This is a genomic window from Pseudomonas abietaniphila (assembly GCF_039697315.1).
GTDB lineage: Bacteria > Pseudomonadota > Gammaproteobacteria > Pseudomonadales > Pseudomonadaceae > Aquipseudomonas > Aquipseudomonas abietaniphila_B.
Window position 1 is genome coordinate 1,095,165 of record NZ_CP155619.1, and the last position, 113,435, is coordinate 1,208,599.

General features: G+C 60.1%; 106 protein-coding genes, 1 tRNA gene and 1 pseudogene (2 of these 108 cut by a window edge). 47 read left to right on the forward strand and 61 right to left on the reverse strand.

The genetic code is table 11. The features are described 5' to 3' along the window. The 10 genes from ABDX87_RS04805 to ABDX87_RS04850 all read right to left on the reverse strand — a co-directional run. Window positions 1-1,133, reverse strand: partial view of a circularly permuted type 2 ATP-grasp protein gene (locus tag ABDX87_RS04805; protein ID WP_346831853.1) — the 5' portion only. The gene continues 277 nt to the left of window position 1, outside the view; only the first 1,133 of its 1,410 coding nucleotides appear in the window; it begins with the start codon at window positions 1,131-1,133; the stop codon falls past the left edge of the window. A gap of 520 nt (window positions 1,134-1,653) precedes the next feature. Then, window positions 1,654-1,992 carry a ribonuclease E inhibitor RraB gene (locus ABDX87_RS04810; RefSeq protein ID WP_074755132.1) on the reverse strand — a complete coding sequence of 113 codons (339 nt, stop codon included), beginning with the start codon at window positions 1,990-1,992 and terminating at the stop codon, window positions 1,654-1,656. A gap of 252 nt (window positions 1,993-2,244) precedes the next feature. After that, window positions 2,245-2,481: a hypothetical protein gene (locus ABDX87_RS04815; RefSeq protein ID WP_062385747.1), complete on the reverse strand. Its 237-nt coding sequence runs from the start codon at window positions 2,479-2,481 to the stop codon at window positions 2,245-2,247. A 241-nt stretch (window positions 2,482-2,722) separates the two neighbouring features. Then, window positions 2,723-4,792 (reverse strand): LTA synthase family protein, encoded by a 2,070-nt coding sequence (locus ABDX87_RS04820; protein ID WP_346831854.1) that lies wholly within the window; start codon window positions 4,790-4,792, stop codon window positions 2,723-2,725. Between the two features lie 272 nt (window positions 4,793-5,064). Further along, window positions 5,065-6,273: a type II toxin-antitoxin system HipA family toxin gene (locus ABDX87_RS04825; RefSeq protein ID WP_346831855.1), complete on the reverse strand. Its 1,209-nt coding sequence runs from the start codon at window positions 6,271-6,273 to the stop codon at window positions 5,065-5,067. Beyond that, entirely contained in the window at window positions 6,270-6,521 is a 252-nt protein-coding gene (locus tag ABDX87_RS04830) for a helix-turn-helix domain-containing protein (protein WP_346831856.1), read from the reverse strand. Before ABDX87_RS04830 ends, ABDX87_RS04825 begins: the two co-directional genes overlap by 4 nt. A 126-nt stretch (window positions 6,522-6,647) precedes the next feature. Next, on the reverse strand, window positions 6,648-7,508 hold the full coding sequence (speE, locus tag ABDX87_RS04835) for a polyamine aminopropyltransferase (RefSeq protein ID WP_346831857.1): 861 nt from the start codon (window positions 7,506-7,508) through the stop codon (window positions 6,648-6,650). 187 nt (window positions 7,509-7,695) lie between these two features. Continuing rightward, a complete protein-coding gene (locus ABDX87_RS04840) occupies window positions 7,696-7,887 on the reverse strand; it encodes a PLDc N-terminal domain-containing protein (protein ID WP_074755146.1) in 192 nt (63 codons plus the stop codon). 99 nt (window positions 7,888-7,986) lie between these two features. Beyond that, window positions 7,987-8,511 carry a hypothetical protein gene (locus tag ABDX87_RS04845; RefSeq protein ID WP_346831858.1) on the reverse strand — a complete coding sequence of 175 codons (525 nt, stop codon included), beginning with the start codon at window positions 8,509-8,511 and terminating at the stop codon, window positions 7,987-7,989. An 85-nt stretch (window positions 8,512-8,596) separates the two neighbouring features. Beyond that, window positions 8,597-9,133, reverse strand: a complete 537-nt coding sequence (locus ABDX87_RS04850; protein WP_346831859.1) for an ankyrin repeat domain-containing protein — start codon at window positions 9,131-9,133, stop codon at window positions 8,597-8,599. Window positions 9,134-9,596: 463 nt separating this feature from the next. Between ABDX87_RS04850 and ABDX87_RS04855 the strand changes: the two genes are divergently transcribed. After that, a complete protein-coding gene (locus tag ABDX87_RS04855; RefSeq protein WP_062385760.1) occupies window positions 9,597-9,875 on the forward strand; it encodes a DUF3509 domain-containing protein in 279 nt (92 codons plus the stop codon). Window positions 9,876-10,023: 148 nt separating this feature from the next. Here ABDX87_RS04855 and ABDX87_RS04860 read toward each other — a convergent pair whose 3' ends face one another. The 6 genes from ABDX87_RS04860 to aroC all read right to left on the reverse strand — a co-directional run bounded on the left by ABDX87_RS04860 (window position 10,024) and on the right by aroC (window position 15,300). Further along, window positions 10,024-10,740, reverse strand: a complete 717-nt coding sequence (locus ABDX87_RS04860; RefSeq protein ID WP_346831860.1) for a helix-turn-helix transcriptional regulator — start codon at window positions 10,738-10,740, stop codon at window positions 10,024-10,026. A 324-nt stretch (window positions 10,741-11,064) separates the two neighbouring features. Next, window positions 11,065-11,748: an acireductone synthase gene (mtnC, locus tag ABDX87_RS04865; RefSeq protein ID WP_346831861.1), complete on the reverse strand. Its 684-nt coding sequence runs from the start codon at window positions 11,746-11,748 to the stop codon at window positions 11,065-11,067. A 7-nt stretch (window positions 11,749-11,755) separates the two neighbouring features. Beyond that, the gene (locus ABDX87_RS04870) at window positions 11,756-12,301 is read right to left on the reverse strand and encodes a 1,2-dihydroxy-3-keto-5-methylthiopentene dioxygenase (protein WP_346831862.1); all 546 of its coding nucleotides are present in this window, start codon (window positions 12,299-12,301) and stop codon (window positions 11,756-11,758) included. A 110-nt stretch (window positions 12,302-12,411) separates the two neighbouring features. Continuing rightward, the gene (locus tag ABDX87_RS04875) at window positions 12,412-13,026 is read right to left on the reverse strand and encodes a methylthioribulose 1-phosphate dehydratase (protein WP_346831863.1); all 615 of its coding nucleotides are present in this window, start codon (window positions 13,024-13,026) and stop codon (window positions 12,412-12,414) included. Beyond that, the gene (locus tag ABDX87_RS04880; protein WP_346831864.1) at window positions 13,023-14,171 is read right to left on the reverse strand and encodes an MFS transporter; all 1,149 of its coding nucleotides are present in this window, start codon (window positions 14,169-14,171) and stop codon (window positions 13,023-13,025) included. Before ABDX87_RS04880 ends, ABDX87_RS04875 begins: the two co-directional genes overlap by 4 nt. Window positions 14,172-14,208: 37 nt before the next feature. Then, window positions 14,209-15,300, reverse strand: coding sequence for a chorismate synthase (aroC, locus tag ABDX87_RS04885; RefSeq protein WP_346831865.1), 1,092 nt, complete (start codon window positions 15,298-15,300; stop codon window positions 14,209-14,211). Window positions 15,301-15,430: 130 nt separating this feature from the next. Here aroC and ABDX87_RS04890 point away from each other — a divergent pair, with 130 nt between their 5' ends. Then, window positions 15,431-16,426 (forward strand): alpha/beta hydrolase, encoded by a 996-nt coding sequence (locus tag ABDX87_RS04890; protein WP_346831866.1) that lies wholly within the window; start codon window positions 15,431-15,433, stop codon window positions 16,424-16,426. Window positions 16,427-16,639: 213 nt separating this feature from the next. Then, a complete protein-coding gene (locus ABDX87_RS04895) occupies window positions 16,640-17,440 on the forward strand; it encodes a hypothetical protein (RefSeq protein WP_346831867.1) in 801 nt (266 codons plus the stop codon). Between the two features lie 121 nt (window positions 17,441-17,561). Here the strand turns inward: ABDX87_RS04895 and prmB are convergent, their stop codons facing one another. Further along, complete coding sequence (gene prmB / locus ABDX87_RS04900) at window positions 17,562-18,470, reverse strand: 50S ribosomal protein L3 N(5)-glutamine methyltransferase (protein WP_346831868.1); 909 nt, start codon at window positions 18,468-18,470, stop codon at window positions 17,562-17,564. 253 nt (window positions 18,471-18,723) lie between these two features. Here prmB and ABDX87_RS04905 point away from each other — a divergent pair, with 253 nt between their 5' ends. The 3 genes from ABDX87_RS04905 (at window position 18,724) to ABDX87_RS04915 (ending at window position 20,555) form a co-directional block, all read left to right on the forward strand. Continuing rightward, a complete protein-coding gene (locus ABDX87_RS04905; RefSeq protein WP_346831869.1) occupies window positions 18,724-19,347 on the forward strand; it encodes a cysteine hydrolase family protein in 624 nt (207 codons plus the stop codon). Between the two features lie 232 nt (window positions 19,348-19,579). Beyond that, a complete protein-coding gene (locus tag ABDX87_RS04910; RefSeq protein ID WP_346831870.1) occupies window positions 19,580-19,900 on the forward strand; it encodes a hypothetical protein in 321 nt (106 codons plus the stop codon). Between the two features lie 94 nt (window positions 19,901-19,994). After that, a complete protein-coding gene (locus ABDX87_RS04915) occupies window positions 19,995-20,555 on the forward strand; it encodes a Smr/MutS family protein (protein ID WP_074755173.1) in 561 nt (186 codons plus the stop codon). Between the two features lie 128 nt (window positions 20,556-20,683). Here the strand turns inward: ABDX87_RS04915 and ABDX87_RS04920 are convergent, their stop codons facing one another. After that, window positions 20,684-20,866, reverse strand: a complete 183-nt coding sequence (locus tag ABDX87_RS04920) for a hypothetical protein (RefSeq protein ID WP_346831871.1) — start codon at window positions 20,864-20,866, stop codon at window positions 20,684-20,686. A 645-nt stretch (window positions 20,867-21,511) separates the two neighbouring features. Here ABDX87_RS04920 and folE point away from each other — a divergent pair. Both folE and ABDX87_RS04930 read left to right on the forward strand, forming a co-directional pair. Beyond that, window positions 21,512-22,057: a GTP cyclohydrolase I FolE gene (folE, locus tag ABDX87_RS04925; RefSeq protein WP_074755179.1), complete on the forward strand. Its 546-nt coding sequence runs from the start codon at window positions 21,512-21,514 to the stop codon at window positions 22,055-22,057. Between the two features lie 54 nt (window positions 22,058-22,111). Further along, complete coding sequence (locus ABDX87_RS04930; RefSeq protein ID WP_346831872.1) at window positions 22,112-22,483, forward strand: glutathione S-transferase N-terminal domain-containing protein; 372 nt, start codon at window positions 22,112-22,114, stop codon at window positions 22,481-22,483. A gap of 174 nt (window positions 22,484-22,657) precedes the next feature. Here the strand turns inward: ABDX87_RS04930 and ABDX87_RS04935 are convergent, their stop codons facing one another. The 3 genes from ABDX87_RS04935 to ABDX87_RS04945 form a co-directional block, all read right to left on the reverse strand. Next, on the reverse strand, window positions 22,658-23,044 hold the full coding sequence (locus ABDX87_RS04935; RefSeq protein WP_346831873.1) for a lysozyme inhibitor LprI family protein: 387 nt from the start codon (window positions 23,042-23,044) through the stop codon (window positions 22,658-22,660). 162 nt (window positions 23,045-23,206) lie between these two features. Then, a complete protein-coding gene (locus ABDX87_RS04940; protein WP_346831874.1) occupies window positions 23,207-23,809 on the reverse strand; it encodes a glutathione S-transferase family protein in 603 nt (200 codons plus the stop codon). A 48-nt stretch (window positions 23,810-23,857) separates the two neighbouring features. Then, entirely contained in the window at window positions 23,858-25,024 is a 1,167-nt protein-coding gene (locus ABDX87_RS04945) for a PLP-dependent aminotransferase family protein (RefSeq protein ID WP_346831875.1), read from the reverse strand. Window positions 25,025-25,105: 81 nt separating this feature from the next. Here ABDX87_RS04945 and ABDX87_RS04950 point away from each other — a divergent pair, with 81 nt between their 5' ends. Together ABDX87_RS04950 and ABDX87_RS04955 are read left to right on the forward strand one after the other, a co-directional pair. Further along, window positions 25,106-25,549 carry a MarR family transcriptional regulator gene (locus ABDX87_RS04950; protein WP_346831876.1) on the forward strand — a complete coding sequence of 148 codons (444 nt, stop codon included), beginning with the start codon at window positions 25,106-25,108 and terminating at the stop codon, window positions 25,547-25,549. Window positions 25,550-25,844: 295 nt separating this feature from the next. Continuing rightward, complete coding sequence (locus ABDX87_RS04955; protein WP_346831877.1) at window positions 25,845-27,035, forward strand: benzoate/H(+) symporter BenE family transporter; 1,191 nt, start codon at window positions 25,845-25,847, stop codon at window positions 27,033-27,035. 145 nt (window positions 27,036-27,180) lie between these two features. Here the strand turns inward: ABDX87_RS04955 and ABDX87_RS29120 are convergent, their stop codons facing one another. From ABDX87_RS29120 to ABDX87_RS04975, 5 genes and pseudogenes are all read right to left on the reverse strand, one after another. After that, complete coding sequence (locus tag ABDX87_RS29120; RefSeq protein ID WP_431061310.1) at window positions 27,181-28,062, reverse strand: methyl-accepting chemotaxis protein; 882 nt, start codon at window positions 28,060-28,062, stop codon at window positions 27,181-27,183. 27 nt (window positions 28,063-28,089) lie between these two features. Then, window positions 28,090-29,151: pseudogene (locus tag ABDX87_RS29125) on the reverse strand (methyl-accepting chemotaxis protein); the annotation flags it as partial. Between the two features lie 311 nt (window positions 29,152-29,462). Beyond that, a complete protein-coding gene (locus tag ABDX87_RS04965) occupies window positions 29,463-30,392 on the reverse strand; it encodes a S66 peptidase family protein (protein ID WP_346831879.1) in 930 nt (309 codons plus the stop codon). 72 nt (window positions 30,393-30,464) lie between these two features. Further along, complete coding sequence (locus ABDX87_RS04970; RefSeq protein ID WP_346831880.1) at window positions 30,465-31,937, reverse strand: mechanosensitive ion channel family protein; 1,473 nt, start codon at window positions 31,935-31,937, stop codon at window positions 30,465-30,467. 76 nt (window positions 31,938-32,013) lie between these two features. Continuing rightward, window positions 32,014-32,787 (reverse strand): SDR family NAD(P)-dependent oxidoreductase, encoded by a 774-nt coding sequence (locus ABDX87_RS04975; protein ID WP_346831881.1) that lies wholly within the window; start codon window positions 32,785-32,787, stop codon window positions 32,014-32,016. A gap of 179 nt (window positions 32,788-32,966) precedes the next feature. On the opposite strand from ABDX87_RS04975, the gene ABDX87_RS04980 reads away from it, so the two are divergent. Further along, entirely contained in the window at window positions 32,967-33,542 is a 576-nt protein-coding gene (locus tag ABDX87_RS04980) for a TetR/AcrR family transcriptional regulator (RefSeq protein WP_346831882.1), read from the forward strand. A 517-nt stretch (window positions 33,543-34,059) separates the two neighbouring features. Here the strand turns inward: ABDX87_RS04980 and ABDX87_RS04985 are convergent. After that, window positions 34,060-34,821, reverse strand: coding sequence for an SDR family oxidoreductase (locus tag ABDX87_RS04985; protein ID WP_346831883.1), 762 nt, complete (start codon window positions 34,819-34,821; stop codon window positions 34,060-34,062). 237 nt (window positions 34,822-35,058) lie between these two features. Between ABDX87_RS04985 and ABDX87_RS04990 the strand changes: the two genes are divergently transcribed. From ABDX87_RS04990 to ABDX87_RS05005, 4 genes are all read left to right on the forward strand, one after another. Then, window positions 35,059-36,063 (forward strand): NADP-dependent oxidoreductase, encoded by a 1,005-nt coding sequence (locus tag ABDX87_RS04990; RefSeq protein ID WP_346833704.1) that lies wholly within the window; start codon window positions 35,059-35,061, stop codon window positions 36,061-36,063. Between the two features lie 151 nt (window positions 36,064-36,214). Next, window positions 36,215-38,413: a TonB-dependent receptor gene (locus ABDX87_RS04995; protein ID WP_346831884.1), complete on the forward strand. Its 2,199-nt coding sequence runs from the start codon at window positions 36,215-36,217 to the stop codon at window positions 38,411-38,413. A gap of 248 nt (window positions 38,414-38,661) precedes the next feature. Then, entirely contained in the window at window positions 38,662-40,005 is a 1,344-nt protein-coding gene (pssA, locus tag ABDX87_RS05000) for a CDP-diacylglycerol--serine O-phosphatidyltransferase (RefSeq protein ID WP_346831885.1), read from the forward strand. A gap of 5 nt (window positions 40,006-40,010) precedes the next feature. Further along, window positions 40,011-40,685 (forward strand): TetR family transcriptional regulator, encoded by a 675-nt coding sequence (locus ABDX87_RS05005; protein WP_346831886.1) that lies wholly within the window; start codon window positions 40,011-40,013, stop codon window positions 40,683-40,685. 658 nt (window positions 40,686-41,343) lie between these two features. Here the strand turns inward: ABDX87_RS05005 and ABDX87_RS05010 are convergent. The 4 genes from ABDX87_RS05010 to ABDX87_RS05025 all read right to left on the reverse strand — a co-directional run bounded on the left by ABDX87_RS05010 (window position 41,344) and on the right by ABDX87_RS05025 (window position 47,709). Then, the gene (locus ABDX87_RS05010; protein ID WP_346831887.1) at window positions 41,344-44,946 is read right to left on the reverse strand and encodes a molybdopterin cofactor-binding domain-containing protein; all 3,603 of its coding nucleotides are present in this window, start codon (window positions 44,944-44,946) and stop codon (window positions 41,344-41,346) included. 14 nt (window positions 44,947-44,960) lie between these two features. Further along, window positions 44,961-45,449: a (2Fe-2S)-binding protein gene (locus ABDX87_RS05015; protein ID WP_346831888.1), complete on the reverse strand. Its 489-nt coding sequence runs from the start codon at window positions 45,447-45,449 to the stop codon at window positions 44,961-44,963. Between the two features lie 538 nt (window positions 45,450-45,987). After that, window positions 45,988-46,446, reverse strand: a complete 459-nt coding sequence (locus ABDX87_RS05020) for a MarR family winged helix-turn-helix transcriptional regulator (protein WP_346831889.1) — start codon at window positions 46,444-46,446, stop codon at window positions 45,988-45,990. Window positions 46,447-46,659: 213 nt separating this feature from the next. After that, on the reverse strand, window positions 46,660-47,709 hold the full coding sequence (locus ABDX87_RS05025; protein ID WP_346831890.1) for a 2,5-dihydroxypyridine 5,6-dioxygenase: 1,050 nt from the start codon (window positions 47,707-47,709) through the stop codon (window positions 46,660-46,662). A gap of 355 nt (window positions 47,710-48,064) precedes the next feature. On the opposite strand from ABDX87_RS05025, the gene ABDX87_RS05030 reads away from it, so the two are divergent. From ABDX87_RS05030 to ABDX87_RS05050, 5 genes are all read left to right on the forward strand, one after another. Further along, window positions 48,065-49,231 (forward strand): FAD-dependent monooxygenase, encoded by a 1,167-nt coding sequence (locus tag ABDX87_RS05030; RefSeq protein ID WP_346831891.1) that lies wholly within the window; start codon window positions 48,065-48,067, stop codon window positions 49,229-49,231. Continuing rightward, window positions 49,228-50,046 carry an alpha/beta fold hydrolase gene (locus ABDX87_RS05035; RefSeq protein ID WP_346831892.1) on the forward strand — a complete coding sequence of 273 codons (819 nt, stop codon included), beginning with the start codon at window positions 49,228-49,230 and terminating at the stop codon, window positions 50,044-50,046. Before ABDX87_RS05030 ends, ABDX87_RS05035 begins: the two co-directional genes overlap by 4 nt. Before the next feature lie 168 nt (window positions 50,047-50,214). Further along, the gene (locus tag ABDX87_RS05040) at window positions 50,215-50,847 is read left to right on the forward strand and encodes an N-carbamoylsarcosine amidohydrolase (protein ID WP_346831893.1); all 633 of its coding nucleotides are present in this window, start codon (window positions 50,215-50,217) and stop codon (window positions 50,845-50,847) included. Between the two features lie 440 nt (window positions 50,848-51,287). Continuing rightward, entirely contained in the window at window positions 51,288-52,601 is a 1,314-nt protein-coding gene (locus ABDX87_RS05045; RefSeq protein ID WP_346831894.1) for an MFS transporter, read from the forward strand. 204 nt (window positions 52,602-52,805) lie between these two features. Next, window positions 52,806-53,882: a nucleoside hydrolase gene (locus tag ABDX87_RS05050; RefSeq protein WP_346831895.1), complete on the forward strand. Its 1,077-nt coding sequence runs from the start codon at window positions 52,806-52,808 to the stop codon at window positions 53,880-53,882. 153 nt (window positions 53,883-54,035) lie between these two features. Here the strand turns inward: ABDX87_RS05050 and ABDX87_RS05055 are convergent, their stop codons facing one another. Then, entirely contained in the window at window positions 54,036-55,007 is a 972-nt protein-coding gene (locus tag ABDX87_RS05055; protein ID WP_346831896.1) for an aldo/keto reductase, read from the reverse strand. A 171-nt stretch (window positions 55,008-55,178) separates the two neighbouring features. Between ABDX87_RS05055 and ABDX87_RS05060 the strand changes: the two genes are divergently transcribed. The 3 genes from ABDX87_RS05060 (at window position 55,179) to ABDX87_RS05070 (ending at window position 57,200) form a co-directional block, all read left to right on the forward strand. Beyond that, a complete protein-coding gene (locus ABDX87_RS05060) occupies window positions 55,179-55,514 on the forward strand; it encodes a hypothetical protein (RefSeq protein WP_346831897.1) in 336 nt (111 codons plus the stop codon). Between the two features lie 190 nt (window positions 55,515-55,704). Beyond that, window positions 55,705-56,277: a TetR/AcrR family transcriptional regulator gene (locus tag ABDX87_RS05065; protein WP_346831898.1), complete on the forward strand. Its 573-nt coding sequence runs from the start codon at window positions 55,705-55,707 to the stop codon at window positions 56,275-56,277. 59 nt (window positions 56,278-56,336) lie between these two features. Further along, window positions 56,337-57,200, forward strand: a complete 864-nt coding sequence (locus ABDX87_RS05070; protein WP_346831899.1) for an SDR family NAD(P)-dependent oxidoreductase — start codon at window positions 56,337-56,339, stop codon at window positions 57,198-57,200. Window positions 57,201-57,354: 154 nt separating this feature from the next. On the opposite strand, the gene ABDX87_RS05075 is transcribed toward ABDX87_RS05070, so the two are convergent. Next, entirely contained in the window at window positions 57,355-57,696 is a 342-nt protein-coding gene (locus ABDX87_RS05075) for a carboxymuconolactone decarboxylase family protein (RefSeq protein ID WP_074755236.1), read from the reverse strand. A gap of 113 nt (window positions 57,697-57,809) precedes the next feature. On the opposite strand from ABDX87_RS05075, the gene ABDX87_RS05080 reads away from it, so the two are divergent. Then, window positions 57,810-58,727 carry an AraC family transcriptional regulator gene (locus tag ABDX87_RS05080; RefSeq protein WP_346831900.1) on the forward strand — a complete coding sequence of 306 codons (918 nt, stop codon included), beginning with the start codon at window positions 57,810-57,812 and terminating at the stop codon, window positions 58,725-58,727. A gap of 704 nt (window positions 58,728-59,431) precedes the next feature. On the opposite strand, the gene ligD is transcribed toward ABDX87_RS05080, so the two are convergent. Together ligD and ABDX87_RS05090 are read right to left on the reverse strand one after the other, a co-directional pair. Then, a complete protein-coding gene (gene ligD / locus ABDX87_RS05085; RefSeq protein ID WP_346831901.1) occupies window positions 59,432-62,101 on the reverse strand; it encodes a DNA ligase D in 2,670 nt (889 codons plus the stop codon). Window positions 62,102-62,147: 46 nt separating this feature from the next. Then, complete coding sequence (locus ABDX87_RS05090) at window positions 62,148-63,068, reverse strand: Ku protein (RefSeq protein WP_346831902.1); 921 nt, start codon at window positions 63,066-63,068, stop codon at window positions 62,148-62,150. Window positions 63,069-63,313: 245 nt separating this feature from the next. Between ABDX87_RS05090 and ABDX87_RS05095 the strand changes: the two genes are divergently transcribed. Next, window positions 63,314-64,513 carry an MFS transporter gene (locus tag ABDX87_RS05095; protein ID WP_346831903.1) on the forward strand — a complete coding sequence of 400 codons (1,200 nt, stop codon included), beginning with the start codon at window positions 63,314-63,316 and terminating at the stop codon, window positions 64,511-64,513. Window positions 64,514-64,681: 168 nt separating this feature from the next. Further along, window positions 64,682-65,404 carry an SDR family oxidoreductase gene (locus ABDX87_RS05100; protein ID WP_346831904.1) on the forward strand — a complete coding sequence of 241 codons (723 nt, stop codon included), beginning with the start codon at window positions 64,682-64,684 and terminating at the stop codon, window positions 65,402-65,404. Window positions 65,405-65,534: 130 nt separating this feature from the next. Here ABDX87_RS05100 and metC read toward each other — a convergent pair whose 3' ends face one another. The 10 genes from metC to ABDX87_RS05150 all read right to left on the reverse strand — a co-directional run bounded on the left by metC (window position 65,535) and on the right by ABDX87_RS05150 (window position 76,645). Continuing rightward, window positions 65,535-68,276, reverse strand: a complete 2,742-nt coding sequence (metC, locus tag ABDX87_RS05105) for a cystathionine beta-lyase (protein WP_346831905.1) — start codon at window positions 68,274-68,276, stop codon at window positions 65,535-65,537. Window positions 68,277-68,417: 141 nt separating this feature from the next. Then, window positions 68,418-69,071 (reverse strand): glutathione S-transferase family protein, encoded by a 654-nt coding sequence (locus ABDX87_RS05110; RefSeq protein WP_346831906.1) that lies wholly within the window; start codon window positions 69,069-69,071, stop codon window positions 68,418-68,420. After that, the gene (locus ABDX87_RS05115; RefSeq protein ID WP_346831907.1) at window positions 69,068-69,664 is read right to left on the reverse strand and encodes a cysteine dioxygenase family protein; all 597 of its coding nucleotides are present in this window, start codon (window positions 69,662-69,664) and stop codon (window positions 69,068-69,070) included. The genes ABDX87_RS05110 and ABDX87_RS05115 overlap by 4 nt, the downstream gene beginning before the upstream one ends. A 231-nt stretch (window positions 69,665-69,895) precedes the next feature. Then, the gene (locus ABDX87_RS05120; protein WP_346831908.1) at window positions 69,896-70,735 is read right to left on the reverse strand and encodes an amino acid ABC transporter ATP-binding protein; all 840 of its coding nucleotides are present in this window, start codon (window positions 70,733-70,735) and stop codon (window positions 69,896-69,898) included. Beyond that, window positions 70,722-71,510: an amino acid ABC transporter permease gene (locus tag ABDX87_RS05125; RefSeq protein WP_346831909.1), complete on the reverse strand. Its 789-nt coding sequence runs from the start codon at window positions 71,508-71,510 to the stop codon at window positions 70,722-70,724. The genes ABDX87_RS05120 and ABDX87_RS05125 overlap by 14 nt, the downstream gene beginning before the upstream one ends. Then, complete coding sequence (locus tag ABDX87_RS05130) at window positions 71,500-72,234, reverse strand: amino acid ABC transporter permease (RefSeq protein ID WP_346831910.1); 735 nt, start codon at window positions 72,232-72,234, stop codon at window positions 71,500-71,502. The genes ABDX87_RS05125 and ABDX87_RS05130 overlap by 11 nt, the downstream gene beginning before the upstream one ends. After that, window positions 72,231-73,448 (reverse strand): aminotransferase class I/II-fold pyridoxal phosphate-dependent enzyme, encoded by a 1,218-nt coding sequence (locus ABDX87_RS05135; RefSeq protein ID WP_346831911.1) that lies wholly within the window; start codon window positions 73,446-73,448, stop codon window positions 72,231-72,233. The genes ABDX87_RS05130 and ABDX87_RS05135 overlap by 4 nt, the downstream gene beginning before the upstream one ends. Beyond that, window positions 73,445-74,884, reverse strand: a complete 1,440-nt coding sequence (locus tag ABDX87_RS05140) for an FAD-binding oxidoreductase (RefSeq protein ID WP_346831912.1) — start codon at window positions 74,882-74,884, stop codon at window positions 73,445-73,447. Before ABDX87_RS05140 ends, ABDX87_RS05135 begins: the two co-directional genes overlap by 4 nt. Before the next feature lie 16 nt (window positions 74,885-74,900). Further along, window positions 74,901-75,749, reverse strand: a complete 849-nt coding sequence (locus ABDX87_RS05145; protein ID WP_346831913.1) for a transporter substrate-binding domain-containing protein — start codon at window positions 75,747-75,749, stop codon at window positions 74,901-74,903. Between the two features lie 53 nt (window positions 75,750-75,802). Further along, entirely contained in the window at window positions 75,803-76,645 is an 843-nt protein-coding gene (locus tag ABDX87_RS05150; RefSeq protein WP_346831914.1) for a transporter substrate-binding domain-containing protein, read from the reverse strand. Between the two features lie 425 nt (window positions 76,646-77,070). On the opposite strand from ABDX87_RS05150, the gene ABDX87_RS05155 reads away from it, so the two are divergent. Continuing rightward, window positions 77,071-77,925 (forward strand): LysR substrate-binding domain-containing protein, encoded by an 855-nt coding sequence (locus tag ABDX87_RS05155; protein ID WP_074755252.1) that lies wholly within the window; start codon window positions 77,071-77,073, stop codon window positions 77,923-77,925. Between the two features lie 98 nt (window positions 77,926-78,023). Here ABDX87_RS05155 and ABDX87_RS05160 read toward each other — a convergent pair whose 3' ends face one another. The 3 genes from ABDX87_RS05160 to ABDX87_RS05170 form a co-directional block, all read right to left on the reverse strand. Beyond that, a complete protein-coding gene (locus ABDX87_RS05160) occupies window positions 78,024-78,746 on the reverse strand; it encodes an alpha/beta hydrolase (RefSeq protein WP_346831915.1) in 723 nt (240 codons plus the stop codon). Between the two features lie 140 nt (window positions 78,747-78,886). Continuing rightward, the gene (locus tag ABDX87_RS05165) at window positions 78,887-80,212 is read right to left on the reverse strand and encodes an LLM class flavin-dependent oxidoreductase (protein WP_346831916.1); all 1,326 of its coding nucleotides are present in this window, start codon (window positions 80,210-80,212) and stop codon (window positions 78,887-78,889) included. A gap of 15 nt (window positions 80,213-80,227) precedes the next feature. After that, complete coding sequence (locus ABDX87_RS05170) at window positions 80,228-81,169, reverse strand: aliphatic sulfonate ABC transporter substrate-binding protein (RefSeq protein ID WP_346831917.1); 942 nt, start codon at window positions 81,167-81,169, stop codon at window positions 80,228-80,230. A 230-nt stretch (window positions 81,170-81,399) separates the two neighbouring features. On the opposite strand from ABDX87_RS05170, the gene ABDX87_RS05175 reads away from it, so the two are divergent. Further along, complete coding sequence (locus ABDX87_RS05175) at window positions 81,400-81,843, forward strand: hemerythrin domain-containing protein (RefSeq protein WP_346831918.1); 444 nt, start codon at window positions 81,400-81,402, stop codon at window positions 81,841-81,843. A gap of 157 nt (window positions 81,844-82,000) precedes the next feature. Continuing rightward, entirely contained in the window at window positions 82,001-83,515 is a 1,515-nt protein-coding gene (locus ABDX87_RS05180) for a glycosyltransferase family 39 protein (RefSeq protein ID WP_346831919.1), read from the forward strand. A gap of 17 nt (window positions 83,516-83,532) precedes the next feature. On the opposite strand, the gene ABDX87_RS05185 is transcribed toward ABDX87_RS05180, so the two are convergent. The 3 genes from ABDX87_RS05185 to ABDX87_RS05195 all read right to left on the reverse strand — a co-directional run bounded on the left by ABDX87_RS05185 (window position 83,533) and on the right by ABDX87_RS05195 (window position 86,335). Further along, the gene (locus ABDX87_RS05185) at window positions 83,533-84,531 is read right to left on the reverse strand and encodes a bile acid:sodium symporter family protein (RefSeq protein ID WP_346831920.1); all 999 of its coding nucleotides are present in this window, start codon (window positions 84,529-84,531) and stop codon (window positions 83,533-83,535) included. Window positions 84,532-84,731: 200 nt separating this feature from the next. Continuing rightward, window positions 84,732-84,962, reverse strand: a complete 231-nt coding sequence (locus tag ABDX87_RS05190; RefSeq protein ID WP_346831921.1) for a hypothetical protein — start codon at window positions 84,960-84,962, stop codon at window positions 84,732-84,734. 197 nt (window positions 84,963-85,159) lie between these two features. Continuing rightward, entirely contained in the window at window positions 85,160-86,335 is a 1,176-nt protein-coding gene (locus ABDX87_RS05195; RefSeq protein ID WP_346831922.1) for a GGDEF domain-containing protein, read from the reverse strand. 241 nt (window positions 86,336-86,576) lie between these two features. Between ABDX87_RS05195 and ABDX87_RS05200 the strand changes: the two genes are divergently transcribed. Beyond that, entirely contained in the window at window positions 86,577-86,858 is a 282-nt protein-coding gene (locus ABDX87_RS05200) for a hypothetical protein (RefSeq protein ID WP_346831923.1), read from the forward strand. Between the two features lie 116 nt (window positions 86,859-86,974). Here the strand turns inward: ABDX87_RS05200 and ABDX87_RS05205 are convergent. Then, window positions 86,975-87,062: transfer RNA gene (locus ABDX87_RS05205), tRNA-Ser, on the reverse strand. Between the two features lie 135 nt (window positions 87,063-87,197). Between ABDX87_RS05205 and ABDX87_RS05210 the strand changes: the two genes are divergently transcribed. The 7 genes from ABDX87_RS05210 to ABDX87_RS05240 all read left to right on the forward strand — a co-directional run bounded on the left by ABDX87_RS05210 (window position 87,198) and on the right by ABDX87_RS05240 (window position 91,471). Next, on the forward strand, window positions 87,198-87,872 hold the full coding sequence (locus tag ABDX87_RS05210) for a Bax inhibitor-1/YccA family protein (protein ID WP_346831924.1): 675 nt from the start codon (window positions 87,198-87,200) through the stop codon (window positions 87,870-87,872). Window positions 87,873-87,987: 115 nt separating this feature from the next. Beyond that, window positions 87,988-88,380 (forward strand): sulfurtransferase complex subunit TusD, encoded by a 393-nt coding sequence (gene tusD / locus ABDX87_RS05215; RefSeq protein ID WP_346831925.1) that lies wholly within the window; start codon window positions 87,988-87,990, stop codon window positions 88,378-88,380. 1 nt (window position 88,381) lies between these two features. Continuing rightward, entirely contained in the window at window positions 88,382-88,744 is a 363-nt protein-coding gene (tusC, locus tag ABDX87_RS05220; RefSeq protein ID WP_346831926.1) for a sulfurtransferase complex subunit TusC, read from the forward strand. After that, window positions 88,744-89,043, forward strand: coding sequence for a sulfurtransferase complex subunit TusB (tusB, locus tag ABDX87_RS05225; RefSeq protein WP_346831927.1), 300 nt, complete (start codon window positions 88,744-88,746; stop codon window positions 89,041-89,043). The genes tusC and tusB overlap by 1 nt, the downstream gene beginning before the upstream one ends. Beyond that, on the forward strand, window positions 89,040-89,375 hold the full coding sequence (locus ABDX87_RS05230; protein ID WP_346831928.1) for a TusE/DsrC/DsvC family sulfur relay protein: 336 nt from the start codon (window positions 89,040-89,042) through the stop codon (window positions 89,373-89,375). The genes tusB and ABDX87_RS05230 overlap by 4 nt, the downstream gene beginning before the upstream one ends. Next, complete coding sequence (locus ABDX87_RS05235) at window positions 89,372-90,373, forward strand: glycosyl transferase family protein (RefSeq protein WP_346831929.1); 1,002 nt, start codon at window positions 89,372-89,374, stop codon at window positions 90,371-90,373. Before ABDX87_RS05230 ends, ABDX87_RS05235 begins: the two co-directional genes overlap by 4 nt. A gap of 96 nt (window positions 90,374-90,469) precedes the next feature. Next, window positions 90,470-91,471 (forward strand): glutathione S-transferase family protein, encoded by a 1,002-nt coding sequence (locus ABDX87_RS05240; protein WP_346831930.1) that lies wholly within the window; start codon window positions 90,470-90,472, stop codon window positions 91,469-91,471. Window positions 91,472-91,542: 71 nt separating this feature from the next. Here the strand turns inward: ABDX87_RS05240 and cysG are convergent, their stop codons facing one another. The 6 genes from cysG to ftsK all read right to left on the reverse strand — a co-directional run bounded on the left by cysG (window position 91,543) and on the right by ftsK (window position 99,067). Then, window positions 91,543-92,937, reverse strand: coding sequence for a siroheme synthase CysG (gene cysG / locus ABDX87_RS05245; RefSeq protein WP_346831931.1), 1,395 nt, complete (start codon window positions 92,935-92,937; stop codon window positions 91,543-91,545). After that, the gene (serS, locus tag ABDX87_RS05250) at window positions 92,938-94,218 is read right to left on the reverse strand and encodes a serine--tRNA ligase (RefSeq protein WP_346831932.1); all 1,281 of its coding nucleotides are present in this window, start codon (window positions 94,216-94,218) and stop codon (window positions 92,938-92,940) included. It abuts the gene before it with no gap. 29 nt (window positions 94,219-94,247) lie between these two features. After that, window positions 94,248-94,622 (reverse strand): fluoride efflux transporter CrcB, encoded by a 375-nt coding sequence (crcB, locus tag ABDX87_RS05255; RefSeq protein WP_346831933.1) that lies wholly within the window; start codon window positions 94,620-94,622, stop codon window positions 94,248-94,250. After that, window positions 94,622-95,944, reverse strand: coding sequence for a replication-associated recombination protein A (locus ABDX87_RS05260; protein WP_346831934.1), 1,323 nt, complete (start codon window positions 95,942-95,944; stop codon window positions 94,622-94,624). The genes crcB and ABDX87_RS05260 overlap by 1 nt, the downstream gene beginning before the upstream one ends. A gap of 18 nt (window positions 95,945-95,962) precedes the next feature. Then, entirely contained in the window at window positions 95,963-96,586 is a 624-nt protein-coding gene (gene lolA / locus ABDX87_RS05265; RefSeq protein WP_346831935.1) for an outer membrane lipoprotein chaperone LolA, read from the reverse strand. A 75-nt stretch (window positions 96,587-96,661) separates the two neighbouring features. After that, window positions 96,662-99,067, reverse strand: a complete 2,406-nt coding sequence (ftsK, locus tag ABDX87_RS05270) for a DNA translocase FtsK (RefSeq protein ID WP_346831936.1) — start codon at window positions 99,065-99,067, stop codon at window positions 96,662-96,664. Between the two features lie 453 nt (window positions 99,068-99,520). Between ftsK and aat the strand changes: the two genes are divergently transcribed. The 3 genes from aat (at window position 99,521) to infA (ending at window position 101,285) form a co-directional block, all read left to right on the forward strand. Next, window positions 99,521-100,210, forward strand: coding sequence for a leucyl/phenylalanyl-tRNA--protein transferase (aat, locus tag ABDX87_RS05275; RefSeq protein ID WP_346831937.1), 690 nt, complete (start codon window positions 99,521-99,523; stop codon window positions 100,208-100,210). Between the two features lie 47 nt (window positions 100,211-100,257). Continuing rightward, the gene (locus tag ABDX87_RS05280) at window positions 100,258-100,965 is read left to right on the forward strand and encodes an arginyltransferase (RefSeq protein WP_346831938.1); all 708 of its coding nucleotides are present in this window, start codon (window positions 100,258-100,260) and stop codon (window positions 100,963-100,965) included. Window positions 100,966-101,066: 101 nt separating this feature from the next. Next, window positions 101,067-101,285: a translation initiation factor IF-1 gene (infA, locus tag ABDX87_RS05285; RefSeq protein WP_002553999.1), complete on the forward strand. Its 219-nt coding sequence runs from the start codon at window positions 101,067-101,069 to the stop codon at window positions 101,283-101,285. 223 nt (window positions 101,286-101,508) lie between these two features. Here infA and clpA read toward each other — a convergent pair whose 3' ends face one another. After that, window positions 101,509-103,779 carry an ATP-dependent Clp protease ATP-binding subunit ClpA gene (gene clpA, locus ABDX87_RS05290; protein ID WP_346831939.1) on the reverse strand — a complete coding sequence of 757 codons (2,271 nt, stop codon included), beginning with the start codon at window positions 103,777-103,779 and terminating at the stop codon, window positions 101,509-101,511. A gap of 29 nt (window positions 103,780-103,808) precedes the next feature. Further along, entirely contained in the window at window positions 103,809-104,171 is a 363-nt protein-coding gene (clpS, locus tag ABDX87_RS05295) for an ATP-dependent Clp protease adapter ClpS (protein ID WP_074755300.1), read from the reverse strand. Between the two features lie 222 nt (window positions 104,172-104,393). Here clpS and cspD point away from each other — a divergent pair, with 222 nt between their 5' ends. Beyond that, complete coding sequence (cspD, locus tag ABDX87_RS05300; protein WP_346831940.1) at window positions 104,394-104,660, forward strand: cold shock domain-containing protein CspD; 267 nt, start codon at window positions 104,394-104,396, stop codon at window positions 104,658-104,660. Window positions 104,661-104,762: 102 nt separating this feature from the next. Here the strand turns inward: cspD and icd are convergent, their stop codons facing one another. After that, window positions 104,763-106,019, reverse strand: coding sequence for an NADP-dependent isocitrate dehydrogenase (gene icd / locus ABDX87_RS05305; RefSeq protein ID WP_346831941.1), 1,257 nt, complete (start codon window positions 106,017-106,019; stop codon window positions 104,763-104,765). Window positions 106,020-106,556: 537 nt separating this feature from the next. On the opposite strand from icd, the gene ABDX87_RS05310 reads away from it, so the two are divergent. The 6 genes from ABDX87_RS05310 to ABDX87_RS05335 all read left to right on the forward strand — a co-directional run. Next, a complete protein-coding gene (locus ABDX87_RS05310) occupies window positions 106,557-108,782 on the forward strand; it encodes an NADP-dependent isocitrate dehydrogenase (RefSeq protein WP_346831942.1) in 2,226 nt (741 codons plus the stop codon). A gap of 203 nt (window positions 108,783-108,985) precedes the next feature. Next, complete coding sequence (locus tag ABDX87_RS05315; protein ID WP_346831943.1) at window positions 108,986-109,426, forward strand: NUDIX hydrolase; 441 nt, start codon at window positions 108,986-108,988, stop codon at window positions 109,424-109,426. Between the two features lie 70 nt (window positions 109,427-109,496). Further along, window positions 109,497-110,627 carry a tRNA 2-thiouridine(34) synthase MnmA gene (gene mnmA, locus ABDX87_RS05320; protein ID WP_346831944.1) on the forward strand — a complete coding sequence of 377 codons (1,131 nt, stop codon included), beginning with the start codon at window positions 109,497-109,499 and terminating at the stop codon, window positions 110,625-110,627. Next, window positions 110,627-111,247, forward strand: coding sequence for a high frequency lysogenization protein HflD (gene hflD / locus ABDX87_RS05325; RefSeq protein WP_081567383.1), 621 nt, complete (start codon window positions 110,627-110,629; stop codon window positions 111,245-111,247). The genes mnmA and hflD overlap by 1 nt, the downstream gene beginning before the upstream one ends. Window positions 111,248-111,379: 132 nt before the next feature. Beyond that, complete coding sequence (gene purB, locus ABDX87_RS05330; protein WP_346831945.1) at window positions 111,380-112,750, forward strand: adenylosuccinate lyase; 1,371 nt, start codon at window positions 111,380-111,382, stop codon at window positions 112,748-112,750. 84 nt (window positions 112,751-112,834) lie between these two features. Next, window positions 112,835-113,435 carry the 5' portion of a cupin domain-containing protein gene (locus ABDX87_RS05335; RefSeq protein WP_346831946.1) on the forward strand. 566 nt of this gene lie beyond the right edge of the window, so only the first 601 of its 1,167 coding nucleotides appear in the window; its start codon is at window positions 112,835-112,837; its stop codon lies off the right edge, out of view.

A 113,435-nucleotide genomic window follows, 5' to 3' on the forward strand; every position in this document is an offset into this window, starting at 1 on the left:
GCCGGGCCGACGAGCATGCCGTAGCCGCCCGAGCCTTGAGTCTCCTTGACCACCAGATCACCCAGGTTGGCCAGCACGTGGGACAGTTCTTCCGGTTTGCGGCATTGCCAGGTCGGCACGTTCTTCAGGATCGGCTCTTCGTCGAGGTAGAAGCGGATCATGTCGGTCACGAACGGGTAGATCGACTTGTCGTCGGCGACGCCCGTACCAATGGCGTTGGCAAGGACCACATTGCCCGAGCGGTAGGCCGACAGCAGACCGGGCACACCCAGCATCGAGTCTGGATTGAACGCCAACGGATCGAGGAACGCGTCGTCCAGACGACGGTAGATCACGTCCACCGCTTTAGGGCCGTCGGTGGTGCGCATGAACACACGATCGTCTCGCACGAACAGGTCAGCGCCTTCCACCAGCTCGACGCCCATTTCCCGCGCCAGAAACGCATGCTCGAAAAATGCGCTGTTGAAGCGCCCGGGCGTCAGTACGACCACGCTCGGATTATCCAGGGGGCTCGAGCTTTTCAGCGTGTCGAGCAGCAGGTTCGGGTAGTGATCGATCGGAGCGATGCGTTGCGCGGAGAACAACTCGGGGAACAGTCGCATCATCATCTTGCGGTCTTCGAGCATGTAACTCACGCCGCTCGGTGTGCGCAGGTTGTCTTCGAGCACGTAATACGTCCCGTCGCCATCGCGGACCAGGTCGACCCCGGAGATGTGGGAATACAGGTCGCGGTGCAGGTTCAGGCCTTGCATCGCCAGCTGATATTGCTCGTTGGCCAGCACTTGCTCGGCGGGAATGATCCCGGCCCTGATGATGCGCTGATCGTGGTACAGGTCGGCGAGGAACATGTTCAGCGCCTTGACGCGCTGGATGCAGCCGCGTTCAACCACGCGCCATTCGCTGGCGGGGATGCTGCGAGGAATCGTATCGAAGGGGATCAGACGCTCGGTCCCCTGCTCGTCACCGTACAACGTGAAGGTAATCCCGGCGCGATGAAACAAAAGATCGGCCTCACGCCGACGCTGAGCCAGCAGCTCAGGTGGCGCTTCGCCCAGCCAGCGGGCGAATTCCCGATAATGCGGTCGGACAGTGCCGTCCACATCGTACATCTCATCATAAAAGGTGCGGATCATGCCGTACTCCTTGTCACCATGGACACAAGGGCCTTCGCAAGGCCCGTGCCAGCGGCATAAACGCTTTAAAATCAATTGGTTGAATAAAACCACGACAACCCTCGCACCATTCCTGTGCAAGAAGCGCCCTAACCAATTCTCCTACGCTTCATAGAGAAGCGTCCCGCCACTGAAAAATCTATTACCAGCATAGCCAGAGATGATTTCCCGACGGGACTTTGTTTCCTGATAATCGCGCCATCAACGCAGAGACGCCGCTCCCGACTGCCCGGGCGAGGTCTGCGTGAACCGGATTTTTCAACGAAATTCCCTTTACGCCGCTCACACCCGAGCGGCTTTTTTTTTGCCCTGTTTTTGGTAACCCCAACCCTCGGAATTCCGGGATCGATACAAACGTGTGGGAGCGAGCCCTTTCGCGACAGGCCGCATCACCCGACAGAGAGACATCGTTTGATCGACCGCATCGCGAATGAATTCGCTCCCACAGGTATTGCATCGTCAGAGGCAACTGCTCTGACCTTCAATGAAGCCGCTTGATCTCCTGTTTCACGCCCCAGCCTTCGACCTCACCGTCGAGCCCGATAATCGCTGTCTGAAAGTCCTGCTCGAAATCGCCGATACCGTCATAAGTGGCGTACATCAGTTTGCTCAACTGCAAGTGCCACGCGCCGTCCTCTCGGGCGTTGATTTGAGTATTGAGGGATTCACCGCGAAACTTTTCTGCTGCCTGACGCGCCCGCTCCTCGTCCGGGAAAATGGCGTAGAACTCGATGGGGTGGATACGCGCGAAGTCGAAACCGCCTTCTTTCATGCGGCGCAGTACGTGACTGCTGATGTCTTCTTGGTAGGTCGTGCTCATGAAACGTCCTCCTATGCAACGATAGATAGAGTTTCAACGATCCCGAAAACCCTCCCGCTCAGGGAGGGAAAACGACGGTTCATCCGTCGCCCGGGACTCAAGCATGTCGCTGACAAGGCCGATGCTGCTATTACAAATCAGGCATCTGTACGCGAGCTGGCTCGGGTAGATGCATCACCGGCCTCAGGTGCAGACTACGCCCATTGATAGCGTGTTGCCAATTGGCAGATGGGGGTGTTCGCCAAGGTTTTTTCATGAAGCCTCGACGATGGAAATGATCTGTACCGCGTTCTGTTCCTTGAGTGTCTTGACCGTGGGTTCTTGTGTCCTGCCGTCAAGGTCGTTGAGATCCAGATCCTCGGTGACCGGGAACAGGTGCGGACGCAGACGCTGAGCAGCTTCCTCCTCACTGGGACGGTGCTCGCATTCAAGATCGAGGGTCTGCTGCACGCCATCTTTATCCTGAAACGAAATAGTCCAGACTTTCATCAATGTCTCCTCACTCAGGCCGCACATGGGCCTACGCAGATCGGACTGTTATTTTCTGTTTTTCGTTCAAGGAATTTGAGGGTGTTCAACCTGGAGATTGCGGGAACCGGTGTGGGAGCAATCGGAGGTTACGACGGTCGCGAAAACGGTGCGTCAGGCGTCTGGAGATGGCGACTGGAGCTCCCAACCAAAAACAAAAACGCCCCGAACCAGTCGGGGCGTTTTCATAAAACCTGAGTCACTACGGCTTGGCGTCTTTCACACCCGCCGTGTTATCCAGCAGGCTCTTGGTCGCGGTCTGCAGGAAGCTGTCCAGCTTCTTGCGCAACTCGGCCACGTCCGGCGCATCCGGCATCACTTCGGCGTGAGGCTTGGTGCCCAGCTCATAGCTGTAGACCTTCGGCTCCATCTCTTTTGGCTCGATCAGAATGCGGTTGCCCGTGACCAGGGCTACGGTCTGCTCGCTGCCCGATGGCTTGATCACACCAAAGCCCAGATCGCCCGCCGGCAGGTTCAACAGGTCACGACCCCAGCACTGATGCACGGTGTCGCCGCCCAGACGGCCCATGATGGTCGGCACGATGTCGATCTGCGTACCGACAATGCTGCTGCGCTTGCCGAACTTGTCCTGCAAGCCTGGCGCGATCATCAGCATCGGGACGTTGAAGCGACCCAGGTCCATCTCGGTGATCTGCTCGTTGTTACCGAAGCCATGGTCGCCCACGACCACGAACAGCGTGTCCTTGTAGTAAGGCTCTTTCTTGGCCTTCTCGAAGAACTGACCCAGCGCCCAGTCGGAGTAACGCATCGCTGTCAGGTGTTCATCCAGGGTGCCATGACCGGTCACGCGCTCCACCGGCAGATTCGCAGGCAAGGCATACGGCGTGTGGTTGGACAGGGTTTGCAGCAAGGCATAGAACGGACGGCCCTTGGCTTCGCGGGCTTTCAGCTCCTGCGCGCCACGGTCGAACATGTCCTGGTCGGACACGCCCCACGTAGGATCGGAGAACACCGGGTTAACGAAATCGTTGCGGCCGATGAAGTTGGTCATGCCCTGGTTGCTGAAGAAACCGGACTGGTTGTCCCAGGCGAAGTCGCCGTTGTACACGTACACGTCATCGTACTTGCGCGCACTGAGCAACTGCGGCAGGCCCGACAACTTGTGGCTGCCTTCCGGCGTCTGCATCAGGTATTCGAAGCCCGGCAGGTTCGGGAAGCAGGCCATGGTGGCGAACATGCCCTGGTGGGTGTGCGTGCCGTTGGAGAAGAAGTGATCGAACAGCAGACCTTCTTCGGACAGCTTGTCGAAGTACGGCGTGATGTTGGACTCATCGCCCAGCGCACCGACCGAGTGACCAGCGAAGCTTTCCATCAGGATGACCACGACGTTCTTGATCGGCAGCGTGTTGCTGGCGGGCGGCGTGAACTCGCGACGCACTGCGGCGCTGTCGGGATCGACCAGCTTGTCGTTGGCGGTCATGAGCATGTCACGCACGGTCTGCTGAGCCTGCGGCTGCGGCAGCGTGGCCTTCCAGATGTTGTCGCGATCCTCGGACATCCGGCTTTTGGCGGCAGCGATCAAGGTCAGCGTACCGTTGAGGCCAAGGGTGTTGGCGAAGTTCGATTCGGTGGTGTAGGCATCGCCCCAACGCAGTGGCGGGCCTTGGCGCAACGTGCCGCGAGCAGCGATCACGGCGACCGCCAGACACAGGACAAAGACCACGACGCGGGTGTACCACGGCGCCACAACGCGATTGCTCGAGCTGCCGATGTTGAAGCCGCCGCGCGGACGCGTCAGTCGATCAATGCCTTTGAACACCAGACTCAACAGCCAGGTCAGCAATGCCCAGGCCAGCAGATACCGGACCACCGGATAGCCGTACCAGATCATGCTCAAGACGGTTTTCGGATCTTCCTTCACGTACTGGAACACCAGACCGTTGAGGCGCTGGTGGAACTCACGGTAGAAGTCCATTTCCATCAGGCCGAAGAACGTCGTCAGGCTGGCGACCAGGGTCAGCCAGAAACGAAACAGTCCGCGTGCCGCCATCAATCGCGCGCTGAACAGGGCCAGTATCAGCGGAATGAGGATGTAGACCACCAGACGCAGGTCGAAACGCAGGCCATTGCCGAACGCTTCAATGAACGTCGAGGCCGGCGTGGCGCCGATGCCTTCCCGGTTGTAGACCAGCAGCGCGACGCGCAACAGGGTGTACAGAACCATCAACGCCAGGCCGCTCAACAGCGTGTAAGCCAGATGCGATTTGACGGTAGGTTGCGGCGCGCGCGCCAGGGCGTCCGTTTTGGCCATGTGTCGTAGGATCCGTTGGATTCAGGTTTAAGTTCGAAAAGCCTGTGCGACCGGTGACATCGAAACGCCGGTGTGAGTCGCGGGGGGCAAATATTACGTGATCGCCCGACGTTTACCACCAATGCGCCACATTCTTCATGGGCGATCGGGTGAAAACCAAGGGTCATGCTCAAGCAACGCTGTGAAACGGCGCGGATTTTCCCGACAAAGCGGTGAAAATTCCGTTGTTTTGGCGAGATTCAAATATTTACTTACAAAACGGGTCCGTGGCGCTAGCTGAAGGACCGTGCATAGAGCTCCAGCGCGTACTCAATCGCTTGAAACACCTTGGGAGCGTCCGCCGCCAGGGCCGCATTATGTTCGAGAGACGCCTGCACCGCCGAAATCAGCCGTTTGATCCTGGGTTGAGGTTTCTGGATGTTGCATGCTGACGCCAGATCGAGAATACCCAACCGCGAACCAAACAGACTTTTCGAACCCGCCAATCTCAGTGCCAGGCTGTCCTCTTCTATGTACGCGGTGGTATTTACAATGTCGTAAGCCGGCGCAAGTTGCGCATCAGCCCCCAACGGATCGCGATATAGAACCCCGAAATTCTTCAGGTGTGCATCACCGTTGCCGACCATGCAACTCAGCGCGACGATGTCGAAGAACTGCTCGCGCGACGACGCCACATGTTGTGGCGCACAGAACAGACCGATGGCTCGGGAAATGTTTTCGTAGCTGGAATCGTACTTTTGCTCGGTACCCAGCCCCATCAGCACTGCCATGTCCTCGAAACCGATAGGTCGCTGATCCGGCTCCCGATCAAAACGACGCATGACGAATAACTGGCGGTTGTCGGACAAATAAAACGCCGGCACAGGCATGCCCGCTCTGCGCGCAGCATCCATGCACACGTATTCGTTGATCGCGAGTCCGGGAAAGTCTGCCCTGCCGGACTTCACGATGAGCTCAGGCATCAACAAGGTCGCTTTGGGATCCGCGGGGCCATCGCCTTCCGGCACAAGCACCTTGGGCTGAACGCCAGAAATCCCGGTGCGCAGGATGTAGCTGTCAACCAGTTCGGCGAACAGGTCATGAGCACCGTCCCAACTGAGAATCTGCTTCAGACTCTTACCCGGTGCAACACGGCTGCCGCCCAGTAGCTGCTCGATGGCCGGAGCCTGAACAGCCAAGCGTCCTATGGGCGACCCGCTCCCCGTCAGTGCGATCAGCAACATGGGATTGATGGGGGTGGTTTTGGCCAGACGATTACGCAGTTGCTCCAGCACGTAGCCCTCAGGCAGGTTCATCTGAAACACAGGATGCAAGCTTCGCGACGTATAGGCTGCGTCGCGCACGGCCATGGTCAGGCTGACCTGCGACGTCGAAACTGCGTCGAGCCCGTAACGAAACAGGTAGTCGCCGGATTCAGTCAGTGACAACTCGCCACTCTGCCCTTGCGGCGTGAGGATACGTACCCGATCAAGTGGATTCATCGGAAAACCTCACGCAACTCTTCGAACGACGGCCGTCGGGCGGGCACGACTTTGATTTCGCTATCCAGAGCGGCCAGTGCCTTGGCGTAGAAATTCATGGAAACCGTCGGACTGCCCTTCTCGATTTCGGCCAGCTTCTGTCGGGTCATGCCGGATTGCGCCGCCAGCTCAATCAGCGTCAGCCCCCGATTCTTGCGCATCTGCGCAATTTGGGTACCCAAGCGTTCGATCAACAAGGTCGCGTCCACGTGTCATGCCTGCATAACATCCCGAGATGAATGGAATGTATACGTAACACACAGAAGGCACAACCAATTGCCACGTATACGTAACATCCAACCCTCAATGTTACGTATACGTTACAAATCGACGACTCAGTCGTTGCTCGGCTTGTTCAGGGCTTGCAGCACGTACTGCGGCAGCGCGAAGGCGCCGATGTGGATCTCAGGATTGTAATAACGCGTGACAATGCCGCTGCCTGCAAAACGCTGACGCAATGTGTCCACCGACAATTTGCGGTATTGGGTGTTGGTGGAGCCCCATGCAAAGGTCATTGCGCCGCCGATGTAGGTCGGCACTGCGGCTTGATAGAAGTGCCAGTCCGCAAACAGGCCGTTCATGCGGCCTGCGGTGGTCTGCACTTCGCTCATCTGCATGAAAGGCGTGCCGTTCTGAGTGACCAGAATACCGCCCTCGTTCAGGCAACGATGGCAAGCCTGATAGAAGTTTTCCGAGAACAGCACTTCGCCCGGACCAATCGGGTCGGTGGAGTCGGAGATGATGACGTCGAATTTTTCCTGGGTATTGGCAACGAAACGCATGCCGTCGTCGATCACCAGGTTCAGACGTGGATCCTCGAACGCGCCCTTGGAATGGTTCGGCAGGAACTCCTTGCACATTTCGACCACGGTGCCGTCGATCTCGACCATGGTGATGTGCTCGACGGTGGCATGTTTGGCCACTTCACGCAGCATGCCGCCGTCGCCACCGCCAATGATCAGCACACGCTTGGCAAGGCCGTGCGCGAGAATCGGCACATGGGTAAGCATCTCGTGGTAAATGAACTCGTCGGCTTCGGTGGTCTGGATCACGCCGTCCAGCGCCATCACGCGGCCCATGCGCGGGTTCTGGAAGATCACCAGGTGCTGATGCTCAGTGCGCACTTCGTGAAGCATTTTTTCCATGCGGAAGCGTTGGCCGTAGCCTTCATACAACGTTTCTTGATAGTCGCTCATGGATGGAGTCCCCGATAAATACTGATGGCAGGACGGCGGGCCGCCCACAAGAAAGGCGCGCATTCTACGTCGCCGGGCATGACAGGTCGAATCTTGCGGCCGCACCATGAAAAACGCCTGATTGCAGGCATGCAATCAGGCGTTGGTGTTCTAAGCCCTATTCGACAGTCTAGATGCGGACGGCAGTCTAGATGCGGACGTTGCCTCGGGGGCCCGCGATGGCCCAGATGATCAGACCGAGAACCGGTAGCAGCACGATCAGCAATACCCAGAGGATCTTCATCCCGGTTTCCGCACCGCTCTTCAACACGTTGATAATGGCCCAGATATCGAGGGCCAGAATGATCAGTCCAATCAGACCATTAAAGGTGGAACCCATGGTGTCGCTCCTTATTGAAGGCTTGCCCAGTTAGGAGTGGTGGCGCTCATCAAGGGTTCCGTTGGTCGGCAGGATATTTCGCTGGCAGCGAGGCCGCTTTCAACCCTGCGCCTTAAGGGCCTCCAGCGCAGGCTCGATCAGGATGCCCAGTTCGACGCCCAGCGCCATCACCCGCGCCTGATCGCAGCCATACACCAGGACGGTCTGTAGCTCATCATCCAGCGGCTCGCTAAGATTCATCAGCACATACCCGCCCATTTCCTTGTTCATACTGCCCAGTTGAATCTGGATTCTGTTCAACGCCGTCAGCGGTTCGGTTTTCGCCAGTTGCTTTGGCTTGATGTTGAAGGCCACATTCGGGCCGAAGGACGCCGTGATCTCCGCGAACAGGTCCATGTAAGTATCGGCTTGGAACATCACGGTTTCCGGCAAGCTGCCCACGACGATCCACTCGCCCAGCGGGATGGGAAAAGTGTCGTCGTAGTTGATGTCGGGATTGGCGGCCAGAAACGCGTCCGGGTCGGCGTAAGCCTGGGCGGCTTCGTCGGCAATCTTCACGATTTCCTCGTCGCTCATGCAGCCGGAGCTGATCTTGCTGATGAATTCGATGAGTGCGGCTTTCATGGCGATGTGATCCGGAGGCAAAAAAACAGGCGCGAAGGATAGCCGGAAATCCCTCGCGCCTCTATCGCTTCGCCACGCTCGGGCGTTAAACGCCCAGTCGCGTCAGTTGCTCCGCTGTGTCGGTAGCGCCCATGGTCTGAGCGGCCATCAGCGGCGTGACGCCCTTGGCGTCCTGAATATGCGGGTTCGCGCCTTTGCTGATCAGGTACTCGACAATGGCGGTGCGGTTGAACATCGCGGCCATCATCAACGCGGTACGACCATCGGCCGACGCCCCTTCGACCTCTGCGCCGCCCTCTACCAGAATGCGCACAACGTCCAGATCACCTTTGAACGCCGCGCCGGCGATCGGGCTCTGACCGTTGTCGTTACGAATTTCAGGGTCGGCGCCATGCTTGAGCAGCACGCGGACGGCGTCCTGGTGGCCGTGATAGCTGGCCAGCATCAGCAAGGTGTCGCCCTTGTGATTGCGCAGGTTGGGTGTCAGCCCGTTCTCAAGCAAGCGGTCCAGCATCGTGGCATCACCGGCGCGCGCACGGTCGAACACCTGCTCGGCGAACTCCAGCGCTTCTTCGTCCGACATGCGGGTGGCGGAACCCGGGGTATTCGGGGCATCAGACATTCCATTACTCCTGTAGCGCCACGGCGTGGCACGCATGATCAATCGTTCGGTTGCAGCGTTCTCTGTCAGAAAATCTCAGAGACACACGGATGTGGTCAAGTTCCCGCTGATGCCGCCCACCATGCCAGTTTCGTCGCGCACACGGCCACGAAACCTTTTCGATCATGCTCATAGAGAATGCCGTCTATCGACATCGAGAAAAATCGCTGACACAACACGAAATGATTCCCAGATAACGCTGTCTGAGATTTTGACAGCGCTTCATTCTCTCCCCTTCTCAGTTCCCCTTCTCCGGCAAAATGCAGGATGCCCGATGGCCATTCATGCAAAATGCACGAAAACCAAAAATAAATAAAAATATAAGTCTTTGATTTATAACGATTTTATCGAAGCGCACATACTGGCACAGTCACTGCACTAGTCCTACCAAGCTTGTTATCACTGAGCAATGGAGCCGCTAGACATGACTTTCATCCAAGAAAAATTCGCATCCGTATTTTCCGATTTCGAAGTCAACACCCAGCCGCGTCCGGATGGTGGTGTACTGCTTTCCCTGCGCAACAGTGAAGGCAAACAGATTCGTCGTTCGGTGTCCTACGCCCAACTGCACACTCCCGTGCAGCTGGAATGGGTGATCAGCGCCATCCGCCGTGACCTTGCGGCCCAGGCCAGCGAACTCCCGGCTATCTCGATGTTGCAGAGTCAACACCGCTTCGACCTGCCGACGTATCACACCCGCTAAGGGCGTTCTGCGACCGCGGGTAACCCAATAGGCCGACCCGCCGTCGATTGATCCGCTGCATCCTTTGAAGCATCCCTTTTAGTACCGCGATCGCCTTGGCAATCGCGGTTTTTTTGTGCGGGCACTCATGGAACGACGGTTGTCGTGCCTACTGAATGATTCCGCGACACAGCGCCTCGCCTACCGCCTGAGCCCGATTGGTGACACCCAGCTTGGCGTAGATGCTCTTGAAGTGATGCTTGACCGTCGCCTCCGAGACTTCCTTGATCAGCCCGATCTCCCAGGCGGTCTTGCCCTCCCGCGCCCATTTCAGAATTTCCAGCTCCTTGGGTGTCAGGGCGCGGGTCTGCAGTTGCTGACCTTTGCCCGCCACATGCAGCATGGGCACGAGACTGGTCAGCAGATACCGGTCATTGTGTGTCAACGGGCGCGTCATTGCGTTGAGCGAGCAGATAGTGACCACACCTTGATTGGCGCGATTCTGGCTGCTGTAGCCGTATGAAAACGCTGGCAACAGCTGGCAGTCTTCTACTGCGGCCATGTAGGCAGATGACGGCGGGTAAGTCTGGAATGCCTCCTCCCAATCCAGAAAGCCCATGGTGCGACGAAAGCAACGGATGACCGGGTCCTCGATCATCAGTCGTCCCTGGCAGTACAGATCCTTCCAATAGCCGTCGACATTGGACGTGATACAGCTGAGCAGGGAACCGTTGCGGTATTGATAGAGCATCGCTCGCTCACAGCGACACTCCTCCCGCAGCCAGTCGAGCGCATTGGCAATCGCGGCGTCACCGTCCTGCTCGGTAATGCTGCTGACCATCTGCTGTATCAACGGACTCAGCGTCCCTGTTTGCACGTTTTTCATCTTCCCCTCCGTTTAAAAAACGTCATGTGTCGTCCCTGAAGGCTCTTTAGAGTTTTAAGTTGATTGCAGCCGCTAAGGACACCTCGCACACCGCTGGAAGCCGCGAACAGGAGGCGCCAAAACGGCTGTCAGGTTCCGACAGGTGAAGGGTTACACAGTCCGGGAGGGTTAAACATAAAGGCGAAAACAAACAGGCATGCCTGACTCGGAAACAGGCCGCTTCCCACAAAACAACCAAAACGTGCTTACATTTTTGACGATTTACCAACAAAACGGCCGATATCAGAGACATCGGCCGTGGGTTCAATCCGACACAGCGAGGGTTCAGAACGTCGCGGGATCAATCTCGGCGAAACTGACGACATTCGTGTGGCCGGCCAGTTCTGTGCCGGTGCGCACCAGTCCGCAAGTCGCCATGGACGCCTGCCGGGCTGCGTCCAGCTCTTCGACGATGTCGGAGAGGAACAGGATGTCCTGCGCCGGATGCCCAATGGCTGCGGCGATCGTGCGGTAGGACTGGACCTCACGCTTGGGACCGGACGTCGTATCGAAGTAACCGCTGAACAGACCGGACAGATCGCCTGCCTCGGACCGTCCGAAGATCAACTTCTGCGCCTGAATCGATCCCGACGAATACACATACAGCGCGTAGCCTTCGCGATGCCAGCGCTGCAGCGCCTCGACCGCATCCGGATACACGTGACCCTTGAGCTGCCCCGCCAGATAGCCCTGTTGCCAGACCATGCCTTGCAACGCCTTGAGGGGCGTGGCTTTGCGATCCTCGGCGATCCAGCCCAGCAGGATCTTGATCACGCGCTCGACATCGGCCTGAGGCTCGGCGCTGTCGTTGCGCACCGCCTGAAGTTGCGCGGCCACCTCGGCCTCGGTCGCGTGCTGACGCACGTAGTCCGGCAGGTGCGCGGCGGCATAAGGAAACAGCACGTCGAAGACGAAACTCACCGCACTGGTGGTGCCTTCGATGTCGGTCAGAATTGCTTTGATTGCCATGGGTTTCTCAGTCTTCCAGGCGGGGGAACTGGCTGGCGATGGACTCACCGGTGAAGTTTGCCACCCAGCCTTCCGGGTTGTTGAACAGGCGAATCGCAACGAAGTGCGGGTTTTCGCCCATGTCGAACCAGTGCCGTGTGCCGGCCGGAACGGAAATCAGATCGTTTTTCTCGCACAGTACGGCGTAGACGAAGTCACCGATGTGCAGGGTGAACAAACCACGTCCGGCGACGAAGAAGCGTACTTCGTCCTCGGCATGTTGATGTTCGTCGAGAAACTTGGCGCGCAGTTCGGCTTTCTGTGGATGGTCGCTGTTGAGGCTGATCACGTCGACGGTGACATAGCCCCGCTCGGTCATCAGCCGGTCGATCTGCACGCGATAGGCGTTGATCACTTCCTCCTGACTGGCGCCCGGCTTGATCGGGGTTGCCGCCTGCCAGCGATCAAATGCAACGCCATGCTCGGCCAGGGTCGACGCGATGTCCTCAAGGTGAGTCAGGACCTTGTTCGGCAATTCCGGAGATGACACGTGATAGACGGACAGACTGCTCATTGCGGTGTTCCTCGGTTCGGTCAACGCGCGCCGGCGCTGGGGGCCGGTCGGGCGCGGGTTCATTCAGGCAATCGACAAAACGGTACGGGTACGGCTTAGTGAATCAACGGTTAGCGATTCATGATCGCCATGGTCTTGAGTTCGCACTCGAACAGGAACTCAAACGCCTCGATCTGACGCAAAGCATCGCTCATCTTCGCGCCCCAGGTGTACAACCCGTGGCCGCGAATCAGATAACCGGCGCAATCGGGATGCTGGTCGAGCCATGGCTGGACCTTCTCGGCCAGCCGTGCGATGTCCTGATCGTTGTCGAAGATCGGCACGACCACGCGCGACTCATGGGTGACCACACCGCTGAACGCTTTTTGCAGTTCGTAATCCTCGAACACCAGACGGTCGCCCTCGGTCAGCCGTGACAGCACCGTCGCATTCACCGAATGGGTGTGCAACACCGCGCCCACTTCAGGTTTGCAGCGGTAGAGCTGGATGTGCAGCAAGGTTTCGGCTGAGGGTTTCTTGCCCGGCTCCAGGCTGTTACCGGACAGGTCGGTCGCCAGGACATCGTCGACACCGAGCTGCCCTTTGTGTTTACCAGAGACGGTCAGCAACGCCTCGCTGGCCGACAACCTTGCCGAGTAGTTGCTGCTGGTGGCGGGCGACCAGCCACGGCCATACAGAAAGCGCCCGGCTTCGATGATTTCTTGAGCCAATGATTCGCGACTCATGCGCGCTCCTCTTTCATGCAGGTGAACGCCAGAATCGCGGCAATCAATGCCGCCAGGCTGGCAATGGCGAAGGTCCAGCCAGCGCCTAGCGCATTCCAGCTGTAACCCGAATACAACGCACCCATGGCGCCACCGGTGCCGGACAATGCGGCATAAAGCGCCTGTCCCTGGCCTTGCTGGCGGGGGCCGAAACTACGTTGCAGGAAATGTATGGCAGCGGCGTGATAGCTGCCGAACGTGGCCGCATGCAGCAACTGGGCGAATATCAGGACCGACAAATGATCGGCGAAATTGCCCAGCAAAAGCCAGCGCAGAGAAGCCAGCGCAAAACTTGCGATCAGGACGTGCCGCACACTGAAGCGCTGAAGAATCCGGCTCATTGCCATGAACATCAAGACTTCAGCGACAACGCCCACGGCCCAGAGCATGCCGATGATCCCGCGACTGTAGCCAAGGTGCTCCAGGTGCAGCGTGAGGAAGGTGTAATACGGCCCGTGACTCAACTGCATCAGCGCGACGCTGACATAAAAGACCAGTACACCGGGACTGAACAGTTGCTTTAAAAAGCCCTCACCCGCTGGACGTTGACTCGATGCTGACGGTTGGGCATTGGGCACCCACCAGCTGCTGCCAACGATGCCGATCATGATCAGCAATAAGGCCTGGGGATACAGGTCCAGGCTGAACCACTCGAACAATCGACCCATGCCGACCACCGTCAGGATGAAGCCAATGGAACCCCACAGACGAAGCTGGCTGTAGCGCGCCGTCTGACCCTGGAGGTGCGCCAGTGTGATGACTTCGAATTGCGGCAACACCGCATGCCAGAAGAAGGCGTGCAGGGCCATGACCATGGCCAGCCAGGCATAGGATTTGTCGAACAGGATCAGCGAAAAACACGCCAGCGTGCAGACCGCACCGAAGCGCACGATGGCCAGTCGGCGACCCGTGTAGTCCCCGAGCCAGCCCCAGAGATTCGGCGCCACGCAACGCATCAGCATGGGAATCGCGACCAGCTCACCGATGCGCGCGCTGGAAAACCCCAGATGATCGAAATACAGCGCCAGAAACGGCGCCGTGGAGCCCAGCAAGGCGAAATAGAACAGGTAAAAACTGGACAGGCGCCAGTAAGGAAGCGCTGCCACGTTCAAACGCCCGTGGCAGCGGCACCGAATGGCGGCATTACAGTTGACCCAGAACCGGCGTATTCACCCGCACGTCCATGTTCTGGCCGCGATGGCGGAGCAAATGGTCAAGCAGCACGATGGCCATCATTGCTTCGGCGATGGGAGTGGCACGAATTCCGACGCACGGGTCGTGACGGCCCTTGGTGATCACATCGACCGGGTTGCCGTCGACATCGATCGAACGGCCCGGCGTGGTGATGCTCGACGTTGGCTTCAACGCCAGATGCGCGACGATGGGTTGCCCAGAGGAAATACCGCCCAGGATGCCGCCAGCATTGTTGGACAGGAAGCCTTCCGGCGTCAGTTCATCGCGGTGTTCGGTGCCACGCTGGGCAACACTGTCGAAGCCGGCGCCGATTTCGATGCCTTTGACTGCGTTGATACTCATCAGCGCGTGGGCCAGTTCGGCGTCCAGGCGGTCAAAGATCGGCTCGCCCAGGCCGGGCATCACGCCTTCGGCAACCACCGTAATTTTTGCCCCGACCGAATCCTGGTCGCGACGCAGCTGGTCCATGTAGGCTTCCAGCTCGGGCACTTTGTCCGGGTCCGGACTGAAGAAGGCATTTTGCTCGACCGAGTCCCAGGTTTTGAACGGGATGTCGATAGGGCCCAACTGGCTCATGTAGCCGCGCACGGTGATGCCCTGGGTTGCCAGGTATTTCTTGGCAATGGCGCCTGCGGCGACACGCATGGCGGTTTCACGGGCAGAGCTGCGGCCGCCGCCACGGTAATCACGAATGCCGTATTTGTGGTGATAGGTGTAGTCGGCGTGGGCCGGGCGGAACAGGTCCTTGATCGCCGAATAGTCCTTGGACTTCTGGTCGGTGTTGCGAATCAACAAGCCGATGGAGGCGCCGGTGGTCTTGCCTTCGAACACGCCGGAGAGGATTTCGACCTCGTCCGCTTCCTGACGCTGGGTCGTATGGCGGCTGGTACCGGGCTTGCGGCGATCGAGGTCACGCTGCAAGTCTTCCAGCGACAACTCGACACCCGGCGGGCAGCCGTCGACGATAGCAACCAGCGCCGGGCCATGGCTTTCGCCGGCGGTGGTGACAGAGAACAGCTTGCCGTAGGTATTGCCGGACATGCGGGAAGGCTCCGAAAAATCGTTCAAACACACGAGCCCGCCAGTATACGCAGGCTGATCGCGTGAATCACCCTCGAACCTTCTTCGATTGTCCGCATCCAATTGACACTTTATTGACGATGGTCCTGCGATGCTACGTGCTATGTCCCTGATCCGCGGCTTGCTGCCGCTGCGAGTAATCGCTTTGACCCTCACTCTTCTGTCTTCCCTGGCCCAGGCCGGCACACCCGTCGTGCTGCAGCGTCCGATCACCCTGGACACCGGCACCGGCGAACTGTTCGGCACGTTGCTGCTGCCTAAATCCACCACACCGGTGCCGGTGGTGCTGATCATTGCCGGGTCCGGTCCCACCGACCGCGACGGCAACAACCCCGACGGCGGTCGAAACGACAGCATGAAGCGCCTGGCGCTGATTCTGGCCAAACACAACATCGCCAGCGTTCGCTATGACAAGCGCGGCGTAGCGGCCAGCCGACCGGCGACACCGGACGAACGTGACCTGAGCATCGAAAAGTACGTGGACGATGCCGTGGCCTGGGCCGAGAAGCTCAAGACCGACCCGCGCCTGGGTCAATTGATCCTGATGGGGCACAGCGAGGGCGCTTTGGTGGCGACGCTGGCCGCTGAACGCGCAGGCGCTACGGCGCTGATCTCGGTTGCAGGCACCGGTCGCCCGGTCGATCAGGTGGTCCGCGAACAGCTGCGGTACCGCTTGCCCCCTCCTCTGCTGGCGCGCAGCGAGGAGTTGATCGAGGAAATCAAGGCAGGCAAGACCGACGACAACGTCCCGGAGCCTTTACAAGTGGTGTTCCGTCCAAGCGTGCAGCCGTACCTGATTTCCCTGTTTCGACAAAATCCGGCGGCAGCCTTCAGCAAGCTGAAGATCCCGACCCTGATTATTCAGGGCCGCAACGACATGCAAGTGGGCGTGGGCGATGCGCAACTGCTGCACAAAGCCAAACCGGACTCGCAACTGGCGATCATCGACGGCATGAACCATGTCCTGCGCATCGTGCCGATGGACATGAAGCGTCAGCTGGCTTCCTATAAAGACCCGCAACTGCCGCTGGCCAGTGAACTGTCCGATCGGATCATGAATTTCATCAGCTCGGTTCCCGCCGCCTGAGGCCTGTCTCAATGCTTCCGTGGGAGCGAATTCATTCGCGAAGATTTATCTGACGCGGCCTATGCGTCGTGTGCACCCCTTTCGCGAATGAATTCGCTCCCACAGGTCTTCTGCTCCCATCTCCGCTTCTTTCCCTTCAGCTTCGCCGAAAACGGCCGATAGCGGGATGCAGGCATTGTGTTGCCGAGCAATGTCGAGAACAGGACCGCCGTGATGACAGAAACAACTATTGAGGCCGAAGCGGCCGCCCCGACAGACGCCAAAGAAGGCGAAGTCGCAGCCCCGGTATTGTGGGACGACGTGCAGGCCGAGCATTTTTCGATGCTGCGTCTGGCCCCACTGCCCACTGATCGTGCCACCGGCGGCCGGCCATTGCGTTTTGTCGAGTTCGGCCGTGCAGAGCGCAACAGCAAGGAGTTCAGCCTGCTGCGCATGAGCTATCACTTGCCGGGCCAGAAAACCCGCAAGGAGCAGAACCATCTGGACATCTGGGTCGATCACGCCAATCGAGCGGTGCGTATCGGGCCTGAGTCTGGCCTGCAGATCGAGCCGTGGAACCGTGGCCTGGGCCGGTTCATGGTGGCTCAGGGCATTCACTGGGCACAGAAACGCTGGTCGGAATACAAAATCGCTGGCACGGCGCTGGCCAACAAGGACGCGCTCAACGAAGACACCCGGCTGCGTCGCGATCACTTCCTGAAGACGCAGGGTTTCGAGGTGGCGTACGCCGACCCTCAGCACCTTAAAGGCAGCATCAAGGATGTCAAAGTCGCCAATCTGAACAACACCTGGAACACCGACAAGGTGCAGATCGTCGAAATTCTCGACGCGGCGCAGATGCTGCAACAGGCCGAGCAGAAGATTCAGGAACAGGAAGTCACGATCAAGAAGGCCGAAGACAAGGTCAACAAATACCGTCGCGACGACAGCGGGTTGCGCTTCACCATCGCGTGCCTGGTGACCTTTGCGGTCTTTCAGGCCGGATTACTAATCTGGATTGCGACGCATCGGTAAGTCGATACCGCAAAATCTGTAGGAGCCGGCGTGCTGGCGAAAGCGGTGTGTCAGTTGACCTGGCGAAACCTGACACTCCGCATCGCCAGCACGCCGGCTCCTACAATATTTTCCATGTGGCCTATACCCTGGCCGCAAAAACCGCCTGATGCGCCCGGCACTGTTCAGCCGTCAGCATGAACACACCATGGCCGCCGCGCTGGAATTCCAGCCAGGCGAAGTCCACTTCCGGGTACAGCGCCTCGACGTGCACCTGGCTGTTGCCCACTTCGACAATCAGCAACCCCTTCTCGGTCAGGTGATCCGCAGCCTGTGCCAGCATCCGCCGGACCAGATTCAGACCGTCAGCGCCACAGGCCAGCGCCAGTTCGGGCTCGTGCTGGTACTCGTCCGGCATGTCCGCGAAGTCTTCGGCATCGACATACGGCGGGTTGGATACGATCAGGTCGAAACGTTGACCCGGCAGGCCGTCGAAACCATCGCCTTGCACCGTATAGACCCGCTCATCCAGACCGTGGCGTTCGATGTTCTGGTTCGCCACTTCCAGGGCTTCGAATGACAGGTCCGCCAATGCCACTTCCGCGTCGGGGAACACATCGGCGCACGCGATGCCGATACAGCCGGAGCCGGTGCACAGGTCGAGGATCCGTGCAGGCTCCTGGCCCAGCCAGGGTTCAAACCGGTTCTCGATCAGCTCGCCAATCGGTGAACGGGGAATCAGCACGCGCTCGTCGACGATGAACGACATTCCGCAGAACCACGCCTCGCCCAGCAGATACGCCGTTGGCACGCGTTCTTCGATACGGCGCATGATCAAACGCTGCAGATTGACTAGTTCGTCATCTTCCAGGTTGCAATCCAGGTAGGCGTCGGAAATTTCCCAAGGCAGGTGCAATGCACCCAGCACCAGTTGACGGGCTTCGTCCCAGGCGTTGTCGGTGCCATGACCGTAAAACAGATCTTCCCCGTGAAAGCGGCTGACGGCCCAACGGATATGATCGCGCAGGGTGCGCAGGCGGGAAGTGATCACAGCAGACTCCTTGAAAAAACGACGGGCGATTCTAGCAGCCATCCACTCAACAAACGATGCCTGAGCCCGACAGGCGTTTTGTCACGGAAAACTTTCCACAGCCTTTGTTTCAATTTGCAGGCAATATGACAGTAACCGCGACCTGCTCGACGGCTTGAAGCCCGGTGAAAAGCGAAGCCTGTGAGCATTGAGATTCACAGAATCGCTCAGCCAGTGGACAATGTGGCAAAAGCCCCACTCGAAGGAGCCCCAGATGTCTGTTTCAAAGACCGGTCCAAAGACCATGTTTCAACTCAGTGGCCGTGAATACGCGGCGGCCACCTTGAGTAATGCCACGCTGATCATCATCGATGCCCAGAAAGAATACCTCAGTGGCCCGCTGGCCCTGACCGGCGTTCAACACGCCATCGACAACATCGTCAAACTGGTCGACGCTGCGCGCGCCGCCAAATCACCGATCATCCATGTCCGTCATTTGGGGACCGTGGGCGGCATGTTCGATCCGCAGGGTGAACGCGGAAAGTTCGTCCCGGAATTGATGCCACAAGGTGATGAAATCGTCATCGAAAAGCGCCTGCCCAACGCTCTGAACGGCACCGTGACCACCGACGACCGCAAAACCCTGCACAAGCTGCTCGAAGACCTGGGCCGTCTGGATCTGGTGGTCTGCGGGTTCATGAGCCACTCCAGCGTCAGCACCACCGTGCGTGCGGCCAAGGACTACGGTTTCCGCTGCACGCTGGTTGAAGACGCCTGCGCCACCCGCGATCTGCCGACACCCACCGGCGTCATCAAGGCCGAACTCGTTCAGCAGGCGGAGATGGCAATCATGAACGACAATTTCGCCAAACTTGCCCTGACCAAAGACCTCATCTGACGCGACGCTCTTCATCAGGAACTGACCCATGATCGGCAGGGGTTGCCCCGCTGAGATCAATTTTCCGGCAGTTCCTGAAGAAAAAGCGTACAAATGCAGTCATCAGGCGTGTGACACATCTCACATAACCGCCTATCCGTTAATCACTCGTGTTTGCCTTTGAGCGCTGACCAAACGGGAACCACCCCGGCATAAGCTGGTCAGAGCGCCGATACCCATAGAGGAAGTCGGAATGAAGATATCCGATGGTTTCGATGCCCGTCGCCTGCGGCCAAAAGGCCAGAGCAACTGGCGGATGCGCTTTGGCGCTGTACTGTCTGCGCTGTTTGCAACCGCCGGCGTACTGCTTGCAATGGCCGGCGTCGCCAGCCTGATCGGCCATCCGGCAGCGTTGGGAGAGCTTAACGCCAGCCCGGCCGGCGCCGTGGTCACGATTGTTGTCGGCCTGTTCCTGCTTTACATCGGGGTCTGGCTCTGGCGTCGCAGCCGTCTGCGTCGTCGCCGCGCGGGCGAGCTCAACATGTCGCCGCACCTGATGAAGAAACACGACTGACCCCTCCCCGCGTCATCCGCAGCCATTTGAACGTTTTTAGTCGCGCCGAGATCGGCGTGACTTGGTTAAACTGGCGTCCTTCGCGGAGACCAACATGCAAGACGACGACTTTTCCCTGTTCAGAAGTGAGCTTCGTGGCGTCAAGCCCATCAAGACTGAACACGCCGATGTAGGCAAACCCAAACCCGACCGCAAGCATCTGGCCAAGCTGAGGCAGGCTGCGACGGTGCGCTCTGATGCCACGATTACCGTCGACGGCCTGTCCGATCAGTTTGTGATCGACGTAGGGCCGGAAGACACGCTGTACTGGGCCCGCGATGGCGTTCAGGAAGGTCAGATGCGTAAACTCAAGCTCGGTCAAATCAGCTTCGAAGGCAGCCTTGATCTGCACGGCATGAGCGTGGAACTGGCGCGGGAGACCATGTGGGAGTTTCTGGCGGAGGCGGCGAAGCTGGAAGTCCGCTGCGTGCGCATCACACATGGCAAAGCGGTGCGACTGGACGGCAAGCGCCCGATGATCAAAAGCCACGTCAACACCTGGCTGCGCCAACATCAGCAGGTGCTGGGCTTTACATCCTGCATCGCCAAACACGGCGGTGCGGGCGCGGTGTACGTCATGCTCAAGCGCACGATGATGGAAGGGCGCGACGAGTAAGAACGCTTGACCGGACCCGTAGGAGCGCGACGCTTGCTGTCGATTGCAGGCTTTCAGCTGCACAAGTGCAGACTGGCCTGACGCTTCGCGAGCAAGCTCGCTCCCACGGGACCGGTGTCATTCAGAGATCAGCGCGGACCTGGCCCTCCGCCGCCACCGCCGCCACCCGGGCCGCCACCTTCGTAGTGACCGCCACCGCCTCCATGCCCACCGCCATGGCCTCCACCGCCCGGCCCCCAGAAAGGCCAGCAGCCGGACATGGCTGACATGACCGCGATCACCATCGCGACTTTCGCTATACGACTCAACATTTCATAACTCTCTTAACAGCAGGCATTCATCACCTGCAACGTCTGACAGCACATCCTGTTGAAACCGCGTCGCTGTTTGGTAGCCGTACGGTGTCGAGCTTGATACGCAGCGGTCAAGAAACAAAAAGGCCGCGAGGGGACAACACGCCCGTCGCGGCCTTTATTCGAGTCTCGTTGTGGACCAGGGTATATCCGTTCGATCAGGCTCCCGATCCGATCAATGGGGGTCAGCGGCGATAATAACCAGGTCCCGGGCCATAGCCGCCCCGCCCTTCATAATAATGACCGCCATCATAATGGCGATGGTCCCAACCACCGTGACGACCCCATCCAGGGCCAAAAAAACATCCCGAAACCGACGACGTCAGGGCGATCACCAGTGCGATTTTCGCGATTCGGCTAAACATATGCTTACTCTCTTCATCCGGGCATCTATCACCCATTAACTCAGACACCGAACCGACACATTTCGACATATGCCTTCGGTAAAGGTTAGGTAAAGGTCCCTTTACAGCGCCCGGGCGTCGTCATGCCGCAGGTTTGTCGGTCGCCCGCCGTACACCTCCCCGCCCAGCTACGCTACTATGTGCGCCTTTGCAGGCCGACAACCCTGCGTTTTTTTGAACCCACACGGAACACAACCCTGTGACACTGGAACAGAACTACACGGCGATCCTTGGTCAACTCGGCGAGGACGTCTCCCGCGAAGGCCTGCTCGACACCCCGAAACGTGCGGCCAAAGCCATGAAGTACCTTTGCCGTGGCTATGAGCAAACCCTGGAAGAAGTCACCAACGGTGCACTGTTCAGTTCCGACAACAGCGAAATGGTCGTGGTCAAGAACATCGAGCTGTACTCGCTGTGTGAACACCACCTGCTGCCCTTCATTGGCAAGGCCCACGTCGCCTACATCCCGAGCGGCAAAGTCCTCGGTCTGTCGAAGGTCGCGCGCATCGTCGACATGTTCGCCCGTCGCCTCCAGATCCAGGAAAACCTCAGCCGCCAGATCGCTGAAGCCATCCAACAGGTCACCGGCGCGCTCGGCGTGGCCGTGGTCATTGAAGCCCAGCACATGTGCATGATGATGCGCGGCGTCGAGAAGCAGAACTCCTCGATGATCACCTCGGTGATGCTGGGTGAATTCCGCGAAAACGCTGCCACCCGCACCGAGTTCCTTAGCCTGATCAAGTGATCCGGGCGTCCTGAAAGGCCGCGACCTCAGGTCTGCGGCCGCGAGGTTTCAAGCATGTTGATGAAGGCATTGAGGGTCGGCCTGGGCCAGCTCGTTATTCTGATCGATTTCCTGACCCGCCCCGCCAAGAAAAAACGCTCACCGGACGCTCAGGCCGCCGTCGAAGCGTCGGCAAAAGACCTGACGCTGTACCAGTTCCAGGCCTGCCCGTTCTGCGTGAAGACCCGCCGCACGCTGCGCCGCCTGAACGTGCCGGTCGCATTGCGCGATGCGAAGAACAACGAGATCGACCGTCAGACCCTGCTGACCGAGGGCGGCAAGATCAAAGTGCCTTGCCTGCGCATCGAAGAAGGCGACAAGACGGTGTGGATGTACGAGTCCAAGGTGATCATCGATTACCTCGACAAGCGTTTTTCGGCGGTTTGAAGCATCCCAGACACCCTGAGCTTCAAGCCGGGCATGGAAGCTGTGGGAGCGAATTCATTCGCGATTGGCCCGTACACCCGCCGTACATTGCTGGTCTGGCCAAGCTTTCGCGAATGAATTCGCTCCCACAGAAATCCTGACAGGCCATGGCATCAGCGCTATCCAGACCTTCGGCTATTTAGGACAGCCTTCCTGCCGACACGCCACGTAGCCCTTCAACTGCTCGACCCGCACCTTGGTTTGTGCCGACAAGCATTGCGCCTGCGCCAGCGGCCAAAGACTCCCGCCATCCTCTCGCTTACCCACCTGATACTGGCAATCGGCATCACGAAAGGCGATCCACTTCTTCTGGGCCTCCTGCAGCGCTTTCTTCTGCGCCGGGTTCTTCAGGTAGGCCATCTGCGCCTTGTACTGCGTGTTGAGATCGGCATCCAGCGCCGCATATTCCTTGCTCGCGCACTGGTTCATCGACGCCTGCGTTGCATCGCAATCCTCGGCTTGCGCCGAACAGCCAATGCCCAGCGCCATGAACATGCCCACCGCTATCATCATGAATCGCATCGAATACTCCTTTTTCCAGTTGATCGCCTGGCCTGAGCCAAACGGGGGCGCAGCGTAAATCACCGCGAGCGCACAAGTGTTGCACACAACATTCAGACATAAAAAAACCGGTCACTGTTGCCAGGACCGGCTTTTTTCTCTCTGACGGATCAGCGCTCGGTGTCAATCCAGCATGCCGACGTAACCCGGCTGCTGCTTGATCCGCTCCAGCCAGCGTTCGATGGCCGGGAACTGAGTCAGGTCGAAACCGCCTTGATGGGCGACATGGGTGTAGGCATAGAGCGCAATGTCCGCAATGGAAAAATGCTCGCCCACCAGGAACGGCGTGCGCTGCAGCTGCTGCTCCATGACCTTCAACGCCCTGTAACCGCGCTTGTGCAGCGACCGGTATTCGTCCATACGCGCTTCAGGCAGCCCCAGGTAAAACTGAATGAAGCGGGCCACGGCGATGGTCGGTTCATGGCTGTACTGTTCGAAAAACTGCCATTGCAGCATTTGCGTGCGCAGGCGAGGCTCGGTCAGCAGATACGGCGTGCCTTCAGCCAGGAAGTTGAGAATCGCGTTGGACTCCCACAGGCAGGTGCCGTCCTCAAGCTCCAGCACGGGAATCTTGCCGTTGGGGTTCTTTTCAAGGAACGCTTCGGTTTCGGTCTCCCCATTGAGGATGTCCACCGGCACCCATTCATACTGAACGCCAAGAAGGCTGAGCATCAATTTGATCTTGTAGCAGTTGCCCGAGTTGTAATCGCCGTAAACCTTGTACATCTGCAGCTCTCCCCTCAATCCTGCTCGGTGATGCGTGTGCGTAATGTATCAGGCTGCAAGGGCAGCCTGTGCGTGTCTGATGACTGCCGCCAGTCGTTTCAACCCTTCATCCAGTCGTGCGGGCTCGATGTGGCTGAAGTTCAGGCGCAGATAGCCGGGGTTGGCATCCGGGTCGGTGAAAAACGGTTCACCCGGCATGAACGCCACGTTCTGCGCCAACGCCGTGTTAAGCAGCGTACGAGTGTCGATCTTTTCCTTGAGCGTCAGCCAGAAAAACAAGCCGCCTTGCGGGCTGTTCCACTGCGCCAGATCGCTGAAATGCCGTTGCAGCGCGGCTTCGAACTGGTCTCGACGGGTGCGGTAGAAGCCTCGCAGCTCCAGCAGATGCTGCTGATAATGATCGCTGCCGATCCACTGAAGCGCTTGCCACTGGCCCACACGGTTGGTGTGCAGGTCAGCGGACTGCTTGAGTTTTAGCAGATGCGGAAACAGGTCCGGCGTGGCAATCAGATACCCCACGCGCAATCCCGGCATCAGGGTTTTCGACACGGTGCCGGTGTAGATCCAGCTGGCTTTCTTCAGGCGGCTGACGATGGGCTTGGCGCTGGCGCCATCAAACGTCAGGTCGCGATAAGGCTCGTCTTCGATCAGGGTCACGCCGAACTCGTCCAACAGCGCCGCCACGGCGTCCCGCGCTTCTTCGCTGTAGCGCACGGCCGAAGGGTTCTGGAAGGTCGGGATCAAATAGGCGAACGACGGCGTGTGCTGTTGCAGGCGCTGACGCAGTACGTCCAGATCAGGTCCTTCGGCGAGCAACGGGACGGTGAGGCAATCGGCGCCGAACAGCTGGAAGATTTGCAGCGCCGCGAGATAGGTCGGGCCTTCCAGCAGGATCTCAGTGCCTTTGTCGATGTACAGCTTGGCGGCCAGGTCCAGCGTTTGCTGCGAACCACTGACAATCATCACCTGACTGGCCTCGCAGGCAATGCCCAGCGCCCGGGCCTGGGCCGCGAGCGCTTCGCGCAATTGCGGTTCGCCCTCACTCATGCCGTATTGGCCCATGCTGCGCGGCATGTCGGACCATTGGCTTTGCGGCAACATCGCTTCGGCAGGCAATCCACCGGCGAACGACATCATGTCCGGGCGCTGAGCGGCAGCCAGGATTTCGCGAATCAGAGAACTCTTCAAACGGGTGACGCGTTCGGAAAATGCCATGAGATCACCGCTGGCGGAAATAAATGGAAATAGGTCAAACTGGTTGACTGAAACTACGACGACTTGCCCGGATACGTCAATATGCTTGACCTTAAAAATTCATCGACACAGCAGATCGCCATGGAAGCGTTTTTCTTCGGCTATCAGGCGTTCACTGCAAAAGCTGACGAAATGCTCGATCGTCGGGGCCTGAGCCGGGTCCACCAACGCATCGTGTTTTTCATCGCCCGCTATCCGGGGCTCAGCGTGAAGGAACTGCTTGGCGTGCTGGGCGTGAGCAAGCAAGCGTTGAACACCCCGCTGCGGCAGTTGATCGAAATGGAACTGGTCCTGAGCGTCGCCCCCGAAGACGACAAACGAAAACGCCTTCTGGAGCTCACAGTCGAAGGCGCGAAGTTCGAAGAATCACTGCGCCGCGAACAGGTAAAACTGCTGCAACGGGTATTCGCCGAGGCCGGACGCGAAGCCGTGGATGGCTGGCTGGCCGTGAACAAGGCATTGGGCAATACCCTCAATCGCAGCTGAGCCTCGAAAGCACACGCACGTTGTAGATGAAGGTCAGGATCATTCCCACGCTCCGCATGGTAGCGCTGTTATCGGCCCTCCGCGCCAGCCCTGGACGCAGAGCGTCCAGCCGGGCATTCCCACGCGGAGCGTGGGAACGATCAAAGAAAGCTCATCTCCTGAACGGACGTGACCTTCACCCTCCAGAGCCCGCAACTGTGCCGATTATTGCGCACCCCGCTGTATCGCAACGAACCGTCACAACTGCGTATACGCTTGCACACCTGCTCACCTCGCCGCCCCAGGGATAGACCGCATGACCGACGCGACCCACACCCCACTGCGCCCCCTCGCCGACAGCTCGCCCTCCGCCATCGTCGCAGGCTTCATCGCCATGATGACCGGCGTCACCAGCTCCCTCGTGCTGATCTTCCAGGCAGGCCAGGCCGCCGGCCTGACCTCCGCGCAGATATCCTCCTGGATCTGGGCACTGTTCATGGGCATGGCCATCTGCAGCATCGGTCTGTCATTGCGTTACCGCTCCCCTATCACCGTCGCCTGGTCGACGCCAGGTGCGGCACTGCTGATCACCAGCCTGGGGCATGTCGCCTACCCCGAAGCCATCGGCGCCTTCATCACCAGCGCCATTCTTGTCTTCATCTGCGGCATCACCGGCAGCTTCGAGAAACTGGTCAAGCGCCTGCCCACCTCCTTGGCGGCGGCACTGCTGGCCGGCATTCTGTTCAAGATCGGCAGCGAGATCTTCGTCGCCGCGCAGCACCGTACAGGCCTGGTGCTGGGCATGTTCTTCACGTACTTGATCGTCAAACGCTTCTCGCCGCGTTACGCAGTGCTCGCGACACTGCTAGTGGGTGTGGCGCTGTCAGCGATGCTCGGCATGTTGAATTTCAGCGGTTTTGCACTGGAAGTTGCCGTGCCGGTGTGGACTACGCCCTCGTTTTCGCTGGGCGCCACCATCAGCATCGGGATTCCGCTGTTCGTCGTGGCCATGACCTCACAGAACATGCCGGGCATCGCCGTGTTACGCGCCGACGACTATCAGGTCCCCGCCTCTCCGCTGATCACCGCCACCGGACTGATCTCGCTGGTGACTGCGCCGTTCGGGGCACATGGCATCACGCTGGCGGCCATCAGCGCGGCGATCTGCACCGGCCCGCACGCCCATGAAGACCGCAACAAACGCTACACCGCCGCGATCTGGTGCGGGATTTTCTACGCCATCGCCGGGGTGTTTGGCGCGACGCTGGCCGCGTTGTTCGCGGCGTTCCCGAAAGAGCTGGTGCTGTCGATTGCCGCGCTGGCGTTGTTCGGCTCGATCATCAACGGGCTGACCGTGGCGATGAACGAACCCAAGGAGCGTGAGGCTGCATTGATCACCTTCATGGTGACGGCGTCGGGGCTGACGCTGTTTTCCATCGGGTCGGCGTTCTGGGGGATTGTCGCGGGAGTGCTGACGCTGGTGATTCTTAACTATCGGAAACCCTGACTCCCCCAGATGCATACAACACCTGTGGGAGCGAATTCATTCGCGAGACGTCGGTACAGACAACCGAAATTCGTTGTTTGAAATAACGCATCGCGAATGAATTCGCCCACAGTGGTCATCCGGCGTAGGGCCGTGCAACTCAGGCTCACAACCTGAAATGCCCCACCATCCCTTTCAATTCCATGCCCAGTGACGCCAGCTCAATGCTGGACGCCGCGTTGCCCCGCATCGCCAGGGCGGACTGATCGGCGCTGGCACGGATGCTGGTGACGCTGCGGTTGATCTCTTCGGCCACAGAGCTCTGCTCTTCGGCCGCGGCCGCGATCTGCTGGTTCATCTGCTGGATCAACGACACCGCCGCCGCAATGCTGCCCAGCGCGCTTTCGGTCTGCAACGCATCGCTGACGGCCAGCTTCACCAACTCACCGCTGCTCTGAATCTGCGCCACCGACGCCTGCGCGCCACTTTGCAGGCTCGTCACCAGGCGCTCGATTTCTTCGGTGGATTGTTGGGTGCGCTTGGCCAACGCCCGCACTTCGTCCGCCACCACCGCAAAGCCCCTGCCCTGCTCGCCCGCCCGCGCGGCTTCGATGGCAGCGTTGAGGGCCAGCAGGTTGGTTTGTTCGGCAACGCTTTTGATCACCCCCAACACCTTGCCGATGTTCTGGATCTCGGCGCTGAGGTTTTCGATGCTGTGACTGGCCGAGTTGGCCGACGTCGCCAGTTGCTCGATGCGCTGCATGCTTTGGCGCACCACCGCCTGACCACTGTCGACCTTGGTGTCGGCTGTCTGTGCGGCCAGGGCGGCTTCCTCGGCATTACGCGCAACGTCGTGCACGGTGGCGGTCATCTGGTTCATGGCCGTGGCCACTTGCTCGGTTTCTTCTTTCTGGGAGCTGACTTCCAGATTGGTCTGCTCGGTGACGGCGGACAATGAATGCGCCGAGGTCGCCAGTTGCTCGATACCTGCTTGCAGGCCGCTGACGATCCCGCTCAAGCCCGCGCCCATCTGCTGCATGGCCAGCATCAACTGGCCGATCTCATCCTTGCGCGTGACCTGTACGGACCCGCTCAGGTCGCCGGCAGCAATGCGCTGGGCGATGGCAATCACGCTGCGCAGTGGCGCGACGATGATCCGGGTAATGACGAACGACGCGATCAAGCCGACGATCAACGCGAGCACAGACGAACCAATGATCTTCATCGAGTTGGCCTGCAGCTCGCCCATCATCGACTGATCTTCCGCGTCATAGGCCTGATTCACTTGCTGGACGACGGTCCTGGCGTTGGCCGCCAGTTGCTGGGAAACCTTGGCTTCGTCTGCCAGCAAGCCGGTGTACTCGTTGAGCTTGTCGCCGAAATTGGCGATGTGCCCGCTGACCTCGGTCAATACGGTGAGGTAGCCCGGGTCCTTGATCACGGCTTTAAGTTGCTCGGCGGACTCCTGCGCCTGCACCGCCTGTTCGATCTTGCCGGTTTTGGCCTCTTCCCCCGAACCGGTCTTGCGGCTCTTGTCCAGGCGCACACGGGCCTCGTCCATGGCCTGCATCATCAATTTGGAAATCTGGCTGACCTGGGCCGATTGCTCGATGAACTCCGAGCCTTGCTGGCCTTGGGAATCCTTGAGGTTATAGGCGCCGTCGTCGGCAAGGCCGGCCTGCAACACGTCGAGGTTGTTGGCGACGCTGGACACCGACCAACTGGCCATTTCCAGCGCCAGGTCCTTGCTCTGACTGATGCTGACGAATTCGTCGAAGGACTTGCGGTACGCGGCGAGCGCTTGCTGAACTTCGGTCATTACCCGCTGATTCACGGCCGAGCTGGATTTGAGCGTTTCCGCCTGAGCGTTCAGGGCATCGAGCCCCGCGTGCAGCTCGTCGACCACCTTCGGATCGCTGTGCAGCGCGAAGTCCTGCTCAAGCAGTCGAACGCGGTTGAGGCCGGTATTGAGCGCGGTCATATCCTTGAGACTGTCGAAATGCACGCTGATCGATCGCAGCGACCAGACCCCGATGGCCGCGACCAAGGCGGTCAACAGGAGCACCAGCACGAAGCCGATTGCCAGTTTCTTCGCCATTCCGAGATTGGCAAAACGCGTTTGCACGGCCGAAATCATACGATCAGTCCCCAGTCACAGCTAAAAGGCACACACAACGAGGCCATGTGAGCACGGCCATTCAATTTTCGTGCAGATTCGCAACGGGTCAGGCGCAAAACAAGTCTTTGACGTCGGAATAATGGCAAATAGCTACGCCAACGTCGCTTCCAGAATGGTTATCGGCGTATCCAGATTTCTCAACAGGGAGCGAGGTGCCGCAAAGGCCTCATTCACCGAGGCCATGCGACGAAAGGTAACGCGCCAGAATGGCGCGAAAACGCGTTGGGAGTGACACCGCGTGCGCAGGTAACGCTCAGGCTCGCCGGCGGTCAACGCGCGGCAGGTGCAACCGTCAGGGTGCCGGTGTCGGCGTCCAATGTGGCGCGGCTGCCCAGCGCGACCGCGAGGTTGCGATCGCCGTGACCAATCGGCAATCCACCCAGCAGAGGGACACCCAGATCGGCCAGGCGCTCGATCAAGACATCGGGCGGTGTGACCGGATTGTTGCCATGGCCCGGCTCGCTGAACTGGCCGATGGCGATGCCGCCCACCCGTTGCAGAATGCCGCAGTTGCGCAGATGAGTGAGCAGACGATCAACCCTGTAGGCCAGTTCGCCGACGTCTTCGATGAGCAGGATGGCGCCTTCGAGGTCCGGCATGAACGGCGTGCCGACGCAGGTGCTGAGCATGCTCAGGTTGCCGCCCAGCAACGTGCCTTCGACCGCGCCCGATGTCCGCACGCTGAAGGTAGGCTCGGCGGGGTCGGCCTGCACCACCATCGGTTCGGTGCTCATCAAGGCATGCCGCAATGTGCTGGCGAACTCGCCGCCTCGCTCCAGTTGCGCGGCCACCGGGCCATGAACGGTCACCAACCCCGTACGGTTCCACAGCGCAGCGTGCAACGCCGTGATGTCGGAAAAACCGACCACCAGCTTCGGATCGCGGCGCACGGCGTCGTAGTCCAGGAGCTCAAGGATCCGCTGCACGCCATAACCGCCTCGGTTGCACAGCACGGCACGTATCTCGGGATCGGCCAAGGCATCGTTGATGTCTGCGACCCGGTTTGCGTCGCTGCCAGCGAGAAAATGCTCGGCGTCCAGCGCATGGGGGTAAACCCGTGGACGCAAACCCCAGGACGTCAACTCGCGCACCGCCGCCTGAACCCTCGCCTCGGCCACGGGGCCGGCAGGCGACACCAGCGCCACAGCATCCCCCGCGCGCAAGACGTTAGGGTTGAGGATTGTGCGGGATACAGGCATTTCAAGGACTCGGCTGACGTTCGAATGAACCGGCAATGTAGAGCACTCCCTTTTTCGAATCCAGTGTCAGGCTTAACTCATCTTGTCGGTCGGGCCCTGACCACGATTGGCCTGAAAACGCGTGACGCTCTTGCGCAGCCAGCCGAGAAAACCGCTTGGATCGACGATCACCGGCTTGGTCTCCAGCATTGCCGCACGCGCCTTGGCGCGGAATTTAGCCAGACCGGCCAACGCACCGATCAGCTCGGGATGCGCCTCAAGCCAGGGTTCCAGGTCAGCCTTGTCGATGCGGTAAACCATGCAATCGGTGTACGCGCAAAAACGCCCCACGGTGGGCGTTCCGTCAACGAACCCGGTCTCGCCCAGCAATTCGCCGGGCCCCATGCGACCTACTTCCAGCCAGCCGTCCGGGCGCGGGATCGACACCGAGATCACACCCGACTCAACGATGTACAGCGCGTCGGGGACCACCCCTTCGGCAAGCACCACGTCCTTCGCCGAATAGGCACCGAGTCGCATGTGCTGCTCAAGCTGTGCGCGGTCATCGTCGCTGAGCATGCGCAACGCGCCGACGGTATTGAGGACAGCGGATTGCCGGGTCGCTGGCCGAGACTGGTCCAGCCGTGTTTCGGCGGAGGCCAGTTGCCGGTGAATCAGGTCGAAGAGCTGGTTGCGCACGGCTGAGCGACGATCACGGGATTTCACGTAGCCGGTGACTTCATATTCAACGCTGCGCAGGCCCGACTTCACGACTACGGCCGACGGCTTGGGTTGCGCCAATAATTCACGGCAACCCAGCAGCGCCTTGTCCAGCGAGTCCAGTACCACACTGGGGCGCAACCGCGTCGGCAGTTCGATGGACAAGGTGACAGAGTGAAAATGGTCGGGGCGACTGAAGTTGACGATGCGCGTTTTCGCCGCCATGGCATTGGGGATCACCGCCATGCTGCCTTCGGAGGTCAGCAAATGCGTGGACCGCCAGTCGATCTCGATGACTTTGCCTTCGATGTCGTCGACCCGAATCCAGTCGTCGACGCGAAACGGTTTGGTCGCATTGAGGACGATGCCGGAAAACACATCGCCCAGTGTGCTTTGCACCGCCAGACCGAAAATGATCGCCACGGCGCCCGAGGTCGCGAGCAACCCTTTTACCGGCAGGTCGAGCACGTAGCCGGCGGCGGCCACGGCAGCGACCAGAAAAAAGATCGCGCCCATGACGTCTTGCAGCAGATGGCCCTTGCCGCCGATGCGTGGCTCCATGACCACCACCGCCAGAACCGTCAAGGTCCTTGCGCCGAACAGCCACCAGGTGATGGTCAGGATCGTGCCAAGCACATGCCTTGGCACCGACCAGTCTATCGGCACCGGATACAGCGGGCTCAGACCGCCATCGAGCAGCGCCATGCTGAACATCACGAACAGCACCAGCCGAAGCACCAGCTTGCGCCGCAACAGTCGGGGATGCATCCATTGCCAGAGCACCAGATCAACGATCAGCAGCAGCGAAGCGCTGAGCAACGGATAAGCGAACCACAGGTGATCCATCGAAACTCCTGGAAGGTAAACAGCCCAAGGAGCTTAGCTGATTACCGTCGCAGGTAGGCCTCAAAACACCCGAGCGTCAGCCGCGAAACAGCGGAATACCCCACGGCGCGCCGATGTTGCCGCCATCGACCACGATCTCGGCAGCGGTCATGCCCGACGACGCGTTCGACGCCAGGAACATCACCGCTTGGGCCAGTTCTTCAGGATCGGAGAAACGGCCCATCGGAATACGCGGAGCCATGGCTTTTTCGGTGGCATCAACGGTGGAGCCTGCACGTGAACCACGGGTCCAGATCGGTGTGCGGGTTGCACCCGGGATCACGGTGTTGACACGAATGCCCTTGGGCGCCAGTTCCGAGGCAAACACTTTGGCCATCGAGGTGATTGCACCCTTGGTCGCCGAGTACGCGGACGAGCCTGGCGAGCCGAGCTCACGCATGACCGAGCCGTTGAGGATCACCGAGCTACCCTCTTTCAGCAGCGGCAACACGCCCTGCACCGTGAAGAACACCGACGTCAGGTTGGTGCGCACGATCGACTCGAACGCTTCCAGGGTGGTGTTGCCCAGCGGTGTCGCGCCGGAGATACCGGCGTTGGCGAACACCACATCGAGGCTGCCGAACGCCTCGGTGAGTTTCTTCACCACCACATCAATGTCGGCGAGGTTGTTCACGTCCGCCTTGATCCCCAGTACGTCGCCACCCAGTTCGGCCACGGCCGCATCGAGTTTGGCTTGATCGCGCCCGGTGATGGCGACCCGCGCGCCGTTTTCCAGCAGCAGTCGCGCAGTGGCCAGGCCGATGCCGCTGTTGCCGCCGGTGATCAGAATGGTTTTGCCGTTGACGCTCATGGTTGCTCCTTGAATCTCATGCGAAGGATGGGAGAGCCGGTGTGGGTCAAACCCCTATGGAGGACAACCATACTCCAATTTTGGATTTCGTACATACTCCAAATAAAAAATTTTTCGAACAGTATTTGGCGTATGATCGCTCACCATATCGTTACGAAAAGCAGTCACCGGAGATTTCCATGTCGCGCTCACAGGCAGAGAAAGCCGTCATCCACGAACACATTGTCAACCTCGCAGCCGAGCGTTTCCGGGAAGTCGGGCTGAACGGCATCGGTGTGGCCGACCTGATGAAAGAAGCAGGCCGGACCGGCGGCGGCTTCTACAAACATTTCGAATCACGGGAAAAGCTAGTCGAAGAAGCGTTGCAGTGCGCGTTCGACAAACGGGCAAAGGCGCTGGAAAAGTACACCGACCCGGAGTCAACCCTGACCCTGGCCGATCTGGTGGACAGCTACCTGAGCGAGCGGCACCTTAACGACCCGGGCTCGGGCTGCGCCTTGGCCGCCGTGATGAACGATGTCGCGCGCAGCAGCGATTCGATCCGTGAGGTATATACGCAGGAGTTGCAGAACGAACTGGCGGTGATCACGGCGTTGACGAGCAGTAAGCAGCCCTCGAAGAAGCGCGCTCAGGCGCTGATGGCCATGTGCACCCTGGTCGGGGCGATCGGGTTGTCGCGTGCGGTGACGGATGAGGCGTTGGCGCAAGAGCTGTTGAATACGGGCAAGACGCTGCTCAAGGCGCTGGATGCGTAAAGGCTGCTGCGATTTGTTTGCGCTGGCCGGAAATATCGCAATCGACGCATTACCTGTGGGAGACGTCGGAGGTTACGACGGCAGCGAATGCGGTGGGGCAGTTCGCATCATCGGGACGGTCCTACCGCGTTTTCACCTCAATCGTGGAATAAACACAAAACCTGCGTGTGAGCTTGCTCGCGAATACATTGCTGATCGCTCCGCGTGGGAATGCATCCCCCGACGCTCTGCGTCGAAATCGGATGACGGTCTACGCCATGGGCGGCTTTACCACGCGGTGGGTCAGTTGCCTCGATGTCGACTGACGCACCGCATTCGCGACCGTCGTAACCTCCGATTGCTCCTACAGATGTGTGTGTGTTGATCCGCAGAACCTTGACGATCCTGGATACTGTGGGAGTTAGCTTGCTGACGAATGCGGTCATTCATTCAACATCAATCTCACTGACATAACGCATTCGTCGAAACGCCGCCCGCAGCAAGCCGCCTGCGGGCAACCCATGTCTGATCTGTGGAATTAAAAAGCCGTGACGCCGCCATCCACCGCCAGCGAATGACCGGTGGTAAAGGCTGCGCCGTCGCTGCACAGGTACAACACGGCGGCGGCGATTTCTTCGACTTTGCCGATCCGGCCGACGGGGTGCATGGTGGCGGCAAATTCGGCTTTGCGGGGGTCGGCTTCGTGGGCGCGGCGGAACATGTCGGTGTCGATCACTGCAGGGCACACGGCGTTGACCCGGATCTGCTTCTTGGCGTATTCGATGGCTGCCGATTTGGTCAGCCCGATCACGGCGTGTTTGGACGCGGCGTAGATGCTCATCTTCGGCGCGGCCCCCAGTCCGGCGACGGACGCGGTGTTGACGATTGCGCCGCCGCCCTGCGCCAGCATGACCGGCAACAGGTACTTCATGCACAGCCACACACCTTTGACGTTGACGCCCATGATCGCGTCGAACTCGGCTTCGCTGCCTTCGGCCAGACGGCCTTTTTCGATCTCGATGCCGGCGTTGTTGAACGCGTAGTCCACGCGACCGAACGCTTCCATGGCCTTGATCATCATCTGCTGCACCTCCGCTTCCCGGGTCACGTCGCAGCGCAGGAACACGGCTTCGCCACCGGCTTGACGAATCAGCTCAGCCGTCCCCTCTCCGCCATCGGCATCCAGGTCGACGGCAACCACTTTCAGGCCCTGTTCGGCAAATGCCAATGCGGTCGCCCGACCAATGCCGGCGGCGGCGCCAGTGACCAAGGCAACCTGCCCGGAAAACGTCATGCTCATGGAATCGTCCTGTGTTGTGGTTTTTATGAGGAAGGCGTGCAGCCCGTTGCGAGGGAGTTTAGTCATGGGATCGGGCATCCGGTCAGCACTATCAAAGCCCCGGTTACGTGATCATGAGCACGGGTGATGGTGGGCATCATCGGCATGGATCGTCGCGCATTCGCCTTGCGCTCTTTGCTTGCCCATCATCGATTCCCGGTCTATCACTGGCCTTTCTCTTTCATTCAGGACCCTGCCATGACTGCGCTGAACAACCGCCAATTCCTTCTCGCCCGCCGCCCGGTGGGCCCTGCCAGCCGTGATGACTTCACCTTTCAGACCGTGCCCGTTACCGAACCCGCAGCGGGGCAGATCGTGGTGAAATGCGAATACCTGTCTCTGGACCCGGCCATGCGCGGCTGGATGAACGAGGGCAAGTCGTACATTGCGCCGGTCGAACTGGGCTCGGTAATGCGAGCGCTGGGTGTGGGCAAGGTCGTTGAATCGCAGAGCCCGGCATTCGCGGTGGGCGATTACGTGCAAGGCGTTCTGGGCGTGCAGGACTATTTCGTGGGCGAGCCCAAGGGCTTCCATAAAGTCGACCCTAAATTGTTGCCACTGCCGGTGTACCTGGCGGCGCTGGGCATGACCGGCATGTCGGCGTATTTCGCCCTGCTGGAAGTGGGTCAGCCGAAAGAAGGCGAGACCGTGGTCATCTCGGGTGCCGCTGGCGCAGTGGGCAGCGTCGCCGGGCAGATCGCGAAGATCAAAGGCTGCCGTGTGATCGGTATCGCGGGTGGCCAGGAAAAATGCAAAACGCTCATCGACGAGTTCGGTTTTGACGGGGCGATCGACTACAAGAGCGAAGACATCAATGTCGCGCTGAAACGCGAATGCCCGAAAGGGATCGACGTTTATTTCGACAACGTCGGCGGCGACATCCTCGACGCCGTGCTGACCCGACTCGCCTTGAAAGCGCGGGTGGTGATCTGCGGCGCGATCAGTCAGTACAACAACAAGGAAGCCGTCAAAGGCCCGGCCAACTACCTGTCGCTGCTGGTCAACCGCGCCCGCATGGAAGGTTTCGTGGTCATGGACCATGCCGCCAACTTCCAGAAAGCAGGCATGGAGATGGCCGGGTGGCTGGCGCAGGGCAAACTCAAGAGCAAAGAGCACGTTGTCGAAGGGCTTGAGACATTCCCCGAAACCCTGCAGATGCTGTTCAAGGGTGAGAACAACGGGAAGCTGGTGTTAAAGGTTTAAACGCTCAGGAACCGATGTGAAAAAAATGTAAAAAAACACCCTTCAGGTGATAACAATTCGCAATCACTTCCTGCTAGCATCTGCGCCGAAGAAACATTCGCATCGCCAGGGAGGCTTTTTCGCAGACTAGACATCTACAGGAAGCTTCCCGATGGCCCTACGCCTCCCCTCCCGCCCGACGTTGCTCGCGCTGTGCTGCTCGGTCAGTGCCAGCGCCTACGCCGCTGATCAAACCATCGAACTGGGCGCAACAGCCGTCGATGCTCAAGCCATTCAGCAGACTCCCGGCGCTCTGCCGGAAGAGTTCGCGGGTGGTCAGGTCGCGCGAGGCGGGCAAATGGGCGTCTTAGGTAATCAGGACAACATGAGCGTGCCGTTCACGATGACCAGCTACACCTCGAAAATCATTGAGGACCAGCAGGCTGAAAACGTGGGCGATGTGTTGCTTAATGATCCGTCGGTCCGTCAGTCGGCCGGGTTTGGCAACCAGGCGCAGGCGTTCGTGATCCGTGGCTTGCCCCTCAATGGCGACGATATCTCGTATAACGGCCTGTATGGCGTCCTGCCCCGGCAAATTCTTTCAGTCGATGCCGTCGAGCGCGTTGAGGTCTTCAAAGGCCCGAACGCATTCATCAACGGCGCCAGCCCCACCGGCAGCGGCCTAGGCGGCACCGTGAACCTTCAACCCAAGCGCGCCCAAGACAGTCCGACCCGCCGCTACACTCAGGACATCAGCACTGACGGTCGCATCGGCGAACACCTGGACCTGGGCCAGCGCTTCGGCGAAGACAACCGTTTCGGCGCTCGGGTCAACCTGAGCCAACGCGAGGGTGAAACGGCTGTCCATGATCAGGATCAGCGCAGCAAACTGTTCGTTGCCGGCCTGGATTACCGGGGCGACGACTTCCGTCTGTCCACCGACTTCGGTTACCAGAAAGAGCGCGTCAATCACCTGCGCAACTCGGTGCAACTGGGGGCCGGGCTGACACGCATTCCCCATGCGCCGAGTGCCGATCACAACTACGGCCAGGACTGGACCTATACCGAAACCGAAGACACCTTCGGCATGATGCGCGGCGAATGGGATCTCAATGACAGCTGGACCGCGTATCTGGCTGGCGGCGGCAAGCACACGCGGGAAACCGGCCTGTACGGGACGCCGACACTGACCAACGCCGCCACGGGCGCGGGGACCATCGGCGGATCGATCATCCCGCACAACGAAGACAACGCCACGGTCATGGCCGGTTTGAACGGCAAGCTTCAGACCGGCCCGATCAGCCATCAGATCAGCCTCGGCGCGTCGAGTATCTGGACTCAGCAAGAGAACGCCTACGAGTTCTTCCGCGCGAGGGCCACCAATATCTACAACACGCCAAGCCTCTCCAGACCGACCGATGTGTCACTGACCGGTGGTGATCTGGGCGATCCTGGCGTCACCGGCAAAACCCGTAACCGAAGCCTTGCGCTGTCCGATACCGTGGGTTTGTTCGACGACACGCTATTGCTGACCTATGGCGTGCGCCGTCAGCAGCTTCGCGTCGAAAACTACACCTATGAAGGCACCACCTCCGGTGGCGTACCTTACGGCAACAACGATGGCAGCCGAAGTGCGTTGTATAACGATTCGATCACCACGCCGGTATACGGCATCGTCTACAAGCCGATCGACACGGTCTCGCTGTACGCCAACCGCATCGAGGGCCTCGCACAAGGCCCGACCGCCAGCGGCACGGTGCTCAACGCCGGTCAATCCTTCCCGCCAGGCCGCACCAAGCAGCTGGAAGCGGGGATCAAGCTGGACATGGGTTCCTTTGGCGCCAACCTGGCCGCCTTCCGCATCGAGAAACCTACCGACGGCTTCACGGATGCGGCGAGCAATCTGTTCGTGCGCGACGGCAAACAGATCAACCGTGGCGTGGAATTCAGCGTCTATGGCGAACCGCTTGAAGGCTTGCGCCTGTTGGCAGGCGCCACACGCCTGGAATCGAAACTGGAAGACACGGCGGGCGGGACAACCGATGGCAACCACGCCATTGGCGTACCGACTTTCCTGATGAACGCCAGTGTCGACTGGGATGTGCCGGGGTTGCAGGGCGTTTCCTTGAACACCCGCTTCCTGCGCACGGGCGGTCAGTACGCCGATCAGGCCAACAACCTCAGCCTGCCAAGCTGGAACCGCTTCGACGCCGGCGCGCGTTACGGCTTCAAGGTGGCGGAAAAGGACGTGACCTTGCGCGTTAACGTCGAGAACATCGCCAATAAGGATTACTGGGCGTCGGCCAACGGCGGTTACCTGACCCAGGGCGATCCGCGTCTGGTGAAGTTCTCGGGGACCATCGATTTCTGATCATGACGTGAAACCGCTTTTGTAGGAGCGCGCTTGCCCGCGATTGCGTCGGGTCGGTTGAATGGTCATCGACTGACCCGACGCAATCGCGGGCAAGCGCGCGCCTACAGATGAGGAACCTGTCGAACTGACCTGCCCCGCTTGCTGAAATTTCGCTGAACAAGTCAACGATGCTGCTGCCAAAACCACCAGAGGGCGCACTCTGGTGTAAGCTCGTGCGCTGTTGATTTCGACTCATCGAGAGGCTTATGCGGGCTTCCTTCCGACGTTCTACCCTTGCAGCGCTGCGCGGCTTCGAATCGTCCAGCGCGGCCATCACCATTCTGCCCAGCGCCGCCGACTATCGCCGGACCCTGCTCGAGAAGATTGCGTCGGCCACTCAGCGCATCTATATCGTCGCGTTGTACCTGCAGCAGGACGAAGCCGGTCAGGAAATTCTTGATGCTCTGTATGCCGCCAAAGCCGCGAGGCCAACCCTCGACATCGTGGTGCTGGTCGACTGGTTCCGTGCCCAGCGCGGGCTGATCGGTGCCGGCAAACAGGCCGGGAACTCGGCGTGGTATCAGGCGCAGAACCTGGAGCACGATCAGGAAGTGCCGATCTACGGCGTGCCGGTGCAGACCCGCGAGCTGTTCGGCGTGCTGCACCTCAAGGGCAGCATCATCGACGATTGCGTCATCTACACCGGCGCCAGCATCAACAACGTCTACCTGCACAAGCTGAACAAGTACCGTCTCGACCGCTACCAACTGCTGGAAAACAAGGCCTTGGCCGACTCTTTTCAGCGGCTGGTGACGCAGGAAATTCTGCCGTCCGATGCCGTGCATCGCCTCGACCTGCCCTCGCCGCCAGCGTCTCGCAGCATTCGCGGGGAAATTCGCCAGTTCCGTCAGCGCCTCAAACGCGCCAGCTACGACATCAATGAAGGCGTCCGTGAGAACGGCGAGTTTCGCCTCATTCCACTGCTCGGCATCGGTAACAAGAACCCGCTGAGCAAGGTGCTGTGCGACTTGATCGCCGCGACCAAACAGCAACTGACGCTGTGCACGCCGTATTTCAACATGCCGCTCTCGGTGAAACGCGAGATCAACCGCGCGCTCAAGCGGGGCGTGAAGATCGACATCATCATTGGCGACAAGACCGCCAACGACTTCTTCATCCCGCCAGAGGAACCGTTCAAGGTCATCTCGGCGTTGCCCTATCTGTATGAAATCAGCCTGCGGCGCTTCATGCAGAAGCATCAAACCGCGGTTGCCAAGCATCGTCTGAACATCCACCTGTGGAAAGACGGCGACAACACTTACCACCTGAAGGGGCTGTGGGCCGACGAGCGCTACACGCTGCTGACCGGCAACAACCTCAATCCTCGGGCCTTCCAGCTCGACCTGGAAAACGCGGTGCTGATCGACGACCCGAAAGGCGAGTGGCTCAAACCCCGCGCCGAGGAAATCGAGTTGTTGATGCGCAACACCCACCGCGTCGGCAAATTCGATGAACTGGACACCTTGAGCGAATACCCGATGGGCGTACGGACGTTTTTACGCCGGGTCAGCCGGGTGCGTGTCGAACGTCTGCTTTACCGGATCCTCTGACGACCATGAGCAAGAACACCGGCGTCCGCGCGCAACAGGCCGACCAGACGCGCGCCCGCATCCTCAAGGCCGCCATCACGGTCTTCACCCGCGACGGCTATTCGGGTGGGCGCATCGAGAAGATTTCCGCCGAGGCCGAATCCAACGACCGGATGATCTATTACTACTTCGGCAGCAAGGAAAAACTGTTCGTCAAAGTGCTCGAACATACGTACGAGCGGTTTAATCAGGCCGAAAGCACACTGAAGCTGGACCCGTCGACGCCTGTCGAAACGCTGCGTGAACTGGTGGCGTTCGTGTGGGACTACTACGTGACTCACCCGGAATTCGTGGCGATCCTCAGCATTGAAAACCTGCACAAGGGCAAGCACGCCAAACAGTCCGGGGAGTTGCGGCGCTTGTCGGGCGAGGCCGTGGGCGTGCTTAAACCCATCATCGAAGCAGGTCAGCAACAAGGCCTGTTCCGCCGCGATGTGGACCTCAAGCACGTCTACCTGATGATCGCCTCGCTCTGCTACTTCTATAACTCCAACCTGCACACCCTGACCTCGTTTCTGGGCCAGGACCTGGGCGCTCAGGGGCAGCGGCAGGACTGGCTTACGTTCATCCAGGACTTGGTAGTGCGCGGGGTGAGGGTGTTGCCGAACGAGACAATTAACATCCACCCCGTTCAGGCATGATCAACGCAATGCACTGCATTCGTGTAGGAGCTGCCGGAGGTTACGACGGTGGCGAATGCGGTGTGTCAGACAAAACGCTTTCGCCACCGTCGTAACCTCCGGCAGCTCCCACAGGGTTATGGGGTGTCATTCAAGGCCAGACACTGTCAGTAAGTGCCGGGATTGGCTTTTCTGATAGTCCCACGCGCAGCGTGGTATCCCCGCCCCTGATGCGGCAGGACTGGCTGGCGTTCATCCAGGACCTGGTGGTGCGTGGCGTCAGGGTGTTGCCGAACGAGACAATTAACATCCACCCCGTGCAGGCATGATCAACGCAATGCACTGCACCCCTGTGGGAGCTGCCGGAGGTTACGACGGTGGCGAATGCGGTGTGTCAGGCAAATCGCTTTCGCCACCGTCGTAACCTCCGGCAGCTCCCACAGGGTTTTGGGGTGTCATTCAAAGTCAGGCGATTCCTGATGGCTCCCACGCTCAGTGCCGCCCGGATGCTGCAGGACTGGCCGGCGTTCATTTTCTGATAGTTCCCACGCTCCGCGTCCAGACAAATGACGCGGAGCGTCAACAGATGCATTCCCACGCGGAGCGCGGGAACGATCAACCGTCGTAACCTCCGGCAGCTCCCACAGGGGTATGGGGTGTCATCCAGGGCCAGGCGGTGTCAGTGGGTGCCGGGATTGGCCTTGAGATACGCCACTTTCTCCGACAACCCCGTCCACTGCGGCTCATTCGGGGCGAAGCGGCTGCGCAGGTAGGCGGCGAGGTCGCTGATTTGGGTATCCGACAGGCTGTCCTTGAACGCCGGCATGTAGCCCAGATCCGGCGTCGCCGGATTGGAAATCCCCTGTTGTATCACCTTGATCAGGTTATCCGGCAGCGCGCTGTGAACGTTGGTGTTGGTCGCCAGCGAAGGACTGACCCCAAACAGCTTCGGCCCCAGACCGTCGGCATGACAGCCTTGGCAAGACCCTTCGAACACCCGCTGGCCATTACTCAGCGATTGCGCTGACACTCCTGCTGCAGGCTTCGTGGCTGGGATGACTTCGGTAACGGTCGGCGCCGCTTCGGCCGAGTCATTCAACGACGCGAGATACACCGCCATCGCCCGGACATCCGATGTCGGCAATTTCGCGAGTTCCGACACCACCGGCCCCATCGGTCCGGCCGCCACGCCATGGGCATCGGAATAGCCCGTGCTCAGGTAATTGAACAACTGGTCCTCGGTCCACGGCGTCGGTGCTTTCGACAGGCTGTTCAGGGCAGGTGCCTCCCAGCCGTCGACCATGCCGCCCGCCAGGAATGACGCACCGCCCTTCTCCGCCCCCATCAGGTTGCGCGGCGAGTGGCACGCGGCGCAGTGACCCAGGCCGTTAACCAGGTACTGTCCGCGGTTCCATTGCGCGCTTTGCTGCGGTTGCGCCTGCACCTCGCCCTTGCGCAGAAACAGCGCGTTCCAGCCCGCCATCAACGGGCGCATGTTGAACGGGAACTGCATGCTGTTGGCCGGCTGAACCTGTTTCACCGGCGCTTGCGACATCAAGTAGGCATACAGCGCCTGCAGGTCGGCATCGTCGATATTTCTGAAGGCGGTGTAGGGAAACGCCGGATAAAGATGCTTGCCGTCGCGACTGATGCCGTCACGCATCGCCCGCTCGAAGGCCGGGTAGGACCAGTTGCCGATGCCCGTCTCAGGATCTGGCGTGATGTTGCTGCTGTACAGGGTGCCAAACGGGGTTTGCATCGCCAGACCACCGGCATTGACGGCTCCGCCCGGTGCGGTGTGACAAACTGCGCAATCGCCCGCTGACGCCAGCAAACGTCCGCGCTCCAGCGTAGCGGCGGACCAGGTGCCCGCGCTCGGCGTCGCAATCGGGGCGATTTCGGCCCGCCACGGCAAGGCGGTCGCGGCCATGCCTAACACCGCGCCGAAGGCTGCGAACAACGACCCGAACAACCATTTCGAGCGCTTGGCTTTGGGCGATTGCGGTGGGTTGCTGTTCGCTTCATCGCCTGCATTTTTCAGCGCAGCCAGGATGCGCTCGGGGGTGATGGGCAGCTCACGAAAGCGAATACCTGTGGCGTCGTAGACCGCATTGGCGATCGCCGCCGCGCTGGGCACCGACGCCGACTCGCCCGCGCCCATCGGCGGTTCGGCCTGACGCGGCATCATCATCACGTCGACCTTGGGCACCTCCGGAAACGTCAGGATCGGATAACCGCCCCACTCCTTACTCGCGACCGTGGACTCTTCGAACGTCACGCGCTCTTTTAGCACGCGGCTGGTGGACTGAATGACGTTGCCATGAATCTGGTGCTGCACGCCCGCCGGATTCACCATCATCCCGGCATCGTGTCCGATCACCACCCGCGTGACCGAGACATCGCCGGTGTGCTTGTCCACCGCGACATCCGCGACCCATGCCGCCCACGCCGCGCCAAAACCGGGAAACTTGCTGTGGATGTACCGCGCGTAGGCAAAGCCACGACCGCGAAGCACGCCGTCTTCTTCCGGGATCTGCATGGGCTGGGTGCGCGGCGACCAGTTCGCACGCTCGGCGGTGGCGCGCACCAGTTCTGAAGCGCGATCGTCATGCAAGTAGCGCAAACGGTATTCCACCGGATCGACGCCCGCCGCGAAAGCCAACTCATCGATGTAGGATTCGTGAGCGAAGGTATTGGGGAGCGCCGATACACCGCGCATCCATGACGCGCGGACAATCGGCGCCATGTCGTTGATGGTGACGCGCATGTGCTCGATGTCGTACGGCGGAATCGAGGTGCGGTCGCCCATTTCGAACAGGGTCGCGACCGGCTCGACGCGCCCGGTCAACAGCAACGCCAGCGTCGGCGAGTTGTTGGACGGATAGCGGGTGGTGAAGTCATAACCGGCGATGCCGCCCTCGGCAGTCAGACCGCCATCGACTTCCATCAACTGCGCCGTGCCCTTGGGTTCCCACGCGTGCTCCTGTTCGCGGGTCAGCTGCACCCGGACCGGAAGACCGACGGCCCGCGACAGCAATACCGCGTCTGCGCACACGTCATCGGCACAGTTGCGGCCATAGCAACCGGCCGCCTCCATGCGGATGATCTCGATCTTTTCTTCGGGGTACTCCAGCAACCAGGCCAGATCGGCGCGCAACATGTGCGGGTTCTGCGTGCCGGACCAGACCCGGATGCCGTCGTCGCGGTAATCCGCCAGCCCGCACGACGGTCCGATGGAGCCGTGGATCTGGTAGGGCCAGAGGTAAGTGCGCGTCATCCTTTCGCTGGCGTTGGCCAGGGCTTCATCGACATTGCCCTTGTCCAGCACCACCCGCTGAATGCTCGGGTTATCGCGAATCGCCTGCTCGATGTCGCTCATGTCAGGCAACTGCTGCTGCCAGGGCTTCCAGGTGACTTTCAGCTCGCGCGCGGCCTTGGCGGCCTGCTCTTCGCGCATCGCGACCACGCCGATGAAATCGCGGATCACCACGATGCGAACGATGCCGGGAATGTGCGCAATGGACGACTCATCGACCTCCAACAGGCTGGTGCCGACAAACTCGCCCGTGTCGTAACCGGCGTAGGGCGGACGTATCACCCGGCCATGGAGCATGTCGGGCAAGCGCATGTCGTGGACGTAGGTCAATTCACCGGTGGCTTTGGCCGGAATGTCGACGCGTGCTGCGACCGTTCCGACCAGCTTGTAATCCTCCAGACGCTTGAGCGGTGCGTTGCCGGAGATCCGCAGCTCAACGTGCTGGTCGACCAGCAATTCGCCAAAGCGCAGGCTGCGACCATCCTGAGCACTGATCACCCCGGCTTCGATCACCAGTGCGTCCGGGTTGACTCCCAAGCGCTGCGCCGCCTGTTGCAGCAGGTATCGCCGCGCTTCGGCAGCAGCGTTGCGCAACGGGATTGCGGAGATCTGCAAGGTCGCGCTGGCGATGGTCGCGCCCTGATTCGGCGCGCGCTCGGTGTCACCCAGGACCATCGTGACCTGGTCCATCCGCAGGTCGAGCTCTTCCGCGACGATCTGCGCCAGCGAGGTGCGAATACCGGTGCCGAGGTCCACGTGGCCGTTGAAGGCGTAGACCCTGTTGTCCTGATCGATGGCGATGAACAGCCCCAGTTCCTTGGGCTTGACAGTGGGCGTGCCGCCTTTGGCAACCGGCCCTGAAGGCGGCAGGATGTCATCGACGATCAGCAGGACGCCGTTTTTGGCCAACAGATGGTCGCGGGTTGGTGTGGGCAATGTCGTGGGAGGCGTGATGGGCTGGTTCAAGGGATTCGCTCCGTTCAAAGCGGGTGGCGAGCGGCACGCATGACCGCACGGAGGATTTCGATATGGGTGCCGCAACGGCAGAGGTTGGCCGAGAGTTCGTTGCGGATTTCCGATTCGGTGGGGTGCGGGTTGCGGTCGAGTAAGGCTTTGGCGGTCATGATCATGCCGTTCATGCAATAGCCGCACTGCGCGGCTTGCTCGTCGATGAAGGCCTGCTGCACCGGGTGTGGGCACGCCCGCGAACCGATGCCTTCCAGCGTGGTGATTTCGCGCCCTTCGGCACCGGCCAGGGGGAACACGCAAGAACGTGCCGCCACCCCGTCGATGATCACCGTACATGCGCCGCACTCTCCCAACCCGCAACCGTACTTCGGGCCGTTGAGGGCCAGGTCGTTGCGCAGGATCAGCAGCAGCGGCGTGTCTGGCATGGCTGTGACGGACGCGGCCTGACCGTTGACGTTAAGCGTCACGGTCTTTTGCGCCATCACCGGCTGCTTGCTCATATCGCACTCCCCTGTGTTACTCAGCGCCTCGCGCTTTTGATGAAGTATTCACTTCACAAAAGGAGAGCAGGAAGCGTGCCAGTGGAGAAAAGGCTGTAGGACCGAGGGGTTTGGCTGTATGGAAATGGAGACGAACCTGTGGGAACGAGCTTGCTCGCGAAGGCGCCGTGTCATTCAGCAGTGCAGAAGCAGCCACGACCTATTCGCGAGCAAGCTCGCTCCCACAGGCAAATGAAAGCTTTCGCGCTGTGTGGGTAACAATCTGGGGGGAAGTGTGGAGCTTGCGACTGCTGCCTCTCAAGCGGATGCCAGACCAGTGGAACCTGGCAAATGCCGCATATAAAGCGAACGCCAGGTTTTATTGTGGGAGCGAGCTTGCTCGCGAATGCTGATGACCAGACGACATCGCAGGGGCTGACCGGACGCCTTCGCGAGCAAGCTCGCTCCCACAGGTTTTGCGTAGGCATGCTGCTCTCGGCAGAAGCCAGACCATTAGAAGCGTTCCTCCACCGGCCTGCAGGGAAGATGCGACGCTGTTTTACTCTTCAGGCTCGTCGATCAACTTGCGCAGCAGAAACAGCACCGCCACACGTTCCGCCGGGTTGAGCCGGGCCAGCGTGAGTTCGGATATCTGCGCCGCCCGTGGCACCGTTTCCTGCACCAACTGGAGGCCGCTGTCCGTCAGGCTGCAGATCACCTTGCGGCGATCCTCCGGGTCTGGGTCGAGGCTGATCAGGTCACGGGCTTTGAGCCGGTCAACGATGCCCCGAATCGTCGCCTGATCCACTGCTGTGGCCTTGACCAGTTCGGTCTGCGAACTCGGCCCATGATCACGCAATGCGCACAGGGTCACGAACTGCACCGCCGTGAGCTGTGAATCACCCACGTTCTGCTGAAAGATTGCTAGATGTCGCTGATACGCCTTGCGCAGCAAGTGGCCGACCTGCTCGGAGAAGGTGTAGGACTGATGGTTGTTGGATGATGGGTCAGTGGACACGGAGTGCTCGTTCGACAAGAGACTTGGAAAGTGGTGGATACATTAACGGTTGCGGGCTGACAGGGGAATCGTCAGCCCACCGATCACGCTGTGGGAGCGAATTCATTAGCGAGACAGTGGGACAGCCGACACACCTCTGGCGCTCGTACTACCGCATCGTGAATGAATTCGCTCCCACAGGTTTGAAACCTGCATTGTCATGGACGGCCCGCCTCAGGCCTTCGACGCCTCGGGCGCCACCACATCGCCGCCCAGCACCACGGCCTGATCGTCCAGGTAGATGTCGCAATGCCTTAGCGGAATGTCCAGATGGCACGGCGTTTTGCGCGTCCCGCCGACTTCAGTGTTCGGGCCGGTGGAGAACAGGAAGTTGCCATAGAACGCCCGCGCGTCCATGCACATGCCGTCGTTCTTGTCGTGCAGGCCCATGGCGGTCCACTGCGCACGGGGCTGCAAACCCCAGCCAATGTGGGAAATACCGTACACCTCGGGATCGTTGAAATACTTCATGTAATCGCGCAGGTACTCCGCCTCGAAGCCGCCCTTGATCCCGGTGATAAAGCCTTTTTCGATCTCCAGAACGATCTGTTCGCGGGAATAGTTTTTGAACGGCAGCACGATGTCGCCAATGTCGATCACCAGCGTGCCTTCCGCCGTTTCTTCGTTCGGCCAGGAGAACAGAAACCCGCTGGGCCAATGGTCCCAACGACCTGGCTCGTCGGCGAAACCGTACTCCGTCACCGAAGGGTATTGACCCAGTTGCGCGCGGAAATCACTGCCCGCGCGGGATTTCACATGAATCGAACGCGCCGATTTCAGCACCTGTTCAGCTGCCAGGACCCGCTCTTTGTCGGCCAGGGTGGGCAGCATGCGCGCCAGCACTTCCGGCGGCTCGACCGCAAGCAGGATGCGCGTGCCGGTCTTGAGGATCTGCTCCTGTTCCGGGGAGTGCAGCAACATCATGGTGTCGACGACCAGGTCCGCCGCTTCCAGCGCCCGCTGTGCAGCGATGTTGCCGGTCAGCGCGGTGTCACCGCAGTAGGCGGTCATGTCATTGCCCATGGCCTTGGGGTGATTGAACGACGGCAATTCCACCGCATAGACCTTGGCGCCCAGACGCTGGGCGGCGTCCATGGCCGCGCGCACGGTGCGCGCATCGGAATAGTGGCTCTTGAGCACTGCAACGCTCTGGGTCGTGTCCACCTTCGACAGTTTCAGGACATGCTCGAACATCTGGGTCAATTCGCAATCGCTAACCGGCATCTCTTGTCTCCTCGGCACTCGGCTCAGGTCAATCACATGGCGCCGAATGCACCATTGAAAGGCATTCCGCATCAGACTAGTGCATTTTTTAAAGCGTACACACTAATTAAACGCGATAAGACATCAATTGAACGCGGTCTGCAATAGCCGAGCCACTTCGTTACCTACTCACACATATGGCTTATTTAAAGGGTTACGAAGGGTGACATGCCTGTTTGCGACGTCGCAGGGTATTTTTTGAAATACCAGTTCACTTTTTAAAAATTGAGCGTATACACTTTAAAAACGCAATGCGGCGACGACGATGTTCGCCACACCACTCATCGAGATTCACGAAACACGAAGGAAGCGCGCCATGCCAACTCATCCCGCTAAGCCCAGTTCGCAAACCATCGCCATCGTCGGAGCCGGTCTGGGCGGGGCAGCCGCCGCCACGCTGTTGCAGCAAGCCGGTTTCAAGGTCGATGTCTACGAGCAGGCGCCGGAGTTCTCACGCATTGGTGCGGGGATCCACATGGGTCCGAACATCATGAAAATCTTCCGTCGCATGGGCATCGAGCAGCGGCTCAGTGACATGGGCTCCCATCCGGATTTCTGGTTCAGCCGTGACGGCGCGACCGGCGACTACCTGTCCCGCATCGCACTGGGCGAGTTCTCACGCAAGGAATATGGCGCCGCCTACATCACCGTCCACCGCGGCGACCTGCACGCCTTGCAGATGTCCACCCTCGCCCCGGGCAGCGTGCACTTCAGCAAATGCCTGACCACCCTTGAAGAGCGCGACAACGGTGTTCGCCTGAACTTCGCCGACGGCACCCACGCCGACGCGGACATCGTGATCGGTGCCGACGGGATCAACTCGAAGATCCGCGAAGAGCTGCTCGGCCATGAAAAACCGCTGTACAGCGGCTGGGTTGCACACCGCGCGCTGATTCGCAGCGACGTGCTCACCAAATACAACCTGAATTTCGAGAACTGTGTGAAGTGGTGGAGCGAGGACCGTCACATGATGGTCTACCACACCACCGGCAAGCGCGATGAGTACTACTACGTCACCGGCGTTCCCCACCCGGCATGGGATTTCGACGGCAACTTCGTCGACAGCAGCCAGGCAGAAATGTACGAAGCGTTCGCCGACTATCACCCGACCGTGCAGGCGCTGATCGAATCCACCGAGAGCGTGACCAAGTGGCCGCTGCTCAACCGCAATCCGCTGCCGCTGTGGAGCCGTGGCCGACTGGTACTGCTGGGCGACGCCTGCCACCCGATGAAACCCCACATGGCGCAAGGCGCCGGCATGGCCATCGAAGACGCCGCGATGCTGACACGTTGCCTGCAGGAAACCGGGCTCACTGATTACCGCACCGCCTTCGAGCTGTATGAAGCCAACCGCAAGGAGCGCGCCTCCCGCGTTCAGGCCGTTTCCAACGCCAACACCTGGCTGCGCACTCAGGAAGACCCGGCGTGGGTCTATGGCTACGACCTTTATGGTCAGGAACTGAAATCGGGGGCCATCGCATGAGCACCTTCATTCAGGGCGGCAACGTTCACGCCAATGGCATCCGACAGCACTACCTGCGCTACGGCGGCACACGGCATGCAGATAAACCGGCGCTGATCCTGATTCCGGGCATCACCAGCCCGGCGATCACCTGGGGGTTCGTGGCCGAGCGACTGGGCCAATATTTCGATACGTACGTGATCGATGCCCGGGGGCGTGGCCTCTCTTCCACCGGCCCGGACCTGGATTACAGCGTCGACACCTGCGCCGATGACATCAGCGCGTTTGCCGACGCCATGGGAATTGCCAGCTACCACCTGGTCGGCCACTCCATGGGCGCGCGTTTTGCAGCGCGGACCTCGGTGCGCAACCCGCGCGGCCTGAAGAGTCTGGTGTTGATCGATCCGCCCGTCTCGGGACCGGGTCGTCGTGAGTACCCGTCGAAACTGCCGTGGTACGTGGATTCCATTCGTCAGTCTCAAAACGGCATGAGCGCCGAAGACATGCGTGTCTTCTGCCCGACCTGGACTCAGGAACAGCTGCAATTGCGCGCCGAATGGCTGCATACCTGCTACGAGCCGGCCATCGTGCGCGCGTTCAATGACTTCCACGAGGTGGATTTCCATCAGGACCTGCCAAAACTGCCCGTCCCTGCCCTGCTGATCGTGGCCGGCCGGGGCGGCGTGATTCAAGCCGAAGACGAAGCGGAAATTCGCCATTTGCAGCCCGCGATCCTGATCGCACGTGTGGAAAACGCCGGGCACATGATTCCGTGGGACAACCTGCCGGGGTTCTTTGCGGCGTTTGGTGATTTTCTGGGCACAACATTGAATTAACGCCAAGCAGGCGCCCCTGTAAGAGTGAGCTTGCTCGCGATTCGGATTTGTCAGACACCCTTGCAGGGTCTGGTCTGACGCATCGCATGCAAGCTCACGCCTACAAAGTCTCTCCGTGTATCGGCAGACCGAGGGCCTTTCGAAGTGATGCGTCCAAAGGAGAACGGAATGAGTGAACAGCAAAGCGCCGACGCCAACTATCAGGGCGTCTGGGGCAATCGCATTGGCTTCGGGCTGAAACCGGCCTTGCTGATGATCGATTTCATGCAGGGTTACACCCAACCCGGTGCGCCGCTGTTTGCGCCGGGCGTGGTCAGCGCCGTGGCCGAGAGCGTCGAGTTGCTCGCCAGCGCACGGCAACACGGCGTCCCGGTGGTACACACCAACATCCGCTATCACCCAGGGCATTTTGCCGACGGCGGAATGTGGGTAAAGAAAGCACCGGTGATGAAAGACATGGTCGAGGGCAATCCGCTGGCGGCGTTCTGCGAAGAGGTGCTGCCGCTGCCGGAAGAAGTGGTGATCAGCAAGCAATACGCCAGTTCGTTCTTCGGCACGTCACTCGCCTCGATGCTGCACGCCATGGGCATCGACACCGTGGTGCTCGCCGGCTGCTCGACGAGCGGCTGTATTCGGGCGACGGCGGTAGACGCCGTGCAACACGGGTTCCGGACCATCGTGGTGCGTGAATGCGTCGGCGACCGTCACCCCGATCCGCACGAGTCCAACCTGTTCGACATCGACAGTAAATACGGGGACGTGGTGAGCAAGCAGGAGGCCATTAACCAGTTCAAGAAGTGACCTGAAACGACAACTCCCTGTCAGGCCGATACGAAACCTGTGGGAGCGAATTCATTCGCGAGACGTCGGTACATTCGACACACTTTCGTCGCCTGACCCAACGCATCGCGAATGAATTCGCTCCCACAGGAGATCGGTAGCCGACAGGAGCCTGCAACAAACGCTTCACCGGCAGAAACGGACATTCCGCCGTCAGAACCAGGCCAGAGAGCACTGGTCGCGCAGGTTGAACGCGCACTCACTGGACACTGTTATGCCATGGACCGGCGAAACGATGCCCAGTCTTCTGACACTGCCTTTGGAAGTCGCCGTCCGGTGCTTGCCAAAGTACTGGATGTGCGGCAAACAAAAACCACAACAGGCCGTATGAGCACGCAGCAAACGCAGGCAAGATCAGCCACGACTGCGCTCATCGGTCGAAGAACCGCCAGGAGACACCCATGCCCTCTGCAAATGTAGAAACCGCCGCGAGCGTTGTCGCGGACCCGATCAAAGCGCTGTACCACAAGATCACCTGGAAGCTCATCCCGTTCCTGTGTTTCTGCTACCTGGCCGCGTACCTTGACCGCATCAACATTGGCTTTGCCAAGCTGCAGATGCTCGATCAATTGCACTTCAGCGAAACCGCCTTCGGCCTGGGTGCAGGGCTTTTTTTCGTGGGCTACATCCTGTTCGAAGTGCCGAGCAACCTGGTGCTGGAAAAAGTCGGTGCGAAAATCTGGATCGCCCGGATCATGATCACCTGGGGCCTCCTCTCTGCCTGCACGCTGTTCGTCAGCACGCCGATGCAGTTCTACATCCTGCGCTTCTTTCTGGGCGCCGCCGAAGCGGGCTTCCTGCCCGGCGTGCTGTTCTACCTGACCACCTGGTTTCCGACCTACCGTCGCGGCCGCATCATTGCGCTGTTCATGATCGGCCTGCCACTGTCGAGCGTCATCGGCGGCCCGCTGTCCGGCTGGATCATGGGGCATTTCGATCAGACGGCGGGGCTGCGTGGCTGGCAGTGGCTGTTCCTGATCGAGGGCGTGCCCAGCGTGCTGCTCGGCGTCCTGACCTTCTGGGCCCTGCCGAACGCACCGAAAGACGCTAAATGGCTGAACGCCTCGGAGCAGACGCTGCTGGAAGGCGAGCTGCGCCTGGACGATGCCGAAGGCAAAGACAGCAAGCACAGTTTCCGTGACGGTTTCTTCAACCTGAAAGTGTGGATGCTCGGCGGTATCGACTTCTCGATCCTGCTCAGCGCCTACGCCATGGGCTTCTGGATGCCGACCTTCATCAAGAATGCCGGGGTGACCGACACCTTCCACATCGGGATTCTGACCGCGTTGCCCAGCGTTGCCGCGCTGATCGGCATGCTGATGATCGGCGCCAGCTCCGACCGCCGCCGCGAGCGCCGCTGGCACATCATCGTGCCGTTCTGGATCGGTGCGGTGGCCATGGCCGCCAGCCCGTTCTTTACCCATAACGTGATCGCGACCGTTGCGCTGTTCGCCGTCGCTTCGGCAGCGATCATCGGCGCGGTGCCGGTGTTCTTCAGCCTTCCGGCGACGTTCCTCAAAGGCCGGGCTGCCGCCACCGGCTTTGCCCTCGCCTGCTCGCTGGCCAACATCGCAGGGCTCGTCAGCAACTCGATGATGGGCATCGCGATCGACGTCACCGGCAGCAGCGCGGGTGCGCTGTGGTTCTTCGCCGGTTGCCTGATTCTCAGCAGCCTGCTGGTCGTGGCGTTGCCGGCGAAGCTGGTGAACCGGTAATCGACACACACCCTGTAGGAGCGTGGCTTGTCCCGCGATCTGCCGGGAACCGGCAGTAAAATCATTGCATGCGGTGGGTCAGAAAAACCGCATTCCCCGGTTTTACGACGGGTTCCCCGCCGATCGTCCGGATGCGGCCCAGACACAAGCCACGCTCCTACAGTGCGAATCACGTTCATCCAACAACAACCATGGAATCCGACCATGCAGGCGTTTCTGAAAAGCTGTGCCCTGGCCTTGACCCTCGGCCTGTCCGCGACCTCGCTGCACGCGGCAGAGAAGGTCATCTTCGATACCGATTTCAACGTGCTCAACGATGACGGTCAGGCCTTCATCATGCTCGCGCAGCTGCACGCGCAAAAACGCATCGACCTGCTCGGCATGACGCTGGTCAGCGGCAACGCCTGGGTCGATCAGGAGCAGGTCGACGCGCTCAAGGCCGTCGAGCGCATGGGCGTGGAAAAGGAGATCGGCGTTTACTCAGGCGCGGCCTATCCGCTGCTCCACGACTTCGCTTCTTATGAACAGGAAAAAGCCCTGTTTGGCGCAGGCTGGCCTGGGGCATTCAAAAACCCGCGTCCTACCTCTGCCTCACACCTGATCGCACCACCCGACGGCCTGGCGACACACACGCAACTGCGCAGCGAATCCGCCGTGCAGTTCATCGTCGACAGCGTGAAGAAAAACCCGCACGAGGTGACGATTCTCGCCGTCGGCCCGCTGACCAACCTTGCACTGGCCATCCGCAGCGCGCCGGAAATCGTTCCGTTGATCAAGCGCATCGTCTACATGGGCGGCGCCATCGAAATTCCTGGCAACACCACACCCGCCGCGGAATTCAACTGGTGGTTCGACCCGGAGGCGGCAAAAATCGTACTGCGCTCGCCGATTGAGCACGTAATCTTCCCCAACGATGTCTGCGAAAAGGTCGTCTTCGACGCATCGGTGTACAAGCGGATCGTGTCGCAGAAAGGCGTGATTCCTGATCTGTACAAGGCGGTGCTCGGGCCTGAGTTCGACAAGGACCCGAACCATCACAGCTTCACCTGGGACAGCCTGCCTGCACTGTTCCTGGTGCACCCGGAACTGGTCACTGAATCGAAGGAGCTGTGGGTGGATGTCGACGCCCATTTCGGCCCGGATTACGGCCGTTCGATGGGTTACAAAAAAGGCGCGCCGGTCGGCACACAGAAGGCCAAGGTAGTGTTCGCAGTGGATCAACCCAGGTTCTGGGATGAGTACGTGAAGCTGGTGACCCTGCCCGCGCCGGTTAAACGCTGACGGAACACGTGCAGGTCAGGCCACACCGAACACCTGTGGGAGTGAGCTTGCTCACGAAGGCTGAGGGTCAGTCGACATCGATGTTGCTGACACACCGTATTCGTGAGCAAGCTCACTCCCACAGGTGTCGGTAGCCCTACCCGAGCACTACCCTCAACCCACCAACGCAATCAACTGCTGGCGCTGAGCATCGGTCAACAACGGTCCCATCGCTGCGCCGGCATTTTCCTTCATGTACTTCGGATTACCCGTCCCCGGAATCGCACAGGTGACGGCGGGATGCGAAATCAGGAATTTCAGCGCCAATTGCGGCCAGCTTCTGGCTTGCACTTCCCCGGCCCAGCCCGGCAAAGGGGTGCCACGCAGACGCCCGAGCAAACCACCGCCGCCAAACGGGCGATTGCAGATCACCGCGACACCTCGCTCGCGACACAACGGCAGCAGCCTCGATTCAACCGCCCGGTCATCCAGCGCATAGTTGATTTGCAGAAAATCGAAAGACTCGGCCTTGAGTGCTGCTTCGACCTCGTCATACGCCGAGGAGGTGTAATGGGTGATGCCGATGTAGCGGATACGCCCCTGCTGCTTCCACTCCCTGAGCGTAGGCAGATGGGTTTTCCAGTCCAGCAGGTTATGGATCTGCATCAGGTCAATGCGGTCGGTTTGCAGCAGACGAAACGAATCCTCCATCTGCGCGATTCCCTCCTCACGCCCTCGGGTCCAGACCTTGGTGGCGAGAAACGCCGGAGCACGCGGCCGATGAATCGACAGCAGTTCGCCGGTGGTCTGCTCGGCGCGGCCATACATGGGCGAGCTGTCGATCACCGTCCCACCTGCGCGAAAAAGCTCGTTGAGCACCTCAGGCAAGAATTTATAGGCGTCGCTGCCAGGCTCGACATCGAAACCGCGATAGGTGCCGACACCGATCATCGGCAGGGCCTCGCCACTGGACGGGATGTTTCGGGTCAGCATGTCGGATTCTCCTTGCGGGTCGGACGGCGGGTCAGAACGTGTGTCGGGTGACGGCGAGCCCTCACCTGCTGCGGAATCGAACGCCAGCGCAACCGGCACACCGGCGGCCAGCGTGAGCAATCGTCTGCGCGTGAACAGCGTTGACTCGGTCATGGCACTTTCCTTTTGCGAACCTCTCGAGGAAAAGGACTCGTTAGGCACTGGTTGATCGACCACCCTCGACGCGCGTCGGTTCAAAGGCTATTTCGTCCGTCCGCGCACGTTCTCGGGAACGCTCCTCGCTCATCGTGCGTCACACATTTAGCACTGAAAGGAGCGCACGACATGAAAACAGTGATCACACTGGAAGAACTCGCCGAAGCAGACCTACGGCCGTACAAGGAAGTCTGGCTCACGACAGCGCAAGCGCTGGCCGAAAGTGGCCATAACGAAGATGAGTTATGCCTCTGGCGCTCAAATGACACGTTCACTCACGACATGCTCAGCGAAGGCACGCACGACCAGAACGTAGCCGGCGTCTGGCTGGTGGTCGACGACATCGATGACCCGGACCAAGTGCTGGATGTCGAAGAAGAAGTAAGGCAGCGCTTGCAGGCGTTGGTACTCAAGGGCGAGTTCTACCCGGCGGAATCGGGCGACACCCGCTCGTCAATGGGGTGAACAGCCGTTGGAGCGGTGCGTCTGCCGTGACTCTGGCCTTTCGCATCGCCTACGCATTCGCTTTCCAGAGATGAAAGCTGCACGCGCTTCACGATGACCGCTCGTCCAGCCAGCGGTTTCGCCCTTGCGAATGACCAGACCCGCGCGTATAAATGAGCACCTACTCACTCATTACTGAATATTACAGCTTATGGCCCGCCCGAAAAGCGAAGAAAAGCGCAACGCCCTGATCGACTCCGCCCTGCGAATTTTCGCCGAGCAGGGTCTGGGCGCGCCGACCTCGAAGATCGCCAAGGGCGCAGGCGTCGCAGAAGGTACGCTTTTCAACTATTTCGAGACCAAGGACGACCTGCTCAATCAGCTGTATCTGGAGTTGAAGGCGCAGTTGCGCGACGCCATGGTCCCCGGCTATCCGCGCAATGAAGATCTGAAGACACGTCTGCGTCATGCCTGGCACACCTATGTCAGTTGGGGCGTCGAGAACCCGGAACAACGCAAGGTCATGGCGCTGCTGATGATGTCGGACCGCGTCACCGACGCCAGCAAGGCGGCGGGCAGCGAAGCCTTCAGCGACATCAGTCGACATATGCAGGAAGGCGCGGCATCTGGCGCGTTGCGCAATCATCCGCCCGCCTTTACCGCTGCGATCATGCGCTCGCTGGCCGACACCACGATGGACTTCATGAGCAACGAACCCGAGCAAGCCGAGCGCTATTGCGAAGCCGGCTTCGAGGCGTATTGGAATGCAATGGCAACGGACTGATTCATTTACCCGTTAAATGAGTGACTACTTACTCATATTTCTATTTCAGGAGATTTTCCATGTCTAAAGTCTGGTTGATTACCGGGAGCGCCAGCGGCCTGGGCCGCAACATCGCAGAAGCCGTGCTTGCTTCGGGTGACCGTCTGCTCGCCGCTGCCCGGGAAATCCGGCGCCTCGATGATCTGGTCGACCGTTACCCTTCGACGGTCTTGCCCTTCGAGCTTGATGTGACGGACGCTCATGCCGCAACCGCTGCGGTTCAGGCAGCGGTTCAGCATTTCGGCCGTCTGGATGTACTGGTCAACAATGCCGGGTACGGCCACATGCTGCCCTTCGAACAAATCGAGGCATCGGACTTCCGTCTGGAGTTCGAGACCAACTTTTTCGGCGTGGTGAACCTGTGCCGCGCCGCCGTGCCAGTAATGCGTGAGCAGGGTTCCGGGCACATCATTCAGATCTCGTCGGTCGGCGGTCGTCTGGCCACGTTGGGCATGAGCGCCTACCAGTCAGCGAAATGGGCCGTGGGTGGTTTTTCAGACGTCCTCGCGGCGGAAGTGAAGCCGCTGGGCATTCGGGTCACGACCCTCGAGCCAGGCGGCATGCGCACCCACTGGGCGGTGCGCGCCCGTGGCGGAAACGTCAGCATCATGACGCCCTACCAAGCAAATGTCGGACAGATGCGCGACCTTCTGCGCAACATCGCGGGTAATGAGAACAGTGATCCAGACCGTGTGGCACAGGTGGTGCTGAAGGTCGCCGAACATGAAACGCCGCCGCTGCGTCTGCTATTGGGCAGCGATGCCTTGCAGTACCTCGCCCCGGTGGAAGCCGACCGCGCAGCGACTGGCGAACGCTGGAAAGCCGTGAGTACGTCGGTCGATTTCAGCGCGACCGCTCCTGTTCCCTCCCTGCCGCAGCACTGAGGAAGCAAAAAGCGGCCCATCACATCGGGCCGCTTCTGCGAATTACTTGGCCGGTTGTCGATCCGCGTCCGCCAAAGACGCAGGCCCCTGGCTTGCCAGCGATCTGCCGGAGCACGGCAGCAAACCCGGCCGACTCACGCGCTCACAACGTCACTCACTTCTTCAACGCGTCATACGCTTCCAGCGCGTGCATCGAGTAGATGTACGCTGCACCCGCGTTAAGCGAGATCGCAGTCGCCAGTGCGGCGGCGACTTCTTCACGGGTGGCGCCTGCGGCGATGGCGGCTTCGGAGTGGGCGCCGATGCAGCCGTCACAGCGGGTGGTGATGGCCACGGCCAGGGAAATCAGCTCGCGGGTTTTCGCGTCGAGCACGTTGTTTTCCGCCGCGGCATCGCCAAGGGCCATATAGGCCTTGACCATTTTCGGGTTGGATTTGGACAGCGAACCGAAGGATTGTTTGATGGTGGAAACGAGGTCGGACCAATTGCTGAACATGATGGTATCTCCTGAGAGCGGCGACTAGACTGCGCCGGGAACACAAACAGTGTCCGCCAAGGGCGTTCCTGTAACTTGCTCGTTTGGCTCATTTTCTTGTCTGAAAGTCGCATATGAACGCCATTGACACGCTCATCACTCTAGCCGACGTACGCGGAAGCCTTGACCTGCGCTGCCAGTTCCAGGGCGACTGGGCGCTGGATCATGATCAGAAAGCCAGCGGCATCGCGCCTTATCACATCGTTCTGGCGGGAGAATGCCTGATCGAACTGCCGGACGGTCGGCGGTTGAAACTGGTCGCCGGGGATATCCTCGTGCTGCCCACCGGGGTCAGTCATTTGCTCCTCAGTCGCGGCGAACGGGTGTCGCCTTCCCGTCCACAGAGGGAGGAAGGTGGCTTGTTGACTTTGCAACGCTTCGGAAACGGCCAGGAGCTGGACCTGCTTTGCGGGCGCTTCCTCTACCAGCCCGACTCGATGCTGCTGTCAGCACTGCCTGATCACCTGCTGATTTCCACTCAATCGCTCAACATCGGCGATCCCCTGCCGTCGCTGGTGTCGTTGCTGCGCAGCGAGGCCGATGGCAATCAGGCAGGTGGGCAGTTCATGGTCAACGCGCTGACCTCGGCCTTATTCACCCTCGTGCTGCGCGCGCACCTGCAACAGTCGCCGCAAAGCGAGGGCAGCCTTGCGCTGCTCAGCGACAGACGCTTGGGTCGCGCCTGGCAGGCGATGCTCGAGGACCCGGCCCATGAGTGGACGGTCGAGGCATTGGCGGAGCTGGCGAGCATGTCCCGCGCCACTTTCATGCGTGCGTTCAGCAAACTCAGCGGCAGCTCGCCCTGGACTTTGCTCACCCAAGTGCGCATGCAACGCGCCTATGGTTTGTTGACCCGCTCGCAGAGCGGCCTCAGCGACATCGCCGCGCAGGTCGGTTACCAGTCCCAGGCGGCGTTCAGCAAAGTCTTCAAAGACACCTACGGCATGGCGCCGGGGCAGTTTCGGCGGAAGCTCAAGCCACCTGCTTGCTGACATCTTGTGTGGCAGTGAGTGTGTCCCGCGTTTCCTCCGGACGAATGTAATTCAGTGAGATTGATGTTGAATGAAGGACCGCATTCGCGAGCAAGCTCGCTCCCACAGGTTCGACCTCCACTGCAAATCATTGAAACGACGCAGTACCTGTAGGAGACGTCCGAGGTTACGAGGGCCGCGATGCGGTGGGTCAGGTACATCGACGGTGAATGACACCCCGCATTCGCCAGCAAGCCGGCTCCTACAGATTAGACATCGACCGCAAATCATCGAAACGACGCAGTACCTGTAGGAGACGTCCGAGGTTACGAGGGCAGCGATGCGGTGGGTCAGTGACATCAATGTCGCCTGATACACCGCATTCCCGAGCAAGCTCGCTCCCACACGTTAGATGTCGACCGCAAATCATCGGAACGACGCAGTACCTGTAGGAGACGTCCGAGGTTACGAGGGCAGCGAAATGCGGTGGAAAAGTTACATCAATGTCGTCTGATACACAGCATTCGCGAGCAAGCTCGCTCCCACAGACTCTACGTCCACTGCAAATCATCGGAACGACGCAGTACCTGTAGGAGACGTCCGAGGTTACGAGGGCAGCGATGCGGTGGGTCAGGTACATCGACGGTGAATGGCACCCCGCATTCGCCAGCAAGCCGGCTCCTACGGCTCTGATGGCTGCCTCAAATCCCGGGGACGCCACCGGATCACGGCGCCTTCACCCCCAATCGCTTCCACATCGGCTTGGTGATGCGCTGGGTGTTTTTGTAACCCGCCCACGGATCGGCCTTGAGCTTGCGCAGGCGTTTTTGCAGGTTGCCGATGTTCCATTGTGTCGATGATTTGAGGCTGCTCAATTCGTCCCGAGTGATCGGCACCGAGACGGGCAGACCCGGTCTTGCCCTGGCGGAATACGCGGCCACGGTGCTGGCGCCACGGGTGTTGCGCAAGTAATCGACGAAGATCTTGCCGACCCGGTTCTTCGGCCCGGAGGTCGCGGTAAAGCGCTCCGGCAACTGCTGCGCGAGAAACTGCGCCAGCGCCTTGGCGAACGCCTTGACCGTGTCCCAGTCAGCCTTGCGCGCTAGTGGCACGATGATGTGCATGCCCTTGCCGCCACTGGTCTTGAGGTAGGCATCCAGACCCAGCTCATCCAGCACCGACAAAGTCATTTGGGTAGCCTCGATCATGCTGCGCCAGGGCAGCGCCTCGTCCGGATCAAGGTCGAGGACAAAGTGATCAGGCAGCTCGATCTTGTCGTACGTCGAGCCCCAGGTGTGCAATTCGATGGTGCCCATCTGGGCCGCGCCGACCAGCGCCTGAACGCTGTCGATCTCCATCAGTCGCGCATGGCCGGGGTCGAGTTTCGGGTCGAGCTGCTTGATGTTCGGGATCGCCAGCCGCTCGGAATGTTTCTGGAAAAACTGCTCGCCCTCGACACCGTCCGGGCAACGCAGCAAGGCCACCGGACGATGATCCAGGTGCGGCAGGATCCAGTCGGAAATCGACTCATAGAAATGCGCCAGGTCGATTTTGTGCAAGCCACTCAACGTGTCGATCACCCGCTCGGGATGGCTGATCATCACGCCCGCCACTTCAACCTTGTCTTTGCCGGCACGCTTGCTGGCCGGCTTGGCCTTCTCGCTTTTCGTTTCGGCGGTCGTGGGCGCCTTGGACGTGCGGGCCTTGGTCGCACCGGTTTTGGAGGCATTCGGCTTGAAGGGGGCCTTGATGTCCACTGGCGTCTTGGGGTACTCGTGGACCACTTCGCTGGCAGGCTTGTCGCTGCGCAGGGCAATAAAGGCCGAATGACGAATGATGCCCTCGCGCGTCCATTCCCCGAACTCCACTTCGCCGACCAGTTTCGGCTTGATCCAGTGCACACCTCGGGCCTGAGTGCTGGTGAGTTTTTTCGCCAGCGGCGAGGCATCCTGCGCCAGCGGTTTCATCTGTTCGAGCAGTTCACCAAGCATCTTCTGATTGAAACCGGTGCCGACCCGTCCGGCGTACACCAGTCCCGCCCCTTCCTCGTTGACCGCCAGCAACAGCGCGCCAAATCCGCTGCGCGTTCCCTGTGGCTGGGTATAGCCGACGATGACGAACTCCTGGCGCAGCTTGCACTTGAGCTTGATCCAGTCCGGGCTGCGCCTTGATTGATAGACGCTGCCTGCACGTTTGCCGATCACCCCTTCAAGGGACAACAGACAGGCGCTTTCGACAATGTCACGGTGGCTGGCAGAGAACGCATCGGAGAAACGCAGCAAACGGCTTTTCTTGCCCAACAGTTTTTTGAGGGCCGCACGACGCTCTTCCACCGGCCTGTCGCGCAGGTCTTCGCCATTCAGGAACGGAACGTCAAACAGGTAATAGACGATGTCCTTGCTGCGGCCGATCTCGAAGGCATTCTGCAGCGCCTGGAAGTCAGGCAGCCCGTCCTCGTTGAGCACCACCATCTCGCCGTCGAGCCAGCCGTCGCCCAGGTTCAGATCGGCGATGGCCTTGGCCTGCAACGGCAGACGTTCGGTCCAGTCGTGACCGTTGCGGGTGATCAGCCGGACGTCTCCGTCGAGAATCCGGGTCATGATCCGGTAGCCATCGAATTTGATTTCGTACAGCCATTCGCCTTCGGGCGGCGTGTCCATCAGCGTGGCAAGCTGCGGCGAGAGTTTTTCGGGAACCTTGGTTTTCTTCGTGGAAGATGACTTGCTTGCCGCTTTTCCAGGCGCCTGACTGGCCGACTTCTTTACCGCGACTGCCCCAAATGCAGCGGTCTTGCGCTGGCTGGATTTTGCCGGCGCTCGCCCTTCGCCCACGGTCGCACCGCTGACCACGCTCTCGGGCTTGTCCGCGACGATGTCGTACTCGTCCGCCGAGCGCACGGCCTCATCCTTTTCCTTGATCAGCAACCACTGCTCCTTGTCGCCACTGCCGGGCAAGTGCGTGCGTACCAACGCCCAGTCGCCCGTGAGCTTTTCGCCGATCAAGGTGAATTTAAGTTTGCCGGCCTTGTACGTCTCCTGGGGATCGCCATGGGGCTGCCAGATCCCACGGTCCCAGACGATCACGTCACCCGCCCCATACTGGCCCTCCGGAATACTTCCCTCGAAGCTGCCATAGCCCAGCGGATGGTCTTCGACATGCACCGCCAGGCGCTTGTTCTTCGGGTCAAGGCTCGGGCCTTTGGGCACCGCCCAGCTTTTCAGCGTGCCATCCAGTTCAAGCCGGAAGTCGTAATGCAGGTTGCGCGCGTCGTGCTTGTGAATGACAAAGCTCAGCGCCTTGCCCTTGCTGCTACGAGCCCGGCCCGCTGTTTCGGGCGGCTCGGACGTGATGTCAAAATTGCGCTTACGGGTGTACTCACTCACAGATTTCGCCATGATCGATTAGACCTCTGCATTTTTCTTATCAACCTGGCATCGCTTTTCAGGATGCCTTGGTCGCTTTCTTCCTTGCAGGGGCGCGCCGTTTGGCCGGAACGTCTTCATCATCGGCAGCGGTTTTGCTCTTGCTGGCAGGTTTGGTTTTTACCGGGGCCTTGGCCGAACCGCCACGGCTACCCAGACTGCGTTTGAGCAACTCAGTCAAATCGATGACATCAGCGGATTTGCGCTCGGTTTCCCCAACGTCGGTTTCCACATCCTCGATCTTGCCTTCCCGGGCTTTGGTTTCGACCAGCGACATGATCTGGTCCTGGAACGTGTCACGGTATTGTTCGGCGTCCGGCGTCCACTCGGTGCTCATGTCCTTGACCAGGCGTTTGGCCATGTCCAGCTCACTCTTGCTCAGTTTGACGTCGGTCGCCTCCTTCGGAAGATCCAGCGTATCGAGCCCGCGCACTTCAGAAGGCCAGCGCAACAGCACCAGCACGATGGCCGACTCCAGCGGCATCACAGCGGCGAGGTGCTGGCTGGTGCGAATCACGACATGGGCCAGCGCTACCTTGCCGGTGTCTACCAGCGTCTGTCGTAACAGAGCGTAGACCTTCTCACCGCGCTTGTCGGGCGCAAGGAAGTAAGGCGTGTCGATGTTTTGCAGCGGAATGTCCTTGCTGTCGACAAAACCGAAGATGTCGATGGTCTGCGTGGACTTGGGGTGCGCAGCGCGAATCTCGTCCTCACTGATCACCACATAGCGGCCTTTCTCATACTGCACGCCCTTGACGATGTTCTCCTTGTTGATTTCCTTGCCCGTGACTTTGTTGATCCGCTTATAGCCCACCGGGTCCATGCTCCGCTTGTCCAGCCAGTCGAAGTCAACGCCCTGCCGCGACGTCGCCGACACCAGCGCGACCGGAATATGCACCAGCCCGAAACTGATCGCGCCCTTCCAGATTGACCGAGCCATCGCGTGATTCCTTGAGAAGTGAGTCTATGGGTTCGTGTAGGAGTGACTGGGGCGAGTGAGAAAAAGTTTCGGGAGGGCGACGGGTGCGGAGGTGGCGCATCAGCATCATTCTTTTCATGCATAAAACATATCAACCCGATAGCACTTCTTAACGCAACGAAAAAGCGTTAGCCTCTGGCGCTTCCCTTTTATGCACCGCAGCAGCGCGCTTTGCCGGCTGCGGTGCACTGCCAGTCGAGATCCGCATGACTTCCATGCCCCACGCTAATCCCGGTGCCACAATGACCAAGGGTCTGGCCGTGCTGTTCGCGTTCTGCTGCGGCGCAATCGTTGCCAATATCTACTACGCCCAACCCATCATCGGCTTGATCGCGCCCGACATCGGGCTGTCCAGTACGCTGGCGAGCTTCATCGTGTCGTTGACCCAGATCGGCTACGCGCTGGGGCTGTTCTTCCTGGTGCCGTTGGGTGATCTGCTGGAAAACCGGCGGCTGATGATCATCACCACGGCCGTGGCCATTCTGAGCCTGTTGAGCGCCGCCTTCGCGCAGACGCCCAATCTGTTTCTGCTGGCGTCGCTGCTGGTGGGATTCAGTTCGGTGGCAGTGCAGATCCTGATTCCATTGGCCGCGCATCTGGCGCCCGAAGAAACACGCGGACGCGTGGTCGGCAGCATCATGGGCGGTCTGCTGTTGGGCATTCTTCTCGCGCGCCCCGCGTCCAGCATCATTGCCGATCACTTCGGCTGGCGTGCGGTATTCGGGACGGCCGCGTCGGTCATGTTGGTGATCAGCGTGGTATTGGCGACGACCATTCCCCGGCATCAACCCACGCACAACGCCACCTACGGGCAATTGCTGACCTCGCTGTGGACGCTGTTGCGCAAGCAGCCGGTCTTGCGCCAACGGGCGTTTTATCAGGCCTGTATGTTTGCCACGTTCAGCCTGTTCTGGACGGCGGTGCCGCTGGAGCTGGCGCGCAACCATGGGCTGTCGCAGAGCCAGATCGCCATTTTCGCGCTGGTCGGCGCGATTGGTGCCATCGCCGCACCGATTGCCGGGCGCCTGGCAGATGCCGGACACACGCGAGTTGCCAGCCTGTGCGCCATGCTCTTTGCCGCCTTGAGCTTTTTGCCCAGCCTGATCACGCCAGCGTATGCGGTGATCGGCATGGCGGTGACCGGCATCGTGCTGGACTTCTGCGTGCAGATGAACATGGTCCTGGGCCAGCGCTCGGTCTACGCCCTGGACGCTAAAAGCCGCAGTCGCCTCAACGCCCTGTACATGACCAGTATTTTTGTCGGCGGCGCCATCGGTTCGGTGATCGCCAGTGCGCTGTATGACCACGGCGGCTGGACATGGATCGTGATCGCCGGCAGTGCGTTTCCGCTCATCGCGCTGGTGGCGTTTCTCAGAAATTCGACGTCCGGGTCGCGATCGTTTTGAGCGCCCGATAGCCAGACGGACACTGTCCCTTGTGGGAGCGAATTCATTCGCGATGCGATCGTACAGCCGACAAGAAAAGGTCGGATGCGCTGGCCAATCGCGAATGAATTCGCTCCCACAGGGACGCACTCCGATCTAAACCCCTTCCAGTCTTACGGAGCAATATTCATGACCTCCCGCACTTTCCTGATCACCGGCGCCAGCAAAGGCATAGGCCGTGCGCTCTCCGAACACCTGGCGGCAGCCGGTCATCAGGTGGTCGGCATTGCCCGCCACGCTGACGACCCGACCTTTCCGGGGGTGCTCAAAGAGCTTGATCTGAGCGACAAAGACCAGACCCGCTGCGGCCTGACGGAGCTGGCGCAGCACTACCGCTTCGATGGCTTGGTGAACAATGTCGGGCTGGTACGCCCCCAGCCGCTCGGGCAGATCGAGCTGGACGACTTCGACGCCGTGATGAGCGTCAACCTGCACTCTGCCCTGCTCGCCACCCAAGCCTTGCTGCCCAACATGCGCGAACAAGGCTGGGGCCGGATCGTCAACATCTCCAGCCTGACCGTGCTCGGCATCACGCAGCGCACGGCCTACGCTGCCGCCAAAGCCGCGCTGATCAGCTTCACCCGCTCATGGGCGCTGGAACTGGCGCAGACCGGCATCACCGTGAACGCCATCGCCCCCGGCCCGACCGAAACCGAGCTGTTCCGGCAGAACAACCCGGTGGGCAGCGAGGGCGAAAAACGCTACCTGTCCGGCGTGCCCATGGGCCGCTTCGGCCAACCCGAAGAAATCGCTTCGGCCATTGCCTTCCTGCTCTCCGAACAGAGCGGATTCATTACCGGACAGACGTTGTTTGTCGACGGTGGTGCTTCGGTGGGTAAGGCCGGGTTTTGACACACAAACCCGCCGGTTGAACGAAGCCGCTCTGGGAGCGAATGCATTCGCGAATCATCATTCAGACGAACGCTCTCTATTGTCTGACTGCTTGTTCGCGAATGGGTCCGCTGCCACAGGTGCATCCGCATCATCGTATCGCCGCAAACCCCCGTTCCAGATCTTCGATCAACGCACTCACGTCCTCCAGTCCGATGTGTAACCGCAGCAGCGGATTCAGCGCCTTGTCTTGAGCGTTATCGCGATCGCGCACGTTGGCGACGATGATCAGGCTTTCGAAGCCGCCCCATGAAGCACCCAGCCCGAACAACTGCAGCGCGTCGATGAAGGCGTCCAGGTGTTTGGGGTCGTTGTCGGCGAGTTCGAAGGTCAGCAGGCCGTTGCTGCCGCTGAAATCACGCTTCCAGAGGGCGTGATTCGGATGATCCGCCAATGCCGGGTGGAACACGCGCCTGACCTGCGGATGTTGTTGCAGCCAGTGAGCAACCTGCAAGGCCTGGCGCTGATGAACGTCGAGCCGTGCGGCCAAGGTGCGGGCGCCACGCAGCACGAGGTACGCATCGTCCGGGCTGACGGTGCTGCCGAAGGTGTCGGTCATTACTGCCAGAGGTTGCCAGACCGCTTGCGTGGTGCAGACGCTGCCCATCACCGCGTCGCTGTGACCGGCGATGTATTTGGTCAGGGCCATGATGGAAATGTCGGCACCGAGGGTCAGCGGGCGGTACTGGTAGCCCGAGCCATAGGTGTTGTCGACGGCGAGCAAAATGCCCCGTGACTTGCACAACGCTGCGATGGCCGGAAGATCCGCCAGCTCGTAGAGCAGCGACCCCGGCACCTCGGCATAGACCATTTTGGTGTTGGCCTGGAGCTTGCCTTCCAGCCCGCTGCCATCGGCGGCAAAGTAGCTGTAGTGAATGCCGAACGGCGCGAGGAACTCCTCGGCCACCTGGCGCACCGGCGAGTACACCGCGTCAGTAATCAAGACATGGTCGCCCGGCCGCAGATAAGCCAGAAAGGTCTGCGCCACGGCCGCCAGTCCGGTGCCAAACAGCCGCGTACGGTAACCGCCTTCCAGTTCCGTCACCAAGTCTTCAAGCTCGAACGCGGTCGGATTTCCCCGTGCACCGTACGTCAGCACACGCTCGGTGTCGCGCCGTTTGCGCGCGTCGCGCATCTCGCCGAGCGTGTCGAACAGCACGGTGCTCATGCGGGAAACAGGCGGGTTCACGGCGCGTACGCCACTGCCTTTTTCGCCCCGTGCAGCATGGACCAATCGGGTGCGGACACGGCTCTGGTTCTCGCTTGAAGCCAAGGGCTTGAGGCTGGCGATTTCCTGCTCGGTCATCTGCCCCAGCAACCCGATCTCCCACGCCAGGTACTGACGGGCCGCCTCCTTGTTGCCGGAGTGACGGTCGTGGGTGAAGAACAGAAAATCGATGCACTGCTCGTTCGGCGGGTTGCTTGGGTCTTCATGCACAGGCAGGCCGGCCGATTGCCAAGCCTTGAAATCCAGCCATCGCACATTCGCTCGCTGCCGCTCGGGCAATTCAAGTGCCGCTATCGCCGCGACATCGGCCTGATCGGCCACGAGCACCAACGGCTTTGTTTCAGTCGCCAGGTCATCGGCCAGATGCGAACGAATCGACCAGCGAGCGCCTGCGATCTGCGCCTTGCGAAACGCCATGCTCCCGCGCAGGTCCAACAGCGCAATGGTGTTGTCACGCAGCGAGTCCGCCAGCTCGGCAGCGCTGATCGCAGGCAGTGCTGGCGCGACAGCGTAGCGCTCAGGCGTTAACGCCAGACCACTGTGCAAGCCGCCCTGCAACACATAGGCCTGATGCCCAAGCTGACGTAACCAACTGGCCACGATGGGCGCACGCACGCCATCGTTGTCGATCAGTACCAGTCGCGCGCCACGCACGCCGATGTAGAGGTCGGTGGATTGAATCAACTGTCCGCCCGGCGTGTGTTGCGCACCGGGTAGACTGCCGAGAGCAAACTCTTCCGGAGTGCGCACGTCACACAGGAACAGACTGCGCGCGGGGTCGCGAGACCACGCCACGACCTGCTCGGCGTCGACTGTCGTCACACCGGCCCGCTGAGCCAGACGTGTGGCGGCCTCACGCCGCTGCGCCAGCGACGCGGCAGCGGACACTTCCGGGTAGCGGCGCGTGCTGCCGTGTTCCAGCGGCAGGTCGGCGAGGAACCACCCTTGAGTGCCGTTCTCCAGCGCATAAACCGGGTTCTTCACGCCCAGGTCGATCAGGGTCTGAGCCCCGATAATGCTGCGCGTGCGCCCCGCGCAGTTGACCACGATCGGCGTCGTGTCGTCCGACACCAGATCCGCCAGCCGATACCCGAGCTCGCCATTGGGGCAGCAGATGGAACCGGGAATGGTCATCTTGCGGTATTCGTCGAACGGCCGGCCGTCGAGCAACACCAACGGTTCGCCATTGGCCTGCAATGCCGCCAGTTCGGTCGCGCTGATGTGCGGCGTGTGGCTGGCTTCTTCCACCAACTCGCCAAACGCCTTGGAGGGCACGTGCACCCCCGCAAACAGTTGCAGGCCTGCCGCTTGCCAACCATCGGCACCGCCTTCCAGCACATGGACGTCGGTGTAGCCGAGCGTTTGCAGACGTTGCGCCGCCCGGACGGACACATCGTGGCCGGTCTGGTCGTAGATCACCAGGCGCACCGCGGGATTGGGCGCCAGCCGACGCGCTTCCAGCTCAAGCCGGCTGTAGGGCAGGTTCACCCCGTGAAACAGATGCGCTTCGCCGTACTGACCATGCTCGCGCACATCGAAGAGGGCGATCTCCTGCCCGTCGAACAGCCAGGTTTGCAAGTGTTGCGGGGTGACTTTTTGGCTCATGGAATTCTCGTGATTCAGAAAATGATGCAACTCGCTTTTTTAGGAGCGCGCTTGCCCGCGATTCAGCGCCGCGGTACATCAGGCAGTCCGCGTTATCGTTTATCGCGGGCAAGCGCGCTCCTACAGCAACGGTGAGCGCCTTTACTGCAACGCCAACGACCTTTCGCCCGCTGCCACTTCCCTGCCCTTTTCATACGCCCGCTGCACCGCCGGTCGGGCTTTGATCCTCTCGCGCCAGGCGTGGATGTTCGGGAAGTCCGTCAGGTTCTGCCCCTGCCGCAAGGGCTGAATCCACGGGAAGATCGCCATGTCGGCGATGGAGTATTCGCCCGCCACGAACGGCACGTCGCCCAGGCGTTTTTCCAGCACGCCATACAGGCGCGCGGCCTCGGCGCCGAGCAGGTCGAGGGCGAAAGGAATCGGCTCCGGCGCTTTCTCCCTGAACACCTGCAACTGACTCAAATAAGGCGTGATATGCCCGACCTGCCAGAACAGCCATTCCTGCACCCGCTGACGTGCGACCGTGCCTTGCGGCGGTAGAAAACGACCGGCCTTGTCTGCCAGATAATTCAGAATAGCCCCGGATTCGAACAGGCTCAGGGGACCGCCCGCTGTCGGAGCATGATCGACAATCGCAGGAATCCGCCCGTTGGCACTGATCGCCTGGAACCCGTCCTGCTTCTGTTCGCCCGTGCGGATATTGATCGGCAGCAACCGGTATTCCTGGCCCAGTTCTTCCAGCAGCATGCCGACCTTCAGCCCGTTGCCCGTCGGCCAGTAGTAGAGATCGATCATGCGTACGCCTTGATCGACGGGGCCATTTGCGAGGCGTTGTAGTTGAGCACCTTGCCTTCGGTGTTGACGCCGTAGCGGCCGTTCAACGACTCCAGTGGACGGCCATACAGATGGAAATGCAGCGTCGGGGTTTCGCCATCGACCTTGATGCCATGCAGATCCTCCCCCAGGAAACTGATCGAGGTGCCCGGTTGCACCACCACTTCTTTCTCCAGCTCAAGCTTGGCGAAGGCCGGGTCGCTGCCGTCGTCGGTGCGCGCCCACACGTAATTGATCTCCTGACCCTCGACGGCCACGATTACCGCCCAGGTTTCGTGGTTATGCGGCAACGTGCTTTTGCCCGGCAGCAGGGAGTTCATGTACAGCGTCGGAGTGTCGCCATCGTCGTTCAGGCGATAACGAAACGCCGTATCGCCCTCACCCGGCACGGGCGCGGGAAAGGTCGTGAAGTTGAACAATTCACGACGCTGGGCCAGGTCTTCCAGCAGGCTGACGATCTCTTTCAGCGCTTCACGGTCAACGCCGCGCTGATGGATAACGCGGATTTTCTGCAGGAAGTCTTCGATCACTTGGCTGCGGTCTTCGGTGCTCATCAGGTGCTCCTTTTGTAGGTTTTCAGGGCGGGCAACAGATCGCTGCCAGACCCGGTTATTGCTTTGGAAACGGCACATCGGTGCCCGACAACGTCATCCCTGTGGGAGTGAGCTTGCTCACGAAAAGGCCGGTACATTCCACACATCTGTAGCGTCTGAAACTCAGTCTTCGTGAGCAAGCTCACTCCCACAGGATTCCCGTCCAGCCTCTCTAACGAAGGGTCTTACCGGTCAGACAGACAAACTGTAACGGCTGATATTGCTCAACAGATACGGGTCACCAGCCGCTGCGGGGCGACGTCCGGCGTCGCCGAGGGCATGGCGCAAAAACGCGTGTGTGCGCTCGCTCTGCGGGCGTTGAAAAATCTGTTCGGCGCTGCCGTGTTCGACGATCAGGCCGTTCTCGGTGAAATACACCACGTCGCTGATGTCCTCGGCGAAGCGCATTTCGTGGGTGACCAGCACGCAGGTCATGCCCTCCTCGGTCAACTCGCGAATCACCGTCAGCACCTCGCCGACGGTTTCAGGGTCGAGGGCCGAGGTCACTTCGTCGAACAGGATCAACTCGGGTCGCATCGCCAGCGCCCGGGCAATCGCCACGCGCTGCTGCTGACCGCCGGACAACTGCCCCGGATACGCATCCGCCTTGTGCTCCATGCGCACTTTCGCCAGCAACGCGCGAGCTTCTTTCTCGGCGTCCACCGAGTTACGCCCCAGCACTTTGCGCGGCGCGATGACCAGGTTTTCCAGAACCGACAAGTGCGGAAACAGGTTGTATTGCTGAAATACGAAGCCGACGCGCTTGCGCAACTCGATGCGCTGGGCTTCGTTGTTGAGCGTGTGCACCTCGGTGTTGCCCACACGGATCGTCCCGCGCTGCGGCTGCAGCAGACCCGTGATGCAGCGCAGAATGGTCGACTTGCCCGACCCTGACGGGCCGATGATCGACACCGCCTGACCGCGCTGCACATCGAGGTCGATGCCTTTGAGCACGGTGTTTGTGCCGAAGGACAAGTGAATGTCGCGCAGGCTGATCAGCGGGGCCTCGGCGCGCGTTTCAGGAAAAGGCATAACGTCGCTCCAGGTATTGAGTGAGTCGGGAAATCGGATAGCAGTAGGCAAAAAACAACGCCAGCACACTGAAGTAGATCAGCACCGTGAAACCGGTCCGGTTGACCGTGTTGCTGGCGATCTGCGCGGTGTCGATCAGGTCATGCACACCCACCAGCGACGCCAGCGCCGTGCCCATGGTGATCACCGCATACAGGTTCATCCACGGCGGCAACATGCGCTTGAAACACTGCGGCAGAATGATCGAGCGGAAGATCTGCCCACGGGTGAACGCCAGCGACCGTGAGGCTTCCCATTGCGTACTCGGGATCGAGCCGATGGCCCCGCGAAAGATTTCCGCGACGTTGGCGCTGGCCGGCAGCGCCAGGCCAAGGGTGACCTTCACCCAGTCGGGAAAGGCGATCCAGGCGCTGCCGATGTGCAGCTCGAACGGAAACACATAGGTGGTGAAATAGATCAGCACCAGCCACGGCGCATTACGAAATACCTGCACCCAGATCTTCGCTGGCAGCCGGCTGATCCACAGCGGCGACACCGCCAGCGCGCCAATCAAAAGGCCCAATACAGAACCGATGGCGATGGCCAGCAGGCTGATCAGGATGTTTTGTCCGAAGCCCGTTGCCAAGGCGGGCGACCACTCGTACAACGCCGCGAGCACCGGACTTTTCGGCGCGCTGAAGACCAGCAGCAATGCCACGACAACGCCACACAACAGCTTGCCCGGATGCCGGCGTGGCCAGGACGACGGCAGGCTGACAGACGACTCAATGGCCATAACCGGGCATCCTCAATTTTGCTTCGAGGGCACGGCCCACGCAGTTGACGATGAAGCTGAGCAGGCCGAAAAACGCCAGCAGCAGAATCATCAATTCCAGCACATTGTCGCTCTGGGTCCAGATCATGATCGAGGCGTAGGTGATGTCGCCCACGGCGATCGCCGACGCCACGGCCGTCATCTTGACCAGATCGATCAGGTTGTTGATCAGCGACGGCAGCGCGAAGCGCATGGCCAGCGGCAATTGCACGTTCCACAGCAACTGCCGGCTGCTGAAGGCCAGCGAACTGGCCGCTTCCAGCGTGACCGCAGGCACCGCTTCGATCCCGGCGCGCAAGGCCTCGGCATGGAATGCGCCCTTGTGCAGCGAAATCACAATCACCACCCAGGCAAACGGCGTGAGCGGGTTCGCAGCGCCAACCGCCTGGGTCAGCAGCATGTTCAACACCAGAAACGCGCAGTACAGCTGCACCAGCGTCGGCGTGTTGCGGGTGACTTCGATGAAAATCCGCGCAGGCTTGGCCAGATAAGGCTTGCCGCTGGTCAGCATCGCCGCCAGCGCCACGCCCGCGACCAGGCTGCCGATGATGGTGAACACGCAGAGCAAGGCCGTGGTCAACGCGCCATTGACCATCGAGCCGCGCTGATAGGCGTCCAGCAGAAAGCTGTAGTTCAGCCCGAACGTCGCCGTCCAGTGCACGAACCCCTCAAGCCAATGACTCATGCCAGGGCCTCGGTTCGCAGCTCGACGCAGGCGTTGGCGATGCGCCGTCCGGCTTCGATCACGCTGCTGGTGGCCGTTGCGATCGATAGACGAAACCACGGCGACAACCCATAAGCGCTGCCGGCGACACCCGCCACGCCTTGTTCCAGCAGGTAATCCACCACGTCGCCGTCGTTATTCAGGCGCTGGCCATCGGGGCGAATGCGGCCCAACAATCCGGCGCAGCGGACAAAGACAAAAAATCCACCTTCGGGCGTAAGCACATCGAGCCCATTCACGTTGCTCAGCGCAGTCACCAACAGATCGCGGCGCTGGTGATAGGCGTGCACCTGATCGGGCAAGAAACCCAAGCCGCCTTCAAACGCGGCCAGCGCTGCGGCCTGCCCAACGGAGGACGCGCCAGATGTCGATTGCGACTGCATGACCGTCATCGCATTGGTCAGTTCTTGCGGCCCCGCACCGAAACCGATGCGCCAACCGGTCATCGCGTACGTTTTCGACACACCGCCGACCAACAAAGCACGGGCTTGCAGGTCGGGCGCCACATTGAGCAGGCTCAGGGCAGGCTGGCCGTCGAAACGAATGTGCTCGTACAACTCGTCTAGAAGCACCAGCACGTGGGGATGACGACGCAACACGTCGGCCAGCGCCATTAGCTCCGCCTCGCTGTAGACCGCGCCACTCGGGTTGCCGGGACCGTTGAGGATCAGCCAACGGGTGCGCGCGGTGATGTGCTGTTCCAGCTGCACGGGGGTCAGTTTGCAGCCCTGCTCAAGACCGCATTCGATAAACACCGGTTCACCGCCGTTGACCCGCACGATGTCCGGAAACGATGGCCAGTAAGGCACCGGCACCAGCACCTCATCGCCGTCATCCAGGGTCGCGGCGAAGGCGTTGAAGATGACCTGCTTGGCGCCGTTGCCCACCACAATCGAAGGCAACGCGTAATCCAACCGGTTCTCTCGCTGCAGCTTGCGCTGAATGGCCTCGCGCAACGCCTTCACACCGGGTGTCGGTGTGTACTTGGTCGCACCGCCATCGATGGCGGCGTAGGCGGCCTGCTTAATGTGCTCCGGCGTGTCGAAGTCCGGCTCGCCGGTGGTCAGATCGAGGATGTCGCGACCGGCCTCGCGCAAGGCAGTGGCCCGGGATTTGGCCGCCGCGTTGGCGGACAGCGAGACACGCTGTATGCGTTGAGATAAACGTAGGCTCATGGGGCTGTGCTCCGGCTTTCGACGCTCGCCAGGACCTTGCCTGGGTTGAGCAGATTGAGAGGGTCTAGCGCCTGCTTGATGCGGCGCATCAAGTCGAGCTCAACGCTGCTCTTGTAGCGCGGCAGCATCGCCAGCTTGCGTTGCCCGATGCCGTGCTCGGCGCTGATCGAGCCGCCAAAGGCATGTGCGCTGTCGTGGACGATCTCGCTGAGTTCGGCATAGCGCGCCATGTGCGCCTCGACCGTGGAGTCGAGTGGGTGCGCGACGTTGTAATGCAGGTTTCCGTCGCCCAGATGGCCGAACGTGAAATTGCGTACGCCGGGGAAGTGTTGTTGCAGCAAGGCGTCGGTGTGTTCGACAAATTCGACGATGCGCGAAATCGGGATCGAGATGTCGTGCTTCATGTTGCGTCCGGCACGCTTCTGCGCCTCGCTCATGTTCTCGCGCAGCAGCCACAGTGCCTCGCTCTGGGCCAGGCTTTCGGCGATCAGTGCATCGGCCAGCAGGCCCTCATCGAACGCGCTGCCCAGCACGTCCTCGAACGCCTGGCGCGCGTGAGCTTCGCTGTGGTTATCGGACAGCTCCAGCAACGCGAACCAGGGTTGAGCGGCATTCAAAAAGGGCTGGGGGCCTTCGGGAAACTGCTCGCGCAGCAGCGCCAGGCATTCGGCGGTGAGCAGTTCGAATGCGGTCAGACTGGCACCGAATCCGGCGCGGGCATGGGACAGAAAACTCACCGCCTGGCCCAGCGAATCGAACGCCAGAAACGCCGTGCTTTGCGCCTTGGGCAGCGGAAAAAGTTTGAGCGTCGCGGCCGTGATAATGCCGAGCGTGCCCTCACTGCCGATGTACAGGTCACGCAGGTCGTAACCGGTATTGTCCTTGCGCAGACCTCGCAGCCCATGCCAGATCTCGCCTTCGGCGGTGACCACTTCAAGGCCCAGCGTCAGCTCGCGGGTGTTCCCGTAGCGCAGCACCGCGGTGCCGCCCGCGTTGGTGCCGAGGTTGCCGCCGATGGTGCAACTGCCCTCTGCGCCAAGGCTCAGGGGAAACAGCCGTCCCGCTTCACGGGCCACGTCCTGAATGTGTTGCAAGATGCAGCCGGCTTCGACAGTGAGGGTGTCGTTGTCGGTATCGATCTGGCGCACGCGGTTCAAGCGGTCAAGCAATAACAACACCGAACGCCCGCTGGCATCCGGCGTTGCCGCGCCCATCAACCCGGTGTTGCCGCCCTGCACCACGATCGGGGTCTTATGGGCGACACAGGCGCGCACCACCGCAGCGACTTCGTCGGCGTTAGCCGGGCGCACGACAGCGAGCGCCCGACCGACGTAGCTGCCCTGCTTGTCGGTCAACTGCGCCGGGGATTCGGCGCCCGGCAGCACATGGCTTGCGCCGAGCAGTTGCTGCAACGTCTGGAACAGATCGCTGTTCATCGTTGGCCTCTCAGAATCATTTCGTGGCCAGCGGCGCGGCGTTACGGAACTGTTCATGCAGATCACGCAAGGCTTGCGACGGTGCCATGCCGGTGCGCTGACCCACGTCGATCAACCAGCCACTGCGGTGCCAGTCGCGAATGATCGCGTCGAGTTTCGCCTGCGTGTCGTGTTCGCCCTTGCGCACCCAGATCACCGATTTCGAGGGGATCAGGTCGTTGGCCAGCGGGAGGTTGTAGTCGGCCCACTCCGGATCATCCAGCAGCGCGTGCATGGTCGGGCTGACGTGCACGGCGGCCACGCAACCGTTGCCACGCAGAGACAAAAGCGACTCGGACTGGCTGCGGAACGCCTTGATCTCTGCGCCATAGGTTTCCTGCAACGGCTTGATGAAGTTGCTGCCCTGAGACACGCAAACCGGTTTGCCTTTGAGGTCTTCCCACTGGCTGATGCCAGCGCCTTTGCGGATCAGCGCGGCGCCGCCGACTTCTTCGTACGGGGTTGGCACATAGTCGAGAATCTCGGCACGCTCGTCGGTGTACTGCATGTTGGCAATCAGGATGTCGACCTTGCCTTGCTGCAGGAACTGCACGCGGTTGGGCGCCAGCACCGACACGGTTTCGACCTCGACACCCAGCTTTTGCGCGATGCCTTTGGCCAGCTCGACGTTGTAGCCCAGGTGTTCGCCAGTCTTCGGATCGATGGTGCCGAACGGCGGCCCGCTGAGAATCACGCCGATGCTGATTTTGTGACGCTGGTTGATCTTGTCCAGCGTGGCGTCGGCGTGGGCCAGGGTTGCGCCCATCGCCAGCCCGATCGAGAGGCCAATAACGGACAGGGTCTTGCCGATGGAAAAGCTGCTCATGAACGAATGCCTTGTAAGAAACCTGAAAAACCAAGGGTAGAAAAAGCAGCGACTCAGGCGCCCGCGGCCTGGAACTTGTCGTGCAATTCGACCAGCGCTGGCGAGGCCGGGGTGATGTGGTGGCGCTTCTCGGCCTCGATCAGCCAGCCGGTGCGGTGCCAGCCTTTGACGATGGCGTCGAGTCTGGCTTGGGTGTCGGCTTCGCCAGGGCGGGTCCATATCACCGATGGCGCCGGATTCAGCTCGGGGGTGATCGCGCGGTAGTCCTTCCATTCGGCGCTGTCGGCGATGAGCGGGTTGATCAGCGTGGCGTCGTGCACCGCCGCTACGCAGTTGTTGCCGCGCAAGGCCAGCAAGGATTCCGACGAGCTTTTGAATGCTTTCAATTCAGCGCCGAATTCGGTCAGCGGCTTCACGTAGCTGCTGCCCTGAGACGTGCAGACCGGCTGGCCCTTGAGGTCTTCCCAGCGGGTGATCTTGCTGTCTTTGAGCACCGCTGCGGTGCCGCCGACGCGATAAAACGGGGTGGGTACGAAGCCCAACTGCTGGCCCCGCTCGGCGGTCCACTCCATGTTGGCGATCAGCAGATCGACCTTGCCCTGCTGCAGGAACTGCACGCGGTTGGCGGGCAGTACGGGCACCAGTTCCACCTCTGCACCGAGCTGACGACCGAGGTCTTCGGCCATGTCGACGTTCAGGCCCTTGGGTTTCTGGCTGGAAGGATCGATGGAGCCGAACGGCCCGCCTGACAACAGCACGCCGACCACCACACGGTGGCGTTGATCGATCTTGTCCAGCGTGGTATCCGCCTGGGCCGCGAAGCTGGCGCCCAGCGTTACGGCAGCGCCGATCATTAACGGCAGGAAACGAGCAAATGGCGAGTGCGTGTACGGCATGGACTTCCCCTCAAATGGTCATCGGCTCGGCGCTTGCGACGGTGTGACGTCAGCGCCTTGTAATGAACCGCATCCTAGGGAGAGAACGGGATGAGCGGAAATTCAAATATCAAATATGGTTATAACTTTCTGGTTTCGCGATTTAGAGCAAAACGGCATAAGAGCTGTTTTATTGGGCCTTATGGATATTTTGAAAGAGAGGGCTTTTCCAATTCATAAAAAAACGTAATGTATTGAGCGATTCCGCTGATGTAATACGGAGCTGTAGGAGCGCGGCTTGTCCCGCGATCGGCGGGGAACCCGTCGTCAACCCAACGATTGCATTGCACCTGAGGTTACCGAGACGTCTGATTCTACTGCCGGTACCCGGCAGATCGCGGGACAAGCCACGCTCCTACAAAACTGACGTTTACAGGATACACAACATGTCCTCCACCCTAGACCTCGAATTGCTGCGCACCTTCGTCGCCGTTGTCGATCACCACAGCTTCGCCGGCGCCGGGGCGCAGTTGTCGCGCACGCAATCGTCGGTGACGCAGCACATGCAGCGTCTCGAACAGCAGATCGGCGTCAGCCTGTTCCAGAAACAGGGCCGTCAGAAGCAACTCACCGAACCCGGTCGGCAGTTGTTACGCCACGCGCGGCAGATGCTGTCGCTCAACGATGATGCGCTCAATTCACTGCGAGAAAGCAGCCTCAGCGGCGTGTTGCGCATCGGCTCGCCCCACGACATCGCCGACACCATCCTGCCGCCGATTCTCAGCCACATCGCCCGGTCCGCGCCGAGGCTGCGGCTGGAGATCGACGTGGGTCGCAGCCCGTTTCTGATGGAAGATCTGCATCGCGGCAAGGTCGACATGGTGATTTCGACCCGCGAGGATCCCGCCCTGGAAGGCTTCGCCTTGCGCACATCACCGGTGTGGTGGATCTGCTCGGCGCAGTACCTGCACGTGCCCGGCGAGCCAATTCCGCTGATTCTGGTGGATGAGCCGAGCATCTATCGGCGGTACGCGATCGAAGCACTTGAGCGCGCCCACATTCCCTGGCGCCAGGCCTATCTGGCCTCGAACCTGATCGGCATCAAGGCCGCCACCCGGGCGGGTCTGGGCGTTACGGCGCGCAGCATGGAAATGCTCGGGCCGGACATGCGCGTGCTGGGCGAAGCCGACGGATTGCCAAGAATGCCCGACGTGACCTATCACCTGTGGATCCGGCCCAATACCGTAAACCCATTGGCGCGCCGGGCCTATGAACTGATCCGCGGCAGTCAGGGGTTATGACCCCCCCCGACTCCTTTGATTCTGCCGAAGGCGCAGGAGCGCGCTTGCTCTGGGCCGCACTCGGACGATCTGGCGCGCAGCGGCAGCCATCAGACGCGTCAGCCTTTCAACACCCCTTCAATCCAACGCTTAAGGTCGTCAACCTCGGCCGACGTGATGGTATGCCCTGCCCCGGCATACGCATGAAACTCAGGATTGATCAGCAGGTTCTCCAGGACCGTCCGAGCCTCGGTCGCGCCGGAGAACGGCACGCGATTATCCGCCGAGCCATGACCGATGAAGACTTTCAGTGGCTTGAGTGCATCGTCGGGCTTTAGGCGAGCGTTGAGGGAAGCGAGGATCTTGCCACTCAGCGGCGCAATGCCGCGCACCATTTCCGGGTGCTGCAGGCCGATCTGGTAACTCATCATCGCGCCTTGGCTGAAGCCCACCAGCACCACCTTGTCCGGTTGCGTACCGTACTTCTCAGTGGCCTGTTCGATGAAGGTCCTGAGCAGATCGGTGCTCTTATCCACATCGCTGGTCACGCCTTCGTATTCGGCCTGATCGGTGTCCTGGCTGAACCACTTGTACCCGCCACCGTCGACTTCCAGCGGCGCGCGCACGGAGAGGTAGGTGTAATCCGACGACAACTCGTCCTTGATGCCGAACAGGTCACGCTCGTCGCTGCCGTAGCCGTGCAGGAAGATGATCAGGGGTTTGTCTTTGGTATCGGCGGGGGCGGCAGCGAGGTAAGGCAAGGCGAGGTCGGTGAGCAAGGCAGGCTCGGCATGAGCAAAACCGGTGAACACACAGAGCAGCGCAGCGAAAAACTTCATCATTGAGAACGGGCCCTTTCAGAAAAACGTCGGGCCCATCATACGCAGCATGTTTCGGATGTCAGCCCGTAATCGACCGGGGGATGCTGTCAGAAGGCTGTACAGGTTGCAGATTTTTCGGACAACTGCTGAAGCTGAGCCCTTCAATCCTCCAACGCCGCCAACCCCAAATGCTCGCGCAAGGTCGAGCCTTCATACGCCGTGCGAAACAGCCCCTTGCGCTGCAAATGCGGGATCACGCTTTCGACGAACTCGCTGAACGACCCCGGCAGATACGCCGGTGAAATGACGAAGCCATCGCAACCGCCCTGGGTGAACATCTCCGCCAACTGATCGGCAATCTGCGCACCGGTGCCCACCAGCTGCGGCACCCTGACACTGCTGGCGAAAATCCTGCCGAGCTCTTCCAGTGTGGTTTCAGGCCCTTGCATCAACAGCTTCTCGGCAGCGGCCGGAGGAATCGACGGTGAGCGGGCAATGTCCGCCAAGGCCGCCGACAAGGGAAACGGCGACAGATCGACGTTAAGCTGCGAAGCCAGCGTCACCAACCCCAGTTCAGGGCGCGCCAGCGCGTTGTGTTTGTCACGCTTGGCGCGTGCTTCGGCCTCACTGCCGCCAATGAACGGCATGACCGCCGTCAGCACCTTGCAGCTGTCGGCCTGGCGTCCTTGCTGCACGACCTGGCCGCGCACGTCTTCGCGAAACGCGTGCATCGCTTTCAAATGCGGGTGAATGGTGAAAATTGCCTCAGCCCACCGCGCGCCGAATCGCCGCCCGCGCCCCGAGGACCCGGCCTGAATCAAGACCGGTCGCCCCTGCGGCGTACGCGGAATGTTCAGCGGGCCTTCGACCTTGAACCATTCCCCCTGATGCTGCACTGAAGTGATCTTCGACGGATCGGCCAATACACCGGTCTCACGGTCGAGCTTCAACGCACCCGGCGCCCAACTGCGCCACAGCTTCAGCGCCACCTCGACGAACTCGTCGGCACGGTCGTAACGCAGGTCGTGCTCAAGGTGTTTGTCCTTGCCGAACAGACGCCCCTCACTGTCGTTCATTGACGTGACGATGTTCCAGGCTGCGCGGCCCTTGGACAGATGATCGAGTGTGGCGAACTCACGGGCGATGTGCGCGGGCTCGTAATAGGTGGTCGAACGCGTCGCGCCCAACCCCAACTTGCGTGTCTGCCCGACCAGATAAGACAGGATCGGCAGCGGGTCCAGGCGCGTGGCGTCCTGCGCACCATAACGCAGGGCGATATCCCGCGAGCCGCCCATCTGGTCACCGACCGCGAGGCGATCCGCGAAAAACAGAAAGTCAAACAGCCCCTCTTCTACCACACGCGCCGTGCGCGCGTAGTACTCGGGATCCAGATAATTACCGAGGGTTTCCGGGTGACGCCACGCGGCATGGCTGTGGATCACCGGGCCGGTCAACAGAAAGGCAGACAGATGAATTTGACGACTCATGATGCTTCTCCTGCCTTATTTAGCCTTGGGCACCCAGACGGCGATGTCGGAAATCTTCAGCGGCTTGGGAATCAGCTTCGCTTCGTAATAGTAATCAGCGATGCGCTGCTGCTCGGCCAACTGATCGACGTTGACCGGGACGATGTCGTAGCTGCGACGGCTGTTGGCCAACTCCACGGTTTCCGGCGGAATATTGCCCCACAGCGGTGCGAGGTTTTTCGCCGCCTCCTGCGGATGGCCTTTGACCCACTGCCCGGCGTCATGCAGGGTATCGAACACCACCTGCAGCACCTCGGGGTGCGCCTTCGCGAAACTCGTGTTGGCGACATAGAAACGGTTGTAGTTGGCGACGCCTTTGCTGCCATCCGCCAGCACACGAACATGATGCTCACGCTCCTGTGTGGCGAGGAACGGGTCCCAGATCGCCCATGCATCCACGTTGCCACTTGAGAACGCGGCCACGCCGTCTGGCGCTTCCAGGTACACCGGCTGAATGTCTTCCAGCGTCAAGCCGGCCTTTTTCAGCGCTGAAATCAACAGGAAATTACTGCCTGAGCCTTTCGAGACCGCGACGCGCTTGCCCTTGAGGTCGGCGACGCTGCGAATGGGCGAGCCGTCCTGAACAATGATCGCCTGCGCGGTGGGCGACGGGTTCTCCCGTGCGTAGTAAGTCAACGGCGTGTTGGCCGCCTGGGTGAACAACGCGAACGCATCCGCCACATCGGCGTGCAGATCGACACTGCCCGCGTTCATCGCGCTCAGCAGCCCACTGCTGAACTCATGCCACTGAACCGTGAAGCCCAAGGGCTTCAGGCGTTGCTCAATCTGGCCGTCATTCTTGAGCAGCAGCCACAACGTAGATGAACGCTGGTAGCCGATGCTGATGACCTGCTCGGCCTGCGCCGTGGCGGTCGCCAGCAGCAGCGCCGCGGCGACAATGAGTGTGCGAAGGGACATGACGATCCTTGGGTGAGCGAGTGTTTGAACGACGCCTGGCGCCGCGCCTGAGAAAACAGACATGAGCACCGCGCCTTAAAGTCCTTTTGATTATAAAAACTGCCACGAATTATGAAAGAAACGTATAGCTCTAAGCTTATGCCGCTTGCCCGGATGGAACGTCTGAGCACCGTGCGGGGTCTAGGCATAAGCACCTGATTGCAGACCCACAGCCGATTAAGGAAACGACCATGAACATCTTCGAAGCCCTGAGAGAAAGCCACGACCGGCAACGCGGCTACGCCGATGCCTTGATCCAGACCCACGGCGACAGTAAAGACCGTGTCGCGGCCTACGAACAGCTCAAGGCCGAGCTTCAGGCCCACGAGACCGCCGAAGAACGCTTCTTCTATATACCGCTGATGCAGTTCGACAACGGCGTTGATCTCAGCCGACATGCCATCTCCGAGCACCATGAGATGGACGAGATGATGGAAGAACTCGACGAAACCGAGATGTCCAGCCCGGCGTGGCTCGCAACTGCGAAGAAGCTGTCCGAGAAAGTCCATCACCACCTCAAGGAAGAGGAGCAGAAATTCTTCCAGATGGCGGGCAAACTACTGGACGACAAGCAAAAGGAATCGTTGGCGGGCGAATACGTGAAGGAATATAAGGAGCAATTGGCGGAGGAATGATCCCCTTGCGGCGATTGACCTCACGTCGCCCCTTGAAATGCTCCTTTGAAATCACGACAGCAGGAAAATCACGACAGCAGGCCGCGTTTGGCGTAACGAAAGCTGAACGCGGCGTTGTGGTGGCCATAAACCCCGCAGCGACAGGGTGCAGACAATCATGCAGGCAAGACGATGGGTAACAGAATTCTGGCTCATCCCCATCGTGGTGCTTGCAACCTTGGTCAGGCTTTACGGCTCGACGGCTTCGGCGGTCTGGTGCGACGAGGGTTCGAGCCTGTTCATGAGTCAGTTTTCGCCCTTGCTCATCTGGGTCCACAGCGCACACGACGTACACCCACCGCTTTACTTCCTGCTCCTGCACGCCTGGACAAGTGCGTTCGGGAGTTCGCTTTTTTCCATCCGCTTGTTGAGTGTGCTTCCCGGCATCGGCAGCGTCGTGCTAGGCGTCTGGCTCACCTTGCTCATTGCCAGTCGGCGCGCCGCGCTACTGGCCGGCCTCTTCCTGGCCCTGCTGCCCATCGCCGTGCGCTACAGCCAGGAAGTGCGCATGTATTCGCTCATGGGCTTCTGGCTACTGGGCGCAACCATCGCCTTGGTGTACTGGGTGAAAAACCCGCAGCGCCATGCCTACCTGATGGCTTACGCCCTGCTGATGACCGCCAGCTTCTACACCCACTACTTCACGGCGTTCTGCGTGCTGTCCCACTGGTGCTATCTGTTGCTTCTGCGCAAGGCGCAACCCTGCCTGATACGTCGACCGGCCTGGTGGATCACCAACGGCCTGATCGTCGTAATGTTTACGCCTTGGCTTTTCGATTTTTTTGATCTGTTGCGACACCTTGATCAACTCCGGGCGGGCAACGACATTGGCTGGATTACACCGGTTGACGCCTACTCACTGCCATCGACCGTATGGCAATTCTTTACGCTGACTGACGGGACGTTCGTGCCCGGCTGGATTTACCTGTCCCTTCCGGTAGCGCTCGCAGTGATCGTCGTCGCCGTCTGGCGTCACGATCAGGGCCCTTATAAATTCCACGGGCTGCTGATCATTTATGCACTGCTGCCGCCGATTGTCGTGTTCGCCATTTCCTGGATCACGCCCTTGCTGGTGGAGCGCTATTTGATGTTCTCGGCCTTGGGTTTGCCGATCATCCTGGCCGTCGCCATTGATCGCATTGCCGAGCGTTTTCGCACCGCAGCGGTATTCGCAGTGGCGCTGCTCCTGACACTGGAGCTCACGGGATTGAGCAACGACTATCGGACGGACCCGGAACAGTTCGACGACCTGGTCAACTACGTCAATGAGCACTACGTCGCGGGCGACCGCATCGTGGTCAGCGATATGTTCTGGTACCTGAGCTACCGGTATTACAACAAGACCCCGACCGTTCCCCTGCTCTACACGCCTGACAAACCCGACGGTACGTCAGGAAGGCCAAATGCCTACGGGTTCGGCACGCTGTTCACGGATTCCAGCAACGTCTATCTGGACAAGCTTCAGGCGCTGGAAAGCGGACCTGCCCGAGTCTGGTTGATCAGCAACAAAGCACCACCGGACGACTTCACGTCGATACCGGCCAGCTGGGTGAACGTGAGCACATTGACGATCGAAGACACGCAGTTGCGGCTCTACGAGGTCCCCGATGCAGCTCACGCAAAACACCCCTGACGCGCACACTCCGCCGATCAAGGATCGACTTGCGCCATCAGCTCCGGCACGGATTCATTGCGTTTGGCATATCGCTGCGCCAGCACCGCGCAGACCATCAGCTGGATCTGATGGAACAGCATCAGCGGCAGAATCAGCACGCCGATCGTGCTCCCCGCGAACAGCACCTGCGCCATCGGTACGCCAGTGGCCAGACTTTTCTTCGAACCGCAGAACAGAATGGTGATGCGGTCTTCGATATTGAAACCGAACAGCTTGCCCAGCAACGTAGACGCCAGCAGCACCAGGCCCAGCAGGACGCAGCAAACCACGACCAGACCACCGAGATCCCAGAGCGGAATCTTGTGCCAGATGCCTTCGTTCACGGCTTCGCTGAACGCGCCGTACACCACCAACAGAATCGAACCCTGATCCACGAACTTCAGCCAGTTTTTGTTGCGGCCGACCCAGGCGCCGATCCAGCGGCGCATGATCTGACCGGCCACGAACGGCAACAAGAGTTGCACGCTGATTTTCACGATGGCATCGACCGTCGAACTGCCCTCGCCGTGTACGTTCAACAGCAGGGTCACCAGCAACGGTGTCAGGAAGATGCCGAACAGACTCGACGCGGCGGCGCTGCAGATCGCCGCCGGAATATTGCCGCGTGCCAGTGAGGTGAAGGCAATGGCCGACTGCACCGTGGCGGGCAACGCGCACAGATAAAGGACACCCATATAGAGGTCTTTGCCGATCAGCGGAGACAGCACTGGCTTGAGCGCCAGCCCGATCAGCGGAAACGCCACAAACGTCAGACCGAACACCAACAGGTGCAACCGCCAATGCCCGGCGCCCGCAATGATCGACTCACGAGACAGCTTGGCGCCGTGCAGAAAGAACAGCAGCGCAATCGCGATATTGGTCAACCAGCCAAACCCTACGGCGACCTGACCGCTGGCGGGAAGAAGACTGGCAATGATCACCACCGTGACCAGCGCCAGGGTGAAGTTGTCGGGGAGGAAGCGAGGACGAGTCATGTGAAATATCCGGATATACCTGGGACAGGGTTGTGACTCTACGCCTGTGGACAAGGACCGGCTAACGCCAATAAGCCGATGAATAGCGCTTAAAGGACAGACTTCTGTCGATGAAACGTTTTTTTTGTTAAAGCGGGCAATGCGCAGCGCGACCGGGCGCGCTGCCTCAGGTATTCATCCGGACGTCGAGAACGACGTGATCAGGACAATCCGCCTTCGATCACCCGCAGCACGGTGACTCGTCGCTGCCCCTGATTGTCCGCAATGTGCTGACTCAGCGACGCCTGCCACTGATGGATGTCGCTGCGTCTGGCATCCGTCATCAATGCGTCCCAGCCCGCCGAATCCTGCGCTGCGACTTCCTCAGCCGACACTCGAGTAACACGTTCACGCTTCAACAGGTTTGCTGCAATTTCCGAGAGGGTACTCAAGGTGGACTCCATGGCACGCTCATCTGGGAGCATGCCGATACATGGCGGCGGGGATGGGTGCGAGGTGTCAGAACGCCAATTTTCAGTTGTTGCGACAACCTGCAGCGAGGTCGTAGCAATGTTCAGACCAAGGGCATGCGCCCAACGTGACCCTTGATCTGAATGTTCAGCAGACCGGGCGGAAGAGACGATCTGTATCAGGAACGCGTGGTTTCATTGCCCGCCACCCTGCGATCAACGAGACGAATGCGGTCGCGCCCCGCCCGCTTGGACTCATACAGCGCGGCGTCGCCTTGTTCGATCAAGGCTGCAAGGCTCGCCGGTGGTTGGTCGAACAGGCTGGCGCCGATGCTCAACGTGACGGCTTCGGGCGTCTCGAAGGTCTGCGCCGCCGTGCGGTTAAACTGTTCGCGCAGAGCGCTTGCCAGCGCCTCGATTCCCTCGCACGACGCCCCGCGCAGCAATAGGACGAACTCATCGCCGCCCAATCGCGCGGCAAGCGCACCCTCGGGCAAGGTAGAGCGAATCAATTCGCTCAGCGCTACCAGCAAGCGGTCGCCTGCGGTATGCCCGAACAGATCGTTGACCGACTTGAAATTATCGATATCAATCAACAGCAAGGCACCCGGCCGCTCGGCAGTGACGTCTTCGAGCACACGCGGCGCCCGGACTTCCAGCGCCCGCCGGTTGTACAGCGCCGTCAACGGATCGCGCGCGGCCAACCGCTCGATCCGCTTTTCGCGGCGATAGCGCTCGGACCCGGTCATTGCCAGCGCAATGAACATGATCGCCATCGCGCCTTCAACCAGAGAAACCTGGATGATCTCGCCACGAAACGCCGCGAGGTCAATCAGCGTCCCCGGCATCACGGCGATCAGCGCCTTGGCGAGATAGAACGCACCGTGAAACAGCAGCACGTAACGCAACTGCCCTGCCCCGACGCTCAACGACGTGCCGTGCGGACGCAGCAGCGAACTGGCTTTTAACATCAACACGCTCACCAGCACCGAGTTGCTGGCCAGCATCACCTTCGACCACCATGGCTCATTGGGCAACAGCAGCATGCCCGCCCAGATCACGAAGATCAGGTACCAGCCTCGGGACAGCCTCGACGCCGTAAAGCGCGCGACCCCCAGCAGGAACAGCCAGTGAGCCGCCACCAGCAAGCCGTTGGCGAACCAGATACCGATCAACAAAATGCCGCTGCTGCGCAGCAACGCCAGCGTCGAACCGATCGTAATCGTGGCAAACCCCGCGCTCCAGAACAGCAGCGACGCCTCACGCACATGCCGCCACTCAATGGCCAAGTACAGCGCAGCGGCCGCGGCGAGGGCGATCGAAAGGGTCAACATAGTCGTGGGGTCGAGCGCCATATACTGCCTACTGCATGAACGGGTCTGGTGTGCGGCGCCAATTGTAAGCGGCTGAAGTGCTTATTTCGGAAGGAAATGGCGTGGCTTGATGTCGCAATGATAGCAACAATCCACGCGCCGCCATATTTACTCCCCGCCCTTTAAACACTATATGTGACGAAGTGACATCGACACCGGGGGAGCACCCTGGACGATTGCCTGAACATCGTCGCGACAGCATCGTCGCGTCCCGGGAGGTTGAGTGAGTCTGGACACCACAGTATCGGAAGAAGCCGGGTCACCGCCCCAAGACGGCTGGTTCTCCAGCGAACACCGCGCGCGGATCGATGAGCTGATCGCCAAACTGCAAACCAGCGACACCCGGGAAAGCGTCTCGCGCTATCACGCGATGGCTGAAGGGTATCTGCTGGGGTTGCTGGACTGTTATCACGCCAGCACCGAGCACCATGATGCGGTGAGGCAGTATTTGCACAACCAGGCTATTGCGAGGTTGAAGGTGGTGAAGGCGAAGGCACGGCGATAACTGAATGGCGGGATAGGGGTTTCTTCGACGGGGCGATGGGCGACGCTCATTGACCCAAAACCCGAATCCCAGAAACGACAAAGCCCTGAATAATCAGGGCTTTGCGGTACAGAATATGGCGGAGGCGCAGAGATTCGAACTCAGGGACCTGTTACAGTCGGCAGTTTTCAAGACTGCTGCCTTAAACCACTCGGCCACACCTCCAATTGCGTTGCGGGCGCCATAATACCGTAATGAAACAAGCTGTCAAACTCTCTGACTCGCGTGTCCTCACGGCTCTGTTATGATCTTTGCAACTTGAGATTTCAAACGACTCATTTCACCATCAGGAGTAGCGCCATGCGCGAACAGGATTACGCAGTCAACAACCGCGTGCAGGTCGAGCAGCTAGAGGTTAGCCGCGTCCTGCGCAACACATACGGCCTTCTGGCCCTCACTTTGGCTTTCAGCGGCATCATGGCGTTCGTCGCGCAGCAGATGCATGTGCGCTACCCGAACGTTTTCGTGGTGCTGATCGGCTTCTACGGTCTGTTCTTCCTCACCAACAAACTGCGCGATTCGGCGTGGGGTCTGGTGTCGGCGTTCGCGCTGACCGGTTTCATGGGGTTCATCCTCGGCCCGATCCTTAACCGTTATCTGGGCATGCAGGGCGGCGCTGAAGTGGTTTCGTCGGCGTTTGCAATGACGGCACTGGTGTTCGGTGGCCTGTCGGCGTACGTGCTGATCACCCGCAAGGACATGAGCTTCCTGGGTGGCTTCATCACCGCAGGCTTCTTCGTGTTGCTGGGCGCGGTGCTGGCGAGCATGTTCTTCCAGATCAGCGGCCTGCAACTGGCGATCAGCGCAGGTTTCGTCCTGTTCTCGTCGGTGTGCATCCTGTTCCAGACCAGCGCCATCATTCAGGGCGGTGAGCGCAACTACATCATGGCGACCATCAGCCTGTATGTATCGATCTACAACCTGTTCATCAGCCTGTTGCAGATCTTCGGCATCATGGGCAGCAGCAAAGACTGATTTACAGTCTGCCTTAACAAAAAGCCCGCTTCGGCGGGCTTTTTGCTGTCTGGTGTTCTTGAATTCTTTATCATTGCCTCCATTCACCTTTGCCCGTCCGTTGACCGAGCCGCCCATGAAGTTCGCCATTGCCCTGTATTCTCCCGCCCACGCGCCCTCCTCGCGCCGAGCCTTGCTGTTCGCGCAGGCCGCATTGGCTGGCGGGCATGAGATCGTGCGGTTGTTCTTCTACCAAGACGGCGTGCACAGCGTCTCCTCCAACGTCGTTACGCCGCAAGATGAGCTGGACGTGCCCGCGCAGTGGCGCGATTTCGTCACCCAGCACCAACTCGACGGCGTGGTGTGCATCGCAGCCGGCCTGCGCAGGGGCGTTCTGAATACACAAGAGGCCGAGCGTTACTCACGCCCCGCTGCCAACCTGGCAGAACCGTGGGACTTGTCCGGTCTTGGGCAGTTGCATGACGCTGTCCAGGCCGCTGACCGCTTGATCTGCTTCGGAGGGCCTTGATATGCCGAAATCATTGCTGATCATCAGCCGCCAGTCACCGTGGTCCGGTCCGAGCGCGCGTGAAGCGCTGGACATCGCCCTGGCGGGCGGCGCGTTTGATTTACCGTTGGGCATGCTGTTCATGGACGACGGCGTACTGCAGTTGATGCCGTCGCAGCGTGCCAGCGCGTTGCAGCAGAAGGACATCACCGCCAACCTTCAGGCGCTGTCGATGTTCGGTGTCGACGATCTGTTTGCCTGTCATACCAGCCTCGCAGAGCGCGGCCTGTCGCCGACCGAACTGAGCGTCGAACCGCTGCAGGTCCTGCGCGATCAGGACATCGCTGCGCTCATTGACCGTTATGACCAAGTGATCACGATCTGATGTCGACCTTGCATGTGTTATCTCATTCTCCGTTCGCCGACTCGCGTTTGAGCAGTTGCCTGCGCGTGCTCGGCAGCCACGACGCGATCTTGTTGTGCGGCGACGCCACGTACGCGCTCACGCCGTCCACGACGGCGCGTCAGACGCTCGACGCGAAAGTCGGAAGCTTGGCGCTGTTCGTGCTCGATGAAGACGCCAAAGCGCGCAATCTGACCCTTCCCGACTGGGTCAAAAGCGTCGATTATCCTGAGTTCGTCGCGCTGTCCGTTCAGTACGACAAGGTGAACACCTGGCTATGAAGCAACTCATTGTCGAGGGGCGCACCCTGGTGCTGGACAAGGACGGTTACCTTGAGGACCTTCACGACTGGTCGAACGCCGTGGCTGAGGCCTTGGCTCTTGAAGAAGACCTCGTGCTGACGCCCGATCACTGGGAAATCCTCGAACTGCTGCGCGCCTTTTATGCCGAGTTCCAGCTGTCACCGGCCACACGCCCGCTGGTGAAGTACACCGCACTGAAGCTGGGCGCGGAAAAAGGCAACAGCCTGCACCTCAACCGCCTGTTCAATGGCACTCCCGCCAAACTTGCCGCCAAGCTGGCGGGCCTGCCAAAGCCGACCAATTGCTTATGACCGATTTCGCCCCCCTCGTCACCGAAACGCCTGCCGAACACCCGTTTGCCCCCTTCGTGCGCATCCTGGGCAAGGGAAAGCGCGGCGCACGCAACATGACCCGCGAAGAAGCGCGGGAAGCCATGGGCATGGTGCTCGACGAAAAGGTCGAAGACACCCAATTGGGCGCCTTCCTGATGCTGCTGCGACACAAGGAAGAGAGTGCCGAGGAACTGGCGGGCTTCACCGAGGCCGTTCGCGAACGCCTGACCGCCCCGCCAATAACGGTCGACATTGACTGGCCGACCTATGCAGGCAAAAAGCGTCACTTGCCGTGGTATCTGCTGGCGGCCAAGTGCCTGGCGCAAAACGGCGTCCGTGTGCTGCTTCACGGCGGCGGTGCACACACGGCGGGCCGTCTTTACAGCGAACAGCTACTGGAGCTGCTCGGTATTCCGCTCTGCCGCAGCTGGCAAGCGGTCGGCGAAGCGCTGGAACAACACAACATCGCCTTTATCCCGTTGGGTGACTGGGCGCCCCAATTGCAGCGCATGATAGACCTGCGCAACACCTTGGGCCTGCGCTCGCCTATTCACTCGTTGGCGCGAATCCTCAATCCGCTCGGCGCGCGCTGCGGTTTGCAAAGTATCTTCCATCCGGGTTATCAGTCCGTGCACCGCGACGCCAGCAGCCTGCTCGGCGACCACGCGATCGTGATCAAGGGCGATGGCGGCGAAGTCGAGATCAATCCAGACACCATCAGCCACCTGTACGGCACCACCGATGGTCAACCCTGGGATGAGGAATGGCCCGCGTTGTCGGAGCGTCGCCACGTCAAGCCGGCCACCCTCGATCCACAGCAGCTCGTCGCTCTCTGGAGAGGCGAGGCTGAGGACAGCTACCCGCAACTCGCCCTCATCGCGACCATTGCCTTGGCCCTTCGCGGCCTCGGTATGCCGCGAACTGAAGCCTTCGAGCGTGCCGAGCAGTTCTGGGCGAACCGGAACCGATCGATTTAACCGATTATTACACCCCAGTCTTTGCGCTATTTCTTCGAACGATTGCCTTTAGACTGATCTCCAACGTACATCAGTACACACTTTTTGGAGTCAGACATGGGCCTTCTCGTCGAAGGGCGCTGGCATGACCAGTGGTATGAAAGCAGCAAAGATGGGGCGTTTCAGCGTGAACAGGCCAAACGCCGTAATTGGGTCACCGCCGATGGTCGCCCAGGCCCGTCCGGCGAAGGCGGCTTCAAGGCCGAAGCCCGCCGTTACCATCTTTACGTATCACTGGCCTGCCCATGGGCGCACCGCACGCTGATCGTGCGCAAGCTCAAAGGCCTGGAAAGCCTGATCGACGTTTCCGTCGTCAGCTGGCTGATGCGCGAAAACGGCTGGACCTTCGACAAACAGACTGGCTCCAGCGGCGATCCGCTCGACGGCCACACCTTCATGTATCAGCGCTATCTGGCCGACACGCCAGACTATACCGGCCGAGTCACGGTGCCCGTGCTGTGGGACAAGAAGCTGCAACGCATCGTGAGCAACGAGTCGTCTGAAATCATCCGCATGTTCAACTCGGCGTTTGACCATCTGACGGGCAATCACCTGGACCTCTACCCAGAGCCATTGCGTCCTGCTATCAACGAACTCAACGACCGCATTTACCCGGCCGTGAACAACGGTGTGTATCGCGCAGGCTTCGCCACGTCGCAAGGCGCTTACGAAGAGGCGTTCGACGAGGTGTTTGCCGAACTCGACGCCCTGGAGAAGCTGCTGGGTGAGAAGCGTTACCTGGCGGGCGAGTACCTGACCGAAGCGGATGTGCGCCTGTTCACCACGCTGATACGGTTTGACGCGGTGTACCACGGTCACTTCAAGTGCAACCTGCGCCGCATCGCCGACTACCCGAACCTGAGCAACTGGCTACGCGAGATGTACCAACTGCCAGGCGTGGCCGACACCGTGGATTTCGTGCACATCAAGCACCACTACTACGCCAGCCACGCCACCATCAACCCGACGGGTGTGGTGCCGAAAGGTCCGGAGCAGGATTTCAGCAGGGAGCATGATCGTGAACGTTTGAGCGGAAAAGGCATCCTGCAGAACGCGTGAAATAAGGGCAACAATCGTGTAGGAGCCGGCTCGCAACAAGCCGGCTCCTGCAGCGTCGAGTCAGCGCTTGATCAAACGCTCGCCTGAGCGCCTTCGAACCACGCCAGTTTCTCCCGCAACATCACCACTTCACCCACGATCACCAGCGTCGGCGCATGCACTTCATGCTCCGCGACCAGTTGCGGCAAATTGGCGAGGGTGCCGGTGAACACGCGCTGGTTGGTCGTCGTGCCCTGCTGAATCAGCGCGGCAGGCGTATCGGCGGACCGACCGTGTTTGATCAGTTCGCTGCAGATAATCGGCAACCCGATCAGGCCCATGTAGAACACCAGCGTTTGCGCAGGCGACACCAGATCCTTCCACGGCAAGTCAGTGGTGCCGTCTTTCAGGTGGCCCGTCACGAAACGCACGGATTGCGCATGGTCGCGGTGGGTCAGGGGAATCCCCGCGTAGGCCGCACAACCGCTGGCCGCCGTAATGCCCGGCACGACCTGGAACGGGATGCCATGGGCCGCCAGTTCTTCGATTTCTTCGCCGCCACGGCCGAAGATGAACGGATCGCCGCCCTTGAGCCGCACCACCCGCTTGCCCTGTTTGGCCAGAACCACCAATTGCTGGTTGATCTGATCCTGCGGCACGGCGTGATCGGCGCGTTGCTTGCCGACATAGATCCGGTCCGCGTCACGACGACACAGTTCGAGAATGGCGGGCGCCACCAGACGGTCGTACAGCACCACATCGGCTTGCTGCATCAGCCGCAAGGCTTTGAAGGTCAGCAGATCCGGATCGCCCGGCCCCGCCCCGACCAGATACACCTCTCCGGTGGTCGCGGGCGGTTCACCATCGATTTTCGCCTGGAGCAAACGCTCGGCTTCAGCGCCCTGCCCGGCCAGTTGCCGATCGGCGATCGGCCCCTGAAACACCTCCTCCCAGAATGCGCGGCGTTGCTGCACATTCGGGAACAGGTTTTTCACCTGGTGGCGGAAGCGCGCCGCAAGCCCGGCGAGATGGCCATAGGTGGGCGGGATCCAGCTTTCGATCTTGGCGCGGATCAAGCGTGCCAGCACGGGAGCATCCCCGCCGCTGGACACCGCAATCACCAGCGGTGAGCGATCGACGATGGCCGGGAAGATCACGCTGCACAAGGCAGGCGCGTCCACCACATTGACCGGCACGCCCCGCTGACGGGCATCGGCGGACACCTGAGCGTTGAGCGGCTCGTCGTCGGTGGCGGCAATGATCAGCACGCAACCGTTAAGATCCGCCTCGCTGTAACCTCGCAGAATCTGCTCGCCACCGCTGCTGTCGATCAGCTCGCGCAGCTCTGTTCCAATCTCGGGTGCAACCACCCGCAAAACCGCACCGGCATCGGCCAGCAGGCGAGACTTGCGCAAGGCAATCTCGCCGCCGCCCACGACCAATACCCGGGCGCCCCGCAGGTTGTGGAACAGTGGCAGAAATTCCATTTAGCCGATGACCTCGATGCCACCCATCCACGGTTTCAGGACTTCCGGTACGCGGATCGAACCATCGGCCTGCTGGTAGTTTTCCAGCACGGCAACGAGGGTACGACCGACCGCCAGACCCGAACCGTTGAGGGTGTGAACCAGCTCAGGTTTGCCGGTTTCCGGATTGCGCCAGCGAGCCTGCATGCGACGCGCCTGGAAATCACCGCAGTTGGAGCACGAGGAGATTTCGCGGTACTTGTCCTGGCTTGGAATCCACACTTCCAGGTCGTACGTCTTCACCGCGCTGAAACCCATATCGCCGGTGCACAGCGCCAGCACGCGGTAAGGCAGCTCCAGCAATTGCAGAACGCGCTCGGCGTTGCCGGTCAGGCTTTCGAGGGCTTCCATGGACTTTTCTGGCTCGACGATCTGCACCATCTCGACCTTGTCGAACTGGTGCTGACGGATCATGCCGCGGGTATCACGACCCGATGCGCCCGCTTCGCTGCGGAAGCACGGTGTGTGTGCGACGAACTTCAACGGCAGCTGTTTAGCGTCGAGGATTTCGCCGGACACAATGTTGGTCAGGGACACTTCGGCGGTCGGAATCAGGTACAGATCGGCTTCGCCTTCGCGGGCGATCTTGAACAGGTCTTCCTCGAATTTCGGCAACTGACCCGTGCCTTGCAGTGCAGGGGCCTGGACCAGATAAGGCGTGTAGGCCTCTTCGTAACCGTGCTCGTTGATGTGCAGGGTGATCATGAACTGCGCCAGCGCGCGGTGCAGACGGGCGATCGGGCCACGCAACAGCGCGAAACGGGCACCGGACAATTTGGCGGCGGTTTCGAAGTCCAGCCAGCCGAATTTTTCGCCCAGCGCGACGTGGTCCTTGACCTCGAAATCGAACGACGCCGGAGTGCCCCACTTGCGCACTTCGACGTTTTCCTCTTCGTCAGCACCGACCGGCACCGATTCGTGCGGCAGGTTAGGCATGCTCAGCAGCATGGCGTCGAGCTCGGACTGAATACCGTCCAGTTCTTTCTTGCCGCTGCTCAGCTCTTCAGCCATGCGGTCGATGTCAGCCATCAGCGGCGCGATGTCTTCGCCGCGTTGCTTGGCCTGGCCAATGGATTTGGAACGGGCGTTACGCTCTGCCTGAAGCTGCTCTGTGCGGGTCTGCACAGTCTTGCGCTGGTTTTCCAGCGCTTCGATACGGGCCACGTCCAGTGTGAAACCACGGGAAGCCAGGCGATCCGCTACGTCCTGAAGTTGGGTACGTAACAGTTTGGAGTCGAGCATATCGTTGCCTCGTTATTGAATCGGGTTTATTAAATTCGGGTCAAAGACAGGCCAGCCCAGGTCGCGAGCAGGCCGCCAAGTACACTGATCAACGCGTAGCCAATGGCGAGAGGAGCCTGACCGCTTTCCAGCAGACGAATCGTGTCCAGCGAAAAGGACGAAAACGTCGTCAGGCCCCCTAAAAAGCCCACCATCAAACCGGCACGCACTTCGATCGGCACCTCCGGGCGAATCAGAAACAGCCCGTACAGGAAACCGATCAACAAACAGCCCACCAGGTTGACGGCCAGCGTGGCGGTATAGAAATACCGTGGCCAGTTCGCGGAAACAACGTTACCCGTGGCAAAGCGCAATAATGTACCAGCCACGCCCCCGGCGGACACGGCAAGAATCAATTGAATCATTATTTTCTCCGTTGACGGGGACTGGCGCGGTCGAGGGCGGCCAGATGCTTGAGTTTTTCGCCGATTTTCAGCTCGAGGCCACGGGGCACCGGCTGGTAATACTGACGTGGCTCGAGGTCCTCAGGAAAGTAGTCTTCGCCTGCCGCGTACGCATCCGGCTCGTCATGGGCATACCGGTACTCTTCGCCGTATCCGAGCTGCTTCATCAGTTTGGTCGGCGCGTTCCGCAGATGCAGTGGTACTTCCAGCGACCCATGCTCGGTCGCTTCGCGCATGGCCATCTTGAAGCCAATGTACACGGCGTTACTTTTCGGCGCGCACGCCAGATACACGATGGCCTGCGCCACCGCCAGCTCACCTTCCGGGCTGCCGAGGCGCTCCTGAACGTCCCATGCCGACATGCACAAAGGCAGCGCGCGCGGGTCGGCATTGCCGATGTCTTCACTGGCCATGCGCACTACGCGCCGTGCCAGATACAGGGGATCGCAACCGCCATCGATCATCCGCGCGAACCAGTACAGCGCCGCATCGGGGTTGGAACCGCGAATGGATTTGTGCAGGGCGGAGATCTGGTCGTAGAACGCCTCGCCGCCTTTGTCGAAACGCCGACGGCTGTCACCGAGCAGGCTGGCCAGCAATTCCGGTTCGATTTCACTGCCGTCCTCAGCCAGGTCCGAGGCGTTTTCCAACAGGTTGAGCATCCGTCGGCCATCGCCATCGGCAGCCGCCAACAGCGTCTTGAAAGCTTCATCACCCAGGGTCAGATGACGATTGCCCAGTCCGCGTTCTTCAGTCAGGGCCCGGTCAACCAACTGACGCAACGCCGCTTCGTCGAGGCTTTTCAGCACATAGACGCGCGCTCGCGACAGCAAGGCGTTGTTGAGTTCGAAAGAAGGGTTTTCCGTGGTGGCGCCGATGAAAATCAGCGTGCCGTCTTCAACGTAAGGCAGAAAGGCATCTTGCTGCGACTTGTTGAAACGATGCACTTCGTCGACGAACAGGATCGTCCGGCGACCGTATTGGCCGGCCTGCTGCTTGGCGACTTCGACCGCCTGACGGATCTCTTTCACACCCGCCAGCACGGCAGACACCGTTTCGAAGTGCGCATCCGAGACCTTTGCCAGCAACCGCGCCAGCGTGGTTTTACCCACGCCGGGCGGTCCCCAGAAAATCATCGAATGCAGCGCTCCCTGCTCCAGCGCTTCGCGCAGGGGCTTGCCGTGGGCGAGCAGGTGTTGCTGACCGACGTACTCATCCAGATTGGTGGCCCGCAAGCGGGCAGCCAAGGGCTGGGCAATCGGTTCACTGCTGAACAGGTCCATTGAAGACGTTAGCGCCTCTTATTCCTGAATGACGTCAGCGCCCTTCGGGATATCGAACTTGAATTTGCTCGCCGCGACAGGCTCGTTCGCCTTGACGCCGGTGAACAGGATATTGGTGCGCTGGCCGACGCTGTCGATCAACTGCATGTCGTTGATCATGCCGTTGCGGAAGGACAGACGCAGGTTGTCGAACAACGTGTCCTTGGATTTCGGCTTGAGCACGAAGTCGATCACGCCGCCCGCTTCCTTGGCCGTGATGTCGAAGCTCTCGCTGATTTTCGACACGTCACCGGACAGCAGCAATGCCGGGGTCTGGGTCAGGCGCTGGTCCAGCGTCTTGATGGTGACCTGCTCCAGGTCAGGGTCCCATAGCGTGACTTTCTTGCCATCGGACACCATGGTCTGCTCTTGAGGTGCGTTGGTGTGCCAGTAGAACAGGCCCGGGCGCTGCAGAACCATGTTGCCGGAGGTCTCCTGCAACTGCGTACCGCCTCCATCCAGCGTCAACTGCGAAAAGTTGCCGCTCAGGGTTTTCGAGTTTTCCAGCAACTGAGTCAAGCGCGCGACGTCTTTGCTGTCGGCGTGGGCAGAAAAAGCAGAAACGGCCAGTGCAGATACCAACAACATGCGGATAAGACGCATGGGATTCCTCTTTGAGTTGGGTTAAAGCCGGACGGCGCCCTAGTGGCGCCGTCCAGTCACTCGTGACGTAAAGTGTCAGTCACGCATAGGGGCTGGCGCAATCACTTCCCGCGAGCCATTGGTGTTCATCGAGGTCACGACGCCGGCCATTTCCATGGCTTCGATCATGCGCGCGGCGCGGTTGTAGCCAATCTTGAGCTTGCGCTGCACGGCGGAAATCGACGCGCGACGGCTTTCCAGCACGAAGTTGACCGCCTCGTCGTACAGCGCATCGGTCTCGCTGTCGTCGCCGTCGCCACCGCCGCCCCCACTGTCAAAGCCGCTGCCCGCTTCCTCAACGCCCGCCAGAATGTCGTCGTTGTATTGCGGCGTGCCACGCAGCTTCCAGGCCTCAACGACGCGGTGCACCTCGTCATCGGACACGAATGCACCGTGGACACGAATCGGCAGGCTGGTGCCGGGCGGCATATAGAGCATGTCACCGTGACCCAACAGTTGCTCGGCACCGCCCTGGTCGATGATCGTCCGGGAGTCGATCTTGCTCGACACCTGGAACGCCATACGAGTCGGGATGTTGGCCTTGATCAGACCCGTGATCACGTCAACCGAAGGACGCTGGGTCGCGAGGATCAAGTGAATACCGGCCGCCCGCGCCTTCTGAGCAATACGTGCAATAAGCTCTTCGACCTTCTTGCCGACGATCATCATCATGTCGGCGAACTCGTCGACCACCACGACGATGGTCGGCAGCTTGGTCAGCAGCGGCGCTTCGTCGTGAATGCTTTCGCGGTGGTACAACGGGTCGGACAACGGCGTACCGGCGTCCTCGGCTTCTTTGACCTTGTGGTTGAAGCCCGACAGGTTCCGCACGCCCATTTTCGCCATGAGCTTGTAGCGACGTTCCATTTCCGCCACCGACCAGCGCAGGGCATTGGCGGCGTCTTTCATGTCGGTCACGACCGGACACAGCAAGTGCGGGATACCTTCGTAGATCGACAGCTCGAGCATTTTCGGGTCGATCATGATCAGCTTGGCGTCTTCCGGTCCCGATTTGAACAGGATCGAAAGGATCATCGCGTTCACACCCACCGACTTACCGGAACCGGTGGTACCGGCGACCAGCAGGTGAGGCATCTTCGCAAGGTCGGTGATGATCGGCTTGCCGCCGATGTCATGACCAAGCGCCAGGGTGACCGGCGATTTGAAGTTGTCGTATTCCGGGGTCGACAGGACCTCGGAGAAGCGCACGATCTGGCGGTCTTCGTTGGGAATTTCGATACCGACGGTGGTCTTGCCGGGAATGACCTCGACCACACGAACGCTGGTCACGGCCAGGGATCGTGCAAGGTCCTTCGCCAGGTTGGCAATGCGGCTGACTTTCACACCCGCTGCCGGCTGGATCTCGTAACGGGTGATGACCGGGCCTGGGTGAATCGAGTCCACGGAGACTTCGACGCCGAACTCCTTGAGCTTGATTTCCAGCAAGTGGCCGACCGCCGCCAGAGATTCAGGCGAATAGTTGAGCTGTTTCTTTTCGGCAGGATCGAGAATCGAAATCGGCGGCAAGGTGCCTTCCACGGCGCTGTCGACGAACAATGGCGCCTGTTTTTCCTTCTGGACGCGCTTGCTGGGCTCAGGCGGGCGGGTCGGCGCCGGCGCGATGACGGCAGGGATGTGTTTCTCGCGCGCTGCCATGTGTTCGGTCAGCACCTGTTCGCGCTCGATCAAACGCTCTTTGGCCTTGGCCTGCTCACGACGATCGGGCGCCACCGGCGCGACCACCTCATCGATACGCATGTCGACTTCACGCAGTTGCGCAACCATGTGCTTGCGTTCATTACGCGCCGTCCACCAACGGTTGATCGCACCCTGAAACAGCTCGAAGAGGTCCAGCGTGATCTTGCCCGTGGTGTCCATGACCTTGAACCACGACAGATCGGTGAACACGGTCAGGCCGAACAGGAACAGCGCAATGAACAGCAAGGTGCTGCCCTGCACGTTGAGCGCGCGCTTGGCCAGATCACCGAGCACTTCACCCAGTACGCCGCCGGCAGAACCGGGCAGCCCGGAGGCGGAGTGGAAATGAATGTGCGCCAGCGCTGCGCCTGCGAGCACCAGAAACACCAGACCGATCAGGCGCCAGGAGAACAGCCAGCCGCTCCACTGCCAAGGCTCATGCCGGTGACGGAACACCTGATACGCCTTGACGCCGAGTAACAACGGGAAGATGTAGGCAAAGTAGCCCAGCACCATGAACAGGATGTCGGCGGCGAATGCGCCCGCGCGACCGGCGGCATTCTGCACCTGCATGGAACTGCTGGTGTGACTCCAGCCTGGATCGCCTTGATCGTAGGTCAGCAAGGCCATCATCAGGTACAGGCACAAAAAGCCGAATGCGATCAGCGCACCTTCCTTGAGTCGGTAGTGCAAATGCTGCCGCCAGAGCGGTACGGGGCTGGGTGCTGCGGTGGATTTCTTCAAAACGCTTCAATTCCTGCGCGCTAGCGCGAACATCTTAGTGGTTGACTATGAACGACTGCATCGACGAAATAGTACTGACCAATCCCTGAGAGCCTTGAGACGACAACATCGTTGAAGGCACGCTCGACAGGCGACTTGAAATAAGGTTAAACAACATCGGGCATTGTACGGATTTGCACGCTGCACGCCACGTTAGTCTGGCGTGGACCTTGCAGATCTTCAAGCGTCGGTGACAACGGGCGATTTGAGCATGCATTTTCTTTGCTGACAAAGGCTTATGACGTGTTTATCTCAATCTTCACAACTGTCCAAAGGCCATGCTCCGTTTGAAGACCCTAAGTGCACCTCACATTCAACGATGTCGCTGCAGTCAACCGCGTGTGACCGCATTCACTGCCCGTAGTTGCACCGCGGCTTACCACTCCCCTCCCCTCTCGCAAAAGTCATGACGCCATGCTGACCTGGTTACAACGCGACACGCTTGATTTTCCGCCGCTGGATAAGGCCATGCGCGAGCCGAACGGGCTCTTGGCCGGAGGCGGCGACCTGTCCGCCGACCGGCTGATCCGGGCCTATCGCCACGGCTGCTTTCCCTGGTATCAGCAGGGACAGCCGATTCTCTGGTGGTCGCCGGATCCGCGCACGGTATTGTTTCCTGAGGAATTGCACGTTTCCCGCAGCCTGACCAAAGTGCTGCGCCAGCAAAAGTATCAGGTGACCTTCGACCAGGACTTTGCGGCGGTCATACGCGCCTGCGCGGAGCCGCGCGACTACACCGATGGCACCTGGATCACTGGCTCCATGCAGGCTGCCTACATAGAACTGCACGCACGCGGTTTTGCCCACAGCGTAGAGGTCTGGGAGAACGGCGAGCTGATCGGCGGGCTTTATGGCCTGGCGATGGGCCAACTGTTTTTTGGAGAATCGATGTTCAGTCGCGCCGACAACGCCTCCAAGGTCGGATTCGCGACGCTGGTGGACCATCTGAAGCAGTGGGGATTCGTCCTGATTGACTGCCAGATGCCGACGCAACACTTGCAAAGCCTGGGCGCCCGATCCATTACGCGCCAGACCTTTGCCGATTACTTGGACAAACACCTCGATCTGAGCAATTCCGCCGACTGGCTACCTAGGCGAGTTTGATTCGGCTGGCATACACTCTTAACTAAAGTTTTTCTCGAGGGTTGATCATGACCGAGCTGGCGCGGCTTAAGTTTTATGCCACTCAACCCCACTCCTGCAGCTACCTGCCCGAGGAACAAGCCACCACGCTGTTCCTCGATCCCAGCCAGCCGATGGATGTGCAGGTCTATGCCGACCTTTCGGACATGGGGTTTCGCCGCAGTGGCGACCATCTTTATCGCCCGCACTGTCAGAATTGCAGTGCGTGTGTGCCTGCGCGGATTCCCGTCGGCCTGTTCGAGCCCGATCGCCAACAGAAACGCATTTTCAAGAAAAATGCCGACATCGAAGTCACCAGCACCAAGCCCCATTTCAGCGAAGAATATTTCGACCTTTACCAACGCTATATCGAGCAGCGCCACGCCGACGGCGACATGTTTCCTCCCAGTCGCGACCAGTTTTCGACCTTTCTGGTGCGCGACCTGCCGTTCTCGCGTTTTTTTGAGTTTCGCGTCGAAGGGCGATTGCTGGCCGTGGCCGTGACCGATCTGCTGCCCAATGGCTTGTCGGCGGTGTACACCTTCTACGAACCCGCCGAAGAAAAGCGCAGCCTGGGCCGTTACGCGATCCTCTGGCAAATAGCCGAAGCCGCTCGCTTGCAACTGCATGCGGTGTACCTGGGCTACTGGATCAAGAACTGCAAAAAGATGAATTACAAGACCCAATATCGCCCTATCGAGCTGCTGACCAATCAAAGATGGGTCACTCTTTACTGAAGCCCTTGGCTTAACCCCCATTTTTCGGGCACAATGCAGCCCGCTTTTGCCTGGCTGCCGTTTGCACCGGGCCATTCATTGGATACCGAGGGCTTTACTGCATGTCGAAAGAAGACAGCTTCGAAATGGAAGGCACTGTCGTCGACACCCTGCCCAACACCATGTTCCGTGTGGAGTTGGAAAATGGGCACGTCGTAACCGCGCACATCTCCGGCAAGATGCGCAAGAACTACATTCGTATTCTTACCGGCGATAAGGTCCGCGTTGAACTGACGCCCTACGACTTGAGCAAAGGGCGCATCACTTACCGCGCCCGCTAACAGGTCTTAACAAAAACGCCCGGCACATGCCGGGCGTTTTTGTTGGCGCGGCTTAAGCTCAACACCCTTTGTAGGAGCGCGCTTGCCCGCGATTACCGACTTCCTGACACGTATGCGTTGACTGATACGACGTCATCGCGGGCAAGCGCGCTCCTGCAGGTTTTTTTGCAGACAACAAAAAGGCGCCTCAATCGGCGCCTTTCTGCTGTATCGCGATGAAACGTCAGGCCATTTCCGCCGTGGTTTCGTAGTCGAACGTGATCTCGCCGTCCTTGTAGTCGATGTGAACCACACCGCCATGCTCGGACAACTCGCCGAAAAGAATCTCCTCGGCCAGTGGACGCTTGATCTTGTCCTGGATCAGACGCGCCATTGGGCGAGCGCCCATCGCAGCATCGTAGCCCCCTTCCGCCAGATAGCTTCTGGCCGCATCGGTCACCTCAAGCAGCACACGCTTGTCTTCCAGTTGCGCCTGAAGTTCGGTGAGGAACTTGTCCACCACGCTTTTGATGACCTCATGACTGAGGCGACCAAACTGAATGATGGTGTCCAGGCGGTTGCGGAATTCCGGCGTGAAGCTCTTCTTGATGACTTCCATCGCATCAGACGAGTGGTCCTGATGGGTGAAGCCGATCGAAGCACGCGCCGCCGTTTCAGCACCGGCGTTGGTGGTCATGATCACGATCACATTGCGGAAGTCCGCTTTGCGGCCGTTGTTGTCGGTCAAGGTACCGTGGTCCATGACCTGCAGGAGCAGGTTGAAGACTTCCGGATGCGCTTTCTCGATCTCATCGAGCAGCAGAACACAGTGCGGCTGCTTGGTGATGGCTTCGGTCAACAGACCGCCCTGATCGAACCCGACATAGCCTGGAGGCGCACCGATCAGACGCGAAACGGTGTGACGCTCCATGTATTCGGACATGTCGAAACGCACCAGCTCGATACCCAGCGCTTTCGCCAACTGACGAGCCGCCTCGGTTTTACCGACACCGGTAGGACCTGCGAACAGGAACGAACCCACTGGTTTGTCTGGGGATTTCAGGCCCGCACGGGACAGCTTGATCGCGGTCGACAGCGAATCGATCGCTGCGTCCTGACCAAAGACCGTGAGCTTGAGGTCGCGCTCCAGGTTACGCAGCAGTTCCTTGTCGGAGCTGTTGACGTGTTTTGGCGGAATCCGCGCGATTTTCGCGACGATGTCTTCAACCTGAGCCACCTCGATGCGCTTCACACGCAACTCTGCTGGCTGCAGACGCTGATAGGCACCCGCCTCGTCAATCACGTCGATGGCCTTGTCCGGCATATGACGGTCATTGATGTAGCGCGACGCCAGTTCAGCGGCGGCACGCAGGGCTTCATCACTGTATTCGATACTGTGGTGCTGCTCGAAACGGCCTTTCAGGCCACGCAGAATGCCGATGGTGTCTTCTACCGAAGGCTCTGACACGTCGACTTTCTGGAAGCGGCGAGCCAGCGCACGGTCTTTTTCGAAGATGCCGCGGAACTCCTGGAACGTGGTCGAACCGATGCAACGGATATCACCCGAAGACAGCAACGGCTTGAGCAGGTTGGAGGCATCCATCACGCCACCCGACGCAGCACCGGCACCAATAATGGTGTGGATTTCGTCGATGAACAGAATCGCATGCGGGCGTTTTTTGAGCTCGCCCAGCAACGCCTTGAAGCGTTTCTCGAAATCACCACGGTATTTGGTACCGGCCAGCAGAGCACCGAGGTCCAGGGAGTAGACGACGCTGTTGGCCAACAGATCCGGCACCTGGTTGTCGACGATACGCTTGGCCAGACCTTCGGCGATGGCGGTCTTGCCCACGCCGGCTTCACCGACGAGCAGCGGGTTGTTTTTACGACGGCGCGCGAGGATCTGAGCGACACGCTCGACTTCCAGCTCACGGCCTACAAGCGGATCGATGCGGCCTTGACGGGCCAGTTCATTCAGGTTGCTGGCATAGGCATCCAGAGGATTGCCCGAAGAAGAAGACTCGCCGCCCTCATCATCCTGCATATCTTGCTCACCTTCAGAGTGTTCGCCATGCCCCGGCACCTTGGAGATACCGTGGGCGATATAGTTGACGACATCGATACGGGCAACGCTCTGCTGTTTCAGCAGGAACACGGCCTGACTTTCCTGCTCACTGAAAATGGCCACCAGAACGTTCGCGCCGGTGACTTCACGCTTACCGGAACTCTGCACATGGAACACGGCACGCTGGAGCACGCGCTGGAAGCCCAGGGTGGGCTGGGTCTCGCGATCCTCATCATGCACAGGGATCAGCGGCGTGGTGGAGTCGATGAACTCCTGAAGGTCGTGTTTGAGTTTGTCGAGGTTTGCGCCGCAGGCACGCAGAACAGTGGCGGCAGCCTCATTGTCCAATAGGGCCAACAGAAGGTGCTCGACCGTCATGAACTCATGACGCTTCGAACGGGCCTCCTTGAAAGCCAAATTGAGGGTGACTTCGAGCTCACGGTTTAACATAGCTTCACCTCATACCCAAGTGTCCGGCGTTAACCGTCCTTCTCGATCTCACAGAGTAGCGGATGCTGGCTTTCCCTGGCGTATTGGTTCACCTGCATGGCCTTGGTCTCGGCGATGTCGCGGGTGAACAATCCGCATACTGCCCGTCCCTCTGTATGGACGGCCAGCATGACTTTCGTCGCCAGCTCACGATTCAGGTTGAAAAACACCTCAAGCACTTCGACAACGAAATCCATCGGGGTGTAGTCATCATTGAACAAAACCACCTTGTACATCGGTGGCACCTGCAATGTCGGCTTGGCTTCCTGTACGGCTATGCCCGCCGCGTCGTCCTCATGGGATTGCGGATCATCCTGATTGAATGTTAGTCGAATCTTGCTGATTGCATGCATGGTAAAGAAGGTTCGTAGGGGACGAAATTGAAATAAGTAGTCACAGGCATACAGGTTTTCAACTGGACCGCTGCGTGACCTTGACTAACGGCTAAACGGTGTTACAAACAATAGAACCCACATTGGGTAAAAAGGGTCCGCGCAGTCAACCAAAATTTTTTAGGTCCGGCGGATGAGAGGTGATGATACTCCCATCGGAGTCCTTTGCAGAGGGATGTGACTATGCTAAGCGGTAAGGTCAAGTGGTTTAACAACGCCAAGGGGTATGGCTTCATCGTTGAAGACGGCAAGTCCGAGGACCTGTTTGCACACTACTCGGCGATTGAAATGGATGGCTACAAGACCCTCAAAGCCGGCCAGCCGGTTCAATTTGAGATCATCCAGGGTCCGAAAGGTTTGCACGCCATAAAAATCAGTGGGCATCCGTCGACCGTCAGTGCCATTAAAGAAGCAGCTCATTCACACGAAAAGCAGCACGAACACAGCTGAAATCACGCCTGAGCCGGACCGTTCAAGCGCGAGACCTGAAAAGCCGGTCAGTTCCATTTCTGGACTGACCGGTTTTTTTTCGTCTGAAGTCGGGAGCTAGCGTTACATGTGAGAGATCAGCGCATCACCGAAGGCCGACGAAGACAGTAATTTGGCTCCGTCCATCAACCGCTCGAAGTCGTACGTCACGGTTTTGGCCGAAATCGCACCGTTGGTGCCCTTGATGATCAGGTCCGCCGCCTCGGTCCAGCCCATGTGCCGCAACATCATTTCCGCCGACAGGATCAACGATCCCGGGTTTACCTGATCCTTGCCAGCATATTTGGGTGCAGTGCCGTGAGTGGCTTCGAACATTGCCACGGTGTCGGACAGGTTCGCGCCCGGCGCGATACCGATGCCGCCCACTTCTGCCGCCAGCGCGTCCGAGAGGTAGTCACCGTTGAGATTGAGCGTGGCGATCACGTCATATTCGGCGGGCCGCAGCAGGATCTGCTGGAGCATGGCGTCGGCAATCGCGTCTTTGACGATCACGTTCTTGCCGGTTTTCGGGTTTTTGAACTGCATCCACGGGCCGCCGTCGAGCAGCGTTGCGCCGAACTCGCTAGCCGCCACTTCGTAGGCCCACTCCTTGAAGGCACCTTCGGTGAACTTCATGATGTTGCCCTTGTGGACGATGGTCAGCGAATCACGATCGTTATCCACGACATATTGAAGGGCTTTTCGCGCCAGACGCTGGGTGCCCTCCTTCGAGACGGGTTTGACGCCGATGCCGCAATCCTGATCGAAGCGGATCTTGGTCACGCCCATTTCTTCCTTGAGAAACTTGATGACCTTGATCGCCTCGGGCGAACCGGCCTTCCATTCGATCCCTGCATAAATGTCCTCGGAGTTCTCGCGAAAGATCGTCATGTCCACGTCGCCCGGCTTTTTAACGGGGCTCGGCACGCCTTCGAACCAGCGCACAGGGCGCAGGCACACGTACAGGTCGAGCTGTTGGCGCAACGCCACGTTGAGCGAGCGGATCCCGCCACCGACCGGCGTGGTCAGCGGACCCTTGATCGACACCACGTAGTCTTTCACCGCATCCAGGGTTTCCTGCGGCAGCCAGGTGTCCTGATCATAGACTTGCGTCGCCTTCTCTCCGGCATAGACCTCCATCCAGGCAATCTTGCGTTCGCCGCCGTAGGCCTTGTCCACCGCTGCATCGACCACCTTGATCATGACCGGGCTGATATCGACGCCGATGCCGTCGCCTTCGATGTACGGGATGATCGGATGGTTCGGTACGTTGAGCGAGTGATCGGCGTTGACCATGATTTTCTCGCCCACCGCTGGCACCTTGATCTTCTGGTATCCCATGCTGACTCCGCCTGTTCTTGTTATCGAGTGATAGAGCGTTCGGGTTATGGAGCGTTGCGCCAGGAGTGCGCTCCACGAGCGTAGACCACTTGAACGGGCTTCGAAGCGAATGCTCCTTTAGTCGAAAACTGACTCATTATTCATCTGCCCTGCAGAACCCGCCCCGAACTGCGACAGGTTGCCGCAGGCCGCCTGAGACGGGGGTTTGGCGGTTTTTCACTGTTTTTGAGGTGGCGACCAACGGCGCTGAATCGCTCCACGCGAGCGCAAAGCGTTCACACTACTATCGTAGTAATGGCCGGGACCGGTGATATACTCGCGCCGGTGACCACAGGGTCATTGGGGGCCGAGCCATCTTAAAGCCCTCGACAGGCCGGACCGTTACCACAGCCCGGCTGCTTGATGCTCGACTGATCTACCCCATATCACGCGACGAAATTCTCGACTTTCGGCTCATCGATACTTTGGGCGAAAGTGCCTACCCTGCGCATCTCGAAATTTTGTGTACGCTCAGCAAAGAAGAGAGTTATCCCGAAAATGTCCAACCGCTCGAAGATCATCTATACCTTCACCGACGAAGCGCCTGCCCTCGCCACCTACTCACTCCTTCCTATCATCGAAGCGTTCACCGCCTCCGCTGATATCGCCGTCGAAACCCGCGACATCTCTCTTGCAGCCCGCATCCTGGCCAGCTTCCCTGAGCAGCTGGGCGACAAGAAGGTTTCCGACGATCTGGCAGAGTTGGGCGAACTGGCGACCACGCCGGAAGCCAACATCATCAAGCTGCCGAACATCAGCGCCTCGGTTCCACAACTGAAGGCCGCGATCAAGGAGCTGCAAGCCAAGGGCTACAACGTCCCGAACTATCCGGACGAAGTCGTGACCGACGCCGACAAGGCCGCCCGTGCTGGCTACGATAAGGTCAAAGGCAGCGCCGTGAACCCGGTTCTGCGTGAAGGTAACTCTGATCGCCGCGCGCCGCTTTCGGTGAAGAACTACGCTCGCAAGCACCCGCACAAAATGGGCGCCTGGGCTGCAGACTCCAAATCCCACGTTGCCCACATGGACAACGGCGACTTCTACGGCAGCGAAAAATCCTCGCTGATCGAAACCGCTGGCGCCGTGAAGATCGAACTGATCGGCAAAGACGGCAGCACCACTGTGCTGAAGGACAAGACGTCGGTTCTGGCCGGTGAAATCATCGACTGCGCGGTCATGAGCAAAAAAGCCCTGCGCGCATTCGTGGCCAAGGAAATCGAAGACGCCAAGAAGCTGGGCGTTCTGTTCTCGGTTCACCTGAAAGCCACCATGATGAAGGTTTCCGACCCGATCATGTTCGGCGAGTTCGTCGCCGAGTACTACCAGGATGCGCTGAACAAGCACGCTGACGTCCTGAAGGAAATCGGTTTCAATCTGCACAACGGTATCGGCGACCTGTACGCCCGCATCAAGGACCTGCCAGCCGACCAGCAAGCGCAGATCGAAGCGGACGTCAAAGCCGTTTACGCGACCCGCCCTGCCCTGGCGATGGTCAACTCCGACAAAGGCATCACCAACCTGCACGTGCCGAGCGACGTCATCGTCGACGCCTCGATGCCTGCGATGATTCGTGATTCCGGCAAGATGTGGAACAACGACGGCGTCCTGCAGGACACCAAGGCCGTGATCCCGGATCGCTGCTACGCCACTATCTACCAGGCTGTCATCGAAGACTGCAAGAAACACGGCGCCTTCGATCCGACCACCATGGGCAGCGTGCCAAACGTCGGCCTGATGGCTCAGAAAGCCGAAGAGTACGGCTCGCACAACAAGACCTTCCAGATCGAAACTGACGGCGTGGTCCGCGTGACCGACGACAAAGGTCAGGTTCTGATGGAACAGAACGTTGAAGCCGGCGACATCTGGCGCATGTGCCAGACCAAAGACGCGCCGATTCAAGACTGGGTCAAGCTGGCCGTGAACCGTTCGCGCCTGAGCAACACCCCGGCCATCTTCTGGCTGGACCCGAAACGTGCTCACGACGCCGTGATGATCAAGAAGGTCGAGAAGTACCTGAAGGATCACGACACCACTGGCCTGGACATCAGCATCAAGTCGCCGGTCGACGCGATGAAGGTTTCCCTGGAGCGTATCCGCGCCGGCAAGGACACCATTTCGGTGACCGGTAACGTGCTGCGTGACTACCTGACCGACCTGTTCCCGATCATGGAACTGGGCACAAGCGCCAAGATGCTGTCGATCGTTCCGCTGATGAATGGCGGCGGTCTGTTCGAAACCGGCGCTGGCGGTTCGGCACCGAAGCACGTTCAACAGCTGAACGAAGAGAACTTCCTGCGCTGGGATTCGCTGGGCGAATTCCTGGCACTGGCAGCTTCCCTGGAGCACTTGGGCAACGTCTACAACAACCCGAAAGCGCTGGTACTTGCCACCGCCCTGGACAAGGCCACCGGCCAGTTCCTGGACAACAACAAGTCGCCATCGCGCAAGGTTGGCGGTATCGACAACCGTGGCAGCCACTTCTACCTGGCCATGTACTGGGCTCAGGCTCTGGCGGCCCAGACCGAAGATACGGCCCTGCAAGCCAAGTTCACCGAACTGGCGAAAACCCTGACCGATAACGAGACCACCATCGTTAACGAGCTGAACGCTGTTCAGGGCAAGCCTCTCGACATCGGCGGTTACTACTTCGCCACCCCAGAACTGGCCAGCAAAGCCATGCGCCCGAGCAAGACCCTGAACGATGCGATCAACGCGTTGAAGTAAGGTTGTAACGCTCTGTCACAAACCCCGGCCGAGTGCCGGGGTTTGTGTTTCTGCGCAAAACGCAATCTGGAAATATGACCTGTGGGAGCGAGCTTGCTCGCGAAAGGGTCCTAAGCTTCAACATCACTGCCGACAGGTAAACCGCTTTCGCGAGCAAGCTCGCTCCCACAGTGGTTTACACCTGCCGCACGAGCGGAATATCCATGACCTGGCAACCCCACATCACCGTCGCCACCATCGTCGAAGACAACGGCCGCTTTCTGTTCGTCGAAGAAGTCAAACATGACAAGCGGGTGCTCAACCAGCCCGCCGGCCATCTGGAAGCGAACGAAACCCTGCGCGACGCCGCGATTCGCGAAACCCTGGAAGAAACCGGCTGGGACGTCGAATTGACCGGCGTGGTCGGCATCTATCTGTACACCGCGCCCAGCAACGGCGTGACCTACCAACGGGTGTGCTTCACTGCGAAGGCCGTCAAACACCATCCCGACCGCGCACTGGACACCGGTATCGTCGGCGCGCCGTGGTTCACTCGCGACGAACTGGCCGCTCAACCCGAGCGCTGGCGCAGCGAGCTGGTCCTGCGATGCATCGACGATTACCTGGCAGGCCCGGTCCACAGCCTGGATGTCGTACGCAACTGAATAGCTTTTAGCCTTGACGCCGAGTCCCTGTTAGAATCGCGTCCTTTTCCAAGCTACCCATCGAACTCCTATGTCTGATTCAGCCTTTTCCGATACAGAAAAGAAGCGCGTCATTGTCGGCATGTCCGGCGGCGTGGATTCTTCGGTCTCCGCCCTTCTGCTCATGGAGCAGGGGTATCAGGTGGAAGGCCTGTTCATGAAGAACTGGGAAGAAGACGACGGAACGGAATACTGCACCGCCATGGACGACCTCGCGGACGCCCAGGCCGTGTGCGACCGCATCGGTATCAAGCTGCACACGGTGAACTTCGCCGCCGAGTACTGGGATAACGTCTTCGAGCACTTCCTCGAAGAGTACAAGGCCGGCCGTACGCCGAACCCGGACATCCTGTGCAACCGGGAAATCAAGTTCAAAGCCTTCCTTGATTACGCCTTCATGCTCGGCGCCGACCTGATTGCCACCGGCCACTATGTGCGTCGCCGCGACATTGACGGCCGCACCGAGCTGCTCAAGGGCCTGGACCCGAACAAGGACCAGAGCTACTTCCTGCACGCGGTGGCAGGCGAGCAGATCGCCAAGACCCTGTTCCCGGTCGGTGAACTGGAGAAGCCCGAAGTTCGTGCGATTGCCGAGAAGTACCAGCTGGCAACCGCGAAGAAAAAGGACTCCACCGGCATCTGCTTCATTGGCGAACGTCGCTTCACCGACTTCCTCAAGCAGTACCTGCCTGCGCAACCGGGCGAAATCAAGACCACCGAAGGTGACGTCATCGGCCGTCATGCGGGCCTGATGTACCACACCATTGGCCAGCGTCAGGGCCTGGGCATCGGCGGGCTGAAAGACGCTGGCGACGAGCCGTGGTACGTGCTGGAAAAAGACCTGGCGAACAACGTGCTGATCGTCGGCCAGGGCAACGAACACCCCTGGCTGTTCTCCCGCGCCCTGCTGGCCTCGGAAATCTACTGGGTCAACCCGATCGACCTGAGCACCCCGCGCACGCTGACCGCCAAGGTCCGCTATCGCCAGGGCGATCAGCGCTGCACGCTGGAACGCACCGACACGGGCTACCGCGCCACCTTCGACGAACCGCAACGGGCCGTGACCCCAGGCCAGTCCGTGGTCTTCTACGACGGCGAAGTCTGCCTCGGCGGTGGCGTCATCGAAATCGCCGACCCCTGGCACAGCAAGGACCCTCGTTGATGAGTCCGATTCAAGAGCAACTCACCGCACTCGGCGGCGTGTTTCAGGCGGCCGTGCTGGTGGACCGGATCGCCAAGACCGGTCAGGCCAGCGAGGCGGCTGTCGGCTGCCTGCTGGGCGGATTGCTGGTCATGGACCCGAAGGACACGCTCGACGTGTTCGGCGGCGACGACCTGAACCTGCGCGAGGGTTACCGCGCCCTTGCCAGTGCTCTTGAGCGCGACCCCGGGACGCTTCAGCGCGAGCCCCTGCGTTATGCGCTGGCCATGCTGGGCCTTGAGCGTCAGCTGTCCAAGCGCGACGACATGCTCGAAACCATCGGCAAGCGCCTGCCGCAGATCAAGTCGCAGGTCGAACACTTCGGCATCGTTCACGAGAACGTCATCGCTGCCAGCGGTGCGCTGTACCAGGACACGCTCAGCACCCTGCGTCAGCGCATTCAGGTCCACGGCGACATGCGCAACCTGCAGCAACCGAACAACGCCTCGAAAATCCGCGCCCTGTTGCTGGCCGGTATTCGTTGCGCGCGACTTTGGCGACAAGTGGGCGGTCACCGCTGGCAACTGGTCATCAGCCGTCGCAAGTTATTGAAAGAACTGTACCCGCTGCTGCACGGCTGATCGCCGAGCGCATCGAAACAACGCATTTACTCGACACAGCGCGTCTCCTGTCGTTCAACCGGCCTCGGCTGATCCGAATTTTCATGTATGATACGCGCCCCTTTTCGTTGCCCGACTGTCCGAGAACACCCCATGCAGCTTTCTTCGCTCACTGCGGTTTCCCCTGTAGACGGCCGCTACGCCGGCAAAACCCAGGCCCTGCGCCCTATTTTCAGCGAATACGGCCTGATCCGTTTCCGCGCCCTCGTCGAAGTTCGCTGGCTCCAGCGCCTGGCGGCTCACCCGCAAATCCCTGAAGTTCCGGCATTTTCCGCCGAGGCCAACGCCATTCTCGACGCGCTTGCCAATGACTTCGCGCTGGAGCACGCCGAGCGTGTGAAAGAGATCGAGCGCACGACCAACCACGACGTCAAGGCGATCGAATACCTGCTCAAGGAGCAGGCCGCGAAACTGCCGGAACTGGCCAAGGTGAGTGAATTCATCCACTTCGCCTGCACCAGTGAAGACATCAACAACCTGTCCCACGCGCTGATGCTGCGCGAAGGCCGCGACACGGTCCTGCTGCCGCTGATGCGTCAGATCGCCGAATCCATCCGCGCGCTGGCGATCCGTTTCGCCGCCGTGCCGATGCTGTCGCGCACCCACGGTCAGCCTGCGTCGCCGACCACACTGGGCAAAGAGCTGGCGAACGTGGTTTACCGTCTGGAGCGTCAGATCGCTCAGGTCGCGGCCGTTCCGCTGCTGGGCAAGATCAACGGCGCCGTGGGCAACTACAACGCTCACCTGTCGGCCTACCCGGACATCGACTGGGAAGCCAATGCCCGCGCCTTCATCGAAGACGAGCTGGGTCTGGGCTTCAACCCGTACACCACGCAGATCGAACCGCACGACTACATTGCCGAGCTGTTCGACGCGATCGCGCGTTACAACACCATCCTGATCGACTTCGACCGTGACATCTGGGGCTACATCTCCCTAGGTTACTTCAAGCAGAAGACCGTCGCTGGCGAAATCGGCTCCTCGACCATGCCGCACAAGGTCAACCCGATCGACTTCGAAAACTCCGAAGGCAACCTGGGTATCGCCAACGCCCTGTTCCAGCACCTGGCAAGCAAACTGCCGATTTCCCGCTGGCAGCGCGACCTGACCGACTCCACCGTATTGCGCAACCTCGGCGTGGGCTTCGCTCACAGCGTGATTGCCTACGAAGCGAGCCTGAAGGGTATTGGCAAGCTGGAGCTGAACGAGCAGAAGATCGCTGCCGACCTGGACGCCTGCTGGGAAGTGCTGGCCGAGCCGATCCAGACGGTCATGCGCCGCTACGACATCGAGAACCCGTACGAGAAGCTCAAGGAACTGACGCGCGGCAAGGGCATCAGCCCTGAGGCACTGCAGACGTTCATCGACGGTCTGGACATGCCTGCCGAAGCCAAAGCCGAGCTCAAGAAGCTCACCCCGGCCAACTACATCGGCAACGCCGTGGCACAAGCCCAGCGCATCTGATCGCACCGCACACGCTCTGAACGCCCGGCCGAGCCGGGCGTTTTTATTCCAGTCTGAAAAATACGTTTTTTCAATAGGTTACACATGAATCCTGATATTCCTGTTCAGCTGCTTGGCGGCATCACGGCGCGCGAATTCCTGCGTGATTACTGGCAGAAAAAACCCCTGCTGATTCGTCAGGCGATCCCGGATTTCGAAAGCCCGCTCGACCCTGACGAACTGGCCGGCCTGGCACTGGAAGAAGAAGTCGAGTCGCGCCTGATCATCGAAAATGGTGTGCGCCCGTGGGAAATGCGTCGCGGCCCGTTTCCCGAAGACGAGTTCAGCAAACTGCCGGAAACCGAATGGACGTTGCTGGTTCAAGCCGTTGACCAGTTCGTCCCGGAAGTGGCCGAACTGCTGGAAAACTTTCGCTTCCTGCCAAGCTGGCGCATTGATGATGTGATGATCAGCTACGCCGCACCGGGTGGCAGCGTTGGCCCGCACTTCGACAACTACGACGTGTTTCTGCTTCAGGGCCACGGCAAGCGCCACTGGAAGATTGGCCAGATGTGCGACACCGACAGCCCGTTGCTGGAGCATGCAGACCTGCGCATCCTCGCGGACTTCCAGGGCACCGACGAGTGGACCCTGGAACCGGGCGACATGCTCTACCTGCCGCCGCGCCTGGCCCACTGGGGCGTCG

What these genes read in the sequence shown, in the direction of transcription:
- lolA (WP_346831935.1), bottom strand. Translation starts at nt 96,586, where the DNA reads ATGCGTCTTATCCGCATGTTGTTGGTATCTGCACTGGCCGTTTCTGCT.
- ABDX87_RS05135 (WP_346831911.1), bottom strand. Translation starts at nt 73,448, where the DNA reads ATGAGCCTACGTTTATCTCAACGCATACAGCGTGTCTCGCTGTCCGCC.
- ABDX87_RS05175 (WP_346831918.1), top strand. Translation starts at nt 81,400, where the DNA reads ATGAACATCTTCGAAGCCCTGAGAGAAAGCCACGACCGGCAACGCGGC.
- serS (WP_346831932.1), bottom strand. Translation starts at nt 94,218, where the DNA reads ATGCTCGACTCCAAACTGTTACGTACCCAACTTCAGGACGTAGCGGAT.
- ABDX87_RS05155 (WP_074755252.1), top strand. Translation starts at nt 77,071, where the DNA reads ATGTCCTCCACCCTAGACCTCGAATTGCTGCGCACCTTCGTCGCCGTT.
- speE (WP_346831857.1), bottom strand. Translation starts at nt 7,508, where the DNA reads ATGAGCGACTATCAAGAAACGTTGTATGAAGGCTACGGCCAACGCTTC.
- ABDX87_RS04955 (WP_346831877.1), top strand. Translation starts at nt 25,845, where the DNA reads ATGACCGACGCGACCCACACCCCACTGCGCCCCCTCGCCGACAGCTCG.
- clpA (WP_346831939.1), bottom strand. Translation starts at nt 103,779, where the DNA reads ATGTTAAACCGTGAGCTCGAAGTCACCCTCAATTTGGCTTTCAAGGAG.
- ABDX87_RS05015 (WP_346831888.1), bottom strand. Translation starts at nt 45,449, where the DNA reads ATGAGCAAGCAGCCGGTGATGGCGCAAAAGACCGTGACGCTTAACGTC.
- ABDX87_RS04910 (WP_346831870.1), top strand. Translation starts at nt 19,580, where the DNA reads ATGAAGATATCCGATGGTTTCGATGCCCGTCGCCTGCGGCCAAAAGGC.
- ABDX87_RS04850 (WP_346831859.1), bottom strand. Translation starts at nt 9,133, where the DNA reads ATGTCTGATGCCCCGAATACCCCGGGTTCCGCCACCCGCATGTCGGAC.
- ABDX87_RS05100 (WP_346831904.1), top strand. Translation starts at nt 64,682, where the DNA reads ATGACCTCCCGCACTTTCCTGATCACCGGCGCCAGCAAAGGCATAGGC.
- hflD (WP_081567383.1), top strand. Translation starts at nt 110,627, where the DNA reads ATGAGTCCGATTCAAGAGCAACTCACCGCACTCGGCGGCGTGTTTCAG.
- ABDX87_RS05120 (WP_346831908.1), bottom strand. Translation starts at nt 70,735, where the DNA reads ATGCCTTTTCCTGAAACGCGCGCCGAGGCCCCGCTGATCAGCCTGCGC.
- ABDX87_RS05065 (WP_346831898.1), top strand. Translation starts at nt 55,705, where the DNA reads ATGGCCCGCCCGAAAAGCGAAGAAAAGCGCAACGCCCTGATCGACTCC.
- ABDX87_RS04820 (WP_346831854.1), bottom strand. Translation starts at nt 4,792, where the DNA reads ATGGCCAAAACGGACGCCCTGGCGCGCGCGCCGCAACCTACCGTCAAA.
- ABDX87_RS04995 (WP_346831884.1), top strand. Translation starts at nt 36,215, where the DNA reads ATGGCCCTACGCCTCCCCTCCCGCCCGACGTTGCTCGCGCTGTGCTGC.
- ABDX87_RS04875 (WP_346831863.1), bottom strand. Translation starts at nt 13,026, where the DNA reads ATGAGTCGCGAATCATTGGCTCAAGAAATCATCGAAGCCGGGCGCTTT.
- ABDX87_RS05050 (WP_346831895.1), top strand. Translation starts at nt 52,806, where the DNA reads ATGCAGGCGTTTCTGAAAAGCTGTGCCCTGGCCTTGACCCTCGGCCTG.
- ABDX87_RS05170 (WP_346831917.1), bottom strand. Translation starts at nt 81,169, where the DNA reads ATGTCCCTTCGCACACTCATTGTCGCCGCGGCGCTGCTGCTGGCGACC.
- ABDX87_RS05160 (WP_346831915.1), bottom strand. Translation starts at nt 78,746, where the DNA reads ATGATGAAGTTTTTCGCTGCGCTGCTCTGTGTGTTCACCGGTTTTGCT.
- ABDX87_RS04935 (WP_346831873.1), bottom strand. Translation starts at nt 23,044, where the DNA reads ATGCGATTCATGATGATAGCGGTGGGCATGTTCATGGCGCTGGGCATT.
- ABDX87_RS04975 (WP_346831881.1), bottom strand. Translation starts at nt 32,787, where the DNA reads ATGAGCGTCAACGGCAAAACCATTCTGATCACCGGCGGCAACAGCGGC.
- clpS (WP_074755300.1), bottom strand. Translation starts at nt 104,171, where the DNA reads ATGCATGCAATCAGCAAGATTCGACTAACATTCAATCAGGATGATCCG.
- ABDX87_RS05055 (WP_346831896.1), bottom strand. Translation starts at nt 55,007, where the DNA reads ATGACCGAGTCAACGCTGTTCACGCGCAGACGATTGCTCACGCTGGCC.
- ABDX87_RS05165 (WP_346831916.1), bottom strand. Translation starts at nt 80,212, where the DNA reads ATGAGTCGTCAAATTCATCTGTCTGCCTTTCTGTTGACCGGCCCGGTG.
- ABDX87_RS05140 (WP_346831912.1), bottom strand. Translation starts at nt 74,884, where the DNA reads ATGAACAGCGATCTGTTCCAGACGTTGCAGCAACTGCTCGGCGCAAGC.
- ABDX87_RS04970 (WP_346831880.1), bottom strand. Translation starts at nt 31,937, where the DNA reads ATGGATCACCTGTGGTTCGCTTATCCGTTGCTCAGCGCTTCGCTGCTG.
- infA (WP_002553999.1), top strand. Translation starts at nt 101,067, where the DNA reads ATGTCGAAAGAAGACAGCTTCGAAATGGAAGGCACTGTCGTCGACACC.
- cspD (WP_346831940.1), top strand. Translation starts at nt 104,394, where the DNA reads ATGCTAAGCGGTAAGGTCAAGTGGTTTAACAACGCCAAGGGGTATGGC.
- ABDX87_RS05005 (WP_346831886.1), top strand. Translation starts at nt 40,011, where the DNA reads ATGAGCAAGAACACCGGCGTCCGCGCGCAACAGGCCGACCAGACGCGC.
- ABDX87_RS05125 (WP_346831909.1), bottom strand. Translation starts at nt 71,510, where the DNA reads ATGGCCATTGAGTCGTCTGTCAGCCTGCCGTCGTCCTGGCCACGCCGG.
- purB (WP_346831945.1), top strand. Translation starts at nt 111,380, where the DNA reads ATGCAGCTTTCTTCGCTCACTGCGGTTTCCCCTGTAGACGGCCGCTAC.
- tusD (WP_346831925.1), top strand. Translation starts at nt 87,988, where the DNA reads ATGAAGTTCGCCATTGCCCTGTATTCTCCCGCCCACGCGCCCTCCTCG.
- ABDX87_RS05075 (WP_074755236.1), bottom strand. Translation starts at nt 57,696, where the DNA reads ATGTTCAGCAATTGGTCCGACCTCGTTTCCACCATCAAACAATCCTTC.
- ABDX87_RS04985 (WP_346831883.1), bottom strand. Translation starts at nt 34,821, where the DNA reads ATGAGCATGACGTTTTCCGGGCAGGTTGCCTTGGTCACTGGCGCCGCC.
- ABDX87_RS05310 (WP_346831942.1), top strand. Translation starts at nt 106,557, where the DNA reads ATGTCCAACCGCTCGAAGATCATCTATACCTTCACCGACGAAGCGCCT.
- ABDX87_RS04990 (WP_346833704.1), top strand. Translation starts at nt 35,059, where the DNA reads ATGACTGCGCTGAACAACCGCCAATTCCTTCTCGCCCGCCGCCCGGTG.
- ABDX87_RS05130 (WP_346831910.1), bottom strand. Translation starts at nt 72,234, where the DNA reads ATGAGTCATTGGCTTGAGGGGTTCGTGCACTGGACGGCGACGTTCGGG.
- ABDX87_RS05060 (WP_346831897.1), top strand. Translation starts at nt 55,179, where the DNA reads ATGAAAACAGTGATCACACTGGAAGAACTCGCCGAAGCAGACCTACGG.
- ABDX87_RS05070 (WP_346831899.1), top strand. Translation starts at nt 56,337, where the DNA reads ATGTCTAAAGTCTGGTTGATTACCGGGAGCGCCAGCGGCCTGGGCCGC.
- ABDX87_RS04930 (WP_346831872.1), top strand. Translation starts at nt 22,112, where the DNA reads ATGTTGATGAAGGCATTGAGGGTCGGCCTGGGCCAGCTCGTTATTCTG.
- ABDX87_RS04905 (WP_346831869.1), top strand. Translation starts at nt 18,724, where the DNA reads ATGTCTGTTTCAAAGACCGGTCCAAAGACCATGTTTCAACTCAGTGGC.
- ABDX87_RS04950 (WP_346831876.1), top strand. Translation starts at nt 25,106, where the DNA reads ATGCTTGACCTTAAAAATTCATCGACACAGCAGATCGCCATGGAAGCG.
- ABDX87_RS05230 (WP_346831928.1), top strand. Translation starts at nt 89,040, where the DNA reads ATGAAGCAACTCATTGTCGAGGGGCGCACCCTGGTGCTGGACAAGGAC.
- ABDX87_RS04810 (WP_074755132.1), bottom strand. Translation starts at nt 1,992, where the DNA reads ATGAGCACGACCTACCAAGAAGACATCAGCAGTCACGTACTGCGCCGC.
- ABDX87_RS05035 (WP_346831892.1), top strand. Translation starts at nt 49,228, where the DNA reads ATGAGCACCTTCATTCAGGGCGGCAACGTTCACGCCAATGGCATCCGA.
- ABDX87_RS04920 (WP_346831871.1), bottom strand. Translation starts at nt 20,866, where the DNA reads ATGTTGAGTCGTATAGCGAAAGTCGCGATGGTGATCGCGGTCATGTCA.
- aroC (WP_346831865.1), bottom strand. Translation starts at nt 15,300, where the DNA reads ATGTCCGGCAATACCTACGGCAAGCTGTTCTCTGTCACCACCGCCGGC.
- ABDX87_RS04815 (WP_062385747.1), bottom strand. Translation starts at nt 2,481, where the DNA reads ATGAAAGTCTGGACTATTTCGTTTCAGGATAAAGATGGCGTGCAGCAG.
- ABDX87_RS05025 (WP_346831890.1), bottom strand. Translation starts at nt 47,709, where the DNA reads ATGCCGGTTAGCGATTGCGAATTGACCCAGATGTTCGAGCATGTCCTG.
- ABDX87_RS04915 (WP_074755173.1), top strand. Translation starts at nt 19,995, where the DNA reads ATGCAAGACGACGACTTTTCCCTGTTCAGAAGTGAGCTTCGTGGCGTC.
- aat (WP_346831937.1), top strand. Translation starts at nt 99,521, where the DNA reads ATGCTGACCTGGTTACAACGCGACACGCTTGATTTTCCGCCGCTGGAT.
- ABDX87_RS04855 (WP_062385760.1), top strand. Translation starts at nt 9,597, where the DNA reads ATGACTTTCATCCAAGAAAAATTCGCATCCGTATTTTCCGATTTCGAA.
- ABDX87_RS05315 (WP_346831943.1), top strand. Translation starts at nt 108,986, where the DNA reads ATGACCTGGCAACCCCACATCACCGTCGCCACCATCGTCGAAGACAAC.
- ABDX87_RS05095 (WP_346831903.1), top strand. Translation starts at nt 63,314, where the DNA reads ATGACTTCCATGCCCCACGCTAATCCCGGTGCCACAATGACCAAGGGT.
- ABDX87_RS04945 (WP_346831875.1), bottom strand. Translation starts at nt 25,024, where the DNA reads ATGGCATTTTCCGAACGCGTCACCCGTTTGAAGAGTTCTCTGATTCGC.
- ABDX87_RS04840 (WP_074755146.1), bottom strand. Translation starts at nt 7,887, where the DNA reads ATGGGTTCCACCTTTAATGGTCTGATTGGACTGATCATTCTGGCCCTC.
- ABDX87_RS05260 (WP_346831934.1), bottom strand. Translation starts at nt 95,944, where the DNA reads ATGGACCTGTTCAGCAGTGAACCGATTGCCCAGCCCTTGGCTGCCCGC.
- ABDX87_RS05150 (WP_346831914.1), bottom strand. Translation starts at nt 76,645, where the DNA reads ATGCCGTACACGCACTCGCCATTTGCTCGTTTCCTGCCGTTAATGATC.
- mtnC (WP_346831861.1), bottom strand. Translation starts at nt 11,748, where the DNA reads ATGGCAATCAAAGCAATTCTGACCGACATCGAAGGCACCACCAGTGCG.
- pssA (WP_346831885.1), top strand. Translation starts at nt 38,662, where the DNA reads ATGCGGGCTTCCTTCCGACGTTCTACCCTTGCAGCGCTGCGCGGCTTC.
- icd (WP_346831941.1), bottom strand. Translation starts at nt 106,019, where the DNA reads ATGGGATACCAGAAGATCAAGGTGCCAGCGGTGGGCGAGAAAATCATG.
- ABDX87_RS05180 (WP_346831919.1), top strand. Translation starts at nt 82,001, where the DNA reads ATGCAGGCAAGACGATGGGTAACAGAATTCTGGCTCATCCCCATCGTG.
- ABDX87_RS04860 (WP_346831860.1), bottom strand. Translation starts at nt 10,740, where the DNA reads ATGAAAAACGTGCAAACAGGGACGCTGAGTCCGTTGATACAGCAGATG.
- ABDX87_RS05145 (WP_346831913.1), bottom strand. Translation starts at nt 75,749, where the DNA reads ATGAGCAGCTTTTCCATCGGCAAGACCCTGTCCGTTATTGGCCTCTCG.
- ABDX87_RS05210 (WP_346831924.1), top strand. Translation starts at nt 87,198, where the DNA reads ATGCGCGAACAGGATTACGCAGTCAACAACCGCGTGCAGGTCGAGCAG.
- ABDX87_RS04890 (WP_346831866.1), top strand. Translation starts at nt 15,431, where the DNA reads ATGCTACGTGCTATGTCCCTGATCCGCGGCTTGCTGCCGCTGCGAGTA.
- ABDX87_RS04845 (WP_346831858.1), bottom strand. Translation starts at nt 8,511, where the DNA reads ATGAAAGCCGCACTCATCGAATTCATCAGCAAGATCAGCTCCGGCTGC.
- ABDX87_RS05240 (WP_346831930.1), top strand. Translation starts at nt 90,470, where the DNA reads ATGGGCCTTCTCGTCGAAGGGCGCTGGCATGACCAGTGGTATGAAAGC.
- ABDX87_RS04870 (WP_346831862.1), bottom strand. Translation starts at nt 12,301, where the DNA reads ATGAGCAGTCTGTCCGTCTATCACGTGTCATCTCCGGAATTGCCGAAC.
- ABDX87_RS05080 (WP_346831900.1), top strand. Translation starts at nt 57,810, where the DNA reads ATGAACGCCATTGACACGCTCATCACTCTAGCCGACGTACGCGGAAGC.
- ABDX87_RS05235 (WP_346831929.1), top strand. Translation starts at nt 89,372, where the DNA reads ATGACCGATTTCGCCCCCCTCGTCACCGAAACGCCTGCCGAACACCCG.
- ABDX87_RS05110 (WP_346831906.1), bottom strand. Translation starts at nt 69,071, where the DNA reads ATGATCGATCTCTACTACTGGCCGACGGGCAACGGGCTGAAGGTCGGC.
- tusB (WP_346831927.1), top strand. Translation starts at nt 88,744, where the DNA reads ATGTCGACCTTGCATGTGTTATCTCATTCTCCGTTCGCCGACTCGCGT.
- ABDX87_RS29120 (WP_431061310.1), bottom strand. Translation starts at nt 28,062, where the DNA reads ATGCTGGCCATGCAGCAGATGGGCGCGGGCTTGAGCGGGATCGTCAGC.
- ligD (WP_346831901.1), bottom strand. Translation starts at nt 62,101, where the DNA reads ATGGCGAAATCTGTGAGTGAGTACACCCGTAAGCGCAATTTTGACATC.
- ABDX87_RS05030 (WP_346831891.1), top strand. Translation starts at nt 48,065, where the DNA reads ATGCCAACTCATCCCGCTAAGCCCAGTTCGCAAACCATCGCCATCGTC.
- tusC (WP_346831926.1), top strand. Translation starts at nt 88,382, where the DNA reads ATGCCGAAATCATTGCTGATCATCAGCCGCCAGTCACCGTGGTCCGGT.
- ABDX87_RS04965 (WP_346831879.1), bottom strand. Translation starts at nt 30,392, where the DNA reads ATGCCTGTATCCCGCACAATCCTCAACCCTAACGTCTTGCGCGCGGGG.
- ABDX87_RS04895 (WP_346831867.1), top strand. Translation starts at nt 16,640, where the DNA reads ATGACAGAAACAACTATTGAGGCCGAAGCGGCCGCCCCGACAGACGCC.
- ABDX87_RS05115 (WP_346831907.1), bottom strand. Translation starts at nt 69,664, where the DNA reads ATGAGCACCGAAGACCGCAGCCAAGTGATCGAAGACTTCCTGCAGAAA.
- ABDX87_RS05045 (WP_346831894.1), top strand. Translation starts at nt 51,288, where the DNA reads ATGCCCTCTGCAAATGTAGAAACCGCCGCGAGCGTTGTCGCGGACCCG.
- ABDX87_RS05090 (WP_346831902.1), bottom strand. Translation starts at nt 63,068, where the DNA reads ATGGCTCGGTCAATCTGGAAGGGCGCGATCAGTTTCGGGCTGGTGCAT.
- ABDX87_RS04825 (WP_346831855.1), bottom strand. Translation starts at nt 6,273, where the DNA reads ATGAATCCACTTGATCGGGTACGTATCCTCACGCCGCAAGGGCAGAGT.
- ABDX87_RS05185 (WP_346831920.1), bottom strand. Translation starts at nt 84,531, where the DNA reads ATGACTCGTCCTCGCTTCCTCCCCGACAACTTCACCCTGGCGCTGGTC.
- ABDX87_RS05040 (WP_346831893.1), top strand. Translation starts at nt 50,215, where the DNA reads ATGAGTGAACAGCAAAGCGCCGACGCCAACTATCAGGGCGTCTGGGGC.
- ABDX87_RS05280 (WP_346831938.1), top strand. Translation starts at nt 100,258, where the DNA reads ATGACCGAGCTGGCGCGGCTTAAGTTTTATGCCACTCAACCCCACTCC.
- ABDX87_RS05195 (WP_346831922.1), bottom strand. Translation starts at nt 86,335, where the DNA reads ATGGCGCTCGACCCCACGACTATGTTGACCCTTTCGATCGCCCTCGCC.
- ABDX87_RS04980 (WP_346831882.1), top strand. Translation starts at nt 32,967, where the DNA reads ATGTCGCGCTCACAGGCAGAGAAAGCCGTCATCCACGAACACATTGTC.
- mnmA (WP_346831944.1), top strand. Translation starts at nt 109,497, where the DNA reads ATGTCTGATTCAGCCTTTTCCGATACAGAAAAGAAGCGCGTCATTGTC.
- metC (WP_346831905.1), bottom strand. Translation starts at nt 68,276, where the DNA reads ATGAGCCAAAAAGTCACCCCGCAACACTTGCAAACCTGGCTGTTCGAC.
- cysG (WP_346831931.1), bottom strand. Translation starts at nt 92,937, where the DNA reads ATGGAATTTCTGCCACTGTTCCACAACCTGCGGGGCGCCCGGGTATTG.
- crcB (WP_346831933.1), bottom strand. Translation starts at nt 94,622, where the DNA reads ATGATTCAATTGATTCTTGCCGTGTCCGCCGGGGGCGTGGCTGGTACA.
- ABDX87_RS04940 (WP_346831874.1), bottom strand. Translation starts at nt 23,809, where the DNA reads ATGTACAAGGTTTACGGCGATTACAACTCGGGCAACTGCTACAAGATC.